Here is a 115,343-nt window from a genome sequence, read left to right as displayed (position 1 = left end):
TCGATGCGATTGGCGCACGACGCGCAGGTCATGCCGCCGATCGCCAGTTCGATGCGATTGTCGGTGGTGGAAAGGTCGGGTTTCGAAACGTCAGTGGCCATGGCCGTGCTCGCTCGGTTGTGTGTCTGTCGAATCACCTGGTTGCGCCGTGACGGTGAACTCCGCGGTTCGGACGGTGTCGCCGTGCTGGAAGTCCAGGAACAGTCGGTAGTCGCCGGCTTCGGGCGCAGTCAGCTCGAACTGGATGCCCGGTCCTGCCGGGGTCACGCCGTCTCCGGGATGACCGGTGGGGTGAACGTGCAGGTAGTCGAGGTTGTCGGCGTCGATCGCGACCAGATGGCCGTAGGCGCCGAGGTAGGGCTGCAGATCGGTGACGGGGGCACCGTCACGCGTCACCGACAGGGTGACCGTGGACGGCGAACCGGCAGTGACCGTGCCGTCGAGGGTGACCGTGTAACCGTCGACAGTGGTGGTGTTCGAGACCGGTGGCAGGGGCTTGGCTTCGGCGGCGCCGGGGACGGTGACGTCGGCGGTGGCCACGGCATTCTCACCGCCAGCGGGAACGAAGTCCGCGTAGAGGCGGTACTGGCCTGGGTCGGTGAAGGTCGTTGTGGTGGTCCAGGTTCCGTCGTCCGACAGAGTGGGGTGCAGGTGCTGGTAGCCGCTGGTGTCGTCTCGGACGACGATGAGGTGCAGCAACTTCTCGTGCTGCTCCGTGTAGTCGGTGACCGGGTTGCCGTCTGCATCGAGGATGCGGAACTGCAACGGCGCCTCGGTGCCGAGTGGTAGCTCGGTGGTGACGGGTTCGAGGGTGTAGTCGCTGTGGCTCGCATGGCCCATATCCGCCATCGCGGTGTCGGGCTCAGTCTCGTCCGGACCGATGGTTCGGCCGATCACGAGGGTGACCACGAACAGCGCGGCCAATCCGCCTATGAACAACAGAAACTTGCGTGACTCGTTCATGGCGTCACGCGTCTGCCAGCTCGTAGCCGGCTTCCTGCACGGCGTCCGAGACGATTGCTCGCTCGATCGGCGCATCCGACTCGATGTCGACGCGACCCGAGTCCAGATCGACATTCACCGAGGTGACGCCCGCGATTTCCCCGACCTCCTCTTTCACCGATGAAACGCAGTGCTGGCAGGTCATGCCGGAAACGGTGACAGTGGTGGTGGCCATGAGAATCTCCTCGACGTCGGGTACGTGTGTGACAACTACGGTACCCCCCTACCGTATGCATGTCGAGGGCGACGTCTACCTCGGCCTACCAATGTCGAGGGGCCCTGCCCGTCACGCGAAGGGATTGAAGAAGTAGATCGAGCGGTAGTCCGACGCGACGGTGCCGTTCTGGACGCGCCACTCGTGCAAGGGGTGTGCGATGCCGTCGGGGGTGTACTGCCGGCACAGCGTCTTCGCGTGGAAGGACTGACATTCGATCTTGCCAGCTGTTCCGAAGGGACTGACGATCATCGGATCACCTCCGCGTGTGCCGTACGCAGCCAGGTCCAGTGGGGTGACGAAGTTCGCCGTCGAGTCCTCGTATGCGAAGGGGTAGTTCCCCGGTGCTGCGGATGCCGGAGCGGACAGCGCCAACGGCGCCAACGTCATCGTGGCCAGCGCCAGAACTGTCTTCAGCATGGGGTGCTCCGATCGTGAACGGGACTGTTTCTCGCTACATCGGCCGCTCCGTCAGTGCTGTTACCAGGTAATTCGCATGTCTTTCCAGGGTTCTGTCATGGATCCGAGCGCTGTCTCGTTCATAGGGCACGAACGAAGACAGGAGCACATCATGAAACACCGCATTGTTGTTCTCGGGGCCGGATACGCGGGCGCGGCAGGTGCTGGATACCTGGCTCGCCACCTTCACCCCGACGACTTCGAGATCACAGTTGTCAACGCAGAGGCCGACTTCGTGGAGCGGATGCGTATGCACCAACTCGCTGCCGGTCACGAGCTGCGGCGCATGCCTTTGGCCGACATGTATGCCGGGACCGGTGTTCGGTTGCGGGTTGCCAAGGTGAACTCTGTCGATGTGACCGAGCAACTGGTCACCGTCAGCACCGAAACCGGTCCGGACCGGATCGCGTACGACACGCTTCTCTACGCACTCGGCAGCACCGTGGCTGATCACGGCGTCCCCGGAGTGCAGGAGTACGCGTTCCACGTCACCGGCAGGCCCGCCGCGGACCGTTTACGACAGCACCTGGACGCGATGAAGGAGAAAGGAAAGGTTCTGGTGGTCGGTGGAAATCTGACCGCGATCGAAGCTGCCACCGAGATCGCCGAAGCCAGGCCTGGCCTGCACGTCACCGTCGCCACGAGTGGTGAGCTCGGCGGCTGGCTGGGCACGAAGGCGCGTGCCCACCTGTTGCGTGCGTTCGAGCGGCTCGGTATCGAGATTTACGAGAACGCCACCATCGAGCGGGTCGGAGAATTCGAGGCAGTCGCTACCGACGGCACCACGTTCGCCACCGATGCGACGGTCTGGGCTGCGGGGTTCGCCGTTCACCCCATCGCCGCTGCCAGCGGACTTCAGGTGGAGGACGGCGGCCGGATCACGGTCGACCGCATGATGAGGTCGGTCTCCCACCCGAACGTCTACGCCGCAGGTGACAGCGTGTTCACCCTCGACGACAACGGGAGGCCGCTGCCGATGTCGTGCGCTTCGGCCGGGTTCACTCGTCTGCAGGCGACGGGAGCCATCATCGGGGATCTGACGGGACACGAGGTCTCGAAGTCCGCGTTGTCGTACTACGGCAACTGCATCAGTCTCGGTCAGGGCGACGCCGTATTCCAGGGCGTGGACGACGACGCAACATCGAAGAACTGGTCGCTACGAGGTCGGCCAGGCACGCTGTTCAAGAAGTCGGTGCTACGGACCGTCGCGTGGAGCATGTCGCATCCGACCTTCGGAATGCCGGCCCGCAAGCGTCATGCGGGGACTGCCGACGACGCGACTGCGGAATCGGTATCGGCCTAGAGTGATGCTCATGGACACGGCCACCGTGGGGCGGTTCGAGGCCAACCGGGACAGGTTGGCCTCGATCGCCTACCGCCTGCTCGGCTCCGCAGCGGACGCCGAAGACGTCGTGCAGGACGCCTTCATACGCTGGCAGGCAGCCGATCAGGCGCACATCGAGGTGCCGGAGGCCTGGCTCACCAAGGTTGTCAGCAACCTGTCGGTGGACCGGCTCCGCTCGGCCAAGGAGCGGCACGAACGCGCCGTGGGTGCGTGGTTGCCCGAACCCTTGCTGGACGGCGACCCGATGATGGGTCCGGCGGATACCGCGGTGCAGCGTGAGTCGGTGACTCTGGCGATGCTGACTCTGATGGAGCAGCTGTCGCCTGTCGAACGCGCCGTATACATTCTGCGCGAGGCGTTTTCGCACAGTCATCGGGAAGTCGCCGAGATCCTCGACATCACCGAGTCGGCGAGTCAACAGCATGCCCTGCGGGCCAGACGTCGTCTGGCGGCAGAGAGAGCCGCCACCGAAGTGGATGCCGAGTCTGCACGGCGAATCGTCGAGGCGTTCGTGGCCGCCGCCGGCTCGGGGCAGACCGAGCGACTGGTCGCCCTGCTCGCCGATGACGCCATCGCAGTCTCCGACGGTGCCGGATTGTCCAAGAAGCTGTTGCATTTTACTGGCGCCAAGCGAATCTCGGTGATGCTCAAGGCCGCTTTCAAGCCGACCGCCGCAAAACACAAGCAGGTCGGCGGATCGCCGTCGATTCATGCCGGAGTCGTTAACGGGTCCCCGGCGATGATCGCGGCCTTCGAGGATCGGGTGGTGGGTGTGGTCGTGCTCGAAGTCCACGACGACGGCCTGGTCGCGGCCGTACGCGGCGTCGCGAACCAGGCTCGTCTAGGACGATTCACCGAGGAGTGGAAGCGCCGCGACCACGGCGCCCCGATCATCGAATCGTGGTGAATAGTCAGCCGCGACGCTTCTTTCGGATCCCGAATGCGGCCGCGATGACTCCCAGCACCACGACTGCGCCGATTCCGATGCCGGCGAGAAGCATTCCCGTGCTCGATGAATCCTGCTCTGGGGCCGTGGTGGAGTGTTCACTCGCACCGGTGGCGACCTCCTCTGTCTCCGGCTCGGCGTCTTCACCGAAGATGCCCTCGGCCACCGAGGACGCGTACTTCGGGCCGCTCTCCTCGTTGCCGTCCACGGTGAGGTCGAGCTGCACGGGAATGGGCTGCTGCTCGCCTTTTTCCGTGAACGTAGAGCCCACTTTCACGGCGATGTAGTACCACCCGGCGACAGACTGACGACGGATCTCGGCCTGGTTGGCCTCACGGTTGCCGTACCGGACCGGACCCGCTGTCATCGAGTCCATTTTCGGCAACGTGGTGTCGCTGCCGGTGTAGACCGTGGTGTCGGAGTCGATGTCTTCCCGGACCGGATTGTACACCGTGGTGCTCAGGTTGGACACGGAATCCGACCCCTGCCCGCCGTTCGGGGGGAAGTGCACCCGGTAGGCGAGGCCTCGGCCCCAGTCCAGCCGTACCCGATAGAAGACGTACTCGCCCGGACGAATCTCGTCGGTGTAACGGCCACTCTCGTCGAGTGTGGCCGCGGTATTGAACGATCCACCACCGGTGACAGATGTCCCTTCGCCTGTGGGCTTGCGGAACTCGACGGGCGGTGGCGTGGCCGCAGGACCGGCGTCGGTGACTCCGGGCTCGATTCCGACGAGCAATTCGAGCGGCAGCCGCTCGGGCACGCCCTTGGAGACCTTGTTCCATTCCAACGCGAAGTAGTAACGACCGCCGCCCTTGCACTTGTCTGCGGTGGTCTTACCGTCGCGGTTCTCGGTCGCACCTTTCCAAGTCTCGGCGACGGTCAGTGCCACTCCGTCGCTGGAGCTGGTGGCCTGTTCGAACCCGAAAGCATTGCAGTCTCTCCCGTCCTCGCCGAAGACGCGCAGGTTGATTACGTTCATGTCCTCGACCGCAGGAATGTTCGGCAGCCGTGGGAACGACACGGTGCCACTGAAGTACGCGGTGGCACCGTCGGGAACGTCGACGGCCCAGTAGCGGGTCTCGCGTTGACCAAGGGTGTCCAGGTACTGGCCGGGGGCGGCGACAGGGGCGTCGTCGTAACCCGCGGTGCCCGTGATCGGTGTGCCTGCTGCCTCGTAGTTGCGCAGTGCGGCAGCGGTCACCTTGGGCAGAATCTGTTCCAGCGCAGTGCCGTCGGCTGCGTCGCTGTAGGTGCCACCGGTGGACTCGGCCATGCAGGTCAGTTGGGCGCGCGCGGCGGCGTCCACTGCGAAACCGATGGTGTGCACCACCAGGTCGATGCCACTGTTCTTCAATTCCTGTGCGACAGTGCATACGTCGGGCGGAGCGCAGGTGTCCTCTCCGTCGGAGACCAGCACTATCGAACGTGGGCCGGACGAGGGCAGAGCCTCGGCAGCTTCTCGCAGGGCAGGACCCATCGGGGTCCAACCACTGGGGTTGATGCCGTCGACCGCGGAGTTCAGTGCCTCTCGGTCCAAAGTCTCCGGTGGTTGCAACACTCGGACGTCTGTGCAGCCCGCCTGCATCTCGGCATCGGTATTGCCGGTTCCGGTGCCGTAGGAGGTCAATCCGATCTTGGCCTCGGCAGGGGCCGAGTCGACGAAGTTGTGTACGGCGCTCTTCGCGGAGTCCATCATGGTCCCCCCGGCGTCCGGCCTCAGCATCGAACCCGAGCCGTCCAGGACGAGCATCGTCGGGGCGTACTGTTTCCCCTCCTCGCTGGCTGGTTGTGCCTGGGCGTACTGACCCGTTGCGGTCAGGATCATGATGAGAAGCGTCGCCAATACGGCAGCGCGCGTGCCGGCTCTCGATTTCATTTTCAACCTGTTCGTGTCGCCTGCGGCCTTGCGCAGCACACGATTCAGATCATTACCCGCCCCGCGTAATGCACGTCGATGATCACCCGACGTGACCCCCGAGCCTCGACTGTAGGTCGACGTGTTGCGGGGCACAACTCCCGCGAGGAATCTCGTAGGTACATCGATTCCGTAGTGCGCATTGCTTTGCGCAGCAGCAGAATGGACGGATGGCGGAACGTGGTTTCACCCCGACTCAGCTCGCGGCGCGCGCGGCCTACCTTTTGCGTGGCAACGATCTCGGCACGATGACCAGTGCGGCCCCACGGCTGTACCCGCACATGTGGAGCTGGGACGCGGCGTTCGTGGCGGTCGGGTTGGCGCCCCTCAGCGTGGAGCGTGCAGTCGTCGAACTCGACACCTTGCTGTCGGCGCAGTGGAAGAACGGGATGATTCCGCACATCGTCTTCGCGAACGGGGTCGACGGCTACTTCCCCGGCCCGGCGCGTTGGGAGACGGGCCTGCTGGCGGCGCACGCGCCCACCGGAGTCCAGACTTCGGGGATCACACAACCCCCTGTTCACGCCATCGCGGTCCAGCGGATTCTCGACCATTCCCGCCGTCACGGCCGCACGACGAGAGCTGTCGCGGACGAGTTCCTCGATCGACGCTGGCCCGATCTGGTGCGCTGGCATCGGTGGCTCGCGCACGCCCGCGACCTCGAGGGCAACGGGCGGATTGCCCTGTACCACGGGTGGGAATCGGGGATGGACAACTCGCCGCGGTGGGACAGCGCGTACGCCAACGTAGTGGCCGGCGAACTCCCCTCGTATCTGCGTGAAGACCTCACGGTCGTCACCGATACCTCGCAACGGCCCAAAGATCACGAGTACGACCGCTATCTGTGGCTGTTGGAGGAAATGAAAGCGGCCCGTTACGACGACGAGACCTTGGCGACCGCGACGAGCTTCGCCGTGGAGGACGTGTTCGTCAGCGCCGTGTTCTCGATGACGTGCGACGTGCTGGCCACGATCGGTGAGGAATATGCCAAGCCGCGAGCCGACGTGCGAGAGCTGCACGGTTGGGCCGACCACTTCCGTCAGGGTGTCGTCGCAACGACCGACGAACGCAGCGGGGCGGCCCGCGACTTCGATCTTCGTTCGGGTCGTTGGATCGGTACCGACACCCTCGCCATGTTCTCGCCGCTTCTGTGTGGCGGCCTGAGCCGTGACGCCGAACGCGCCCTGATCAGGACGTTCGAGGGCCCCAAATTCTGTGGCCACCCGGATCTTCGTTACGCGGTACCGCCGTCGACGTCACCGGTGTCCGGCGACTTCCGAGCACGCGAGTACTGGCGAGGGCCGGTGTGGCCGGTCATGACGTGGCTGTTCTCCTGGGCCTTCGCTCGTCGAGGTTGGGCCGAGCGGTCTCACCTGCTCCGATCGGAAGGATTGCGGCAAGCCGGCGACGGCAGCTTCGCCGAATACTACGAACCGTTCACCGGGGAGCCGCTCGGGAGCATGCAACAATCGTGGACCGCTGCGGCGGTTCTCGACTGGCTAGGTTGAACATCGTGTAACAATCCTCGGTTACCCGATGACGGCGACCGTTACCCGTTACTCTCTGGCTATGACTTCGGGTACAGGGGTTCTCGTCCGACGATTCGCTGCGATCCTGCTTGCCGGCGGCCTTGCTGCCGCAGCTCCGGGATTCGCCCAGGCCGAGCCGGTCCGTGGGCCGGACGTGGCTTCGTGGCAGCATCCGGGAGGTTCGCCGATCGACTGGTTCGCGGTGCGCAATTCCGGCCACCAGTTCGCGATGGTCAAGGCCACCGAGAGCCTCAACTACGTGAATCCGTTCTTCATCGAGGACTCGATCGCGATGCGGGTGGCGGGTATGGCGCGCGGTGCCTACCACTACGCCGATCCCACACAATCTCCCGAGGCGCAGGCGGCATTCTTCTCGACGACGGTCCTGGGGATCAACGGCCCCGGCGACATGCCGCCCGTCCTCGACCTCGAAGACGGCAAGGGCCTGCCCGCAGGGGCGCTCATCGACTGGACGCACCGCTACCTGAACACGGTGCAGACGCTCACCGGCCGCCAGCCGATCATCTACACGTACCCCAACTTCTGGCGTACCCAGATGGCGAACACCAACGAATTTGCCCACTATCCGCTGTGGATCGCCGATTACAACGGCCAGAACCAGCCGGGCCCGCTGCCGGGCGGCTGGGGCAACTGGACGTTCTGGCAGTACACCAGCACCGGGCGCATCCCCGGCGTGAACGCGAACATCGACCTCAACGTCTACAGCGGCGCCCAGGGTGATTTCGCGCAGTTCTCTAACAGCGCCAGTCCGTTCGGAAGTTAGAGCCCGAGCGGCTTCGCCAGCACCGGCCAGGAGCTGTGCAGGTCGTCCTCCCAGTAACCCCAGGAGTGCGTGCCCTTGTCACGGAAGTTGTAGGTGGCCGGAATGTCCAACGAATCGAGCCGTTCCTTCAGCCGGTGGGTGCACTCGTTGGTGGCAGCTTCGATGACACCGCCGACGACCACCTGCTGAGCCAGCACACTCGGGTCGCCCTTCACGTCGGGCCCCTCCATGTCGTCGTGGGCACCCATCAGGCCGCTGCCGGAGGAGATGTAGAGCGTGGTGCCACGTAGCTTCTCCGCGCCCACGAAGGGGTCGTTCGCAATCCACTCCGGGCCGCCGACGGGACCCCACATGTTGCGGGTGTCGCCGCCACCACGCGCCTCGACGACGGTCCGCACATACGCCTGGCCGGCCGGGTCGCTCGTGCTCGCACACCCGCTGTAGGCGGCGACCGACTTGTAGAGACCGGGCTTCGATTCTGCCAACGCCAAAACGGACGTACCGGCCATCGACAGCCCGGCAATCGCGTTGCGGCCGTTGCTGTCCAGTGCGGAGTCGACGACCGGGGGCAGCTCCTCGGTGAGGAAGGTCGTCCACTTGTTGCGGCCGAGTACCGGGTCGTCGTTCAGCCAGTCGGTGTAGTAGCTGGTGGGGCCACCGATCGGGATCACCACGTTGACGTCTTCACCGGAGAAGAAGTCGACGACGTCGGTTCGGCCCTTCCAGTCGATGCCGCTGCCTTCCATTCCGCCGCCGGCGCCGTTCAGCAGGTACAGGGTGGGCCTCGGCTTGTTCGGTCCGGCCGGCCGGATGACCTGCAGTTCGATGTCCCGGTCCATCGCGGCGGAATACACGTGCGCGGAAAACTCGGTATCGGTCCGCTGCTCGATTTGCGTCAGGTGGGACCCGTTCTCGGCGGACTTCGCGGCCTCGGTGATGGCATCCGAGATCGACGTCGGCCGGGCCTGCGCCACACCGGAGGTCGCCGCGACGGCTGCTGTCAATGCGAGCGCGAGGGCGGCGGTGCGCGGTCCGAATCGGCGGATACTACGAGCGTGTGGGCGAGGCATCGTGCTGTGCACCTTCACTTCCAGGGGTGTTCGGATCAGTGGATGTGGTCTGGGTGGGCTGGTCGACGTAGCCAGCAAGGACAGGGCCGATCACGGACAGTGCAGCAGGAGAGGTCATCTGCCAGTGAGTGACTGGAACGGGGTGGTTCACGACGCCGCCGTCCACGTACGGAAGCCAGCTGTCGGCCAGGCGTGAGCCCGTCGAATCGTCCTCGGCCGCAGTGAAGAACAGTACGTCCCCGTCGAATCGCTCAGGTCGATGATCCTGCAGGCTCATCGACCACGAAGTCGACGCGTCGACAACTCTTTCCACGGTCTGCGGGGTGAGCGACCGGAAGGGCTCGGGGAGGTCCCCGCCCAGGCCGAGGCCGAGGCCGGCGAGTAGTTCGCCAGGATCGAGCGCTCCCCCGCCCGCGGCGGCAGGGCCGAACGCGCTGTCGAGTAGCGCGAGCATCGCTATCGAGTCGCCGTCCGCCTGCAATCGCACGGCGACGGCCTGTGCGATCACGCCGCCCAGGGACCACCCGAGGAGGCGGTAGGGGCCGCAGGGCTGGATCGCCCGGATCTCCCGCTCGTAGCGCTCTGCCAGATCGTCGATGCTCCCGGCGGGTCCGTCCTCGGTGAAGGCCGGGGACTGCAAGCCGACGAGGCCGCGATCCGGCAGGTGCCGGGCGAGGCCCGCGTAGCTCCACGACAGGCCGAGAACAGGATGAATGCAGAAGACGGGCTCTGTGCCCGGGCGGAGCGGCAGCACCACGTCGAATGCTGTCGTGGGGTCCTGGTCCCCTTCCTCGTACCAGCGTCGAGCAAGCCCGGCGGGTGAGGGATCGGTGAAGAGCCAGGCCGTAGGCAGCTGCACGGAGGTCGACGACGCCACGTGGGTGACCACGCGGGTCGCGAGCAGTGAGTTGCCGCCGAGTTCGAAGAAGTCGTCGTCGGCGCTCACCTGTTCGATGTCGAGTAGCTCGCCGAACGCCGAGGCGATGGCGTGTTCGAGTGGTGTATTGGGCGAACGGTATTCGCGCTGCGGCCGATCGGGCACCGGAAGCGCGACCCGATTCAGCTTCCCGTTGGGCCCGGTTGGCATCGCGTCCAGCACCACCACGGCGGAGGGGACGAGATGGGCAGGGAGCGTGCGGCGCAATTCTTCCCGAACCGCGTTCGATTCGGCCGAGCCCACGACGTAGGCAACGAGCCGAGCGTCGGTGCCCTTCCCGAGCACGACCGCCACGGCTTCTCCGACGCCGGGCACACGGTGCAGAGCGGCCTCGACTTCGCCCAGCTCGATCCGCTGACCTCGCAGCTTCACCTGGAAATCGTTGCGCCCGAGGTATTCCAGCTTCCCCTCCGTGGTCCACCTGGTGAGGTCGCCGGTGCGGTACAGGCGTGATCCGTTCGGCCCGTACGGATTCGCAACGAAGCGCTCGGAGGTGAGGTCGGTGCGTCCGGCATAGCCGCGTGCGAGCTGTACGCCCGCGAGGTACAGCTCACCGATTGCGCCGGCGGGCACCGGATGGAGCCTGCGATCCAGGACGTACACCTCGGTGTTCCATACCGGCACACCGATGGGAATGCTCGCCGCCGGCCGGTCCGGCACCTCGTGGAAGGTGACGTCCACTGCCGCTTCGGTCGGGCCGTAGAGGTTGTGAAGTGCGGTGCCGGGAAGCGTGCGATGCAGCAACTCGGCGGTAGCGCCCTGCAACGCCTCCCCCGACGCGATCACGTGCCGCAAGCTGGTGCACTCGGCTGCATCTCGACCGGCGAGAAACACGTTGAGCATCGACGGCACGAAGTGAGCCAAAGTCACCTGCTCGGAACAGATCAGCTGCGCAAGAGCGACGGGATCACGATGCGCTTCCGGGGCGGCGATGACCAGACGGGCACCGGTCTGCATGGGCCACAACAACTCCCACACCGACACGTCGAACGTGGTGGGTGTCTTGTGAAGAACGACGTCTCCGACACCGATCGGATACTCGTCCTGCATCCACCGAAGCCGGTTCACGATCGCGTCGTGAGTGACCGTCACACCCTTCGGGCGGCCGGTGGATCCGGAAGTGAACAGCACGTAGGCGCTGTTCGCCGGACGCAAGGGTGTCACGCGTTCCGCGTCGACGATCGGACCGGTGCCCGAGTCGACCAATTCGCCCGGAGACGGCACGATCAGGATTTCGGACGCCGGTACCGCGTCGTCGTGGGAGCCCGTCAGCACGAGTTCCACGCCGGCGTCCGCGATCAGACCGGCAAGTCGTTCGGACGGCTGATCGGGATCGAGAGGCACGTACGTGCCACCCGCTCTCAGTACGGCATGTACGGCGACGAGCAACTCCGTGGAACGCCGCAGAGCCACACCCACGCGCACCTCGGGCCCGACACCACGGCCGATCAGGACGCGCGCGACGCCGTTCGCCCACCGATCGAACGTTTCGTAGCTCAGATGAGTGCCTCCGAAACTCGTGGCCACCGCCTCGGGCGTCGCTGCCGCCTGGCGGTTGGTGAGTTCGGGCAGTGTCGTCGCGGCCAACTCCACCGCGGTGTCGTTCCACCCGCGGGTGATGGTCCACTGCTCGTCGCCGGTCAGCAGAGCGAGATCACCCACGACTGCGCTCGAAACGGTAGGCAGCTCCTGCAAAAGCCGTACGAATCTGGCGACCAATCCCTGGGCGGTGGCGTGATCGAAGATGTCCGTCGCGTAGGACAACTGGCCGACGAGGCCGTCCGGTGTTCCGCCACCGGTGCGTTCTTCGGTGAGGGCGAACTCCAGGTCGAAGTGTGACACGGGGGTGCGGGTCTCCAGCACCGATACGTCGACCCCGGGTAGTTCGAGTGACGGGAACGTCAGGTTCTGGAACGTGAGCGACACCTGGAACAACGGATGGCGAGATGTCGATCGACCAGGTGCGAGGAGTTCGACGAGCCGCTCGAAAGGAATCTCTGCGTGAGCGAACGCGTCGAGGTCCGTCCGGCGCACTCCGGCAAGTAGGTCTTCGACGGTCATGGCGCTGTCGATCTGAGTCCGCAGGACCAGAGTGTTCACGAACATGCCGATGACGGGGTCCAACAGGGGGTCGCCGCGTCCGGCCACGGGAGTGCCGATCGCGATGTCCGAGCCGCCGCCGACTCGGCTCAGCATCAAGGCCAGTGCGGCATGAACCACCATGAACGTGCTGGCGCCGTGCTGACGGGCGAGTCTTTCCAGCGCGGCGTGCGTGTTCGGGTCGATCTCGAAATCGACGCTCCCGCCATGGCCGGTGCGGTGGCGCGGACGCGGACGATCGGTGGGCAGTTCGACCTGGTCCGGGAGACCGGCGAGGGCATCGGACCAGAACCGAAGCTGTTGGGTGCCGACCGAATCGGATGCGTCCGCAGGACCGAGGAGCTCGTGTTGCCACAGTGCATAGTCCGCGTACTGGACGGGTAGCGGTGACCAACCGGGCCGCTGTCCACCGGTGCGTGCAGCGTAGGCGGCGGCTACGTCTGCAGCCAGCGGAGCGAGAGACCAGCCATCCGCCGCGATGTGGTGCGTGACGAGGACGAGCACCTGCTCGTGTCGTCCGAGTTCGAACAGTCGCACCCGCAGCGGTACTTCTCGTGTCACGTCGAAGCCGTCCGCGGCGAAGGCGAGTACCGCCTTCTCGAGTTCTGTTTCCGCGATCAGCACCGAATCGTACGAAACCGCAGCCGATGCCGAATACGGCGACAGCACGTGCTGTACCGGTCCGCTCTGCGTGTCCGGATAGACGGTGCGCAGCGCCTCGTGCCGCGCTGTCACGTCCTCGAGGGCCGAACGCAGTGCGTCCGGGTCGAGCCCACCGGTGAGGCGCAACGCCAGCGGCAGGTTGTAGGTGGGCGCATCGGGGTCGAGTCGATTCAGGAACCACATCCGCTGCTGCGCAGGCGAAAGCGGGATCTTTGCGGGCCGTGGCCGACGCTGCAACACCGGGCGCGCGATGTCGCTCGGTGCTTCGTCGACTCTGACGGCCAGATCCGCAACGGCCGGGGCGTCGAAGAGTTCACGAACCGCGATGGCGACCCCCAGGTCGTGCCGGACCCGCGCGACGACCTGGGTGGCGGACAGCGAGTTGCCGCCGAGCTCGAAGAAGTTGTCGTCGCATCCGACGATGTCCGCGCCGGTCACGTCCCGATAGATGCCGGCGATGGCGATCTCGGTGGGTGTGCCGGGTTCGCGGTGCTCACGAGCCTGCGCCTCGGGTAGTGGCAACGCTGCCCTGTCGAGCTTTCCGACCGGCGTCAGTGGGATCTCGTCGAGCACCACGACATGGGTGGGCACCATGTAGCGCGGCAACGAGCGACCGGCGAACTCACGCAACTGCACCGAGTCGATACTGCTTCCGGGCACCGTCTTCACATAGGAGACGAGGACCGGGTCGGTGTCGCCGGCCCCGATGGTCGTGGTGAACTCGATGTCGGGGTGGGCGCCGAGAGCGGCGTCGATCTCGCCCAGTTCGATTCGTAGCCCGCGAATCTTCACCTGAAAGTCGCTGCGGCCGAGAAACTCCAAGTTGCTGTCGGACCGTCGCCGAACCACGTCGCCGGTGCGGTACATCCGCTCACCCCGTGCGGCGCTGAACGGATGCGCCACGAATCGTCCCGACGTCAGATCCGGCCGCCCGAGGTAGCCGCGCGCGAGTCCCGGCCCCGACAGATACAGCTCGCCGGTCACTCCGTCGGGCACCGGATGAAGGCGAGCATCGAGAACGAGCGCTCGAACGTCGGCGATCGCGGATCCGATCGTGACCGGATCGTCGGACTTCAGAGGCCCGGCCACCGAGGCCCAGATCGTGGTCTCGGTGGGGCCGTAGCCGTTGAAGACACGGGTATGCGGTGCCCATCGGTTCACCAGTTCGGGCGGGCAGACGTCACCCGCGAGCAGAACGGTGTGCAGGTCGTCGAGACCGAGGTGGTTCACCGATCCGAGGACGGCCGGAGTGAGCACTGCGTGGGTGACACGGCCGGTGCGCATGACGTCACCGAGGTCGTCGCCGCCCACCACGTCGGCTGGTGCGACGACGAGCGTGCCGCCGGCTCCGACCGCGAGAAGAAGCTCGAAGACGGATGCGTCGAAGCTCGGCGATGCCGCGTGCAGTACCCGCGACTCGGCATCCGCACCGAAGCGAACCCGTTGCTCGTCCACCAGGGCACCCAGTCCGGCATGGGTCACGGCAACACCTTTGGGGCTGCCCGTGGAGCCGGACGTGTAGATGACGTACGCAACATCGTGGATGCGTATCGGCGCGGTGAGCTCGGAGGACTCGATCCGGGTGCCGGGATACGACGCGGCTGCCGATGCGGTGGCGTCGACGTCGATGTGTGCGATGCCCAACTGTTCGCAGTGACCGAGAAGGGCGGCCGACTCACTGGTGGTGAGGATCAGGTGAGAAGCCGAATCGGTGATCGTGTGGACGACTCGCTCGGCCGGGTGCCTGGGGTCGACTGCCACGAACGCGGCACCGGACTTCGCGACTGCCCACAGGCCGACAACCGATTCCACGGATCGCGGCATGCCCAAGGCCACCACGCTGCCTGGGCCGACGCCGTGTGTGAGGAGGAGGCGTGCCAGCCTGTTGGACCGTTCGTCCAGCTCCGCGTACGTCATGGTCCGATCGCCGTGACGCAGTGCGGGTGCGCCGGACCGGGCGGCCGCGGCGAGCAATGTCGGCAGGGTAATCGGATCGGCGACGGGTACAGCAGGCAGAAGATGCCCGAGCTCGTGCGATCCCAGAATGTCGATGTCGCCCACGGCAAGCGAGGTATCGGCGACCACCGTTTCGACGATGCGCACGTAGCGCTCCGCGAACGACCGCACTGTCGCAGCGTCGAAAAGGTCGGTGGCGTAAGTGAACACACCGCGTAGACCGCCCTCGGGCTGCGGTACGAGGGTGAGTTGAAGATCGAATTTCGCGATGTGCGGGTCGATCGGCTCGAGCGTGGTGTGCAGCCCCGACAGCGTGAACTCGGTGAGCGCTGCGTCGTCGAGTGAGAGCGCCACCTGGAACAGCGGGTGACGCCCGTGCTCACGCGGTGGGTCGAGTGCCTCGACGACCCGCTCGAACGGCAGGTCGCCGTGACCGAGGGCGGCGAGATCGGTATCGCGGGTATGGCTGAGCAATTCGTCGAAAGATCCGGCGGGATCCACCTGCGTGCGCAGCGCCAGGGTGCCCACGAACATGCCGATCAGATCGTCGAGTGCCGCATCACCGCGTCCGGACACGGCCGTTCCCACGGCGACGTCCGTTGAGTGGGACAGGCGGTGCAACAAGACGTTCAGTGCCGCGTGCGCAACCATGAAGACACTTGCCTGGCGGGCATGCGCCAGAGTGCGCATAGCCGCGTGCGTCTCGGGCGTCAGCGAGAACTCCACCACGTCGCCGCGATGGGTGGGATCGGTGGGCCGCGGACGGTCCGTGGGAAGGTCGATCGCTGCGGGCAGGCCGGCCAGTGTCTCCCGCCAGAAGGCCAGCTGACGGGCCGTGGTCGACGTCGGATCGCTCTCGGAGCCGAGCAGATTCCGTTGCCACAGTGTGTAATCCGCGTACTGCACGGGCAGCGGTGCGAACTCGGGAGCGCGGCCCTCGGAGCGGGCGGCGAACGCCTGCATGACGTCACGGGCCAGTGGCTGCACGGACCATCCGTCCGAGGCGATGTGGTGCATCACCACGACCATCAGATGTTCGTCCGCAGCCAGGCGAAGCAGGGTTGCACGCAATGGGAACTCGGTGGTGACGTCGAATCCTGCGGAAGCCACCTCGACGATCCGCGCGCCGACGGTATCCGCTGCCACATCCTGCGGTTCGAGGGCGAAGGACGCCTCGTGTGCCGGAGCGATCAGCTGATGCGGGCCGTCCGTCGACTCCGGGTAGCGAGTGCGCAACGTTTCGTGTCGCTCGATCACGTCGCCCAGCGCCGCACTTAGAGCCGCCGCGTCGAGCTCGCCGCGGAACCGCACGGCGAACGGCAGATTGTAGGAGGGCGAGGTGGGATCGAATCGGTTCAGGAACCAGATCCGTTGCTGTGCATAGGACAGCGGTACGACCGCGGGACGCTCGACCGGTGCGAGTGCGGTTCGTCCGGTCGGCTCGATCTCCTGCTCGATCCGGGCAGCGAGGTCCACCACCGTCGGTGCCTCGAACAGCAGTCGGAGCGGGACGGTCACACCCAGTGCCGAACCGACTCGGGCCGCCACGCGGGTGGCGATCAGCGAGTTGCCGCCGAGTGCGAAGAAGTCGTCGTCCAGACCGACGCTGTCGGTCCCCAGAATCTCGGCCAGCACCTCAGCGATCGTCACTTCCACGGGAGTTCGCGGAGGTCGGTAGGCGGCGACGGTGAACTCGGGCACCGGCAGCGCGTTGCGGTCCAGCTTGCCGGTGGTGTTGACCGGCATTTCCGGCAGCACCAGCATGACCGTCGGCACCATGTAGCCGGGCAGACGCGCAGCGAGATCAGCGCGGATCGCCTCCAGGTTCGGCTCGGGCCGTTCCGAGGTCGCCGTGTCCACGCATCCGGTCAGGTAGGCAACGAGCTGCGCCTGCCCCGGTACGTCCTCGCGGACCAGCACCACGGCCTGATCCACGTCGGACCGTGACAGCAGAACCGCTTCGATCTCGCCGAGCTCGATACGCAGGCCGCGCAGCTTCACCTGAAAATCGGTGCGGCCCAGAAAGTCCACGTTGCCGTCGGGCAGTAGACGCACGAGGTCGCCGGTTCGATACATTCGGCTACCGGAACGACCGAACGGACTCGCCATGAAGCGGTCCGAGGTCAGGTCGGGTCGGCCGGCGTATCCGCGGGCCAACTGCTCCCCGGCGAGATACAGCTCGCCGGGGACGCCTACCGGGACCGGCTGGAGCCGACTGTCGAGCACGAATGCCTGGGTGTTCCAGACAGGACGCCCGATCGGGACGTTCGCCTCGGTCTCGCCTGCGAGCACCTCGTGGTACGTGGTGGTGACGGCAGCTTCGGTGGGACCGTAGAAGTTGCCCAGCCGCATCCCGAGCTCGAGGACGCGGTCGGCGGTGCTGCGCGATACCGCTTCGCCGCCGACGTAGATCATCCGAAGAGTGTCGGGTAGTGCCAGCTCCGGGGTGGAAAGGAAGACGTCGAGCATGGCGGGGACGAATTCCGCGATGGTCACTCGCGCGGACGTGAGGACCCGGTGCAGGTAGGACGGATCGCGGTGACCGTCGGGCCGAATCACAATCAGACTGCCGCCGACACCGAGAACACCGAAGCATTCCCACACCGAGACGTCGAAGGTGACGGGAGCCTTGAGGATCACCCGGTCGTCGGCAGTGATCGGCAGGTCCGTCTGCATCCACTTCAAGAGATTCACCGCGGCGTGGTGCGAGACCTCCACCCCCTTGGGGCGACCGGTCGATCCGGACGTGAAGATGAGGTAGGCACTGTTCTCGGGCCGTAGCGGCGCGCGCCGGTCACTGTCGGTGATCGGGCGCGGCGAATAGCCCGAGACGTCGAGAGTGTCGATCGTGAGTACGTCGGTGTGCTCGGGGAGAGCGGCGGTGTCGCGCGTGGTGGTGAGCGCGCACACCGGCGACGAGGCCTCGACGACGTAGCGGATGCGGTCCGCCGGATGCTCGGTATCGATCGGCACGTAGGCGCCGCCCGCCTTCGCCACCGCGTACATCCCGACGAGCAGGTCCACCGAGCGTGCAATCGCCAGGACGACACGCGACTCGGGTCCGACACCCGAGTCGATCAGGTATCGGGCGAGTCGGTTGGCGCGGGCATCGAACTCGGCATAGGTCAGAGTCTGGGAGTCCGGAGCTTCCGGATCGCCGACGAGCGCGACCGCGTCGGGTGTCAGCGACACCTGAGAGTCGAAGAGATCGATCATCGTCGCAGGTGCGACGGCAACGTCGGTGGCGTTCCACTCTTGGAGAACGAGAGTCTGTTCCGGTCCGGAGAGCAACTCGATATCGCCGACGACCACCGACGGATCGCGAACTACGACCTCGAGGATGCGACACAGCCGTTCGGACAGAGCCTGCACGGTCGAACGCTCGAACAGATCTGTGGCGTAGGTGAATTCCGCCTCGATACCGTCAGCGCACTCGGTCATGGTCAGCTGCAGATCGAACTTGGACAGAGCGGTGTCGATCTCCTCGCTCCGGACGGTGAGGCCGGGCAGCTCCAGTTCCGCAGGGACAAGATTCTGGTACGCCAGCATGACTTGGAACAGTGGGTGCCTGGCGGTCGAACGGGCCGGGTTGAGAACTTCGACCAGACGCTCGAACGGAACCTCGGGATGCGCGAACGCTCCGAGCGCCACGTCCCGTGACCGTTGCAGGAGTTCAGAGAAGGTATCGGCCGGGTGGACCGTGTTGCGCAACACCAGGGTTCCGACGAACATGCCGACCAGGTCGTCGAGTTCGGGCGCACCGCGTCCTGCCACCGGGGTGCCGATTGCGATATCCGATCCGGCACCGATTCGGCTCAGCAGCAGAGTGAGCGCTGCCTGCGCCACCATGAAGGGCGTGCAATCGTGCTCTCGGGCGAGAGCCGTCAGCGCGGTACGGGTGTCCGGGTCGATGGTGAACCGCACGGCGTCGCCCCGATACGACGCAACAGGCGGGCGCGGGTGGTCGTAGGGAAGTTCGATCTGCTCGGGCAGCCCGGCCAGGGTGCGCTGCCAGTAGTCCAGCCCGGTGCGGGCGGCCGAGTCTGCCGTGTCCTCGTCGCCGAGGCGCGCACGCTGCCACATCGTGAAGTCGGCGTACTGCACCGGAAGTGGCGTGAACGCGGGCGCGGCGCCCGCGCTACGAGCGCCGTAGGCGAGCATGAGATCGCGGGCCAGCACTCCCATCGACCAGCCGTCGGCGGCGATGTGGTGCACCACGATCACCAGAACGTGCTCGGTCTCGGACTCCTGTAGAAGTGCGGCCCGCACCGGGGCTTCGGTGGCCAGGTCGAACCCTGGTGCGGCAAGCTCGAAAAGGTAGCGAGCCAGGTCGTCGTCGCACGGGCGAACAGGGAGTTCGAGACGGCACTCGCCGGCAGGCAAGATCACCTGGTGTGGACCGGTCGCCGAATCGGGATACACGGTGCGCAGGCTCTCGTGCCGGGCGACGACATCGCGCAGCGCCTGGGCCAGGTCGTCGACGTCCAGGCCGCCACTCATTCGGATCGCGACAGGGATGTTGTCGGCTCCCGATGTCGGATCCAGCCGGTTGAGAAACCAGAGGCGCTGTTGCGACAACGCCAGCGGGATGGCCTGTGGGCGAGCCCCTGCCACGAGGGCAACCTGATTCGAATGTGAGCGCAGCTCGTCGGCCTGTAGCTGGGTGGCGCGTTCGGCGAGCCCGGCCGCAGTGGGTGCCTCGAACACGTCGCGCACCGTGATGTCCACGCCGAAGATGGCGGACGCGCGCGATGCCAGTTGGGTGGCGGACAGCGAATTGCCGCCGAGTGCGAAGAAGCTGTCGTCGACCCCGGCCTCGGGAATGCCGACGATCTCGGCGACCGTGGTCGTCAAGATCTCCTCGAACATCGTGCGCGGACGACGGGAGTCCTTGGAAGCGCCGAACTCCGGTGCGGGAAGCGCCTTTCGGTCGAGCTTTCCGACGGGCGTGAGTGGCACGTGATCGAGGAGAAGGACTCGAGTCGGCACCATGTGGGACGGCAAGGTCTGTGCCAGGTGTGCGATCAACTCCGCTTCCGTCACACCGTCGGCGGCAGTCGTCGGCAGTACGTAGGCCACCAGAACGGTGCCGTGCGGGCCCTCGACTCCGAGAGTGGCACCGAACTCCACGGCGGGGTGCGCGGTGAGTACATGGTCGATCTCGCCGAGTTCCACCCGCAATCCGCGGATCTTCACCTGGAAGTCGGATCGCCCCACGTACCCGATGCTGCGTGACCCCGTGCGCGGTGAGTGCTGCCAACGCACCAGATCGCCGGTGCGGTAGAGGCGTTCGCCCGGCAGCCCGAACGGGTCCGCGATGAAGCGGCTTGCCGACAGGCCCGGGCGACGGTGGTATCCGCGTGCCAGGCCGACGCCGCCCAAGTACAGTTCGCCGACCGAACCGGATGGCACCGGACGAAGGTGCGCATCGAGGACGACGGCGGTGGTTCCCCGAAGCGGTCCACCGAGATCGACGAGGTCGCCGGCGCGCATCGGCTCACTGATCGCGGCCATCACGGTGGTTTCGGTGGGACCGTAGGCGATGTAGAGGGCTCGGCCCGGCGCCCAACGTTCCACCAGTTCGGTCGGTACGGTCTCGCCGCCCACTGTCAGATGAGTGAGGCACTCGAGGCCGGACGATTCCAGCGACGCGAGCGGCGCCGGAGTGAGGAAGGCGTGGGACACGTTGTGCCCAGCGATCAGAGTGTGCAGCCCCGCACCGCCGTACACGTCCGCAGGTGCCACCACCAAGGTGGCAGCCGACCCGAAGGCCAACAGGTATTCGAACACGGAGGCGTCGAAGCTCGGTGACGAGACGTGCAGGACACGTGAACCCGGACCGGCGCCGTACCGGCCGAGTTGTTCGACGACGAAGTTGTGCAGACCGGTGTGGGTCACCGCGACACCTTTGGGTGTGCCGGTGGAGCCGGAGGTGTAGACGACGTAGGCGAGATGGTGCAGCCGCAGTGCAGTGATCCGCTCGTCATCGCCGATCCGATGATCGGGCGAGGCTGATGTGAGCGTGCCCAGTTCGTCGGAATCCAGTACCAGCCAGTCCGTGTCGCCCGGAAGCTGTGCTCGCGCAGAAGAGACCGTGAGACCGATGAGCGCACCCGAATCGGTGAGCATGTGCTGGACTCGGGAAGCCGGGTAGTTCGGATCGACAGGCACGAAAGCCGCACCCGTCTTGGCGACAGCCCATACTGCCGAAACGGATTCGAACGAGCGCGGAACGGCCACGGCGACAAAGGACTCGGGTCCGATTCCGCGTCGGATGAGCACACGAGCGAGACGGTTCGATGCGGCGTCGAGCTCACCGTAGGTCATGTCGCCGTTGGGGCCCGTGAGCGCGACGGCGTTCGGATGCTTCTCGGCGGTGTCCGACAGCAGTTCCGGCAGCGTCTTCTCGGAATACCCGGCCAGGCCCCGAACGGGGAGCAGTTCGGCCTTCTCGGCGTCGTCGAGGAGTTCCAGGTCGGCGAGCCGTCGATCCGGGCCCTCCGTGACGAACTGTTCGAACATGCGCAGGAATCGTGCGTGCAGCGTGCGGAGTTCCTCGGCGTCGTACCGAGAAGGGTTGGCCTCGAAGTCGATTCGTGTCGATCCCCCGGCGACCGACGGGTAGAGGTTCACCGACATGTCCTCCACCGGGCCGGTGGAGAGCACGTGGAACTTTCCGACCAGGTCCCCCAGCAGAATCAGCTGGTGGAACATCATGATGTTCACTGCCGGGCCGAAGAATCCGGCGGCCCCCGTGCCACCGTCCAGGTCACGTCGGATGTCTTCGTGACGGTATCGCTGATGACGCAGTGCGCCGGTGAGTGTGGTGCGTACTGCGGTGACGACGTCGCGCGTGGTGGTCTCGGCCGGTAGGTGCAGACGCAGGGGGACGATGTTCGACATCATGCCGCCGGAGCGGCGCAGTGCGACGGTGACGCGGCCCGATACCGGCAGGCTCAGTACGAGATCGTCGGTGCCGGACAGCGCGGCCATGTACGCGCCGAACGCGGCGACGATGACCGGCGCCGTTCCCGCCCCGGTCTCGTCGGACAGCCGTTCGAGGGCGCGGGACGCCGATTCGGAGAGGGTGCCGCCACACAGCAGTGGTTGCGCGGAGGCCGGAGCCGGGCCGGAGCGAGAAAGGCTGACCGGATCGGGCAGATCCCGAGTCTGTGCCGCCCAGTACTCCCGGTCGGTGACGAATCGCCCCGATGCGCGGTAGGTCTCCTCCGCGCGGGTGAGGCCGGCCGGTGAGACGGCCGCGCACGGTGCGGGTACCTCGCCGCGCACGCGTGCGGTGTACAGCTCGGCGGCGCGATTCATGAAGTTCATGGCGCCGTGCCCGTCGAGGGCGATGTGATGGCTCCGCGCGAACCAGAAGTTGCGTTCCTCGCCGACCCGCAGAATCGACGACACCACCAACGGATCTCGCAGGATGTCGAGTGGGCGGGCAGACTCGTTGCGCATCCAGACGTGGGCTGCGGTCACCGGGTCCGCGTGACCGCGGAAGTCATGAATCTCGACGGTGACCTGGAGGTTCGGGTCGACGAATTGGGTCGGGCCGGTATCGAGATGTTCCTCGATCCGGAGCATTCCGGATCCCATTTCGACGGCTGCGTCGCGGCAGACGGCAGCAAGGAGATCAGTGTCCAGGCCACCCTCGATGTCGACGTACTGCGCGATCGTGATCGGGGTGTCACCAGCGATTTTCTGCGCGAACCACATGCCGAGCTGTGCCGGCGACAATGGCGCGGGCGTCACGGATGGGTCCGATCCGGCATCGGCCGATGCGACGGCCTCTGGCATCTCCACGGCCGAGCCCTGTTCCGGGCTCATTGCTCCACCGGTCACCGCCGCCGCCCCTGTCCCCAGGCACCCCCCTCAGGGGCACCCACGGCCACCGTGACCAGGGTGCAACGTCTCGAAGACATTACTGATGCAACTTTGTATCGACCGTGACCCAGTCGTTATTACAAAGTTCGAGAACGCGTTCTAGTATGTGGGAATCCCCAGGTCAGACGCCGATCTTTCCGCCGCTCTTCCAAGCGGCAACCACTGCCGGTCGCGGCTGGGTGTCGCCGCCGTCCGGCCAGTGCGACGCGGGGTTCTCCACGCTGGCGTCGTCGTCCTCACCCGGGTGCTGGACGCTGACGAGCACCCGATCCTCGGTGACGATGGGGCCACAGGTCTCGGCGCCGACGGGAACCGACAGGAACTGCTTGGTCTCACCGCGACGGTCGCCCTCGAGGACCACGCTGAACAGGCCGTCGTTGGCCTTCAATGCGTTGCCGTCCGTGGAGATCCACAGGTTGCCGTGTGGATCGAACGCCACGTTGTCGGGGCACGAGATCGGACTGACGGCCTCCTTGTCGAACCCACCGAAGTACGTGTCCGCTTCCTTGGGATCGCCGCACACCAGCAGCAGGGTCCACGTGAACTCGGTGCCCGCGTGATCGTCGTCGAGCTCGAGCACCTGGCCGTTCTTGTTGGTGTTGCGCGGGTTCGCCTCGTCCGCGGCGGCCTTGCCGTCCGTGCCGCGCTTGTCGTTGTTGGTGAGCGCGACGTACACCTTGCCGGTGTGCGGATTGGGCTCGAAGTCCTCCGGGCGGTCCATCTTGGTGGCACCGGCCTTGTCGCCTGCCTGACGGGTGAACACCGCAACCTCTTCGGCGCTCATGCCGTCGACCAGCGACTCGCCCTTGCCGTCTTCGCCCGTGCGTAGCAACGGAATCCACTCACCCGTGCCGTCGAAGCTACCGTCCTCCGGCAGCTTTCCGGAACCGTCGATCTCGTCGGCGGAGTTGCCGGTGAACTTGGCCACGTAGAGGGTTCCGGCGTCGAGCAGCGTCATGTTGTGACGCAGGGCGGCCTGCCCGTTGCCGTCCATCTTCTTGCGGGTCGACACGAACTTGTACATGTAGTCGAACTTCTCGTCGTCACCGCTGTAGGCGACCACGGTGCCGTCGTCCGTGATGTGGATGGTTGCGGCCTCGTGCTTGAACCGGCCGAGGGCGGAGTGCTTCACGGGCACCGACGAGGCATCCCAGGGGTTGACCTCGACGACGTATCCGAAACGATGAACTTCGTTGGGCTCCTTGGCGATGTCGAAGCGGGGATCGAAACGCTCCCACAGGCGTTCGGACGCGCCGCCTTCGATTCCGTAACGCGCCAGGCGATCCGCGGCCGCAGGTTCGGTGACGGTCTCGGCGCCCGCGAAGTACTGGTTGAAGTTCTCTTCACCGGAAAGCACCGTGCCCCAGGGTGTGACGCCGCCGGAGCAGTTGTTCAGCGTCCCTGCCACCTTCGTGCCGGTGGGGTCGGCCGTCGTCTTGAGGAAGTCGCTTCCCGCTGCCGGTCCGGTCACGAGAAACTCGGTGTTGGCCGTGATACGACGGTTCTGGGGGCCGAATTTCGGTGTGAGCTTGCCGGATCCGGACTCGCCCTCCACCTGAACGACGGACAGGCCGTGCGCGTTGACAGCGATCTGGAACTGCTCGACGGTGGGGTTCTCGGGGTCGTATCCACGGAACATGAACGGCTCGGTGCTGTACTCGTGGTTCACGACCAGGAGGAAGGTGTTGGGCTGTCCCTCGACGGGCAGGAGACCGGCGAAGTCGTTGTTGTAACCGAACTGCATCTCCTGCGCCTGCGGGGTCTGCTTCTCGAAGTCGAAGGCAGGAGCGCCTTCCACCACCGGATCGCCCCAGCGAATGACGACGGCCTGCTCGTAGCCGTCGGGGATCGTGACGGCGTCGTCCGTGTTGGGGGCGACCGCGTCGAACCTGGTGCCGGTCGGTGCTTCTCCGTCACCGGCTGCGGTCGACGAGTTGCCGCTGCCTGCTGCGGAGTCCGAGTCGTCGGAGCACGCGGCGAGCACGCTGCCGGCGCCGACCGCGACCACGGCCATGCCCGTTCCGCGGAGAACGCCTCGCCGCGACAGTGCCGCCCGTGCGACGTCGCGGAAGTACTCGCCCTGGGAAGTGTTGGGTACCTCGTGTGAGCACTGGTTGCCGCACTTGTACTGGCAGGTGACAGATGCGCGTGAAGAATTGCCGTCGTGCTTCACGAACAGCGCAAGAGGTTTCAAACCCACGGTTCACTCCCGAATCGAGTTATGGACAACTCGGGCACCGTAAGGCGCGCGAACGTGTGAAAGGGAACGCCCACGTGAACGAACGGACAACGAGGCGACCCTAACTATTGCGCGGTCAGAGGACCTGGGAGAGAAACTGCTTCAGCCGATCCGTTTCGGGTTCGTCGAACATCTTGTCCGGCTTGCCGGTTTCTACGACCGCGCCGTGGTCCATGAACAGGACGTTGTCCGACACCTCGCGGGCGAACCCCATCTCGTGCGTCACGACCACCATCGTCATACCGCCCTTGGCGAGGTCCGCCATGAGCGCCAGCACGCCCTTCACCAATTCCGGGTCGAGGGCAGAGGTGGCCTCGTCGAAGAACATGACCTCCGGCTTCATCGCCAGAGCGCGTGCAATGGCGACGCGCTGTTGCTGGCCGCCGGACAGGTTCCCCGGTCGGGAGTCGGCCTTGGCGGTCAGCCCCACCAACTCGAGCTGCTCGAGGGCGACCTGGCGCGACTCGTCTTTGCTCATCCCCTTGAGCTTGCGGGGGCCGAGTGCGATGTTGTCGACCACGCTCTTGTGCGGAAAAAGGTTGAAGTGCTGGAACACCATGCCGATTCGCTGACGCAGGTGATCCGGGTTGTCCTTCAACACCGATCGGCCGTCGAGCAACACGTCGCCCTTGTCGGGTTCGTGCAACCTGTTCAACGCGCGCAGCAACGTCGACTTTCCGGACCCGGACGGGCCGATGACGGTGACGGTGTTGCCCGCGTCGACATGAAGGTCGACGCCCCGCAGCACTTTGTTGTTGCCGAACGCCAGATGAATATCGGTGCCCGTCAGGGACACGGAACTTCTCTCGGAAACGGAGCTCTTCTCGGAGACCGCCATGGTCTATCCCCTTTCCACGACGATGGACTGCTCCACCGGATCGAGCGTGCCGGAATTGTCGGTGCGGCCCGTGCGTAGACGGTTGTCGATGTAGTTGACGAGGTGCGTGAGCGGAATGGTCAGCACCAGGTAGAACAGGCCGGCCGCGACGAGCGGTGAGAGGTTTCCGGTCTGTGCGTTGAGGTCTCGTCCCACCGCGAAGAGTTCACGCTGGGTGACGAGCAAGCCGAGGAAGTAGATCAGCGACGAATCCTTGATGAGCGAGATGAATTGGTTCATCAGGGCGGGCAGCACCCGCCGGACACCCTGCGGGACGACCACCAGCGACATGGATTTGCGATAGCTGAAACCCAATGCACGTGAGGCTTCGAGCTGTCCCGATTCGACGCTCTGGATGCCTGATCGGAATATCTCGCCGATGTACGCGGAGGCCAGCAGAGAGAGGGCGGCCGCGCCGAGCCAGTACGGGTTGCTTCCGGTCAGGTTTTTCACCAGCGGCCCGACCCCGAGTCCCACGATCAGGATGATGACGACAGCCGGCAACCCCCGGAATATATCCGTGTAGATGCGGGCGGGCCAGCGCAGCCAGCGGGTGCGGGAGATGCCCGCCATCGCCAACAGCATGCCGAGAACGGTTCCCACGATGCCCGACGCGAGCGCGAGGATCAGGGTGTTCGGCAGGCCTGTCTTCAACAGATCGGGGAAGGCGCGCTTGTACAACTCCCAGTCGAAGAAGGTGTCCTTCAGCTGTTGGAGTGTCGATTTGGGTGCGACGGCCTCGGCGGGCTCTTCGTTGGCGGCGTTCTCGGCCGCGATGGCCGCGAAGTCCGGTAGCTCGGGGACCGGAGCGGCCTTGCTGCCCGGCTTCCAACCCTCCGGAAGCTGCCGCGGAACCCAGCCCGAGTACAGCTGCGAGTAGGTGCCGTCCTCGATCACGGCATCCAGACCGGAGTTCAGCGCATCGATCAACGGCTGGTTGTCCTTGGCGACAGCCCAGCCGACGAAGTTGTTGACGCTGAACGTGTTCTCCACGATCGACGTCGGATCACCCGGGGCGATAGTGCCTTCGGCCTGTTGCGACGGCGCCACCCAGGCGTCGATCTGTCCGGTCTTCAGGTTCGCGTACGCCGTGTTGTAGTCCGGAAACTTCACCGGATCGAGGCCGAGTTCGTTGACCACGTACTCGTCCTGGACGGTGCCCTGCACGACGCCGACGCGGGTGTCGGCGTTCAGGGCGTCGAAACCGGTGATGGGGCTGCCGTTGGGCACCACAAGCGAGAAGTACCCGAAGTCGTAGCCGTTGGTGAACCCGACCGTGTTACGCCGCTCGTCGGTGGTGGTGATCGACGACGACCCCACGTCGAAGCGGTGGCCCGCGACCTGAGCGAGCAGGCCCGCGAACTCGGTGCCGACGAAGTCGACTCGCAAGCCGAGCTTCTCGCCGACGGCGCGCAGGAGTTCGTTGTCGTAGCCGGTGAACTGGTTCTCCGAGTTGACGCAGATGCTCGGCGGCGCGTCCGACAGGGTGCCGACCGTGAGGACGCCGGGTTCGATCAGATTCAGCTTGGACGTGTCGACCTGGTCGAGCGGGGCCACGTCCGGGGTGGTGTGCCGATCCTCGGCGGCCGATGCGGCCTCGGAATCGAAGTTGGTGGGTACGGCCGTGGACGCGCCGACGCCGGGGGGCGCGCACAGATCCGTGGGTGCACCGTCGCCGCCGCCGTCGCCACTGGAACAGGACGCCACCGTGAATGCCAGGATCGTGGCGATCATCAGAGCGAGGGCGACGCGCACTCTCGGTGCGACGGAGGAAAGCATCCTTGCAGAATAAACCCGCCCCTCCCGATCCCGACCAATGTCACACCGGTTTCGCTGAACGTAACCGGTGTGACATTGGTCAGCTGAGGGTGAGTCAGGCGAGGCCCGAGATGGGCGGCGGGTTGTTCTCGTCGCGCCAGGCGATGGCCTGCTTCAGTTCGGTGAGGTCGTACTCGGGCCCGCCGACGCCGACGGTGAACAGCGTGACGCCGGCCTCGACGAACTTCTGCGCCTCGTCCAACCCCGGCCACGACAGTGAGTGCGCTATGTCGTCCGGGTTCCGGCCCTTGTCTGCGCAACGGTCGGCGAGGATTCCCGCCTTGCGTGCGTGGGTGTCGATATCGCTGAAGCTGTGCCAGATGTCGCCGTGCTCTGCGACCAGGGGCAACGTCTTCTTCTCGCCGCCGCCGCCGATCAGGAGCGGGATGTGCCGCGTGGGCGGCGGGTTCACCTTTGCGAGTCGGCCGGTGATGCGCGGGAGATACTCGCCCAGCAGCTTCAGCCGCGAGCCGGCTGTGCCGAACTCGTAGCCGTATTCGTCGTAGTCCTTCTCGAACCAACCGGCCCCGATCCCGAGGATCAGGCGACCGCCGCTGATGTGGTCCACGGTGCGGGCCATGTCTGCCAGCAGGTCCGGGTTGCGGTAACCACCACCGGTGACGAGTGCGCCGATCTCCACCCGCTCGGTCTGCTCCGCCCAGGCACCGAGCATCGTCCAGCATTCGAAATGGGCGCCCTCGGGGTCGCCGTACAGCGGGTAGAAGTGATCCCAGTTGAAGACGACGTCGACGCCGGCGTCCTCGGAGCGCAGCACGGCATCACGGATCAACCCGTAGTCGGGGGCCTGCTGAGGTTGAAGTTGGACGCCGATACGAACTTGACGGTGCATGTGCGGGCTCCTCGGAGTTGGCTTCGGGCACTCCCCATCATCTTGCGCGCGTCATGGAACGGCCCGCAACGAAATCAGCCGTCGGCAAGCCGCTGCCCCATCCACTGCAGAACCTCCGGGTAGGCTGCCGGACCGGCCGGAAGGTGATTGAGACCCACGACCGGAATCGAGGGGAAGTCGTACTCGCGCACGGTCACGTCGGTCGCACCGGCGTCGTGCCAACGCTGCGCCAGCACCCGGGTCTGTTCGACGGGAACCGTGTCGTCCGGCACCCCGTGGCCGATGAACACGGGCTTGTCCGGGGCCGTGAATCCGATGGTGTTGTCGGCGACGATCGAGGCGAACGGCTCGTCGGCGAGATGTTCCCGCAGGCCGCGGCCGTCCTTGGTGACGTCGCGGAAATGCACGCCGCCGAAGCGCTCGGAATCGCTGACACAGTCGTTCGTGGTCTCGTCGAGGATCCGCAATCCCTCGTCGTCGAAGATCCCGCGAATGTCTTCCGCCCGGTCGGGGTAGGCGGCGATCATCCCGTTCACGACATAGAAGAGGTTGCCCGCCAGCGGAGTTCCGTCGCTGTTGTCGATGTTGAGAGTCACGTCCGCGGGCGGCGCCCCGACGTACGTCCCTTTCAGGTTCAGATTCGGGGCGTGGGAGGCAGACAACTCGGCGGCAGCCGCCGATGCATGACCGCCTTCCGAGTATCCGTAGACGAGGACGGGGGTGTCGGTGTCGCCCACTGCCGCTCTTGCCACGTCCAGGAGCGCGTTTCCTGCCGCTGTCCGGTTGAGGTACGTGTGCACGCCGGGCGTTCCGAGCCCTTGATAGTCGGTGGCTGCCACCTGGTAACCCTGTGCCAGGAAGGGAGCGATGGTGGCGCTGTCCATGGACGTGCCGATTCCGTGCGAACCCGCACAGCGGTCCGCGAGACCACTGGTACCGGGCGCGTAGGCGAGCACCGGGCGTGGACCCGGTCCACCCCACGGGACGTCCGGAGTGATCGTGTAACCCGAGACGGTCATGGGGTTTCCGTTGGCATCGGTCGATTTGTACAGAAGCAACTCTGTGTGAGTCGCAGGTAGCCCGGGAATCGGCATGGAGCGCACGATGTCTCCGTCGCCGAGCTCGGCCAGATCGGGTACGGGCTGGTGGTAGAGGTCTGTGCGCTCGTCGGCGTTGGCGGTGCCGGGCACGGCGGCCAGGGCCAGTGCGGCGCAGGACATGATGGCTACAGAAGCAATGGAACGATTCACTGGAACAACCCCCACGGGTTCCTGGTTTCGTATGCGCTCGTTTCCGCTGCCTGATTACAGCACGTTCGGTAGCCAGATGCTTGCTATCTCGTTCCCGCGCGCGCCCCTTCCCCCGGCCAATGTCACACCGGTTCGCGTGAGCTGAACGCGTGTGACATTGGTCAGGGAAGGGGGTGGTCAGGAGAACGTGACGCCGGCCGCCGAGAGGGTGGCACGCAGAACGAAACCGGCTTCCGGGCCGACGACCTCGCTCACCAACTCCAGATATCGGTGCAGAAACTCGGGACCGTGCGCGGGGTCGACGCGGGCTCCCGGATCGTCGGGATGCATGGGATCGAGGTGGTGGGCCAGTTCGTGTAGAACCACCAGTTCCCGGAACGCCCACGCGGTGCCGCTGCGGTACTCGGGAACGGCAATGGCGGCGCAATCGCTTTCGTAGTGTGCCGCGTTGTTGCCGGCGCGGGCGCGAACGTGGACGGGCACCGAGGCCCGCTCCCATCGCCGACGAACCCAGTCGAGGGCGAGCACTCGATCGAGGTAGTCCTGAATCGACTCGATGGAGGCGAAACGGCGCTCGACCGGCAGCGTGACCTCCGATCCGATCAGCTCGACGGTCCGTGACCCGGTCTTGTCGGCGCGGTCGAACATGTTGCGCACCAATTGTTCTGCCTCGTAGACGAGTGCTCGCTGCGAGTCGCGGCCCGCCTTCACGGTATCTGCTTCTTCGCGGTTCCGAGTTCGGTCGACGGCCCGAGTTTCGCGGTCCGTGCCGCGCGGTCTCCCGCCCTGCGTGCCGACGAAGAATGCCCAGCGGACGCCTTCGCTCCTCGCCAGGTGCCACGTGCCCGTGACTCCGCGGTGTAGTAGTCGCGCAGTTCCAACTCCTTGTCGCGCAAGGCCAGCGCAGTGCCAGGAGTATCGGTCTCGGCGACCGTTCTGGTCTCGTTGCGTGCCTCTTCCAGACGCTTGCCGATTCGTTCCGAGTACGCGAGCTGAAAGTTCAGTCGCGCCGTCACACCCGCGACCGGACGCCGCACCTTCGTCGCGACCCGGCGGCGGCCCCGCTTCTCGACGACGGTGCGCAGCGTCGTCTCGTTCCGATACTCCCCCGACTTGATGTAGGCGTCCGACGCTCGGACCATCTGCACGAGCAGGCTCGAGTACAACGCCTCGCACGTGTCGATATCGGTTGCGAACCCGTATGCGTAGATGACGGCCGAGCTCTGCGAGATGTCGCACTGCACGTCGTTGGCCGCGGCGATCACGATGAAGAGCTGGGCGTACGTCCGCAATCCCTTGCGCCCGGGCTCGCCGACGGTGATCAGCCGCTGCGTCGGCGTGGTCCGCTTCTCGCGTCCCGACGCGTGGGCCCTGGCCACCGCGAGGTCGATCGACGCCGTGGTTGCCAGACGTTGCGCGGCCGCCATGAAGGCGTCGCTCTCGTGCGCGTTGTCGGTGGATTCCGCTTGCCGGAGGAGTCCACCGATGCGGGTCAGCATCTTGTCCGAACTCACGTGGGCGATACTAAGCTTCCCTCGGCTCGCGCGGGAATCCGTGCCGCGGGGACCACCCACTTCGACTCGGATCGTCCGGCACGTTCCTGCCGGTAGAAGGGATCTCACACCCATGGCGACAGTTACGTACGACCGCACGACCTGCCTGTTCCCCGGCTCTCAGAAGCCGGCGGTGGACGGACTCGATCTGCACATCGAGGACGGCGAGTTCCTCGTGCTCGTGGGGCCGTCCGGATGTGGAAAGTCGACGTCGCTGCGCATGCTGGCGGGGCTCGAGCCGGTGCACAGCGGCCGCATCCTCATCGGTGACAACGACGTGACCGGCCAGGAGCCCAAGGAACGCGACATCGCGATGGTGTTCCAGAACTATGCCCTCTACCCGCACATGTCGGTCGCGGAGAACATGGGATTCGCTCTCAAATTGGCCGGCTCGTCGAAGGCCGACATCCGGGCCCGCGTCGAGGACGTGGCCAAGCTCCTCGACCTCGAGCAGTATCTGGATCGCAAGCCGAAGGCACTGTCCGGTGGTCAGCGCCAGCGTGTCGCGATGGGCCGTGCGATCGTCCGGCAGCCGCAGGTGTTCCTGATGGACGAGCCGCTGTCCAACCTGGACGCCAAACTGCGCGTGCAGACGCGCACCCAGATCGCTCAGCTGCAGCGTCGCCTCGAAACGACGATGGTCTACGTCACCCACGACCAGGTCGAAGCGATGACGATGGGCGACCGCGTGGCCGTTCTGAAGGACGGGCAGCTGCAGCAGTGCGACACTCCGCGCGACCTGTACCGCAGCCCCGCGAACGTCTTCGTGGCCGGTTTCATGGGCTCGCCGTCGATGAATCTGTTCACCCTCCCCCTCACGGAACAGGGCGTGCAGTTCGGTGACACGGTCATTCCCGTCCCTCGTCAGCTGCGTGGGGAGAACAGCGAGGCCGAGGTCGTCGTCGGCGTGCGCCCCGAGCATCTCGAACTCGCCTCGGACGGAATCTCGATGGACGTGGCGGTGGTCGAGGAACTCGGCTCCGACGCCTATATTTACGGTCGCACCGCCATCAACGGTGTCACCCAGGAGATCGTCGCCCGTGCCGATTGGCGTAACCCGCCGCGCAAGGGCGAGACCGTCAAACTGCACGTCGATGCGGAGCAGTTGCACCTGTTCTCGGCTGTGGACGGGCGCCGTCTGAGCCGGTAGGACGCGCGCGACACGCCCACGTGACCGATTCAGCTTGGGGGTAATGCCCCGTTTGCCGGGTGGTCCATGCCACAGTATGTTCCGACACCGCGACCGGTGCCGCAGTTCCGTCATGCCGATCGCGGGTTCATCCGCCTACCAACGGGGAGTACTCCATGGTTCAGATTTCGAGAGCGGTTCGCCGCGCAGCCGTGTTCGCGACCGCTGCGTCGATGGTCACGCTCACCGCTTGTTCGAGTGACAGTGGCGATGCCCAGTCGGAGAACCTCGACGGTCGAGGCCCCATCACGTTCGCGATGGGAAAGAACGACACCGACAAGCTGACTCCGGTCATCGAGCAGTGGAACGCCGCTCACCCGGACGAGAAGGTCGAGCTTGCCGAGCTCGCCGGTGAAGCGGATGCGCAGCGCGACAAGCTCGTCCAGTCGCTGCAGGCCGGCAACTCCGAGTACGACGTCATGGCGCTCGACATCACCTGGACTGCGGAGTTCGCAGCCAACGGATGGTTGCAGCCGCTCACCGACGAGCTGGCGATCGACACCGCCGGTCTGCTCCCCGCAACCGTGGACAGCGCCACCTACCGTGACGTCCTGTACGCGGGCCCGCAGAACACCAACGCGACCCTGCTTTACTACCGCAACGACATGGTCCCGGCGGCTCCCGCCGACTGGAAGGCGCTGACCGACAGCTGTGGCGTCGCGGCCGAGAAGTCCGTCGACTGCCTGCTCACTCAGCTCAAGCAGTACGAGGGTCTGACGGTCAACACCACCGAGGCGATCAACTCGTGGGGCGGCTCGGTCGTCGGCGAAGACGGCAGCACCCCCGAGGTCGATTCCCCCGAGGCCAAGGCCGGTCTGCAGTCGCTCGTCGACGCGTATGCGGCGGGACAGATCGCGAAGACGTCCACGAGCTCCACGGAAGAGGAGACGAACCTGGCGTTCGTCGACGGCAAGTCCATGTACGCCTACAACTGGCCGTACATGTACAGCAACGCCGAAGAGGACGGTTCGGCTGTGAAGGGCAAGGTCGGCGTCGCGCCGATCGTCGGGCCCAACGGTCCCGGCGCGTCCACCCTCGGTGGCTACAACAACGGCATCAACGTGAACTCCGACGCCAAGGCGACCGCCCGTGACTTCATCGAGTTCATCCAGAGCCCCGAGGTTCAGACGTCCTTCGCGGACCAGTCCTTCCCGCCGGTTCTCGCGAACGTGTACGACGACGAGTCGCTGATCGCCAAGTACCCGTACCTCCCGGCGCTGAAGTCGGCTCTCGAGACCGCCGTTCCGCGTCCGGTCACGCCGTACTACAGCGACGTGAGCCGTGCGATCCAGGACAACGCCTACGCCGCGATCACGGGTGGGAAGTCGGTCGATCAGGCGGTGGCGGACATGTCCTCTGCCATCGAGGTCGCTTCCAAGTAGTCAGTTAGTCAGTTCGGATTCGAAGCTAGTCAACAGCGCCGCCGCCGCGGCGACGAAGGGCCGGGTACCGAAGAAATGGTCGACACCGCTGTGCGGACCGAGCAAGACGAGCCGGAGGTCTCTGTTCGCAAGAAGCGGGATCTGCGAGCAGTGTGGCTCATCGCGCCGACGATGCTCATTCTCGCTGTCGTCATCGCGTACCCGGTCCTTCGTGCGATCTACCTGTCCTTTCAACAGGACAAGGGGATCGACCCCGCCACCGGCCGATTCACCGACGGTGGATTCGCCGGCTTCGATCACTACCTGCAGTGGCTGACCCAGAACTGCGGTTCGGGCGCGGGTTCGTGCCCACCCGGAACACTCGGCGCCAACTTCTGGCCTGCCGTGGGCACCACGCTGTTCTTCGCGGTCGTCACCGTCTCCATCGAGGTCCTACTCGGACTCTGGATGGCGACGGTGATGGGCCGCTCCTTCTTCGGACGCTCGATGCTGCGAGCGAGTGTCCTCATCCCGTGGGCGATCCCGACCGCCGTCACCGCGAAGCTGTGGTTCTTCATCTTCGCCAACGACGGCATCGTGAACCGCGTGCTCGGCACGGACATCTCGTGGACCACCGACCCGTGGGCGTCGAGATTCGCGGTCATCATCGCGGACGTCTGGAAGACCACACCGTTCATGGCGCTGCTGATACTCGCGGGCCTGCAGATGATTCCGCAGGACGTGTACGAGGCCGCGAAGGTCGACGGCGCGACCGCCTGGCAGCGCTTCCGACAGATCACGTTGCCGTTGGTGAAGCCGGCGCTGATGGTGGCCGTGCTGTTCCGCACGCTCGACGTCCTGCGCATGTACGACCTACCGGCCATCCTCTCGGGGACGAGCGGCGGAACCCCCACGACCACGGTGTCGATTCTCGTGGTCGCAGACATGCAGGGCGGCAATTTCAACAGTGCCTCCGCCCTCTCGACGCTCGTGTTCCTCATGATTTTCGCGGTGGCGTTCGTGATGGTGAAGTTCCTCGGGGCCAACGCGGTCCGCACACAGGACGATCAACGTAAGGGAGCAGCCAAGTGATGGCGGGCAGGCACCGGTCGCCGGAGCTGGATTCGGAGACCGAAGTGGCACGTCCGGAGGAGCCGCCGGTACATCGGCGTCCGATGGGGCCGATCGTTCGTACGTACGTGGGCGTCGTCGCCATCCTGATCTGGGGACTGGCCCCGTTCTATTGGATGGTGGTCACCGCGTTCCGCAGCGTCGATCACACCTTCGACACGACCCCGTGGCCCACCTACGTCACTCTCGACAACTTCCGGGACGCGCTGTCCACCTCGAAGGGCAACGACTTCCTCGGTTCGATCGTCAACAGTCTGATCATCGGTGCCGTGACCACGGCCGTGGCGTTGATCCTCGGCATCTTCACGGCGTACGCGCTGGCCCGGATCGAGTTCCGGGGCAAGTACATCGTCACCGGCATCGTTCTTGCGGCTTCGATGTTCCCGGGCGTCGCGTTGGTGACGCCCCTGTTCCAGCTGTTCGGTGACCTCAACTGGATCGGCCAGTATCAGGCGCTCATCATCCCCAACATCTCCTTCGTGCTTCCGTTGACCATCTACACGTTGACGTCGTTCATGTCGGACATGCCGTGGGAGTTGGAGGAGGCGGCCCGCGTGGACGGCGCGACCCGGACCCAGGCGTTCCGTCTCGTGATTCTTCCGCTGGCCGCTCCGGCGCTCTTCACGACGGCGATCCTCGCGTTCATCGCGACATGGAACGAGTACATGCTGTCGAGTCAGCTCTCCAACCGGGCCACCGAGCCCGTGACCGTGGCGATCGCCCGATTCTCGGGTGGGGACGCGTTCACCCAGCCCTATACCGCGGTGATGGCCGCCGGCACGCTGGTCACGGTCCCTCTCGTGATCATGGTTCTGCTCTTCCAGCGCCGCATCGTGTCCGGGTTGACCGCCGGTGGCGTCAAGAGCTGACATGCATCCTGTTGCGAAGCGTCAGCGTCTCGAACTGTTGGTCGGCGTGCTCGGATTCTTCACGCTGATGGCGCTGATCTCGGCCGTCGTCGAGATCGTGCGGGGTACGCCGAGCATGACGTCCTCGCTGGTTCTCCTGGTGTGTGTGGTGCTGACGGGATTGGCCGTCACCGCGCTGCGGCGGGCGCGACGCCTGTCCTGATCGGCGGTTTATGTGGCCTGTGCCGCCTTCGCCGGAAACAGCCACGCTCGTCACAGTTGGCGGGAAATGGCAAACATAGGTATGCCTGGATGGAATGATCCGTGAAGATCGGATACGCCAACCGGGAGCGTGTAAGTGAGTTCACCGACCAATCCGCCAGGCGAGGGCCCTTCGCCGTCGGGCCGTCATGCCGAGGAAAACGCCAGGACAGGCGCACCTTTGGGATCAGATGACCCACCTGCATCGGGTTCGAATTCCCCCAAAACGGACCATCGTTGGCGCAATGTTCGCCGCTCGGTTCTTGCAGTTGCCGTTGTGTTGCTGGTGGTGCCCGCCCTCGTTTTCGCGATCGCCTACGTGCGCGCGGAGGTGCCGAAACCCTCGGATATGGAGACCAATCAGGTCGCCACGATCCTTGCTGCGGACGGTACGTCCGAGATTTCCAAGGTCATCCCGCCGGAGGGTAACCGCACCGAGGTGGACCTGAACGAGATCCCCGAGCACGTGCGCAATGCAGTGTTGTCCGCGGAGGACCGCAACTTCTATTCCAATCCGGGCTTCTCGGTCAGTGGATTCACCAGGGCTGCCCGCGACAACATTCTGGGCAAGGACAGCGCAGGCGGTGGCTCCACCATCACCCAGCAGTACGTGAAGAACGTGCTGGTCGGTTCGGATCGCAGCATCACCCGCAAGATGCGCGAGCTCGTGATCTCGACGAAGATGAACAACGAGTGGTCCAAGGACGAGATCCTTGCCGCATACCTGAACACCATCTACTTCGGACGTGGCGCGTACGGCGTCGATGCCGCTGCTCGGGCCTATTTCGACAAGCCGATCGGTGAACTGAGCGTCGCGGAGGGCGCGGTGCTCGCGGCGGTCATCCAGAGTCCGTCGTACCTCGACCCCGAATCCAATCCGGACAAGCTCGAGTCCCGGTGGAACTACGTGCTCGACGGCATGGTCGACATGGGCGTTCTGGACGGTCAGGAACGACAGAACACGGAAATGCCCGTTGCGGCACCTGCGAATCGACCGACCGACGCGAACTCGGAGCCGGGGCCGTCGGGACTGATCCGCAATCAGGTACTACGTGAGCTCGCCGAATCGGGCATCAGCGAACAGACGCTGAACACCGAAGGCCTGCAGATCACCACCACCATCGATCCGAAGGCGCAGGCCGCGGCGGTCGAGGGTGTGCACAGCACACTCGAGGGTGAAGATCCCGACCTGCGCACGGCCGTCGTCTCCATCGATCCGAAGACCGGTGGCGTCCGGTCCTACTACGGCGGCGAGGACGGCAACGGCTACGACTATGCGCAGGCTCCGTTGCAGACCGGTTCCTCCTTCAAGGCCTTCGGTCTCGCGGCGGCGCTCGAGCAGGGCATCCCGCTGTCGGCGCGATACAGCAGTGCGCCGTTGACCGTGGCGGACCTCGAGATCGGCAACGTGGAGGGTGAGTCCTGCGGCGTCTGCAGCATCGCAGAGGCCACCAAACGTTCGCTGAACACGAGCTTCTACCGGCTGATGATGTCGATGGAGGACGGACCGCAGTCCATCGCCGACGCTGCACACAAGGCGGGCATTCCCGAGCAGATTCCCGGGCTCGAAGGCCCGAGCCTCACCCAGAACGGCGGCCCGCCGGAAGGCGGCATCGTGCTGGGTCAGTACCAGGCGCGACCCATCGACATGGCGTCCGCTTATGCCACGTTCGCGGCCTCGGGCATCTACCGCAAGCCGCATTTCGTGCAGAAGGTCGTCGATGCCGACGGCGAGGTGCTTCTCGACCGCCAGCCGGATCCCGGCGAGCGGCGTATCGACGAGGCCGTCGCCGACAACGTCAGCCAGGCGCTGATGCCGGTGGCCTCCTACTCCAAGGGGCACGGCTTGGCGGGCGGACGCCCGTCGGCGGCCAAGACCGGTACCGCGCAGCTCGGTGAATCAGGCGAGAACAAGGACGCCTGGATGGTCGGGTACACGCCGTCGTTGTCGACGGCGGTGTGGATGGGCAAAGCCGATGCCACTGCCATCAACAACAGTTGGGGCGGGTTGATCTACGGTTCCGGACTGCCGTCGGACATCTGGAAGGACACCATGGACGGTGCCCTCGAGGACACCGACTGGGAGGACTTCCCGTGGCCGGATTCGATCGGTGGCCAGGCCGGTGTCCCGTCCGGTGGGGGCGGCGACAGCAGCAGTTACGACAGCGGTAGCAGTAGCACCACCACCGGTAACGGTGGAGGAGGCGGCAATACCGACACCGGGCAGAACCAAGCTCCGGCGCCACCGCCGGCGGCAGAGGAACCTGCTGCCCCGCCCGTGGAGGTACCTCCGGTCGAGGTTCCGACTCCGCAGGAGCCGCCTCAGCAGGTGGAGATTCTGCCGGGCGTCGTCATTCCGATACCGGGTCAGTGACTTCGAATTCTTCGATCGCGAAGCTCACGATCGGTGGGCCGTCCTCGTCGGGTCCGTCGCCGCGAAAGGCGTCCAACGACGCACGGTCGGTCCACCGTTCGCTGATGTTGACCCGGCTCGGTTCGAGCGGGTCGGGACTGACACTGAACTCGAGGCACTGCGGGTTGCCGCGTGCGAGGCGCACGGCCTCGGAGCTGAGCTCGATGTGCTTTTCTCGATCGGCGGGATCGACTGTCAGGTGGCCGACGACGATGATCATGGCGCGACGGTAACCCACACGGGGCGGCCTGTCGTGCGATGCTGAGGTCATGTGGCGTTCCAGAACTGCCGGTGCAGCACTGTTCACGACGATCGTCGCCGTCGGTGTCTGTCCTGGCGTAGCGCTTGCTGCACCTCAACCGATCGACAACTTCGACGGTGTCCCCGAGCGCACCTCGTTGACGGTCGAGTACGCGCCCGGCGGAATTCTGATCGGAACGGCCAATCAGCACGAGGCGCGGGCGGGCTTGTCGACCGTGAAGCTCTACGTCGCCGACTACGCCTTACGGCACGGCGATCATTCGCCGGAGGACTTCTATCTGGCGGAGCGGATGATTCGTGAATCCGACGACGCTGCCGCTTCCGAACTCGACGCCAAGTATCCGGACGCGATCGGTGCGGTTGCCGACGAGTACGGCCTGTCCGAGACCACGCGCGGTTCGTTCTGGGGCGATTCGTTCACGAGCACCGCAGACACCGTCCGCTTTCTGATGGCGAAGCGGCTCGATCCGTTGTCGCCGATTCCGGGCTGGATGAGCACGGCGGCACCGGTTGCCGCGGACGGCACCGTTCAGGACTGGGGTACGGCCAAACTTCCCGGCGTGCTCGGCAGCAAGTGGGGTTGGGGGGATCCGGGTTCCTCGGTGGTCGCCTCGGCCTCGTTCGGTCCCGACTTCACGGTCGCCGCCAACACGTACGGCACCCCGCAGGAGCAGACGGACGACGTTCTCGGTGCCTTCGGGCAGGGGCCGGCCCCGCTGATCCCTCAGGACGCGCTTCCCCCGATTCCCGGCGTGGACGTGGATGCGCTGGCCCGCAACCTCGAGGAACAGTTGCAGAACGTCCTCCCGGGTTGAGACAAGACTGTGCGCCTCCCCCGCGGCCGAAGCCGCCAGGAAGGCGCACAGTGATTGCGGAAGTTGTAGCCCGGAATCAGGGTTCGACGATGAAGGCTTCCAGCTCGGTACGAGCCTTGTCGTCGGCCATCTGAACCGGCGGGGACTTCATCAGGTAAGCGGAAGCCGGGTAGACCGGTCCGCCGATTCCACGGTCCTTGGCGATCTTGGCTGCGCGGACGGCGTCGATGATGATGCCGGCCGAGTTCGGGGAGTCCCAGACCTCGAGCTTGTACTCCAGGTTGAGCGGGGCGTCACCGAATGCGCGACCTTCGAGGCGGACGTATGCCCACTTGCGATCGTCGAGCCACTCCACGTAGTCCGAGGGACCGATGTGGACGTTGCGGTCGTGGATCTTGCCCGCGAGCGAACCGGTGAGGTTGGACGTCACGGCCTGGGTCTTGGAGACCTTCTTGGACTCGAGGCGATCACGCTCGAGCATGTTCTTGAAGTCCATGTTGCCGCCGACGTTGAGCTGGTACGTGCGGTCGAGCACGACTCCGCGATCCTCGAACAGCTTGGCCATCACACGGTGGGTGATGGTGGCGCCGACCTGGCTCTTGATGTCGTCGCCGACGATCGGGACGCCGGCGTCCTTGAACTTCGCAGCCCACTCGGGGTCGGAGGCGATGAAGACGGGCAGCGCGTTGACGAACGCGACGTTCGCGTCGATCGCGGCCTGCGCGTAGAACTTGTCGGCCTCTTCGGAGCCCACGGGGAGGTAGGACACGAGGACGTCGACCTCGGCGTCCTTCAGAGCCTTCACGACGTCTACGGGCTCGGCGTCGGAGACCTCGATGGTCTCGGAGTAGTACTTGCCGATGCCGTCGAGGGTCGGTCCACGCTGGACGGTGACGTCCGTGGGCGGCACATCCGTGATCTTGATGGTGTTGTTCTCGCTGGCGAGGATGGCCTCGGAAAGGTCGAATCCGACCTTCTTGGCGTCCACGTCGAAGGCAGCGACGAACTTCACGTCGCGGACGTGGTAGCCGCCGAACTTCACATGCATCAAGCCGGGAACGGTGGCATTCTCGTCGGCATCCTTGTAGTACTGCACGCCCTGAACCAAGGACGAGGCACAGTTGCCCACTCCCACAATGGCGACGCGCACTGCGCGCGCCCCGGCGGTGTTGTTCTCACCCATGGTCGGGTTCTCCTTCTTTCTTGTGCGTTGCTGTTGACTGCTCAGCGGCGATCAGTTCGTTGAGCCAGCGGACTTCGCGTTCGCTGGACTCGAGGCCGAGCTGATGTAGCTGACGGGTATAGCGATCCAGTGACGAACTTGCGCGCCCGACGGCATCTCGAAGGCCTTCGCGGCGCTCTTCGACCTGACGGCGCCGGCCCTCGAGGATTCGCATCCGCGCCTCGGCCGGAGTGCGGCTGAAGAAAGCGAGATGAACACCGAATCCGTCGTCCGTGTAGTTCTGTGGACCCGTGTCGGCCACGAGCTCGGTGAACCGTTCCTTGCCGACGGGTGTCAGCTGGTACACGCGGCGGGCCCGCCTCTTGACGGGTGCCGGTGTGCTGACGTTCTCGGCGATCAGTCCGTCGGACTGCATGCGCCGAAGAGCCGGATACAGCGAGCCGTAGGAGAACGCGCGAAACGCTCCCAACAACCCGGTCAGCCGCTTCCGTAGCTCGTATCCGTGCATGGGTGACTCGTGGAGAAGCCCGAGAATTGCCAATTCGAGCATGTCTCCACCTCCTGGATTTGTCCCATGTACCCGATGCGATTCGAAACTATATCGCAGCGATATATACGAGAATACGGCAGGAGTGGTAGGTGTGACAACAAGTCACACGCTGCAGGTGTGGTTTCCCGTCGTCGGCACCGAAATCGGCCCCGCGAATCCCCGCCGATCCGTCCCCGAACCTCCTGCCGGTCATCGGGCGCACGTACTCTGGTCTCCGTGCGGTTACAGCGGCAGGTGGTGGACTACGCGCTTCAGCGTCGGTCGCTGCTGGCCGAGGTCTACTCGGGTAGGACGGGCGTCAAAGAGGTATGCGACGCCGATCCCTACCTGTTGCGGGCCGCCAAGTTCCACGGCCGGGGCAGCGACGTCATGTGCCCCATCTGCCGTAAGGAGCAGTTGACCCACGTTTCCTGGGTGTTCGGCGAAAAGCTCGGTGCTGTCTCGGGTTCGGCACGAAACCCCGACGAACTGGCTCGGCTCGAGGCCACACAGGAAGAATTCTCTGTCCACGTCGTGGAGGTGTGCCGGACGTGCAACTGGAACCACCTGGTTCAGTCGTACGTCCTCGGTTCGATACCGGCGCCCAAACGACCGCGGCGATCGTCGGCGAGGGCGCGTCCCCCCGGTCGGCGTACTGCGAGCGAGTAGGCCAGCACCCATGAGCGGGTGTGGCTAGTCTCGGTCGTCGCCGGCAGATACAACGCAGGACCGCGTTCGGTCCACAACCACTGGAGATTTGTACGTGAGTTCCCCCTACAACGACGAACCGGGCCGTCCGCCCCGACCGAGCGGCCCGCCGCCGCAGGGACGTGCGCCCGGCCCGCCGCCGCAGGGGCGTCCGCCGCGCCAGGGCCCGCCCCCGCAGGGCAGGCCGGCGGGGCCGCCGCCGCAGGGTAGGCCGGTAGGACCACCGCCCGGTGTCCGTCAGGCGGGAGGACCTCCGCAGGGACCTCCCCGTCGACAGGGCCCTCCGCCGCCGCGTCAGGCTCCAGCAGCTCGCAACGCCCCGCCTCCGGGCAGGGGCGTTCCTCCGCAGGGACCACCTCGCCGGCAGGGCCCTCCGCCGCAGGGTGTGCGTCAGGCTCCCCGAAATGCTCCAGCTCCCGGTTCCCGTCCGCCGGGTGGGCGTCCACCGGGTCCGCCGCCGCGGACCGGTGGTCCGGGCGGTAGCGGCGGTAATGGTGGCGAGCCGCCGAGGAAGAAGCCGGTGAAGAAGAAATCGTCGAGATGGCGCACCGTTCGCCGCACCTGCTATGCCCTGGTCGCGGTCGGTCTCGTCGTGCCGATTCTCGCGTTCATGGCCGCGTACGTCGTCCAGGAGGTCCCGGAGCCGGGTGAGCTGCAGGCCAATCAGGTCGCGACCATCTACGGTTCGGACGGATCTTCGGTGATTTCGAAGGTCATCCCGCCCGAGGGAAACCGCACCGAGGTCACTCTCGACCAGATTCCCAAGCACGTGCGTGACGCCGCGCTGGCAGCGGAGGACCGGGACTTCTACTCGAACCCGGGCTTCTCGGTCAGTGGTTTCGCACGCGCTGCACGTGACAACGTCACCGGTGCCGACAGCGCCGGCGGTGGCTCGACCATCACGCAGCAGTACGTGAAGCAGACGATGGTCGGCTCCGAGCGCACCCTGACGCGAAAGATGAAGGAACTCGTCATCTCGTCGAAGATGGCGCGTGAATGGTCGAAGGACGACATCCTCGCGGCCTACCTCAACACCATCTACTTCGGACGCGGCGCCTACGGCATCGACTCGGCAGCGAAGGCGTACTTCGGCAAGCCCGTAGGCGAGCTGTCGCCGGAAGAAGGAGCCGTGCTGGCCTCCTCGATCCAGCTGCCCTCGCTCCTCGATCCGGAGACCAACCCGGAGGGTGCGCAGGCGCGCTGGAACTACGTGCTCGACGGCATGGTCAGTGCCGGCACGCTCGATCCGGGCGCTCGGGCGGGCATGCAGTATCCGGCCTACGTGCCGCTCGCTCAGGTCGACAACGGTGCGGGCGCGTCCGGCCCCGAGGGTCTGATCAAGAATCAGGTTCTGCGGGAGCTCGGCGAAGCCGGTATCAGTGAGACGCTGCTCAACACCGCCGGCCTGGAGATCACCACGACGATCGACCCGAAGGCGCAGGCAGCCGCGGTCGAATCCGCACGTTCGAATCTCGAGGGCGAACCCGAGGATCTGCAGACGGCCGTCGTGTCGGTCGACCCGCGTGACGGTGGAATCCGCGCCTACTACGGCGGTGAGGACGGGCAGGGCTACGACTTCGCGAATGCGGGCCTGCAGACCGGTTCGTCGTTCAAGGTGTTCGGTCTCGCGGCTGCCCTGGATCAGGGCATCCCGCTCTCGCAGATGTACGACAGCTCCGATCTGACCGTCAACGGCATCGAGATCTCCAATGCCGAAGGCGCAACCTGCGGCACCTGCACCATCGCCGAGGCATTGAAGCGGTCGCTCAACACCAGCTTCTACCGTCAGATGCTCGAGCTGGACGGTGGTCCCCAGGCAGTGGCCGACATGGCGCACAAGGCGGGTATCCCCGAGGACATCCCGGGTGTCGGACCGTCGCTGACCGGACCGAACGGTGAAGGCCCGAACAACGGTGTCGTGCTGGGCCAGTACCTGTCACGCCCGCTCGACATGGCGTCGGCGTACGCCACGCTGGCCGCGTCGGGCACGTTCCACACCCCGCACTTCGTGCAGAAGGTGACCACCAACGACGGCACGGTGCTGCTCGATCGATCGAACGAGCAGGACTCCGAGAACCGCATCGACGAGAACGTGGCGGACAACGTCACGGCGGCGATGACGCCGATCGCGGAGTACTCGAAGAACCACGGTTTGGCAGAGGGGCGCCCGTCCGCAGCCAAGACGGGTACCGCTCAGCTCGGGGATTCCGGCGAGAACAAGGACTCCTGGATGGTCGGCTACACGCCGTCGCTGTCCACGGCGGTGTGGCTGGGTACTCCTGACGGCCAGGCGCTGCGCAACAGCAACGGGGCGATGATCTACGGCTCCGGTCTGCCCTCGGACATCTGGAAGGACACGATGGACGGCGCCCTCGAAGGCACCGACGTCGAGAAGTTCCCGAAGCCGGGGTCGATCGGTGGCCAGGCCGGCATCCCCGCCTACTCGGCTCCCGCACCGTCCACGACGTCGGCTCCGCCGAGCAGCACCAACAAGCTCGAGTTGCCGACCGAACTCCCCTCGGTCACGCTTTCGCCGACGCCGGTGGAGATCCTGCCGGGCATCACCATTCCGATCCCGGGTCTGGCACCGCGTCAGGAACAGCAGCAGGTTCCCGAGGAACCGCAGATCGGTGATCCGGAATCCGGTCGGACCGGTGGCGCCGGGACCGGTCAGGGCGGCGACAACGGAAACGGCAATGCCGGCGCCGGTGCGGGGAACGGGCAGCAGATTCCGGGGCGGTAGCACCCGGTAGCCTCGCGGAGTGACCGTGAGCCCTCCCCCGCGCCGAGACCGGGAGTCGGACGACGCGTCTTTGGTGTCGCCGATGCCGCTGGCGTCCGACCGCCGGTCCGCCGATTGGCGGGACGTCCCCAGTCGGACCGATCCTCTGGTCGGTCGGCTCTCCGACACCATCGGGGGGCCGATCGGCCGCCACGCGGTGGTGGGGCGGACTCGGTTCTTCACGCCGATGCGCGTGATCCTGCTTCTTGCGATCGTCTTCCTGGCGTTGGGCTGGTTCTCGAAGGCAGCGTGTATTCAGCAGGGCCCCGCGGGCACCGAAGGTGCGATCGGGCTCGACTGGAGCGGCAGTCGTCAGTACGTGGCGATGTGTTATTCGGACACGGTGCCGCTGTACGGGGCGGAACGACTCGACCAAGGCGCTTTCCCATACAAGAAGTGGTGGGAAGAGGAGAAGCCGGATGGTGAGGTTCAGCGCAGGTACATGGAGTATCCCGTCGTCTCGGGTCTCTACCAGTACGGCTCGATGACGATTGCCAAGGCGTGGCACGCGGTGTCGTTCCTCCCGGGTGCACTGCAGGTCGCGCTCTACTTCAACGTGGTCGCGCTGGGACTGGCGTTGGCATGGCTCGTGACGATCTGGGCCACGGCGATACTCGCGGGCAGACGTGTGTGGGATGCGGCCTTGGCGGCGTGTTCTCCGCTCGTGGCAGTCCACGCCTTCACCAACTTCGATCTGCTCGCAACAGGTTTCGCGGCGGGCGGCCTGTTGGCGTGGTCCCGGAAGCGGCCCGTGCTCGCGGGCATTCTGCTCGGCCTGGGCGGCGCGGCCAAGCTTTACCCGCTGCTGTTCCTCGGTCCGTTGCTCGTGCTGTGCCTACGGTCGGGAAAGATGCGCGAGTGGTGGCAGGCGACCCTCGCTGCGGCGGCCGCCTGGCTGGCGGTCAACCTGCCGATCCTCGTGTTGTTCCCGCGCGGCTGGGCCGAGTTCTTCCGGCTCAATTCGGAGCGTGGCGCCGATCCCGATTCGATCTACAACGTGATCACGTCGTTCACGGGTTGGGCGGGATTCGACGGTCAGCTTTCGGCCGGACAGCCGCCGAACATCCTCAACGCGGTGTCGCTGGTGCTGTTCGCTCTCGTGTGCGTGGGCGTGGGTTACGTTGCCGCCACAGCCCCGGTCCGACCCCGAGTCGCGCAGCTGTGCTTTTTGTTGGTTGCGGGTTTTCTGCTCACCAACAAGGTGTGGAGTCCCCAGTATTCGCTGTGGTTGGTCCCGCTGGCCGTGCTCGCCTTCCCGCACACTCGGATCCTGTTGGCCTGGATGACGGTCGATGCGCTGGTGTGGGTTCCGCGGATGTACTACTACCTCGGCGAATCGAACAAGGGGCTACCCGAGCAGTGGTTCACCGGGGCGGTCCTGTTGCGTGACGCCGCAGTGGTCGTCATCTGTGTTCTGATCCTGCGGCAGATCTACCGCCCCGGCACGGACCTGGTGCGATACGGGTTCATCGACGATCCCGTCGGAGGAGTACTGGGGCAGGCGCCGGACAATCCGCCGAAATGGTTGCCCAGGTTCCTGCAGCCCCGACTCGCTCCGCCGGCCGAATCCACCCCACCGGCCGAGTCGTCAGCGGACGGGTTGGGGCACGGAGACGGAAGCAGGTCCGCTCCGGTCGGGTGATCTCTGTTCGCCCACTTCAGGTTCGGAACGCAATGCGGCGTGCAGGAATGTACAGAAGAGGACCACCAGAAGTGCCGCTCTGGCCCACACGCTCGTCTTCACGACCACCTCGTACGCGCCGGCGTCGGTGAACGAGGCCAGAGCCGCGAAGTACTTGAACACGCCTATGCCGAGGACCAGATCGACCGTGAGGTAGGCGGCCACGGTGCCCCACGGCACGCGCAGCAGCACGAAGAACGGGATGAGCCACAGCGTGTACTGGGGTGAATGCACCTTGTGGAACAGCAGAAAGCCACACAGCATCGCGCCACTCACCGCGACCCAAGGGAAGGCGCCTTCGCGCAAGTAGCGCAACCAGCCCAGGCGCATCGCCAGCGCGAATGCGGCGCACACCAGCAGGGGCGACAGGATCGCAACCACGTGGTCGTAGGACAGTGCGAGTGAATCCGGTTCGGGACCGAAGAGTGGTCGCAGTCCCCAGTACCAGATCGAGTTGGTGTTCAGGTCGGCTTTTCGGTTCTGCTGGAACGTGATCGATGCGCGCCAGCCGCCGTAGGACAGCAGCATGAACGGCAGGTTGATCGCTACCACGGTGCCGACCGCCGCAGCCACTACCGCCACTGCCCCGCGGACGTCGTAACCGATGCGCCGCCGCAGGTCGCCGTGGGTGAGGACGTAGGCGGCCAGGGGTAACACGAAGATGCCCGGATACAGCTTCAGACAGAATCCGACAGCGAGCAGTATTGCGGCGAGTACGCCGCGGGTGCGTAAGGGGATGCGGTCGAAGGTCATCACGAACACGGCGGCCACAGCCGTGGCGACCACCGGAAGCTCCCAGTTGTGGAAGGCGTACAGCACCAGCGGCGGGGTGGCCGACCAGAGGAACGCCCACTTCCCGGCGAGGCGTCCCAGCATCCACGCGGTGATCAGGGCGAACGGGGCAAGGATAATCGCAGAGTGCAGGAGGAACTCGGCGTCCGTGTGTGCGCCGATGCTGCCGAGCCACATCAGCAGGCCGCTGAGCACCGGATATTCGACGGTGCCGCCGGTGAGGGTGCCGTCCCCGGTGATGCCGCCGCCGATGTACGGGAATGCGTGCAGCTCGAGGTCGCGGCCGATCCACAGCATCTGGATGTCGGAGTAGCAGGCGCTGGTGTTCTTGAGGCGATCGAAGCCGAGGCTGCGACCGTTCTCGGCGAAGGGCCCGCCCGCGCACCTGGCCTTGTTCACGAAACCGAGGAATACGGTCACTGCGCAGACGGCCATGACCAGCACCGTCGACATCGTGGTGCGTCGAACGGCTGTGCGCATGAGACCACCCTAGGTCGATTTGCGCATTTTGGGGATGGGCGACGATTTAGCAGGTCAGGGTATGGACGTGTAACCTGCAAAGGTTGCTGACGCAACGACCCTCCTGCCACGGACAGTCCGTGGCCGTTTCACTAGTCCATAGGAGGTGATGAGGTCTTATGCGTCATTACGAATTGATGGTCATCCTTGACCCCAGCCTGGACGAGCGCACTGTCGCTCCTTCGCTGGATACGTTCCTCAATGTTGTTCGCCAAGAAGGCGGCAGCATCGACAAGGTCGATGTTTGGGGCAAGCGACGTCTCGCTTACGAGATCCTGAAGCACACCGAAGGCATCTACGCGGTGATCGATATCAGCGCTACGCCTGCGACCGTCAACGAGCTGGATCGTCAGCTCGGCCTGAACGAGTCGGTGCTTCGCACGAAGGTTCTGCGCCACAACAAGTGATCTGTGTCGGGCCGGGCCTCTAGGCTCGGTGCCAACCGAACTTCACATTACGCAGGAGGAACCACATGGCAGCAGGCGACACCGTCATCACCGTCATCGGAAACCTGACGGCTGATCCGGAGCTTCGTTTCACCCCTGCGGGTGCTGCGGTTGCGAACTTCACGATCGCATCCACGCCCCGCATCTTCGACCGTCAGACCAATGAATGGAAAGACGGCGATGCTCTGTTCATGCGCTGCAACATCTGGCGCGAAGCAGCAGAGAACGTAGCTGAGAGCTTGACCCGCGGTTCGCGAGTGATCGCGAGCGGCCGGCTCAAGCAGCGCTCCTTCGAGACCCGTGAGGGCGAGAAGCGCACTGTCGTCGAGCTCGAGGTCGATGAGATCGGCCCCTCGCTGAAGTACGCGACTGCAAAGGTCAACAAGACCTCGCGCGGTGGCGGCGGTGGCGGCGGTGGATTCGGTTCCTCCGGCGGATCGGGCGGTGGACGTCCCCAGGCTGCGGCAGCCGGTGGAGACGATCCCTGGGGCAGTGCGCCTCAGGCGTCGGGCTCCTTCGGTGGCTCTGCCGGGAGCGACGAACCCCCGTTCTGATCCGTACCTGATCGGAACATCCAGAAAAGAGCGAAATAATGCCGAAGCCGCCCTTGCGCGACAAGGTACTGAAGAAGAAGGTCTGCACCTTCTGCAAAGAGAAGAACACGCAGATCAACTACAAGGACACGACGCTGCTGCGTAAGTACGTCAGCGATCGCGGCAAGATCCGCGCGCGTCGTGTCACCGGCAACTGCGTCCAGCACCAGCGCGACGTGGCCATGGCCGTCAAGAACTCGCGTGAGGTTGCCCTGCTTCCTTACGCCTCAGTGGCTCGCTAAGGAAAGGGAGGGAAGACATGAAGCTCATTCTCACCGCTGCAGTGGACAACCTCGGTGCGCCTGGCGACACCGTTGAGGTCAAGGACGGATACGGCCGCAACTTCCTGCTGCCCCGTGGACTGGCGATCGTTGCCACCCGTGGCGCCGAGAAGCAGGTCGAGGGCATCCGTCGTGCGCAGGAGGCTCGCGCGGTTCGCGGTCTCGAGCACGCCAACGAGCTGAAGCAGGCCATCGAGGGCCTCGATTCGGTGTCGCTGTCGGTCAAGTCCGCCGGCGATTCGGGCAAGCTGTTCGGTTCGGTCACGGCCGCCGACGTTGCCGGTGCCGTCAAGGCTGCCGGTGGACCGGTGCTCGACAAGCGCAACATCGAGCTGCCGAAGGCTCACATCAAGGCGACCGGCAAGCACGCCATCGTCGTGAACCTGCACCCCGACGTGGTTGCGAAGTTCCACCTGGACGTCGTCGCGAGCTAGTCTCCGACACACGTTTCGAGAGGTCCCCGCACGCTGTGCGTGTGGGGACCTTTTCGTGTCTGTGGGCGCCCGAGCGGGGGCGTGCGTCGTCGCCGCGAGTGTCGAAACTGCACACACGTATCACCACTCCCAGGTGTGACTGGAAGTTAACGGGCCCATCGGCGCTCTGTGAGGTGGATCATACCGCTGTTCATCGGCCATTTACTCAACACGCCCGAGTTGTCAACACGAGGGACACGCCGACGGGCCCATCATCCACAGTGTTTGAACATGTTGAACAGGGTCTGACCTGGCATTAATGGGGTGTGAGATGTACTTATCCTCAGGTTGTCCCCATGGGGTTAACAAACCAACCCAGGAGTTTCCACAATTCATCCCCAACTGTGTGCACAAGCTGGTTTGAACAGTCCGCAGCAAATCCCTAACGTCGTCCCGGCGTGTCTCACCGCGCGTGCGGAACGGCTGCGGAAAGCCTGCAATCGTTGTCGGTGGGTCGGCGTAGAACATGTTTGGTGGCAACCGTCGGATGAGCACATTCGGTGGCGCGCAACAGTGACGGGGAAGGTCGGGCGAAGTGGCTGTAGTGGATGATCGAGGACGGTCCGACTACCCGGGTACACCCGAGGAACCGAGCGAGGAATTCGGCCGTCAGCCACCTCAGGACATGGCCGCAGAACAGTCCGTGCTCGGCGGCATGCTGCTCAGCAAGGACGCGATCGCGGATGTTCTCGAGGTCCTGCGTCCCGGCGACTTCTACCGCCCTGCGCACCAGTCGGTGTACGACGCGATTCTCGATCTCTACAGCCGTGGTGAGCCGGCCGACCCCGTGACGGTGTCGGCAGAACTGGACCGCCGCGGTGAACTTCGCCGCATCGGCGGCGCCCCGTATCTGGTCACGCTGACGCAGACGGTGCCCACGGCAGCCAATGCCGGTTTCTACGCCGAGATCGTGGCGGAGAAGTCCGTTCTGCGGCGCCTGGTGGACGCGGGTACCCGAATCGTTCAGTACGGCTACACGGGCGCTGACGGCCAGGATGTCGCCGAAGTCGTCGACCGTGCACAGGCCGAGATCTTCGAGGTCACCGAACGCCGCACCACAGAAGACTTCGTGCCGCTCGAAGAGCTGCTGCAGCCCACGATGGACGAGATCGACTCCATCGCCAGCCGCGGCGGCATCTCCCTCGGCGTACCCACCGGATTCAAGGATCTGGACGAACTCACGAACGGTCTTCACCCAGGTCAGATGATTATCGTTGCGGCCCGTCCTGGTGTGGGTAAGGCCTTGGCCCTGGACACGCCGCTGGCAACGCCGACCGGGTGGACCACGATGGGTGACGTCCAGATCGGCGACCACCTCATCGACGCAGACGGCAAGCCCACTCGCGTGGTCGCGGCAACCGAGGTCATGCAGGATCGTCCCTGCTACGAGGTGGAGTTCTCCGACGGCGCCGTGATCGTCGCCGACGAACAGCACCAGTGGCTGACGGAGACTCGGGCTTCTCGTCGCTCTGCTCAGCAGGCTGCGACCGGCTACAACCGGTACAAGAATCAGAAGACGTTCGCGGCCGTACGAACCACCGCAGAGATTGCCGAGACGATCCATTGCCCGACCGCCGATGCCCGGGTCAACCATTCGGTCACCAACACTCGGGCGCTGGACCTTCCCGAGCAGGACTTCTTGCTTCCGCCCTACACGCTGGGTGCTTGGCTCGGTGACGGAACCTCCGCTACTTCGCATCTCACCTCGGCCGATCCTGAGATAGTCATGCGGATCGAGGCGGAAGGGCTCGTTGCGGTTCCATCGAAGTCAGCTGTGTTGCGCTACAGCCTGCGGTTGACGCCAGATGCGCCAACGGCTCCCCGCGACTGCATTGTGTGTGGCAAAGAGTTCGTGCCGTTCACCAGCCAGGTTCGTACCTGTGGTCAGTCCTGTGGCGGCAAGGCACGTTTCGTTTCCGAACCCGTGCCCGCGCCGACGTGTGAGCGGTGTGGTGGCCGGTCTATCGGCCTGAAGATGTGTCAAGCGTGCCGAAACGAGGTCGGGACCGTGCAGGCGCGCCTCCGGACGCTCGGCGTGCTCAACAACAAGCACATTCCTACGCAGTACCTGCGAGGCTCGGAAGAACAACGACGGGCGTTGCTCGCCGGGCTTCTGGACACTGATGGAACGGTCACGCACGGTGGCTCTGCTCAGTTCTGCGTGACCAACCGCCGACTAGTGGACGACGCGCGGGAGCTGATCGTAAGTCTCGGGTACCGCTGCCAGACGAGCGCCAAGCGAGTCAAGGGCCGGACCGAGGCTTCCTCGACGGCCTACACGCTTACGTTCGCAACAGACGACAGAGTGTTCGGTCTCGAGCGTAAGGCGTTGCTGCACAAGGAACGACGTGCCAGCCACAGCACCGCACGCTCGGGTTCGCGGTACATCGTGGACGTCCGCAAGGTCGAGAGTGTGCCGGTGCGGTGCGTCGAGGTCGATAATCCGGCGCACCTGTATCTCGCCGGTCAATCGATGGTTCCGACGCACAACTCCACTCTCGGCATGGATTTTTTGCGTTCCTGCTCCATCACGCACGGGATGTCCAGCGTCATCTTCTCGCTGGAGATGAGCAAAACCGAGATCGTGATGCGTCTGCTGTCGGCAGAGGCGAAGATCAAGCTCGGTGACATGCGTTCGGGCAAGATGACCGACGACGACTGGACCAAGCTCGCGCGCCGCATGAGCGAGATCAGTGAGGCGCCGCTGTTCGTCGACGACTCCCCCAACCTTACGATGATGGAAATTCGCGCCAAGGCAAGGCGTTTGAAGCAGAAGCACGACATCAAGCTCATCATCGTCGACTACCTGCAGCTGATGACCTCCGGAAAGAAGGTCGAGTCACGTCAGCAAGAAGTCTCCGAATTCTCGCGTAGCTTGAAGCTGCTGGCGAAGGAACTCGAGGTTCCGGTTGTCGCGATCTGTCAGCTCAACCGTGGTCCCGAACAGCGAACGGACAAGAAGCCCATGGTTTCCGACCTTCGCGAATCGGGTTGCTTGACCGCATCGACGCGCGTTCTGCGCGCCGATACAGGCAGTGAAGTCACGCTCGGTGAGTTGCTCGAGAGCGGTGAGCAGCCGGTGGTGTGGTCGTTGGACGAGCGCATGCGCATGGTCGCTCGCCCCATGACCAAGGTATTTCCCAGCGGTCGTAAAGAGGTGTTCCGCCTAGAACTGGGATCCGGTCGGCAGGTCGAAGCGACCGCCAACCACCCCTTCATCACGCTAGATGGCTGGATCCCATTGGGGGGCCTGACCGTCGGAGATCGCGTGGGCGTGCCCAGGGCTGTACCCGAGCCGCTCGAGCCCTGCGCAGTATCGACGGACGAACTCGACGAGATGGGTCAGCGTGCCTGCCTCGAGAAATCCGTTCCTGCTGCGGCATTCGCGCTGCCGAAGGATCAGGTCGCCGCCTTCGTTTGCCATGTCTGGGAAGTCGGCGGATTGGTGAAGTGGGATTCGACCGACGAACGCGCGGTGGTCCGGTACTCCTCGCAGAACCGCCGGTTGGTAGACGATCTTGCACGCCTGCTGCTGCGTATCGGCGTATTTGCACGCATCACCGCGGAAGGGGCAGGATTCACCGTGCATGTCACGGGACCGGAAAACCAGGCTGTGTTCCTGCACGACGTAGGAGCGCACGGGACGGCCGCACAGTGGGTGCTGACTCAGATTGCACCCAAGTTGGTTCGTCACTCGTCGGATACCGTGACCGAAGAGCTGGAGTCGGACCTTCGAGGTCTGCTGTCGGTGGAAGAGTTTGCACCGCGCGAGTTGGTTGCGGCTGCGGCCTCGCGTTCGGCATCGGGTACACGTTCGAGTCTTGCGCAGGTAGCCGATGTGCTTGGCGATGCCGAAATAGACATGATCGCGACGAACAACGTGTACTGGGACGAGATTGTGTCGATTACCAGTCTCGGTATGCAAGATGTATTCGATGGAACTGTCCCGGGCACACACAATTTCGTCGCTGATGGCATTTCTGTCCACAACAGTCTCGAGCAGGACGCGGACATGGTGATCCTGCTGCACCGACCTGATGCTTTCGAACGTGACGACCCGCGCGGCGGCGAAGCCGACCTCATCCTCGGCAAGCACCGAAACGGCCCTACCGCGACAATCACTGTCGCCCACCAACTTCACCTGTCGAAGTTCGTGGACATGGCACGGGGGTAGAAGCAGCAGCGGCGGCGCTGCTGCTGGCGCGGACTGCGATTCCGTCGACGAAGCAACCTTCTGCGCCGAGCAGATGGGGCGCGAACACGCGGCTCGGGCTCAAATCCGAGACCTCGACGACCCGATCCCAGTAGGCGTGATTCGTAGCCAGCAGCGCGAGTCCGGGGTCGTCCAACACCGCCGCGATCCGCCCCAGGCGCGCTCTACTGGGAGCGTGTTTCCACATGGTGGATCCACAGAACTTGGTGCTGAGCGCTGCGGCGAACCCTCTGTGGGTTACGCCGGTCTCGGAGAGTCGTCCGCGCACTATTTCCCACACTTCCTTGGGAATCGTGTCGGAGTTCGTGTTGGGGAGCAAAGGTTCGAGCTCATGAAGCAGGTGTTGTGCTCGAATTCCGCGCGCACCATGAACGCCGATCAAGGTGAGAAACCTTCGCTCGTTCTCGACGGCGTCGATCGTCAGATGTCAGCAATCGCGGTATCCGGCTTTGGGAACTCGCGTGCTCGGGGGCCCGCCCTCAGGCGAAGGCGCGGACTTGGTTTTCGATGTGCGCGGGTCTTTAGCCCGCCCTTCACCGTTGGCGCTTCAAATCGCAGGACTGCCGACCTGTGCGGCCTTCATCTCGTTCAGACGTGGGCGCCGCGATAGCGTTGGGTTGCGAAGGTCAAACGGAACTGTAGGGGAGCAACATTGATCAGGTTTACGGACTTCATGACGGTGCCGCAGCCCGACGTGACCAAGGTGAAATTCAACATTCGAGCGGGCGTGGGTGGCGCGGAGGCGTGGGATCTACTTCTAGCCGACAATCCCGAAGACTGGTTGGATATGAACCGCCACAGGGAGAAGCACCAGAACAACAACCTTGATCGCGCCGAGTATCTGCTGAGTTTCGCCCAGTACTACCCGTACGGTCCTCAATACTTTATATTCGGGGGGTTCTTTCGGGTGAACACGATCGATCCCGAGGTTATCGGTGGCCCAGGGTACGAACTGACACAGTTGGGCCTGCATTCCGAGTACATCAAACGGTTGATTCTCAAGCTGGAGAGGCCAGTCGGAAGGGATCTGTATCTGCGTTGGTACGAAGGGTTGCAGGCCAGCAAGCTTAACCCTGCGATTTACGAACTGGCCCCGGACACCAAGCTCGGTACCTTTCCGGGGTACCAGAATGTCAGGCTCAAACACCACGAGCTCCAGCGCATCATCGCGAATGACGAACCGAGTTGGAAGGACGCCCTCTCGAGTGTGAAGGGCGTCTATGTCATCACTGACCTGAGCAGTGGGCGTCTGTACGTGGGTTCCGCCGCGGGTGAGGCGAGCGGCCTGTGGCAGCGCTGGTCCGGATACGCGTACCTGCAGAACCTCACCGGCGGAAACAAGGAGCTCGAGTCCTTGCGCACCGAACTTGGTGGCAAGCACATCATCGACAACTTCCAGTACTCGATTCTGGAGATCTTTGATCCGAAGACGAAGGCCGAGAACATACTTATGCGGGAGTCGTTCTGGAAGCTTGCCCTCGACAGTCGCACGCACGGAATGAACCGGAACTGATGGTGCCAATCGAGATGCTTGCTCGGCGAACGTTGCTACTCAGATCAGGACCGGCCTGAGGGTCTGCCTGGATGAAAAACGCAAGATCACTCACGCGCACACGCTCATCGGCATTGCATGAGTAGAGAGCACAGCTATCATGCTGAGCGGGGTGATGGGTGCAACCGGCTGAGGGGGTTCGATCAGATGGTCAAGATCGTGAGTGTGGACGAGATCAAGGACTTTCGAATCTTCCACAAATGGAAACCGGGTGACAGTGCGCCCACACTCGATCACGTAACACTGGTACATGCCAATAACGGCAGTGGGAAGTCGACCCTCGCAAGTTTGCTCAGTCCCACCACGAGTGCGACAGGATGGAACGCGGGGGTCACTGTCACCATCGAGGAGGCTGGCAGCACTCGCCAAGTCACGTCCCCGGACGATCCCTGTTGGCAGAACGTCGTTGTCTTCAACCACGACTACGTAGAGAACGCGGTCCGGATCAAAGATGGGACCACCAACGCCCTTCTCGCACTGGGACCGAATGCAGTCCAGCGTCAACGCGACCTGGAAACGGCCCAAGAGCAACTGGCAACAGTCGCCGCGGCTTTGACTAGATCTCAGAGTAGTGTCGCGCGTGCAGAGCGTGTGCTGAACGGACGGGCCAAAGCGGCTGCAGACGAAATCAATAGATCGCTCGCCTACCGCTACGGGCGCGGCTACAACGCCGCCAACGTCAAGAAGGAAATCGAAACAGGACTCAATGACGCTGCGCGCAAAGGCATCGACGACAAGGCTCTCCTCATCCGAGCCCGCGCAACTGAGAAGGACTCCCTGGGGCCGCTGCCGACCACGCCAGCGGCGCCGCCCGTCTCACTACGCTCGATCCGAGCAGTGCTCGCCGAAGTGCCCGCGGCATCGCACTCCGAAGACACTGATCTCACACCTGGTGCGCGTGACTGGCTCGAGACCGGAACCGCCCTCCACAACGCCGACGATCCGTGCATATTTTGTACAGGTACCGTCACCCAAGGGCGACTTACCGAGCTGCAAAGTCTGCTCACTCATGCTGAAAGCAGTGTCTCCGAACGCGCCCGCCGAATGGCGAAACAACTGAAATCATATGCCGACACCGTGCAGCAGTGGATGGTGGAACTCCCCCATTCCAACGCAGCCGTGTACGACGACCTCGGCAAGACGTGCACGAACGCGCTCGATACGGCCCGGATCTCCGGCGAACAACTCCACCTCGCCGTGACCAACGCACACACGGCGTTGACGATCAAATCCGAAGACGTCAACGCCACCCTGACTTTCGAGGTCCCCGTCGGTTGCGACGAAACCAACGCCGGCACCGATCAGGGCCTCACCGACACCGCGTGGCCGTCACTCGGTATCGAGCCTCTTCAAGTCGTAATCGACGAACACAACGCACGGACAGCAGCGTTTGCGCGCGACCAGGCCGCCGCCGCCGATCGCTACAAGCTGTTCGTTCTCGGAATACACCGGGAGCAATACCGCGCCGCGCACACTGACCTCGCAGCTGCGCAAAGGCAACAGCAGGCACTCACCCAAGAAGCCATCCGACTGAAGGGTCTCGTCGGGGACCTCAGCGGTGGTGAATTCGACCCCGGCCCCGGTGTGACGTGGCTCAACGACGAACTACGCCGCGTTCTCGGCCGCGATGAAATCCAGCTCCAAGTCCTCGATGACCGGAACTACTCCATCACGCGCTACGGAATGAAGGTCGACCACCTCAGCGAAGGTGAGCGGACTGCACTCGCACTCCTACACTTCCTCGGCTCCCTCGACGACAAAGGACGCGATACCCAAAACCTGTGTGTAGTTATCGACGACCCGATCTCGAGCCTCGACAGCGACATATCCTTCGGCGTCTCCGCTGCGATTTGGGGCAACCTTCTCGGGATACTCAGTTGCCGCTGCGGCAAAGATGGCACCTGTAAATGCGGAGACGGTAAGCGCATGCGCGTCGATCAACTCGTCCTCTTCACGCACAGCTTCGACTTCTTCCGACACTGGTCCAACCAACTCGACCGTCTACCGCCAAACTTCGTCGAAAGTAGCGCGAAGAACAAGAACAGCGGGTTGAGCTACGTGCAGCTCGAACTGCGGCCACGTTGGCGCACCACCGCAGGTACCGGTTCTCGCCGCGTCCCCGAATGGTCCGCCTTCGGGACGACCGGAGTTCCCAGTGCTGACGGGCGTAAGGAACGAACGCGTTTGCGGTCCGAATATCACTTCCTCTTTCATCGCTGCGCAAGCGCACTCACTACCCTGAACATCGGATTAGCAACCGCCGAAGAACAAATGGATGCGGAATCCCTCCTCCCCAACGCCAGCCGCCGGCTCCTCGAAGGCTTCCTTGCGCACCGACACCCCGAAAATATGGGCGGCAAGTTCCGTGACAGCCTCAAAGCCGGTCTACCCCACAACGCCGACAACCCCACTCGCATCGTTCTCGACACCTATCTCAACCGGTACTCCCACAACGAAGAAGCAACCATGGGAACAACTCTGCATCGCCCCGAGACGACGAAGATGCTCGCTTTCGTCTTCGACTACCTCCATCGACTCGACCCCCACCATTTCCACGGCATGTGCACAGCCCTAAACCTCGACCCGCACAGCCTCCTGCCCAAACGAACCGCTCCGTATTCGCAGGAGGAACTTGCCGGCAGAACACTGTGCCAAAACAAGGACTGCACCCTCACGCCCTGACAGAGCGCACCTACACCGACTCTCCCGTGACGTATTCGGTGTAGGTAGCGATCGTCTGGGAGGTCGGGAAGAAGGACAGCAACCAGCACCGATCAGTGCCCCGACCCAAGGTCCTACCTCCGCAGTCGACGGGAAGACGCACTATCCAGAGTGGTACATCCTGCAGAGCGAGGACCCGGTCTACGTCTACTTGGAAGGTCGAGCTTGACCCGCCCCCTGTCGTCCTCCGGCGAGTTTGAGTCACTGGCGGAAGCGGGACGAATTCGACGATCGAAACCCGATCGCAGGCAGCGTCCACCGCTGTACGGTCGAACGATGAAGGTCAGAGGTCTCGCTTCGCTCCTGGGTGCTGCCATGGTCGTGCTCGCGGCGCCCTTGTCACTGTCCGTGCCCGCTGCGTCGGCCGATCCCGCGCCGTGCTCCGATGTCGATGTGGTGTTCGCCCGTGGCACTGCGGAACCGCCCGGCCTGGGTGGCACCGGCACAAGCTTCGTGGAGGCGTTGCGGCTGGTGGGCGGGGGTAAATCGGTCAGCTCCTATGCCGTGAACTACCCGGCCAGCGCCGATTTCGGAAACCACGTTGCCTTCGCCGACAACGTCGTAGGCGGGATCCGCGACGCGCGCGCACATATCCAGGACATCGCAGCGAGCTGTCCGGATACGAAAATCGTGCTGGGCGGATACTCGCAGGGCGCCGTCGTGAACTGGTACGCGACTCTGCCCACGACCCCGGAGGTTATTCCGCCCGAGTATCGGAGCCAGCTTCCAGAGTTGTTGCCGCCTGAGGCTGCCGACAATATTGCCGCCGTCGTCAACTTCGGAAAGCCGTCCGATCGCTTCATGCAAGATGCCGGCGTTCCGCCTCTCACGACGGATGCGGCATATGCGCCGAAGACCGTGGACTACTGCATTCCGTTCGACAATATCTGCGACGGACAGCCGCTCGCTCAGCCGAACCCACTGCACGTGCTGTACGCAGTCAACGGAATGACCATCGAAGGCGCGCAATACGCATTGAGCCACCTGTAGGTGTAGGAGCAACCCTATGACGAGAAACGCTGGGGCGGTCCTCTTCGATGTGGACGGGACCTTGGTCGATTCCAACTATCACCATGTGGTCGCCTGGCAGCGCGCGTTCGATGACATCGGAGAAGCGGTGGAGGCCAGGCGGATTCACGAGCGCATCGGCAAGGGCGGAACGTTGCTCGTGCAGGAGTTGCTCGATGATCCGTCAGACGAATCACTCGACAAGGTGAAGCATCTGCACTCGTCGTACTTCGCTGAGTACGCCGACGTCTTGCAGGTGGTGCCGGGTGCGCGGGAACTCGTCCGCGCCGTCCACGACCGCGGTCTGCGGGTGGTCCTCGCGTCGTCGGCGAGTTCCGAGGAGTTCGACATTCTCCGAAAGATTCTCGACGTGGACGAGAGCGTCCATGCGTCGACCTCCAGTGCTGACGTGGAGCAAGAGAAGCCGGACCCGTCACTGGTCGAGGCCGCGCTGAAGAAGGCGGGCGTCGACGCGGATCGCGCGGTGATGGTCGGTGACGCGGTGTGGGACGTCGTCGCTGCGAAGCGAGCCGGTGTGCCGACGATAGGAATGCTCAGCGGTGGCATCAGCAGCCGCCAACTATCGGAGGCGGGAGCCGTCGCCGTGTATGCCAATGCTGCCGAGTTGTGTGATCACATCGAGTCGTCGCCCATCGGCGCGCTCGGCCAGCAGAATCGGCCGTAGCCGTAATTGCTACCGCTTGTGATCTAGAGTTGTGTCGATGAGCGCGCGCTTCGAGGAACTGGGTTGGCGGCAGACGTCGATGGGCGTGATCAGCTTGCGGCGGCGGTTCGATTCGGCGGTAGGCGCCGATGTGTTCGAGGTGAAACTCGACGACGACTTCCTCATGTCCAGTCTGTTCACCGTCGCCGAAAAGGCATTGGCGGAGCTGGGCCTGGCGCGCACACCCGGTGAGGATCTCGACGTGCTCGTCGGCGGCCTCGGCCTCGGTTACACGGCGTGGGAAGCTCTCGCCGATCCGCGGGTGCGGACACTGACCGTCATCGAATATTCCGACGCTGTGATCGATTGGCACCAAAGCGATTTGCTGCCGGACACCGTCGGCCTGGCCGCGAATCCAAAGGTAGAGCTTGTGTGCGCGGACTTCTTCTCCGCCGCAGGCGCGGTGGGGTTCGATCCAGAGCATCCCGACAGGCGTTTCGACGCGATCCTGCTCGACATCGACCACTCGCCGCGACACGTACTCGATCAAGCGCACGCCGCGTTCTACACCGAGGAGGGCCTTGCTGCGATGGTCAGACAGCTCGCATCCGGCGGCACCTTCGCGCTGTGGTCCGACGATCCACCTGACGACGAATTCTGTGCGGTTCTCGACACCGTGTTCACTGACGTCGAAACTCGTTCGGTGTTCTTCGACAACCCGATCACCGGCGGCCGGTCCGCAAACACCGTCTACCTCGCGACCAAGCTCTGAACCCCAGCGTTCAATGCCGCTCCCGTCTCCGAATGACTATCGGATCGGCCACTGCAACGAGCTCGCAGCGTGCCGTACGGTCCCAGCCAACACTGCGCTGTTCAGCGGACGGGCGAACTGGGGTGCAGTTGGGAACGCGTCCCGGGTTGCTGCGTAGAGCACCACGGACTTCTCGCCTGTCCACGTTGACGGCACGCACAGCCCGTCGAGCCCGGGCCAGGTCGCTCGGATCTCATGGGACCAGTTGCGGCAGCTGTCTTTGCGGCCGCTGGTCAGGGATGCTGACGCCCCGTTGTGCAGCAACCATCGCTGCTCTCGGTCCTGTCACCGCCGGAGCGGTGCGGAGTAGCACCGGCTCTTGGAACCTGGCGCTGGTCGTGTTGCTGGTACTGATGGCCCCGTTGAGTATCTGCGGCTGGTTGGCGGGACGAAACGTCCCTGCCTAGCCGTGACGGCGTGGTCGGACGTTCACGGGCGTCTATTCGTATAGAGAAGACTCGCCAGCGGCCTTGCGATGCGGCCAGCCGCGTTGTTCGGTCGGCGAGGTACGTCCGGGAGGCGGCCACAGAAGACGGAAGACTGAGTGGAACAACGATCTCAGCATGTTCTCGACAGTTGTCCGGCCGAGGAGCTCGTTCAATACCCACCCGGCAGGTGCTGGACTCCTCGTTTCACATCACGTGCCCGGGACGGAAAGCGGCCTGTCCCGGGCACGGGACGAATCAGGGGACGAAGACCTCGGTGGAGACGGGGATGCTCGGGCGGTCGGTGCGCACGGTGAGCTGAACGCGTCCCGGGCCCGTGCCGACGTATGCGTACGCAGGGCTGGTGCCGTTGCTGGTGGCGGGGACGAACTGGCTAACCGATCCGGACTGACCCGTGTCGAGGTTATTCCAATCGATGATCGTGGTGACATCGCATGCGAGGATGGTCGGTGCCCATTCGCCCAGCGGCGAGAAGCCCTGCGAGATGCGCATCTCGATGGAATGGGTTGCGCCTCGCGCGTCGGAGTAATCCCAGAGCGGACCGTCGAAGGCCGTACCTTGCGCGGAAAATATGCCGGCACAGATGCCGTCACCCAGGGTCAGAACTGGGGGCAGTCCCACCTGGTTCTGAACACAGGATCGTGGCTCCACGTTCGACCAGCCGAGCTGGCAAGAGTCTGCAGGGGCAGCATTGGCGACGCTCGGTGCGGCCACGAACAACGCAGCACCCATGAGGCCGGTCGCGGCGACTGATACGGACTTCCGTGTTATCGACATGCCCTCAACATCGCACGGTTGCTCTCATTCATTACTCGAAGTGACCAAAGTGGTGATGCCCCACGGGTCGTGGCGGTGAAAATGGATGGACGGCTCCGGACGAGACGGTTAACGTCTGTCGAACCGTGACAACACGCCAGGAGGTGAGACCCATGAATGCAGTACGTATGTGGGTGCTCCCACTCGTGTTCACGGTTCGGCGATTGACGTAGGTGTCGCCGGGAGCGCCTCGAAACCAGGCACTCCCGAGAGGCAAAACCATGCAGTTCACTTCTGAGACCACCACTTCTGACACGCTGCCGAACGGCGTCATCGAACGCACTTTCACCCTGGATGACATCACAGGTGTGCTGTGGTCGCCCCAATCCGAAACCGCAGGCGCACCGCTACTGCTGTCAGGCCACGCCGGCGGCATGCACAAGATGGCCCCTGGGCTGGTTGCCCATGCGCTGCATTGCGTCTCCACCCACGGGTTCACTGTCGTCGCAATCGATGCACCCGGGCACGGCGACCGGCCGCGAAACCAGCAGGATCAACGCTGGGCCGACGCCATCCACAAGGCAAGGGATGTGCGCGAGCCGATCGCTCCGATCGTGATCGACTACAGCATGTCTGTGGCCGAGCGCGCGGTGCCGGAATGGCAGGCGACACTCGACGCCTTGCAGGCAATGCCCGAGATCGGCGTTGAAACCAAGGTCGGCTACGGAGGCGTCACGATGGGAGTAGTGACCGGGATTGCGTTGGCAGCGGCGAACTCCCGTATCGCTGCGCTGAGTTTCGGCGGAGTTTTCGTGAACGACTCGCTGATCGAATCAGCGCGAAAGGTAACAGTGCCGGTCGAATACCGCATGCCTTGGGACGGAGACGAATTCGATCGCGATGCCGGCATCGCACTGTTCGACGCTTTCGGCTCGACGGAGAAGGCGCTGCACGCGTACTCGGGTAGGAACTATTCGATACCCGATCACGATCGGGACAGCTCGGCTCGGTTCCTCGCTCGTCATCTCGTAGGAGACACGTACACGGACTGACGTGAACCGGGCCCGACGACTGCCTTGGCGGTCGCCGGGCCCGCCGTCACTACGATTGCTCCTACCGAATCAGATGGGTGCCGGGCAGAGACGCCGAGCGGAAGGGAATCGCCATGACGACCGAAGACAACCGTGACAAGGGGCCTTGGTTTGCGAACGGACTGAGCGTCCGTCAGGAGGTCATGGGCGAGGACTACGTCGCCCGCGCGTTTGCGAACACCGCCGGCACCGACTCGGCCGCACTCCAAGAGTTCGTGACCAACACGGTGTGGGGTGGCGTCTGGACTCGACCGGGCCTCGACCGCCGAAGCCGTAGTCTCCTCAACCTGGGCATGCTCATCGCGCTGCGCGCTCACGAAGAGCTTGCAGGTCACGTCCGAGGTGCTCTCACGAACGGCCTCACGCGTGAAGAGATCACCGAGGCGGTAATACATACGTCCGGTTATTGTGGCGCTCCGGCAGCCCTCGCGGCGATGCGCGTCGCGCAGAAGGTGCTCGACGATGAACTGGGTCCACTCACATCCGATGAATCAAACGACTGAACCGAGGCGTCACTCGGCCCGCTGGTTCAGGTTCAGGTCGATCACCGGATGGCGGTCCGCTGAGGCGCTGTGAACGTGCCGGGCACCGGCGCCAATGTGGGCGTACCGTCGGTCGTGTAAATGCTCACGGCAGCAACACAATACGACAATTTGGACACATTCCAAATGTGGAGGCGGATTCGGGGATGCGGACACAGGACGACACGTGGGGAATCGAAGGCAGCGTGGGAATCACGGCGCTTGGCGTCGCGGCGGCGCGTGCAGCGGAGACTGCCCGATCCGACAGGCTGATCGACGATCCTTATGCAGCGCTCCTCGTGGCAGCGGTGCCGGCGCCGCCCGCATTCGAGGGTGAAGAGTTCGATGGCGTGATGGAAGTGATGCGAGATTTCCTGGCCGTGCGCACCAAGTTCTTCGACGAGGCGTTCGCCGCGGCCGCGGTCGACAGCATTCCTCAGGCCGTCATCCTTGCGTCCGGACTCGACTCACGGCCCTATCGCACGACAATGCCGCCTCGTACATTCGAGATCGACCAACCCGCCGTTCTGGACTTCAAGAACACCGCCCTGCACGCTGCGGGAGCACACGCCCTTGGGCAACACACGACTATCGGAGTGGACCTTCGACACGATTGGGGCTCTGCGCTGATCGAAGCCGGGTTCACGAAGAGTCAGCCGAGCGCTTTCCTCGCCGAAGGACTCCTTCCGTACCTGCCCGCGTCTGCGCAGCGGTCGCTGTTCGACGTCGTAGACGAGTTGGCGACGGCGGGCAGCAGGGTTTTCGTCGAGGCATTCGACGAACTCCCCGACGTCGCCAGCACCGATCAGACCTGGACCGAGAACGTGGAAGAGCGATTGGGAGTCGACTTCCGCGAGCTCATCTTCGAGGACGTTCCACTGGACGTACCGACATATCTCGAAAGTCTCGGTTGGTCGGTCACGACCGAATCCGTGGGAGATGCCGCCCGCCGATACGGCCGCGCACTGAGCGAGAACGTCCCCTTGGGAGGCGTGTACTACGTGTCTGCCACCAAGAGGTGATCAGCTGGGCAGGATGCGGCTGAGCCAGTCGGTCGCACCGCCCGGTAGAAACGGCAGGATCGCGTTGACGATGGCGTAGACCTCGGGTGGATAGAGCATGGTGATCCCCTTGTGTTGAGTCGAGTCCGTGTCGATTCGAGTCGTAAAGCTCAGAGAAAAATGGTGCCGTTCCGGTCCTTCGGAATGGAGTCCTGGTCGACATCGGCGACCAGCGAATAGCTCGTATCGTCGACGGGTCCTTCGGTCGGCGATGGATCGGATTGATGCCCGATCCGCAGCATCTCGATGTCGCCGATGTTCTTCAAAGCTCTACCCAGTTGGTCTCGCATCGTCCCCCCCCCCCTGTCGATTGCGTTCGACCTGATCATTGCAGATCAGTTGGCCCAGCACTGCCCGCCGCGGCTGGGGTCGTGATAGTAGCCCGGGTAGCAGGGCAACTCATTCGGCCCGGGCTCCGGAGCGGGCGCGGGCGGCGGTGCGGGAGCAGGCGGAGCTGCAGGGCCGCCATCGGGAAGGCAAGGCCCGTCCGGGGGCGGCTGGTGGCTGTACCCCGCGTAGCACGGCAGTACGTCCGACGGCGGAGGTGCTGGTGCCGGCGCGGGTGGCGGTGGCGGGGCCTGCACGACCGGTGGCGGGGGCGCCGACGATGGCTCCCGCTCGATCGGCGGTGCCTGAACTTCCGGTGACGATGTCGGTTCGGGCGACTGTGAACTCGAGGCCGCCGTCTGCGGGGGCGCGGCGGGTGGCGGTACCGCAGAAGCGTTGGTGGAAGTGGTGGTGGATTCCGCCGAACTGCTGGTTTCGGGAGAGTTCGTCTCCAACTCACCACCCGCTATGACGCTGGAAAGACCCCACACCACCAGGGCCACTGCCAAGACGGCGCCACCGATCAGAGCAAACTTCTTGCGCTTGTCGCCATCGCCGTTGGGGCTCGTCGGCTCGGCGGCAGGGTTCGCAGCCGAGGCACTGGCAGCACCAGCGTTCGCAGTGGTAGTGGCCGGTACCGCCGGGTTCGTCACAGCGGTGTTCGCCACCGTCGGGTCGGATTCCGGCTGCTGGGAGCCGAGATTCTGATCGATCACGTTGACGACGGAGCCTGCCGTTCGCAGTCCGCCCTTGCCGCCGTCGAGGGCGCGAAGGGCGAGGATCGAGATCGGGTAGTCCACCTCGGGCCGCAAGGTGTGCGGAGCGAGTGGCGCGCCGGACGGGTCGCGAGGCGCAACGGGAAGGCCGCCGATGGTCTGGGATTCGGCGTTCGTGTGCGCTGCTCGGTCACGCAGTGCCCAAGTTCCGGTGAGCAGCGCGTACAAAACGGCGCCCACGCCTCGGACGTCCGCATCCGGGCCGGCATCGGCGGGGACTGCGGGAAACGCCAGCACAGCGTTGCCCGCAGAGCTGATCCGGATCCGATCCGGATGGTCGATCGAGAGCGCGACCTGGTTTCGGTGGGCGAGTTCGGCTGCGTCGGCCAGTGCTCGGACCGCATGCGCCGAACCCGAGGCCGAAGCGTCAGCGATTTCGCGCAACGACAGTCCGCGGGTCCATTCCGCGACCACGATGCCTTCGGCCGGGCTCACGTCCACGACGTCGAGGATCCGCGCAAGTCCAGGGCTGTCGACGTGGCCCAAGCGCAGAGTCCGCTCCAGCACAGACGCGTGGTCGGCACCGGCCGGAACGACGGTGAGCGCTACGTCTCGTTCGAGGGTCGAATCGAACCCGTGCCAGAACTGGAAGCCCTTCGTACCGCCGTGCAGAGTGATCAGCCGGTAACGACCGGCGCCGATCATCCGTCCGGGCACCAACCTCGACGGTTGGGGTCCGCTGTGCTCCTCGCCTCCGGGCGTCGAATCCGATCCACTCACCCTCGCTATCTTCCAGTTTCCGCGGAGGAATTGCCACCCAACCGACTATTCGTGGTCGGAGCGGGTGGGCCACAGCGCCATGCGGTCGAGGAGTCCGTCGCGCAGTGCGAGGGTGTGGAACAAGGCCGCGCACATGTGGGCCGTGAAAGTGGCGAACAACAGGTAGGCCAGTACTGAATGCGTCTGGCGAAGAATCGCGTACACGGCGAGGTCGTTGGGCGCGATCGGCGGCAGTTGGAACTGTCCGATCAGCATGAGCGGATCGCCCGCGGCCGAGAGCATGGCCCACCCGACCAGCGGTTGCAGCAGCAACAGCGCGTACATGAGGCGCTCGGACCAGGTGGCCACGAGTCGTTCCATCGGCCGCATGGTCGACAGGAACGGCGGCGGCTTGTGCAACAGCCGATTGCCGATCCGAATCACCACGAAGACGAGGATCGCGACCCCGAGCGGCTTGTGAATGGCGAGCAGCAGTGGGTAGTAGGCCAGCGACGCCAGCATGACCGCCGCAATGAAGAGTTGGGCCACGACCATCACGGCCATCACCCAATGCAGTAGTCGGGACGACAGCGTGAATTGGGTGCGGCGATCGATCGTCTTATCGCTCATCGAGCACCTTCTCGACATTCACGGCGCTGGCCTGGATCGATTCGCCGGACCTACGGGTGAAGGACTGCGCATAGACCGCGGATCGGGCCTTCGGTAGTGGATCGTCCAGGGCTTTCATTCCACTGGGGAGGACCAGCGGATCGAAGTTCACGTCCCGCGCATTGCCGACCTCTTCGGTCTGCACCGAATCGATCGTCACCGTGCCGACGTCGATGGTGCGCCGGTCTGCGGGCCAGGGTCTGGTTGCGTCGTGAGTCTGGTCCTCGGGGGCGCCGATGGTGAGCACCAGGCGCCACCGCACAGGTTCGTCGGCAACCTGGTGAATCAGTGCGTCGAAGAGAAAGTCCCTGCCGAGCGGATGACTCGCGCCGGCGGGCACGACCGGATGCTCGGGGACGAGTTCCCACCGAACAGGAGTGGTGTGCCCGTCAGTATTGGTGAATCCGAAGGCGTTGATCCCCCGAAATGTGCTGTCGTGAAAGCCGGAACTGGGCGGATGCTTGGCGACGATCTTCATCGCCGCCCGAGTTTCCGGATGCTCGGCGAGGAAGGCGGCCTTCTTCTGCGGATCGGGTTTGCCGGTCCCCGCAACGGGTTGAAACGCGAGCATTCGCCCGTAGAAACCTTCCGGGGTGCTGTCGAGGAACACCGGAATGTTCACCATCGCGGTGCGCCACTGTTCGCCGTTCGGCAACGTGAAGAGTAGGCCGAGGCCGCGCACGGTCGAGTTCTCGTCGGCGACGTGCGGAAGCCCACCCGAGAGTGAGAAACGTCCGACCAGCGGAATCCGGCCGGGCTCGAAGACGGCGGCCTTCGAGACCTCCATTCCAGCCCCGTTGCTGGTGAAGTATCCGGAAGCGCTCAACCCCTTGGCGTGATTGCGTCGGAATCCGTCGTGCTGTCCGCCGACCTGCTCGAACCCATCGGCGAACCGCGAAGACGTCAACGCATCCGGTCGCGTCCAGCCCCGCGCGTAGGCGAAACCTCCGACGTTCACCGCAGCTACCCCACCGACCGCTGCTGCGCCGAGCAGGACGTGCCGTCGGCTCACCCCCGATCGTGCGGGCTTTTCGATATCCTCGTTCACGGCTGCGTCCCCAACCCTCGATGCGTCATCGCTTCTGTCCGTTCGTATTTGCCGCTTGGTGTGCTTCTGTATCGGGATACGAAGCGGATCATGCGCCCGTTCACCTCGGTGATGTGACATGGATCACACTTGAGCGGGTGAAGGATTCGGCTGGCGCGTCCGTATTCCCGTGTACGGACTGTTGTCGCGGTCGTGGGAGAAGGGACTCGGAGGTGAAGGCATGCGGTTGACGCTGCTGCGCGGCAAGCGTGCGGGCCTCGGCGACGACGCCGCGCTGCGTGCTGCCTACGACGCCCACGCCGGCGAGCTGTTCGGGTTTGCGCAGCGCTCTCTGGGCGATGCCGGCCACGCCGAGGAAGCGGTCCAAGAAACCTTCGTGCGAGCGTGGAAATCCGCAGACAGCTATCAACCCGAAGTCGCCTCGCTGCGCACCTGGCTCTTCTCCATCTGCCGCAACATCGTCATCGACATGAGTCGTGCCCGCGCCAGCCGTCCGGCCCTCGCCGGTTCCGAACCGGTCGACGTGGAGAGTGCAGCGCGTCCCCTGGAAGAACTGCTCGTCGGCCTACAGGTGGAGGAGGCGCTGCGCCGGTTGTCGGAATCGCATCGCCAGGTGCTCGTCGAAGTGCACCTGCGTGATCGACCAGCTGCCGAGGTCGCCGAACGGCTGGGCGTTCCCGAAGGCACTGTGCGCAGTCGGGTCTACTACGGTCTCAAGGCACTCGAGCTGGTACTCGAAGAAATGGGGTGGCACGGTGAATACTGACCAGTGCCGACACATGCGAAGCCTGCTCGGGATGCACGCTCTCGGCCGTCTCGATCCTGATGAGGCCGTGGCGTTGCAAGCCCACCTCGACGGCTGCGCGCACTGCAGGCAGGAACTGAGCGAACTCCGCGAAGTGGGCCGAGCGCTCGGCCAGGCCGACCCGGAGCGGATCGACGAAGGTCCTGTCAGGCCACCAGCGTCCTTGCACGACGCGGTTTTCGGCGCCGTGGACGAGGAGCGGCGGAAGCGGCGCCGCCAGCGCACAATGCTTCTCGCTACCACCGCCGCCACGGCGGCTGCGGTGATAGCGGTCTTCACAGTCGTCATCGGCGGCGGCTTCGGGTCACCACAGACGCCGACACCGCAGTCGATCGCTTTCGTCGCGCAGCCGAACGGAGTTCACGCCACGGCGAGTGTCGAGAACCGCAATTTCGGGACGAGCGTCGCGCTGGATGTGACCGGCCTGGCCGACGGTCAACGATATGCCGTGTGGCTCGAACAACCAGATGGAAACCGGATGGCTGCAGGAAGTTTCATCGCTCGGGGCGAGAAGAAGATGTCCATGCAACTGGCGGTCGGCCTGCCGATGTCGGAAGCGTCGGCACTGGGCGTCAGCACCCCGACGGACGAGACACCGATCCTGCTGGCGCCGCTCCATTCCTGAAGTGGCGCCCCGCGCCCCGCGACGCCCACTAGCCTGATCGTCAGCGTCGCGGCACGGGAGGGTGCCGGGGCCCGACGGTGAGGCGGACATGGCAGTCGAACAGCGCGAACATGCATTCTCGGACGACGCACTCGGTGATCTCGATGCGGTGGGACTGGCGGCGCAGATCCGAAACGGAGGTGTCGGTCGACGTGAGGTCGTAGAGGCGGCGATAGCGCGGGCCCACGCCGTCGGCGGCCTCGATGCAGTTCGGTTCGATTGCTACGAACAGGCACTCGAGGACGCCGATCGGCCACGCGGGGGCGCCTTCGCCGGAGTGCCCACCTTCGTCAAGGACAACACCGATGTGGCCGGATTGCCGACGTGTCACGGCTCGTCTGCCTTCGATCCCCACCCTGCGAAGAAGAGTTCCGGCCCCGCCGAGCAGTTTCTGTCGCCGGGATTCGCCCTGCTGGGAAAGTCGACTCTGCCCGAGTTCGGGCTGACGGCCAGCACCGAGTTCGTGGACAAGCCGCCCACCCGCAATCCGTGGCACACCGAGTATTCGGCGGGGGCGTCGTCGGGTGGGTCGGCTGCACTCGTCGCTGCCGGAGTCGTGCCGATCGCCCACGCGAACGACGGAGGCGGTTCGATTCGCATCCCCGCCGCCGCGAATGGTCTGGTCGGTCTGAAGCCCACGCGGGAGCGGATGCTCGACCAGCCCGGTGTGCGGCAGCTTCCGGTGAATCTGGTCAGTGAAGGTGCCGTCACTCGAACGGTGCGGGACACGGCCCACTACTTCGCCGCGGCGGAGCGCTATCGACCCAATCGCGACATGGAGCCGATCGGGCTCGTAGAGGGCCCCTCGGATCGCTTGCTCCGTATCGGGGTGGTCCGGCTGGATCTCAGTGGCCGCCCGACTCATCCCGAAATCGCGAAGGTAACCGACTCTGCCGCAGATGTGTTCGCGAGTATGGGGCACGAGGTCTCCGAGTACCGGTTCGAGTTCGACCAGCGGCTCATCGAAGACTTCAAGCTCTATTGGTCCATGTTCGCCGTCGCGATGTCGGCATCGTTCAAGGTCGGTCACGGCCGTCACTTCCACCCGAGTCGATTGGATCCATTCACAAAAGGTTTGGCGCAGAACGTGTTTCGCAACCCACTCGGGCTCGTCTCCGCGATCCGGCGACTGCGGGGCGCTACCGATACCTACGAAAAGCAATTCGAGAACGTCGACGTTCTCCTCACACCCGTTCTCGCGCAACCGACTCCACTTCTGGGGGAGCAGAATCCGGCGCAGCCGTTCGAGGAACTGTTCGCCACGCTCGTCGACTACGTGGGATTCACGCCGTTGAACAACGTGGGCGGCGGGCCGGCCATTGCGCTTCCGCATGGGCATCTCGCGAGCGGACTGCCGGGATCGGTGCAACTGATCGCGCGGGCTGGTGACGAACGAACGTTGTTGGACCTGGCGTATCAGTTCGAGGCGCAATCGCCGTTTCCGCAGATCACCGCCCCTTCCCCTTTCACTATATAGCGGGGTGGGGGCCTTGCGGCAAGGCCCCGGTGGTGGCGCAGAATCTCCGCACACCACGAGGGAATGAGTGATTCATGTTCGATGTGATCGTTGTCGGCGCCGGGCCGACGGGTTTGATGCTTGCGTCGGAGTTGAGGCTGCACGGAGTGGATGTTCTCGTCCTGGACAGAGACGAGGAGCCCACCAAGGTGGTTCGTTCCCTGGGCCTGCATGCGCGCAGCATCGAGATCATGGACCAGCGCGGCATCCTGGAGCGATTCCTCGATCTGGGAACCAAGTACCCGGTGGGTGGATTTTTCGCGGCCATTACCAAGCCTGCACCCAAGGATCTCGATACTGCGCATCCGTATGTCCTCGGGATCATGCAGACCGTCACCGACCGCCTATTGGCCGAGAGGGCCGCCGAACTCGGAACCCCCGTCCGGCGCGGCTGCGAACTGGTCGGGTTGAACCAGGACGACGACGGCGTGACCGTCGAACTGGCGGACGGTACCTCGCTGCAATCGCGCTACCTCGTCGGCTGCGACGGCGGGCGCAGCTCGGTGCGCAAAGCGGTGGGCGTCGGCTTTCCCGGAGAACCAAGCAGGGTCGAGACATTGCTGGGAGAAGTGGAGCTGACCGCATCTCGGGAGGCGCGGGACAGCGTCACGGCAGAAGTCCGCAAGACCCAGTTGATCTTCGGGGCGATGCCTCTCGGCGACGGTCTGTACCGCGTCGTCGTGCCCGCTGCGGGTGTCGCGGAGGACCGTACGGTAGCGCCGACTCTCGACGACCTGAAGAGTCAGCTATACGTGACTGCCGGAACCGATTTCGGTGTGCACTCGCCGCGCTGGATCTCCCGGTTCGGGGACTCCACCCGGCTTGCGGAGCGCTACCGGACAGGCCGGGTATTTCTGGCGGGCGACGCTGCCCACGTGCATCCGCCGACTGGCGGGCAGGGACTCAATCTCGGTATTCAAGACGCCTTCAATCTCGGGTGGAAGCTGGCGGCAGCGGTGAACGGTTGGGCGCCCGAGGGTCTGCTGGACAGCTATCACACCGAACGCCACCCGGTGGCCGCCGACGTGCTGGACAACACGCGTGCCCAGATGCAGTTGATGGCTCTCGAACCGGGCGCGCGGGCGGTGAGAAAGCTGATGTCCGAGCTGATGAACTTCGACGAAGTGAGTCGCTACCTGACCGAGAAGATCATCGCGATCGGCGTTCGCTACGACTTCGGTGAAGGTTCCGAGCTGCTGGGCAAACGCCTGAGGGACGTGACGTTGAAGCGTGGCCGCCTGTACGAACAGATGCGCGAAGGGCGAGGCCTTCTACTGGACCAGACCGGACAGCTGTCCGTGACGGGTTGGACGGATCGAGTCGACCACGTCGTGGACACCGCCGAAGAACTCGACGCCCCCGCGGCCCTCCTTCGCCCCGACGGGCATGTCGCATGGACCGGGAGCGATCAAGAAGGCTTGAGTACCGCGCTGTCCGAGTGGTTCGGCGAACCCGCCGACTGATTGCTTTCGTTCACGCCCGAACTCACGGGGACGACATTCCGCCGTTCACATGGATGGTCGCGCCGACCACGTAACTCGATTCGGGCGAGGCGAGGAACACGTATGCGGGGGCGAGTTCGGTGGGTTGACCTGCCCGGCCGAGTGGGGTGCTCTTGCCGAACTCGGGCAAAGCCTCCTTCGGCTGTCCGTCCGTCGGCTGGAGCGGGGTCCAGATCGGCCCGGGCGCCACCGCGTTGACTCGCACACCCTTGTCGGCCAGCTGGGTCGCCAATCCCTTGGTGAAGTTGTTGATCGCGGCCTTGGTGGAGGCGTAGTCGAGAAGAACCGGAGATGGCTGGTAAGCCTCGATGGAAGTCGTGTTGATGATCGCGCCGCCGGCAGGTAGATGCGCGAGGGCTGCGCGGGAGGTGCGGAACATCGCGAGAATGTTCGTCTGGAAGGTCTCCAATGCCTGATCATCGGGCAGATCGTCCAGGTTCTCCACGGCTATCTGCTTCCCGGCATTGTTGACGAGAATGTCGAGACCCTCGAGCTGCACGGCCGCCTCGTCCACCACCTGCCGGCACGTGTCCGCGTCGGTGAGGTCTCCCGGCAACGTCACTGCCTTGCGGCCCGTCGCCGTGATGATGCGTGCCACGTTCTCGGCATCTGCCTTCTCCTCCGGAAGAAAGCTGATCGCGACGTCGGCACCTTCACGCGCGAACGCGATTGCCACTGCCGCTCCGATGCCCGAGTCTCCCCCGGTGACGAGCGCCTTTCGCCCCTCGAGACGTCCGGTCCCTCGGTAGGAGAACTCGCCGATGTCGGCCTTCGGGTCCAACTGCTCGTCGAGGCCCGGTTCGGCCTGGTGCTGCTTCGGCGGCTCGATCGCCGGATACCTCGTGACGGGATTCTGGAATTCGAGCTGATCTACTCGGGTGGTGTTCGCATCTTCCGTCATTGCGTACCTCCTCGATACTCCACGGCTCCTCCCCCGAGTGTCCTTCGCGGGGAAGGCTCGCACAAGAGTTTCGGGATTCAGCCTCCGAGCAGGCCGCGCTCGTAAGCGACGGCCACAGCAGCAGCACGGTCCTTGACCTCCAACTTGTCGAAGGCGTGCGCAAGATGGGTCTTCACGGTGGCCTCGCTGACGAAGAGTGCTGCGGCGATCTCCCGATTTGAACGGCCCTTCGCAACGAGCGCCACGATCTCCTGCTCGCGGTCGCTGAGGGCGTTCGTTCGTGAGCGCACGCGGGAGACCACCCGGGTCGCCACCGAGGGAGACAACACCGACTCTCCCACTGCCGCAGCGCGAATTGCCGCAAAGAGGTCGTCTCGCGGGGCATCCTTGAGTAGGTACCCGGTGGCGCCGGCGTCGAGGGCTGCCATGATGTCGCGGTCGGTGTCGTAGGTCGTGAGAACCAGTACGTTGACCCGGGATTCGCGCCCGGTGAGCTCGGTGATCGCTTCGACGCCGCTACCGCCGGGCATTCGCAGGTCCATGAGGACGACATCGGGATCGAGGCGTTCGACCTGTCGCACCGCTTGGACGCCGTCGGACGCTTCGCCGACAACGTCGAATTCGGCTGAGGCGTCACACATTCCGCGAAGTCCGTCGCGGACCACCGGGTGATCGTCCACGATGAGCAGCGGATGAGATCAGGCATCGGTCACCGCCGGGACACGCAATGACACCGCAGTGCCGTGGCCGGGCTCCGACTCGACCACGAGTTCGCCGGCGACTCGTGAAGCGCGGGTGGTCATCCCGGGAATCCCGAAACCTCGCGAGCCTTCGCGCAGAAGGCTCGCGTCGAACCCGGCCCCGTCGTCGCGGACGTCGAGCAAGACCTCGCCGTCCAGGTGGGACACCGTGACGGCGACGCGGGTGGCGTGGGCATGTCGCGCGACATTGGCGAGCGCCTCCTGTGCAATTCGTACCACCGCGGCCTCCACCTGGGCGTGGACCGGCCCGGGAGTCCCCGTGATCACCAGTTCGGCACGGGCCGGCTGATCGAGCGAGAACTCGGCCACCACGCGTTCCAGCGCTCGCCCGAGTTCTCCGTCCTCCAATGCCAGTGGCATGAGACCCTCCACCGAGCTACGCGCCTCACGTAGTGCGTCTCTCGCTAGGTCCGACGCGCGTCTACGGTGCCGGGCGGCCGGCTCCTCTTCGCGGGCGTCGTCGGCTGCCTGCAGCTGGGTGATGATTCCGGTGAGGCTCTGGGCGATCGTGTCGTGGATTTCCAAGGCGAGCCGCTCGCGTTCCTCGTGGACCCCGGATTGCCGCGCCTGGGTGAGGAGTTCGGACTGGAGACGAGCATTCTCTTCCAGTGCGAGTTCGAGTTGGGCATTCGTGCGCTCCAACTCCGAGATTGTCTCGGTGCGCTCTGTCGCTCGATCCACATCACTCCAGGCCAGCCGTGCGAACACGACCCCCAGGATTGCGTTCACGAAGAACAGCCCGATGAAAATCAAGGTCTGGTCGACGCTGTCCGGGGGTAGCCCACCGGATTGTGAACCGGCGACCGTCACAGCAGTCGCCAACAACGGAAGCCAACTCCACCGCCGCGGCAGGTGGTCGTCCGCGTCGAAGTAGCCGATGACCGCAAACAATACGAAGAAGGGGTTCAGCCAGGTCAGAGCGAAAGCGATTCCCGTTCGGAGTACCAGGTAGACGCCGCCGATGCGGTGGTCGGGCGGCTGATCCCATCGCCGGTCGATGCATATCCAGTGCAACCACGCCGCCACGGCCACCAAACCGAAGATGAGGCCGTACCGGCCTCCGAGAGGTACGAGGTTCGCGGTCAGGAGTTCGGCGACACACGCCGCTGTCAGCAGCACGTACGGGCCGTACCGCACGATCCGCGCCCACTTGCGGTCGAGCCGATTGCGGCCGAACGGGGCACTCTGGCTCACGGCTCCTCCTCGGTTCACTCCCACCGGAAGTATCGCGCAGCGAGGGAGCCGGTGGCGACTGCCCACGCGGTGACCACGAGAACTTGGTTCACCGGGGGCCAGTCACCCTGAAAGGTTGCATCCAGGGCGAGAGCTCCGGCGCCCAAGGGGGTCCACTCCACCACTGCGGCCAACAGGGACGGCATGACCGACACCGGCAGCCATAGACCCGCGGTGAACAGCAGCGGGAAGGTCAACATCGTGCCGACGGCCGTAGCGAGCTTGGCGGTGGGTACGAGGCTGCTCACCAGTCCGCCGATTGCCAGTACTTCCGCGATCACCAGCAGCACGACCAGGACGAAGCCGACGATGTTCTGCGGGAGACCGACGTCGTAGAACACGACCGCCACCAGCAGTGCCAGGAGACCTCCGAGCAGGGCCGCACCGCCGTGGATGAGGTACTCGGCGCGGAGTAGATCCCTGGGCCGCGCCGGGGTCGTCGACATCCGTCGCAGGATGCCTTGCTCCCGGTAGGTGGCGACCACGGCGGGCATGGAGGACACGGCAGCGAACAGTGCGGCGACGAGGAAGGCGACCGGCACGTACAGCGAGATCGTCGATACTCCCGTGGCGTCGTCGACCTCACGAAAGGCCGGAACCAACCCGAGGATTCCCAGAAGCAACGGCGGGAAGACGACGACCCAGAAGAGCGAAGCGGGCTCGCGCGCAAAGAGTTTCATCTCAGTGCGCAATACAGTGGTTGCGGTGGAGGTCATCTCAGGACTCCTCGCTTTCGGGGACGAGGTCGCGCCTGTCGGTGAGGCTCAGAAACGCGTTGTCGAGCGTCGAGTCCTCCACCCGAAGCCCGTCCGGCACCACCTCGTGATGTTTCAGGAGGGCCAGGACCTCGAGCACTGCGGGGTCGGTGAGATTCAGCTCGACGCGTCCGTTATCGCGGGTGCGGGCGTCGGACACGCCGTGCACGGCCGCGAGACCACCTCGGGGAAGGGGCGCCGATGGCGTGAAGGACATGGTTGCGGGTGCGCCGGTCCGACCGATGATGTCGCGCGGCGAGCCCTCCGCAACGATTCGACCGGCAGAGACTACGGCCAACCGGTCGCACAGATGTTGCGCTTCCTCCATGAAGTGAGTGACCAGCACAACCGTTGTGCCGTCGGCGCGCGCCTTCTCGATCACGTTCCACACGCCACGGCGAGCCCGTGGGTCCAGTCCAGTCGTGAGTTCGTCGAGTACCGCGATACGCGGCCGTCCCACGAGTGCGAGAGCGATCGCGAGACGTTGCTTCTGGCCACCGGACAACGCTGCGTACCGGGCGTCCAGCTTTGCGCCGATTCCGAGCTGTTCGGCCAGCGCCACCCCATCGGCGGGCGAATCGTAGAACGAGGCGTACAACGTGAGGGCCTCACGCACAGTGAGTCTGGCCTGGAGGCCGGCGTGCTGGAGCTGAACCCCAAGCAATTGGGTCAGTTCCTGCCTATCGGTCCCAGGATCGAGGCCGGCAACACGTACGGTGCCCGAATCCGGGCGCCGTAGTCCGGCCACACATTCGACGGTGGTGGTCTTCCCCGAGCCGTTGGGTCCGAGGATCCCGACCAGCTCTCCCTCGGCGATTTTCAGTGACAGACCCTCGACGGCGACGGTGGAACCGTAGGTCTTGTGCAGGTCGAGCACTTCGATGAGTGGCATGCCACCAGCGTCGTGCAGTCCGAGCGGCCCCGGCATCCACTGATCGGCTCGATTTCGTACACCGATCGGCGGTGGAGATCATCGTTCGGCCGAACGCCGTATCTCCTGTTCCACCCCGTCCAGTAGCAGTTTGAGGGCCGATTCGAAGTCGTCGCGGTAGCTGTCGGTGCTGTCCTTGCCCGAACCGAATGCGTTGCTGTCGAGCGCGGTGCGGAGGGCGGGATACCGGGTGTAGTCGATCAACGATTCGAGGTGGATCGCCTGCTGCTCCCACCACTCGTCTATGCCCACGCCGGTAGTTCGAACGAACTGATCGTTCTGAGTGGCCGAACTAGCCGAGCCGCGGACGATGTGATCGACCGCGGAGTACACGTTCAGCGCGTCACGCGGCGAGAGGCCGGTGGAGAGTGCGGCCGCCACCGCAGCATCGAATCTGGCGGTAGCGTTCGGCCCGGGTGAGATTCGATCGAGAGTCAGCTCGAGCATCCACGGGTGGCGGCAATACAGGTCCCAATCGCCCCGCGCGACGAACTCCAGTTGCGCGCGCCAGCCGTCCCCGCCCTCGTGAGCGAAGGCGGTCTCGGCCGTGACGGTATCGACCATGAGTGCGAGCAGTTCGTCGCGGCCGGGAACGTAGCGATACAACGACATCGTTCCCATGCCGAGTGTCTCGGCAACCGCGCGCATCGAGAACTCGCGGAGTCCTGATGCGTCGGCGAGTTGTACCGCAGACGACACGATGTCGTCGCGCGAATAGGCCCGCTTGGGACCTCGCTTGCCGGGGCTCTGTGGCTCCCACAGCAGCCGAAGAAGACGTTCGGGCTGGTCAGGTATGGATACCGAATCGGTGAGGCTCATGCTCGAAAACCTCCTGGCGGGTGGATCGATAATCTGGGTACACTCTACTCGGTAACGCTCTGCGTACGACATACCCCGTTTCTGTGGGGGTTGTGCCACATCAGAAATACGGAAGGTGGACCCATGGTCGCGCACATGATTCGCGCCAGAGGGCTGGTGAAGCACTACAAGAAGGTTCGCGCGCTCGACGGACTGGACCTCGATGTCCCCCAAGGAAGCGTGCTCGGCCTGCTCGGGCCCAACGGTGCAGGCAAGACCACGGCGGTGCGGATTCTCACCACGCTGCTCGAGCCCGACGAAGGCACGGTGGAGGTCGCCGGCGTCGATGCTCTCGCCGACCCGGACGGAGTTCGGTCTCGTATCGGTCTGGCAGGCCAGTATGCCGCCGTCGACGAGTACCTGACCGGATTCGAGAACCTCGACATGATCGGCCGGCTGTATGGGTTGAAACGAACCGAATCTCGCAGTCGTGCAGGTGAGCTGCTCGAGAGATTCGATCTGTCCGACGCGGGAGACCGCCCGTCGAAGACCTATTCGGGTGGCATGCGTCGGCGTCTCGACCTCGCCGGTGCGCTCGTTGCCTCCCCGCAGGTGTTGGTGCTCGACGAGCCGACGACCGGCCTGGATCCCCGAAGTCGTATCGGTATGTGGGAGGTCATCCGCGAGCTCGTCGACGGGGGTACCACGCTGCTGCTCACCACTCAGTATCTCGAAGAGGCAGACCGCCTCGCCGACGAGATCGTGGTCATCGACCAGGGCAAGGCGATTGCGAAAGGCACGGCAGATCAGCTCAAACGCAACATCGGGGGCGATCACGTGGAGCTCGTGGTGGCGAATGCGGCGGATCTGCCGGCGGCGCGCGAAGCGGTGGCTTCGATCACGATCGGTCAGGTGAAGGTCGACGAGTCCACCCGTGAACTCTCGGCGCCGGTCGACGCCGGGGCCGAGGCATTGATGCGTCTGCTTCGACGTTTGGATGCGGAAGGCATCGCGGTCCTCGACGTGGGAGTCAGGCGCCCCACTCTCGACGACGTGTTCCTCACACTGACCGGCCACGGAACGGAAGACAATGCGCAAGAGTCGAATACCGATTCTGCAGGTGCTCGTGTGAAGGAGACGACTCGATGACCGCGACACTCACCCGCACCATCTCGAACAGTGGCACCATCGCGAAGCGCAATCTGATCAAGATCAAACGCGTCCCCGAAGTCATGGTGTTCGTGCTGATATCGCCCATCATGTTCGTGCTGTTGTTCGCGTACGTGTTCGGCGGCGCGATCGACCCGGGCGGCAGTGTGAACTACCGGGAGTTTCTGATCGGTGGCATCTTCGCTCAGACAGTCATTTTCGGCTCCGTGTACACCGGAGCGGGTCTGGCCGAGGATATGCAGAAGGGCATCATCGACCGCTTCCGCTCGCTCCCCATGTCGCGATCAGCAGTGCTGATCGGACGGACCGTGTCCGATATCGCCTACAACCTGGTCTCGATCGTCATCATGGCGTTGACAGGTCTGCTGGTCGGGTGGCGAATTCGCGGATCGTTCATGGACGCGTTGGCCGGCTTCGCTCTGTTGCTGGTGTTTGCATACGCGTTCAGTTGGGTGATGGCGTACGTCGGCCTGCTCGTTCCCAGCGTCGAGGTGATCAACAACGCGTCCTTCATAGTGATCATGCCGCTGACGTTCGTGTCGAACGCGTTCGTACCGCTGGAGTCGTTCCCCTCCTTCCTGCAGGGTTTCGTGGAGTGGAACCCGGTGTCTGCCGTAACGCAGGCCGCCCGAGAGTTGTTCGGCAATACCGATCCGTCGATCCCGGTCGCGGACGTGTGGTCGATGCAGAATCCGATCGCCTACACACTGATCTGGGTCGTGATCATCCTGGTGATCTTCGTGCCACTTTCGGTGCACCGGTACCAGAGCAAGCGCAAGTAGGCCTCGCTGAGAGGTGCCCTGAAAAGGTATCCCTCATCGGTCCATGCACACATACGCTTGTGTGCATGGACAACCGATCCGAAGTGCGCGAGTTCTTGATGTCGCGTCGCGCGAAGGTCACACCGGAACGCGCCGGGTTGCCCGCCACAGGCAACCGGCGCGTTCCTGGCCTGCGGCGCAGCGAGGTCGCGAGCCTCGCCGATGTGAGTGTCGAGTACTACTCGAAGCTCGAGCGTGGCGCCATCGCGGGTGCCTCTTCCTCAGTGCTGGACGCCCTGGCTCGGGCGTTGATGCTCAACGAGACCGAGCGCGCGCACCTGTTCGATCTGGCCCGCGCTGCCGACGGCATTCCCACGTCCGGTCGACGCCGGCGGCCCAGTGCTCCTGCCCGGCCTCTGCGCCGAAGCGTTCAATGGGCCTTGGACTCGATCGAGAATTCGGTCGCCTTCGTTCGGAACGAGGTTCAGGACCTTCTCGCCGTCAACGAACTCGGTCGCGCCTTCTATTCGCCCGTGATCGGCGATGGCGGACGGGTACCCAATCTCGCCAGGTTTCAATTTCTGGACCCTGCATCGAAGGACTTCTATCCGGATTGGGAACTGTTCGCCCAGATGTGTGTGGCCATCATTCGAACCGAAGCCGGTAAAGATCCGCAGCATCGGGGTATTCAGGATCTGGTGGGTGAACTGTCCACGCAGAGCGAGACATTCCGAAATCTGTGGGCTGTACACGACGTCCGGACTCACGGAGCCGGTACCAAGCGGTTCAACCATCCGGAGGTAGGCGAGTTGCATCTCGCCTACGAAGAACTCGCGATCACCGCGGACGAGGGGCAGGTTCTGATGATCTACACCGCCGAACCCGCTTCGGAGTCCGCGCAGAAACTTCGATTGCTCGGGTCCTGGCACAAGACACCCACAGTCGGTGAGCCCGCACCGCGAACCAGCGAGAGGAACTGATTTCGTGACACATACTTTCCTGCCCAAGGCTCCGACGACCAAGAACCCGCCCGAGCAGTTCACCGGTGATGTGTGGGTCGACCCCATCGCGTATCCACAGGAAGAGGGCCAGCGAATGGTGGTCGCGCGGGTCCGATTCGCGCCGGGTGCGCACACTGCCTGGCATTCACATGCCAAAGGACAGACGCTGCACGTCGTCAGTGGTATCGCGCTCTTCGGTACGCGTGACGGTTCGGTCGTGGAGGCGAAGCCCGGCGACACCGTCTACTGCCCTGCCGGCGAGGAGCACTGGCACGGCGCCACTCCCGAAGACTTCATGGAGCATCTGGCGATGCTCGAGAATGCCGACGACCCGGCCGAGACAACTACCTGGCTCGAACACGTCACCGCCGCGGACTACCGCCCCGGTGGCGAGAACAACTGATCGAATTCGACTGAAAGGACTGCACAATGCGTGGTGTGATCATGCACGGCCCCGGCGACGTCCGGGTAGAAGAGCGAGAAGACCCGAAGATTCAGGAACCCACCGACGCCGTGATCAAGATCGTCGCCGCCTGCGTGTGCGGATCCGACCTGTGGCCGTATCGCGGCGCGGACAACCCGGACAAGCAGCTCATGGGCCACGAGTACGTCGGCATCGTCGAACAGATCGGCGATTCGGTCGAGACAGTGAAGCCGGGTGACTTCGTCGTCGGGTCCTTCGTGATCTCGGACAACGCCTGCCCCATCTGCGATGCCGGCTATCAATCGCGTTGCGTCAACGGAATATTCGTCGACGGCGAGATCGGAACACAGGCCGAGTTTGCGCGCATTCCCTATGCCGACGGGACTCTGGTGGCCACGCCTGGTCAGCCCGACGAGGATCTGATTCCCTCCCTGTTGGCCGCCTCCGACGTCCTGGGAACAGGTTGGTTCGCCGCGGTCGCAGCAGAGGCGGGCCCCGGCCGTTCGGTAGCCGTCGTCGGTGACGGAGCCGTAGGCCTCATGGGGATCCTCGCGGCCAAAGAGCTTGGGGCCGAGAAGATCATCGCCATGAGCCGGCACGAGTCGCGACAGAAGCTGGCGCGAGAGTTCGGTGCCACGGACATCGTCGAAGAGCGTGGCGACGAGGGCGTGGCGAAGATCAAGGAACTGACCGATGGTCTCGGTGCGCACAGCGTCATCGAAGCCGTGGGATCGCAGGAATCCATGATGCAGGCGATCCGTTCTGCGAGGCCCGGCGGACATATCGGGTACGTCGGGGTCTCCCACGACGTCGAACTGCCGGGAGGAGAGTTGTTCTTCGGGCTCGTGCATCTCCACGGCGGGCCGGCGCCGGTGCGCCGCTTCCTCCCCGAGCTCATCCAACTGATCTGGGATCGAAAGATCGACCCCGGGAAGGTGTTCGACATGACTCTGCCACTCGATCGGGCTGCCGAAGGTTACGAGGCGATGGACAAGCGCGAAGCGATCAAGGTTCTGCTGCAGCCGTGATGGAACTCGACGATCTCCTCGAGGCCTTGAACGCCGGCCGCACCATCACCGGGGGCTCGCCACTGCACGAGGTGATGCACCGAACCAGCCAGGATGCGCTGCGGGTGACCGGTGAGCTCAACGGCGGATATCACGAGCCGGAGCAGGTTCGTGAACTGATCTCGCAACTGATCGGTGCCAAGGTCGACGATTCGGTGGCGGTGTTTCCGCCCTTCTATTCCGACTTCGGCAAGAACATCCGTCTCGGCAAGCGGGTCTTCATCAATTCTGGATGCAAGTTCCAGGACCAGGGCGGCGTGAGCATCGGCGACGGAAGCTTGATCGGCCACAACGTCGTGATCGCGACACTCGATCACGACCTGGCGCCGAGCCGCCGTTCGGACATGCATCCGGCGCCCGTGATCGTGGGACGCAACGTGTGGATCGGCGCCAACGCGACGATCCTCTCGGGTGTGACGATCGGCGACGACGCTGTGGTTGCCGCCGCATCCGTTGTCACCAAGGACGTGCCGGAGAAGGCCATCGTCGTGGGCTCCCCGGCGCGAGTGGTGAGGTCGGTGAGCGACTGAGGCGGCTTCGCCTTCAGGACTGCTGCGCGAGCCAGGTGTCGAAGTCCGGGCCGGCGATGACGGCATCCGGTCCGGGAAGGCAGGCGCCCTCGGCCATGTTCTTGCTCGCTACGGCACTGTCGACGGTGACATTCTCACCGCGGTGAGCGACTACCTTCCGGACCAAGTCCTCGAGGTCTTCCTGCTTCGGCCCGGCGAGCTCGACGTACGTGCGTGGCTCGGTCCCGTCCGCCATCTCGACCAGCAGGCGTGCGATCTCTTCGAGGGCAACCGGCTGGGTCTTCATCACGGGAACGGTGACACGGTCACCCTGGCGGGTCCAATCGAGCATCTGACCGGCGAAATCGAGGAACTGCGCCGCACGGAGAATGCGCAGACCTTCAGCGTGCTCCTTCGCCACCTTCTCCTGCGCAACCTTCGACACGTAGTAGCCGAAGTCGGGCATGTTCTCGATACCGATTATCGAGAGGACGACGAACCGTTCGACACCGGCCCCCTTCGCGGCTTCACCGAGGTTACGGGTGACGGTCTCGAAGAACGCGATGGATTCCTTCTCGTCGAGCGATCCACCTTGAGTGACGTCGATGACTGCGTCGACGCCGGTCAGGCGCTCGACCAGGCGGTCCGACGACGCCAGGTCGACGCCCTTGGATCGAGCCAGTTCGACGATTTCGTGTCCAGCGGCAATGGCCGCCTCGACGACCTTCTTGCCGGCGGTCCCGGTCGATCCAGCGATAGCGATCTTCATGGTCTCTCCTCGTCGATTAGAGCTCGGATGCTTCTCATTCGATCGGTCCCATCAGCATATGGTCCGCCCGTAATTCGATGGCGAGGAACACCGGACGTACGTACGTTGACAGCCACGACGACCGTCAAAGCGAAAGGCCTACCGATGCCCGAGTTCTTCGGACCCGAGATGATCCTTCCCGTGGAGCCGGTCGATCCGGTTACCCGCGGAGATCTCGACCTGTACCTGCCCGAGACAGACGGCACCGCCCCTTGCGTTCTCGTCGTACACGGCCTGTTCCAAGAACGGCCCGAGGTGATGCCGCGCCGATCGAGCTTCTTCCGCGACTATGCGAGCCACCTCGCGCGCCGGGGACTCGTGGCGGCAGTGATCGATCACGATCTTACCGAGGGGGTCCGTGTGCCCGAGGCCGCTGCCACAGTGGCACGAGCGGTCGAAGAACTCCGCGAACAGCCGGAGTCGGACGGTGACGCCGTCGGCATCTGGTTCTTTTCCGGTGGCGGCGTGTTGTGTTACCCGTTCCTCGCCGATCCGCAGCCGTGGCTTCGGGGCGTGGAACTCACGTACCCCATGCTTCCCGCCGAAGAGATCCCAGGATGGCCGCCTCAGGACGAGGTCGTCGCGGGAACCAAGTCCGTACCGACGTATCTCACCATCGTCGAACACGAGATGCCCATCTTCGCTCCGGATCAGCAGGCCTTCCTGCAGCGTGCGAAGAACGCCGGGGCGCCCATCACCGTTGCCGACGTCCCCGGTGCGGAACACGGCTTCGACGTCTCGGGCTCGGCGCCACACATGCAGGACGCAGTGGCCGCCGGGATCGACTGGATGGTGAAAACGCTCACCTGACTCCGGACAGCCACCGCGTCTGGTGCACGCGCTCAGCAGGTTTCGAGCAGGCCTTCCAGCGCAGTCTTCTCGTCCGCGGTCACGGCCAGGTCGTACGTCGCTTTCACGTCGATCTGGGCGGTGGCGTAGGTGCAACGGAAGTCGGCGTTGGAGGGGGTCCACTCCGCCGCGTTCGAGTCGCCCTTCTCCTGGTTGGTCGGGCCGTCGGCAGCCCACAGGTTGCGAGGATCGTTGGCGAAATCGGCCCGCTTCGCGGAATCCCACGTATCGGCGCCGCGCTGCCACGCGTCGGAGAGTGCCACGACGTGGTCGATCTGAACGTCGGAGCTGGTTTCTGCCCCGCGCTTGAACTCGATTGTCGTGCCGGTGTATTGGTCGTCCAGCGTGCCCGACTCGACCTGGCAGTCGTCGCTGAGAACCGAATCGGTCAGGTCCCGCTCGAGAATGTCCTCTCGCGTCGAGCAGCCGTTACCGCCGCCGGGTACCGAGACGTCGTCGGTCCACGCCGGGCCGAACGCATCACGGTCGTAGTCGCTGGAAGGTCCGGAATCGTTCACGGTCAAGCCGGCCAGGTTGTCGGCGGCGACGGCTGGATCGGTCCCTGGAACTACGTCCACACCCGCGGCGTTCGCGACGGGGCTACCGAATCCGAAGCCGATCAGTGCAGCCGCGCCGATCGTGGCGGCAGCTGTGAACAGTCGTGTCGAGCGAGATCGCATTTTCCCTCTGTTCTCGAGTCAGTTGTCTGGTTCGCCGAGGTCGGCTGCGACTTCTGGGGCATCGGTGCGAAGGACGTCGTACGCGACCCGGACCGCGCGCGAGACCAGGTCGTCGTCACCACCGGCGGTGGGGTCTGCCTCCAACTCGGCGCGAGCCGAGGCGATCAGATCTGCGTCCTCGCCGCGGGCGAGTCCCGCCGCCTGAAAGAGGTACTTGTCGTTGCTTGCCATGTGAATCTGCCCCTTCTTTCGTGAAGTCGGCTGCCAAGCTAGCGCCGCCGTTACAGAAATTCGGGGTATGTCGTCACCTGTTCGCGCAGTGGTCATGCGATATGCGTTTCTGTCGAATCGAATTAGCCGGCAAGACATTTCGAGAGCCCTGGATCGATGACAGATGTTGAACAGGTCGTGGCGTGTCGTTCACGCGGCATTCGCCGACTCCAAGTTTCGGGAAACCGAGCGTCAGGGCCGATGAACAGGTCTAGTGTCCGGATTGTCGAGTTGAAACGGTCCGGCCTCCGGCGTCGGTTGTCGCACGTGGGTGGCCTGCAAAGGGGCACTGGATGTGGGCTAGAACGAGGTCGGCGTCGATGATCGTGGCCGGGGTGCTGCTGGCGGCACTTGCAACCGATGCTCGGGCATTCGCAGACGAACCACAGATCCTGGACGTCGTTCGCGATGCGGTCCCGCGGGCCGACTGCGGTCCAGGTTCGCTTCCCGAGACAGGCTTGCAAGGCGATGTCCCCGCACCGGACCGCGACAGTGGTCGCAGCGAACAGGGCTACCACTGCAATGCCAGCCTGGTCGGCCAGTTTCGGGGACGTGGCAGTGCGGTCACCGCCACCACGTTCGAGCACTGTTCCTATACGCCGTCCTTCTTTCCCGGCAATCTGCTGGGCGAGGACCGTGGTGTCCAGGTCATCGATGCGTCGGACCCCTCGAACCCCGTGATGTCGACGACGCTGACAGAGCCCGCGATGTTGGGCGGTACCTGGGAGACACTCAAGGTCAACAAGGAGCGGAAGCTCCTCGCAGGCACTGCCGTTCCGTTCTTGGAAGGTGGTGGGTACTTCTCGGTGTACGACATCTCCGACTGCGCACATCCGAAACTGCTCAATCCTGGGCCCGGCTCGCACCCGGCGATGCCCTTGCCGTTCACCTCGCACGAGGGCGGCTTCTCCCCCGATGGCAACACCTATTGGGCATCAGGGCTGGCACCCGGGCACCTGAGCGCAATCGATATTTCGGATCCGTCGAACCCGCATATCGTGTGGCAGGGCTTGACAGGCATCCAGGAACACGGTTTCGGCATCAGTCCCGACGGAAACACGCTGTACCAGTCGGCAATTGCCGGGGTGACGATCCTGGATGTGAGCGCTGTGCAGCGTCGCGATCCATACCCGCAGGTTCCGCACGTGGGCCGAGTGTTCTGGACAGACGGTCAGATTCCACAGCACAGCATTCCCGTCACGTACGACGGCAAGCCGTACATCTTCACGCCGAACGAGGCGGGCTCCGGCGGGGTCAAGCTCATCGATGTCTCGGACGTCACCGCGCCCGAGATCGTCGAGACGGTAAAGCTGGAGATCAACCTGCCGCAGAACATGGAAGCGAATCTTCGCTCCTCACAGGGCGGTTCCGTCTTTGCCTACGAATCCCACTACTGCGCTGCCGATCGGCCGGTCGATCCGACAGCTTTGGCGTGCGGGTGGATTTCTTCGGGCATAAGGGTTTTCGACGTCAAGGATCCGAAGAATATTCACGAGATCGCCTACTACAATCCGCCCGCGTCGAAGGGGCAGAATCTCCAGCTCACCAATTCTGCTCACGCGCTGGCATCCATCATCGGAATTCCGTTGATGAGTACGTTGGCCATCGGCCGCGCCGCGGTGGAGGACGGGCAGAACCCCCTCGATGCCATCAATCCACGGTCCAGCCAAGTCATGTTCGGCGATCTGTCTTCCGACTGGTGTCTGTCGCCCCCCGAATGGCGTGGGACCCAACTCTGGACCACTTGCATGGACAACGGTTTCATGGCGCTTCAACTGGACAACGATGTGTACACGCCACCGCCGAATCAGAACTCGACAGTGGGGTCGTGAGGGTGAACCGATGGGGTAAGTACGCGGCCGTCGTTGCCGCCGGTCTGTTGCTGCTGGCCATGGGCGCGGCACTGCGGCCGGCGCTCGTATCCTCGATCTCTGCCGACGACGGAAGCATTCGGATGAGCGAGACCGACATCGGCTTCGCCCAGGACATGGCGGTCCATCACGAGCAGGCGTTGGCCATCGCACAGAATTTGGACGACGGCGTAGCCCCCGAGGTTCATCTCCTGGCCGAGCAGATCGCTGCGAAGCAATCGATGGAGATCGGTACGTTGCGAGGATGGCTCACCCTCGCAGACGAACCGTGGAGCGGCCAGGAGCCCATGGCGTGGATGGACACCGGTCACGCCGCGCCTGCGCACGGTCATGGAAGACAACGTGAGTCGCCGCCGCAAGTGATGGCGGGAATGGCCACCTGGGACGAGATCAACACTCTTGCAGGACTGACGGGCCGTGACGCCGAGGTCCACTTCCTGCAACTGATGATTCGCCATCACCAAGGCGGTATCGACATGGCTGCGGCAGCGGTCGAGAAGACCACACTCGATCCGGTGGAACGCACGGCGCGATCCATGGTGCGGGATCAGAGCCAAGAGATGGGCTACATGAACCTGCTGTTGCAGCAACGGCAGGCAGAGCCCATCCCGTACCCGTGACGTGGTCGTCGGTCAGAGGAGTCCGGAAGCTTCGAGACCGGTACGCAGGCGTTCGACGTGCTCCGCCGGACCTTGACGAAGGGGCATACGAAGGTGGTCCGACTCGATGATCCCCAGCATCTTCAGGGCGGCCTTCACCTGAATCGCACCCTGCGAGGTATGCATGATCGCGTCCACGGCGGGAATGAGGCGGGTGTGGATCTCGCGGGCGCGGGCCAGATCGCCGCTGTCGACGGCCGCGATCATCTCCGCGTAGAGGTCACCGGCCACATGCCCGACGACGGACACGATGCCGGTGGCGCCCTGCGCGAGGTGGGCGAGATTGACGACGTCGTCACCGGAGTACCAGAGGAGATCTGTCTCGGCGATCAGACGGCTCGCCTCGAAGAAGTCACCCTTGGCGTCCTTGACGGCCTTCACGTGTTCGAACTCCGCGGCGCGGCGAATCGTGTCGGTCGTGAGGGCGGTTCCGGTGCGTCCCGGGATGTCGTAGAGCATCACCGGGGTGCCGTCGCCGGCCTCCGCAACGAGCCGGAAGTGTTCGAGGATGCAGTCCTGCGGCGGCTTGTTGTAGTACGGGGTGACGACGAGAAGAGAGTCGGCTCCGCGAGCCACCATCTCGCGTGCAGCTCGCGCGGAATGCTCGGTGTCGTTGGTGCCGCAGCCCGCCATCACCGAGACGCGGTCGCCCACGGCTTCGACGACTGCCTGCACGCAGGCGTAGTCCTCGTCGTCGGTGGTGGTGGGAGATTCACCCGTGGTGCCGTTGACCAAGAGGCCGTCGTGCCCGTGGTCGGCGAGATGGACGGCCAGGTTCTGCAGGCCGTCGTAGTCGACCGATCCGTCGTGATGCATCGGCGTCACCATCGCGGTGATGACGCGGCCGAAAGGGGTGCTCTCCATGATTGTCAGAGCCTACGCGGAGCGGTCGATTTCGTCAGCTCGGTACTGCTGCGAGGTCTATCGTGACCACTAGGTTGCGGCACGTAGGCTGCGAGCATCCATCGTTTCGGAGTACGGTTGTGCACCGAACGTGAGACGGAGGTCGGCATGTCATTCCTGAAGTGGAGCAAACGGCCGGCAAGCGAAGTCCAGGCTCGTACGCCGGCCGTCAACGTCCTGCGTGGGCTCGCTGCTCGCGCAACGACACCGCTGCTGCCCGACGACTATCTGCACCTCGTCAATCCGCTGTGGTCGGCGCGCGAACTGCGTGGGCGCGTGGTGTCGGTCGAGAAGGAAACCGAAGACTCGGCCACCGTGGTGATCGAGACGGGTTGGGGATTTCCGCGGAACTACATATCGGGCCAGTACGTGGGGATCGGCCTGCAGGTCGGCGGACGGTGGCACTGGCGGTCGTATTCGCTGACGTCCGTCGCCGAGTCCGAGGACGACCTCATCTCTGTCACCGTCAAGGCCAACCCGGACGGCTTTCTTTCCGCGCACCTCGTCGACGGTATCGAGCCAGGAACGGTCATCCGACTGGCCGCCCCGAAGGGCGACTTCGCGCTGCCGGAGCCGCCGCCCGAGAAGATTCTCTTCATGACGGCGGGCAGCGGGATCACGCCGGTCATAGCGATGCTGCGAACGCTGAAGGCCCGCGGTCACACTCCGGAGATCGTTCATCTGCACTCCGCCCCCGATCGGGACAGCGTCATCTTTCTCGAAGAACTGGAACAGTTCGCTCGTGAGGTGGAGTACTACAAGCTCGACCTTCAGCTCACGAGGTCGATGGGCAAGATCGACCTCGACGAACTGCACCAGCGAGTCCCGGATTGGAACGAGCGGCAGTGCTGGGCGTGTGGCCCGCCGCAGCTTCTCGACGACGTCGAGCGGGTGTTCACGGGCGCGGATGCTCGCGACCGGCTGCACATCGAGCGGTTCACCATTGCCCGCACCGACAAGGGCGGGGAGGGCGGTGTGGTCACCTTCTCGAAGAGCGGCAAGACCGCGGAAATCGACGGAGCTACAACCTTGATGGACGCGGGTGAAAATCTCGGCATCATGATGCCCTTCGGTTGCCGCATGGGGATTTGCCAGACGTGCGTCGTGCCGTTGGCAGAAGGTTATGTGCGCGACCTCAGATCGGGTGAAGAGCACCGAGAAGGCGAACGAATTCAGACCTGTATCAGCACCGTGTCCGGCGAGTGCACCCTCGACCTGTAGGAGGCAAAGTGGCCATCACCGATATCGACGAATACGCCCATCTCACCGAAGCGGACGTCGAGGCGCTCGGTGCCGAGCTGGATGCCATCCGGCGCGACATCGAAGAGTCCCGTGGCGAAGAGGACCACCGATACATTCGGCGCGCAATCGCACTGCAGCGCGGATTGGCCGCCGGCGGTCGAGCTGTTTTGTTCGCGAGTGACAAGAAGCCCGCCTGGGTGGCCGGCGCCGCCATGCTGGGGCTGGCGAAGATCATCGAGAACATGGAGCTCGGGCACAACGTGATGCACGGGCAGTGGGACTGGATGAACGATCCCGAGATTCATTCCTCGTCGTGGGAATGGGACACCACCTGCCCCAGCGTGCAGTGGAAGCACTCCCACAACTACATCCATCACAAGTACACCAACGTCGTCGGCATGGACGACGATGTCGGATACGGCATTCTCCGCGTCACCCGCGACCAGCCCTGGGAGTGGTGGAACATCGGAAATCCGCTGTACAACATCATGCTCGGCACCTTCTTCGAATGGGGCGTGGCGTTGCACCACGTCGAGGTGGAGAAGGTGCGTAAGCGCGAGAAGTCCTTGGCTTCGGTGTGGAAGGACCTGCGGATCATCGGGCGCAAGGTGGGCAAGCAGGCGGCCAAGGACTACGTGGTGTTCCCGGCGCTCACCGGCAAGCGTTGGAAGACCACGCTCACGGCCAACGCGACAGCGAACTTCATGCGCAATTTCTGGACGTACGGCGTGATCTTCTGCGGCCACTTCCCCGACGGCGCAGAGAAATTCACGGTGGCCGAGTACGAAGACGAGGATCAGGCGCGCTGGTACCTCCGGCAGATGCTCGGCTCGGCGAACTTCAACGCCGGCCCGGTGATGCGATTCATGAGTGGCAACCTGAGTCACCAGATCGAGCATCACCTGTTCCCTGACCTGCCGAGCAATCGCTACGAGGAGATTGCAGTCCGGGTCCGGGCCCTGTGCGAGAAGTACGACCTGCCGTACACGACCGGGTCGATCGGCCACCAGTACTGGCTCACGTTCCGGACCATCGCAAAATTGGCGCTGCCCAACGCGATGTTGGTCTCGACATCCGACGACGCGCCGGAAACTGCCTCCGAACTACGCTTCGGTGTCCGTTCTGGTGTGCAGAACACCTTCGGTGTCGACCCGGTGACCGGCAAGCGTCGGGGGCTCCGGACCGCGCTCGCCGAACTGCGAGACGGCGCGGTCCAAGCTGCCTGACCCGATATCAGCGACGCTGCAGGGTCACCCCGGCGAACGGGTACGGAATCTCGACCGGGGTCTTCGCGACGTTGATGGTTCCGATCCAGTGACCGAACCGCGGATCGATGTCTTGGACCGCGAGGCCGAGCGGAAGGCCGTCGAGCGTCACGTAGGCCTTGTCGTCCGCGACCGGGCTCTGGTGGCCGCCTCGGCTGAACTGTGCGCAGTCGAGGCGCACGGCGTCGCTGTCCGCGAACACGTGCAGGTCGCAGTCGGCGAGAGGTGTGCCCAGAACGTTCGAAGGATGCTGGGTGAGGTGGTAGACGCCGGGGTACATCACGCCGACCCTTGGGAACTCCGGATCGTCGGCGGAGGCGAGTCCGGGGGCGGCCAGGGCGGCGGTCGCAGCGAGTGCGAGGCCGGCTGCGGCGGTACGGAGCTTCATGGAGTTCGTGTCCTCACGGTCGGTCGGGTGCTTCTCGGTCGGTCTGTATGTCGTTCGAACTACCCAGTTTGTTTCGGTGCATGATGGGAGAATGCATCCCTTCCGTCAGGCAGTCGAGTCCGGCGACCACGAGCGCATCAGCGACTTGTTGGCCGAGAACGTCGTCTTCACCAGCCCCGTTGCGTTCAAGCCCTACCCAGGAAAGGCCATCACCTCCGCAATACTGCGAGCGGTCGTTCGCGTGTTCGAGGATGTTCGTTACGTACGCGAATTCTCGAGCGAAGACGGGCGTGATCACGCGCTCGAGTTCGAGGCGACCGTGGACGGCAAGAAGCTCAACGGCTGCGACTTCCTGCATGTCGACGCAGACGGAAGGATCGACGATTTGAAGGTGATGGTGCGTCCGCTGTCCGCCGCCAACGCATTGGCTCAGGCCATGGGTGCACAGTTCACACAGATCGAACGAGAAGCCGCTGAGGAGTTGAACGGCACAAGCTAGCTGCTCGGCCCCGATGTGCGGCCGGTGACGTCGAGGTGTAGGTCCCGTCGACGAATCAGGGATGTGGCCACGACGCTGATTGCCGACGTGGCGACGAGGTATCCGCAGGCCAGCCATGGTGTTCCGCCTCCTGCCGCGATCAGCGCGGTCAGAATCATCGGTGTCAGTCCCGACGCGTAGATGCCGGAGAACTGGTAGACCACGGACAAGCCGGTGTAGCGGATCTCGGTCGGGTACAGGCCCGCGTACAGCGTGCCCTGGGCTCCGTAGAAGAGCGCATGGACGACGCCGAACACAAGGACCATCGCCACGCCGAACCACAGGAGGTTCTCGGTGCCGAACAGTGCGAACACGGGGAAGACTGCGAGGCCGTACAGGCCGATGCCCAGGGTGTAAACGCGTTGCGCGCCGTATCGGTCGGCTGCGATACCGGAGAACGGAAGCAACACGGCCATGACGAGGGCCGCTACCGTCACGACAAGTAGCACCTGGACCTTGTCGAACGCCAGTGTCCCTGTCGCATAAGTGATCGCGAACACGCCCCACGTATTGAAGGCAGCGCCCTCGCCCCACCTGGACAGCAGTCCGAGAACTGTGTTGCGTCTGTTGGAACCTCGCACGACCTCCTTGATCGGGGCGGACGACCGCGCCCGCAGTCGGCTCACTTCCTCGAACGCCGGTGTCTCCTCCACCTTCAACCGCACGACGGCTCCGACAACGACCAGAACGATGCTGACCGCGAACGCAATTCGCCATCCGTAGGCGAGGAACTGTTCGTCGTCGAAGACCGTCTGCAGGGTTGCGAACACGGCCGTACCGAGGGCGAGACCGAGTGCGAGACCGACCTGGGGAATCGAGCCGAAGAGTCCACGCTTCTTCGGCGGACTGTGCTCGACGGAGAGCAGGACGGCGCCGGCCCATTCACCGCCGAGTGCGAATCCCTGAAGCATGCGCAGCAGCAACAGGAGGATCGGGGCGATCACTCCTACTTGGGCTGCGGTGGGGAGCGCGCCCATGAGGGCGGTGGCCGCACCCATGACGAACATGGTGAGCGCCAGAGTCTTCTTCCGGCCGATGCGGTCACCGATGTGGCCGAATACGAGACCTCCGATCGGCCGCATCACGAATCCCACCGCGAACGTGGCGAACGCCAACATGGTGCCGACGAACGAACTCTCGTCGGGGAAGAACAGCTCGTTGAACACCAGCCCGGCGGCCGTTGCGTAGAGGAAGAAGTCGTACCACTCCACGGTCGTTCCGAGCAGGCTGGCCGCGACGACCGTGCGCAGGCGTTTGCGCTTCTCGTCCTCGGATTCGGGCTGCTCGAAATCAGGGCGTACTGCTGTGGCGGTCATGGACTCCATCCGTCCCGGCGTTCTGGTGGGCGGAGCGAGCCTAAGGGCGCAGCGCGGTACTCGGCACCGGTCTGGATCAGCGTGATTCGAAGTCCGACAGCTCGGGCCGACGCGCCGCCCTGTTGCGTCGTACGAAGTCGACGGCCGCCCCGATGATCAGTGCCGTGGCCAGTGCGAACAGGGCGGCTGCCAGCGGATTGCGGTTCGACCAGTGCGCACTGAGTGTTCCGATCAGTCCGCAGTACCCGGCCCACGCAGTCGACGCTGCGACGGTAGCGGCGAAGAAGGTTCGGTACGGGAATCGGGTGGCTCCAGCGGCAGTGTTGACTGCCACCCGGCCGACCGGCACGAACCGGGCAGCGAACAGAGCGGTGGCGCCGTGTCGTTCGAGTGGAGTGGACGCTTTGTCGAGAGTGCTTCTGACCGAGCCGTTGGTTCGAGCCGCCAGCCGATTTCCGGCGCCGTACGCCAACTGGTCGCCGACCAGCGCACCGAGGCCGATGGCGAGGAGTAGGTGCCACAGCGGCGGGTTTCCCGTCGTGGCCGCTATCGCGATGACCGACAGCACCAACAGCTCGCTCGGGAGCGGAGGGAAGATGCCGTCGGCGGCCACGGCCAAGAACAAGAGCAGCAGAAGCGAATCCGACTGCTCGACGTAGTCCACGAGACTCACGACGTCACCCCTGCCGACTTCACTCCTTCACGGTGCGCGCTCCGGAGGGCGTTCACCATCGGGTGACTCCCCCAATTCGATGCCGTACAGGAGTCAGGGTCGGCTCGGGGTGGGCCTCGTTTCAGGCGGCATCTCGTTTCAGGCAGTCATCCCGGTCGTCCTGCCGTACCGTTCACGGGCCTGGCTCGGGCTGATGGTCTCGCTGCGAACCGGCTCCTCGTCTCGAAGGTGTTGTCGCATCACCTGACCGGTCATCGGGGCGAGTGCGTCGAGCACGGACAACATCGGGGCCGGAGAGCTGACGCCACGAACCGCAGCACGTGCCAACGGTCGTATTGCCACGTCGACCGCTGCGGACTGATCGAAGCCACCGGTTGTCCGCATCCACTTCGGCAGGGTCGCAATGGTCGCGGGGGCGACCACCCTGCTGGCCAGTGCGAACTGCCTCCTACCTTTGGTCGGTGGCGTGCGCAGCAGATAGTGCATGGCGCGGTGCGCCCGTTCCGAGGAACACAGGCGGGGTCGCACCTGCTCGAAGTACTCGCGCACCTCCGCCCGCGACGCAGGGACATCCGCCGGCTTGCATGTCTGCAACTCGGCGGCCACCACGCATTCCCGCCAGTACTGCGCTTCGTCCTCTGCGGACAGCTTGCCTGGGCCGTACTCCTCGTAGCACTTGAGGACCGAATGCCACCCCGTGACGTGAATCCACAGTTGAGAGGCCGGATTGTTGGCGCTGTAGCGGGCGCCGGTGATCGGTTCGATGCCCGTGGCTGCGGCGTGGACCCGCGTCAAGTGATCGGACACTTCCATGGCTGTGCGTCCGTCCGCGACGGCCACGGTGAGAAAGTACGCGAGCGTCCGGTCGAGTCGGCCGCCCGGATCCTGATAGATCCCCTGCATGTCGGCAACTGCGGCAGTCAGGAAGGGATCGAAGTGCTCGAGTACCACCGAGCGCTGGAATCCGAGTAGTGCGGTCGGCGCAGTCCATACCTTCCAGGTGGGGGAATCCGGACCGAAGAACCCGTAGTCCTCGCGACAACGTGGTTCGGTTGCAGCATCTTTCGGTTGATTACGCATCTCCCTGGTGTCCCTTCATCTGGTAGGTGTCCGAGAGGCTCACGACCTGATCCCAGACTCGGAGGTATCGCTCGGGGTCGACCACCGGTTTACGGACGGCCGACAGTGAGATCGTCTGCTGAGCCTTCGACGAGCTCGGCTTGTTGTGCAGACCGACCGCAGCGGCACCGAAGTCGCGAACCAGCACGTCGAAGATCTGGTCAAGCAGGTCGGAGCCGAGACCGACGATCTCGGCCTGTTCCAGAATCAGCTGGCCGTAGACGACGAGCGTGAACAGTTCGGTGATCGCCAGCCCGAAATCGAGGTCGCGTTGCTGGTCGCTGTCCGGTGGCGCATCTGTGAGCAGTGCGACGAGCGCCTCGGCCTGCTCGGTGAACAGCGCGACGTTGGGGATGTGCGCTGCTTTTCGATAGCTCTCGCGCCAGTCGTGGAACCGCACTTTCGACAACCCTCGGGCTGGGCCCTGACGGAAGAGGAACTCGTCGTCGGCGGCGTCCTGGCGGCTCGGAACGGCCTCGAACTTCTCCGGGAGAAAGAGATGAGCCGGCATGAATTTCGCGATCAGTGCGAGGTTGACGGCGACTGTGCCTTCGAGCTTCGGCAGCCCGTCCACATCCATTTTCGCAACCGTGAGGTAGCTGTCCTTCTCGAAACCCTTGGCAGCCGCGATGTCGGAGAGCAGACCGATCACTCGCTGGGCTTCCGTGGTCACCTTCATCTTGGTGATGGGGTTGAAGAGCAGGTATCTCCGGTCTTCGGAAGAAGCTGAACGGAAGTAGTCGACAGCGCGGTCGGAGAACAACCGCATGGCGATCAGACGGACGTAGGCGTCGACGAGTTCTCTACGCACGTGGGGGAAATCCGTTACCGGGTTTCCGAACAGCACACGATTGTGGGCGTGCGTGATGGTTTCGTACAGCGCGTGGGTCGCCATTCCGATCCCGCCGAAGCACAGGTTGAACTTGCCGATGTTCACGGTGTTCAGGGCGGCGCTGAATGCGTCCTCACCGCTGTGCAGGATGTCTTCGCTGGTGACGGGATACTCCTCGAGCGCGAATTCGGCGACATACATCTGCGCGGGAACGATGTTCTTGACCACGTGAAATGCCGGGTGGGTGGCGTCGGCGCAGAAGAAGACGTATTGGTCCGGGCCTTCCACGCCATCGATTCGGCCGAAGACCGACACGGTGTCGGCGCAGTTGCCGTTGCCGATGTAGTACTTCGAGCCGGACGCCCGGTAACCCCCACTGCCGTCCGGGGTCAGCACCATGTCCGTGGAGTACACGTCCGCGCCGTGTTCCTTCTCGGACAAACCGAAGGCGGCTACTCCGCCCGCGGCAAGCCGACCGGCTGCCTGCGCACGCGCCTCGGAGTTCTCGCTCTGCCACACAGGGCCGAGTCCGAGCACGGTGACCTGCCACGGGTACCAGTAGTTGAGTCCGTAGAAGCCGAGTAATTCCGAGAGTGCGGCAATGCGCGCCGTGTCCCAACGCTTGTTCGGGTCACCGCCGTTGTCGCGGGCCGGGGTCAGGAATGTCGCGAACAGGCTCTCCTTTGCCGCGAACTCGAGGAAGTCCGCATAGAAGACCTTGTCGTGAAAGTCGCCGAGAAGTTTCGCCTTCCCACGGTCCTCGAACCAGTCGATCGTCGCCCTCAGGAGACGGCGAGTCTCCCCGTCGAAGTGGGTCGGGTCATAGGCGACCGGATGGAGTAGCAGCCGGTTCGACACCTCTGTCATGGGTTGGTCCCTTGCTCCGAGAATTGAATACAACGCGACCGTAGCAATTGTGGCAGCGCAATGCAACGGTGGCGTAACATTTACCGTCGAGAGTGATTGCAGTGGCAGCTAGGGTGGCAAGGGAGGTGAGAGTATGACGACGTCACGGACGGCAGCCGGACCGCGCCGCAGGTATGCCCCGCGGCTGGGACCGGTGGAGCGTCGAGCGCAGCTGCTCGACGCAGCGTTCGAGGTGACCGGACGACTGGGACTGCACAACCTCAGTATGGAGGCCGTAGCTGCGGAGGCCGGTGTCGGAAAACCGGTGCTGTACACCGTTTTCGGTACCCGCGCCGAGCTGGTCGCCGCGCTTCTCGAACGGGAACACGAGCGAGCGATCGAGCAGGTTCTGGCGGCTATGCCGACCGATCTCACCGAGTTGGGTCCGACCGCGTCCTATGCCGGAACGGTGACCGCCTTCGTCTCGAACGTGCTCGACAACCCCACTCGATGGCGGCTGATCCTCACGACGCCGGAAAATGCGCCCAGTGAGTACCACGATCTGCTCAGAAATTCCCGCAGCGCAGTTCTGGCTCGCGCGGAGGAGTTGGCACGCGCCGGGATCGCACTGGAACCGAAGCTTCGCGAACTCGACCCCACCCTCCTGGCACACACCATGTTGTCTTTCGCCGAGATGCTCGGCAGATTGGCTGTCACCGCCCCCGAGACGTACACACGCGAGCACCTGTCGGAGTATGCGGCCGGTATCGCGGGAATCATGAACGCTTCCAATTGATATCGCTCTACGACAGAGGAGATGATCTAGTGGCCGCCGAAGACCGGTACGACACTGCACAGGACCGACTGAAGGAAGCCGAGAAGAGCGGCGACGTCGAGGCGGTCGTGGACGAGCTCGAAGACCGGGTCACCTCGGAGTCGGAGGATCGCGGGGCCGCCGGAACTCCGTCCGATCGATCGACCGTCGAACCAGTGGAGCCGGACCACCGAAGCCCGGATTGATTGCCCAACCGACGGCGGGTTCGTGTCCGCGTCGTTATCGTCGAGGTATGGCCGACATCATCGAATTGATCTTCGAGGATCACCAGTGGTTCCGACGGCAGTTCGTCGAACTCGACGAACTGCGAGCACGCTCGCCCCGTGACACGGCGGCCTTGGAGGCGGCCTGGCAGCCGTTGGCGCAGCGTCTGGATGTACATGCGGTCGCCGAAGAAGAGATCTTCTATCCGCAACTTCTCCGTGTCGGGGATGACCCACGGCCGGAAACCCTCGACGCCATCGGCGATCACAACGACATCCGCGACGGCGTTCACGACGCCGCGAAGCACGCCGTCGGCGATGCGCAATGGTGGGACGCGGTCGGGCGCGCTCGTGAGGCCAACGACGAGCACATGGCAGAGGAAGAGCGCGAAGGTCTCGCGGACTTCCGGCGAACCGCCCGCCCAGCACTTCGGGACGCGTTGGGCACGCGGTTCGCCGACTACATGGCAGAACACACGGCAGAGGAGGTCGACACCTCGGACATCGATCCCGAGGTGTACGTCGAGGAGGTCGAAGAAGAGCTGTCCGGCGACGGGGCGTCCACAGGATCCCTCCGGATAGGCAGTCTGAAGAAGCCCTGAACCGGTCCTCGATCAGCGAGCGCGGTGCCTACGGACCGCATCGCGGTTGGAGCAGCGCGGCGAGCAGTAGCGCTGACTTCCGTTGCGGGAGACGTCGGCATAGACGTTGTCGCATTCGGTGAGGGCGCAGCGGCCCAAGCGGTGCATTCCCCGTCCCACCAGGTGTAATGCGGTGCCGACAGCGAAGAGTGCGGCGAGAACGCCGGCGAGCGAGTGCTGGTCGTCGCGATAGTGCAGGTGCCAACCGTCGCCTGCGTGGTCGGTCAGCCGCGGGTATGCCGAAGCTGATTCGAGCATTCCGTTGACGAGCTCCGCGCGAGCCGTGTCGCTGTGTGCGTCCACCACCCGCGTCCAGCGATCGAGGACGGCCGTCACTTCGCGGAGATCGGTGTCGGTCACAAGCACGACTGGATGGAAGCGTCGCGACACGTAACGAGCGAGGGACTGCTCGTCTACCGCCGTTGTTCGTGCGGAACGTGGCACATCGGACTGACGCCGCTACGCCAACGAGAAGACGAATTGTGGACCCGTCATCGTTCCGCGTAGTCCGCCTCTGTAACGGAATGCCTGCGCAATGCGACGTTTGTCATGACGTGACGCACGGCGTGGGGGTCGGTTCGCGCGCAAACCGGTAGTTCGGGACAGAGGAACGTGGACATGGATCTTCGCGGATTTTTCCGGCGGCATCGAATCGCTTCGGCGGCCGCCGCGCCAGCAGTATTGGGGGTGGCGGCCATTGTCGGCGCATCCTTCATAATTCCGTCGGGCTCGGAGTCGGTGGAGACGGAACTGACGTCTTCCGTCACGACCTGCCACGACATGGTGACCATTTCGATCGCCGGTCGGGGCGACACTCCCGGCGAGGGCGTCGCGATGCTCGAGGACGCCAACGGCAACCGCCTTCCGGCAGCAATGTCGGGCGACTACAAGAGCGACTGGCTCGACCCGATCATCAACGCGCCGGGCGCCGCCAACGGCGACTACGCCGCGATGTACATCGATTACCCCGCCAACATGGCCACCTATGAGGACGCGGTCGCGGCGGGCGTCGAGAACTCGCAGCGCGTCATGCAGGAGATTCAGGTCGCCTGCCCCGACACCCAGTTCTCGATCGTGGGATACAGCGAGGGCGCAGACGTCGCTCGCCGTGTCGCGATGAACATCGGTAATCAGGAAGCCGACGCGGACGGAAAATACGGGATCATCGACCCCGCACGCGTCCTCGGTGTCGTCATCCTCGCGGATGCCGGACGTGAAGTAGGAGAAGGCCCGTTCCCCGGGGCCAAGGATCCCTTTGGTCGGCCCGACGGCTTCGATCAGCAGTACCAGACAGGTAAGAACACCGCCGGTGGCAAGGGCGCGATCCCGGATATCGCCGGCAGCTTCGGCGCGCTGGACGGCAAGGTTGCTTCTTTCTGCAGCGACGGCGACCTCACCTGTGCTGCACCCGAGAACATCTCGCTGTTGCAGCTGGCAGTCAATGTGGGCCGTCAGATCAACGTCGATGCGCTCGAGCGTGAGGGTCTCACCCCCGCCACCGGGCAGGATCTTGCGATGGCGTTCGGCCGGATCGCGTTCGCTGCGTTCGCCGACATCCAGTCGCAGAAGGACTGGATGCAGAGCGATGAGACCTTCCTCGACGTGCTGTTGAAGGTTTCGACGCCGGGCTACGAGTTGAAGACCCCGGAAACCGGTGACGATGACGCGACCGGCGACGACGACGCGACGGGCGGCGAAAGCACCACCGGGGGCAAGGTCGGAACCGAAGTTTCCGCGACCGAGGACGACCCCAAGGACACGATCGAGACCGAGAAGCTGTCACCGCTGGCGTACCTGCCGCAGAAGTTCTTCCGCGAGATCGTCGGTCTGATCATGACCAACCAGAACACCATTCCGGTGATTCAGAGCGATCCGTACAACCTGACCCTCGGACCCAACGCAAGCGGCCACCACTTCGACTACTGGGACGACGCCGGTGCGGGCAAGCCGCTCACGTCCGCTCAGTACGCGGCTGCATGGCTGACGCACCTCTCCAAGCAGGCGCAGGCAGGTCTTCCCGTCGACGCGAAGGCCAAGCCGAAAGCCGAGGACGTCACCGAGGCGATCGAACTGGCTGCCGAGACCAAGGCTGCGGACAAGGGTGTCGCAGCAGAGGCCAAGGCGACCGAGCTGCCCGCAGCGGGCAACGCGGGTACGTCCACAGAGGGCAAGCAGGCCGCTCCGACTTCGGAGGCCGCGGTTGCCTCTCCGGCTGCTCCGGCTGCTCCGGCCGAGACGCCGAAGGCGGAGTCGACTCTCGAGGTGGCAACTCCGCCCACGTCGGAGGCAGCTGCTCCGAAGACGGACAGTCCTTCGACCAGCACCGAGAAGGTGACCACCACGACGGTGGCGCCGACCACGACGACTCCCGTTCCGGTCGGCTGATGTACCGCTGAAACAAAGCTGAGAACGCCACTGCCACCGACTTCACGAGGTCGGTGGCAGTGGCGTTTCCGGTTCACGGCCGAAGGTGACGGGCGCGAGCCATGCATCGGCTGCACGACGGATCTGCCATGTGGTGAGTGCCAGGTCGATATCGTCGAGCGGCAGGACGACGAATTCGGACGGATCGACACCCGTGAGCGCCTCTGATTCGATCGGCGCGAGGGTGAAGCTCCGGTCGTTGCGGAGCATCATCAACATCCCGCTCACATCCGAGAACTGCACGTCGGGATCCGACTCGATGCCGGCCGACTCCAGCCAGCGCTTGTTTTCGCGTCGTAGGTTCCAGTGCGTCGGTCCACTCACGTGCTTCAGCCCGCGCAGGTCACTGGCGCGCAATGAGGTCTTACCCGGAAATCGGTCGGCGTCCACGACAGCACCGAGCGGCTCGGAGTAAAGGCTGATGGCCACCAGATCGGGATGGCTGGTGGCTACGTGCGAGATGGCGATGTCGACGTTGTGTGCCAACAGTTCGGATTCCATGTCCAACGAGGGGATCTGTCGGATCGTGAACGAGTACGTGTCGTTCAGGGCGCGAATTCTGTCGGAGATGCTTCGTCGGTGACGGGGGTTCAGAACATCGGGAACCGCGACGCGAACGCGATCGTGCCGGGTGCCGCTGCGGATCAGGTGCGGTATCGCGTCGAAGTCGTCTACGAGCTTCGTTGCGATGGGGAGCAGGGCTGCACCGGCCGGTGTGAGCCTGGTGTGGTGGGTGGAACGGTCGAAGAGTTGCTCGCCCAATTCCTTCTCGAGGGCTTTGATGCGCTGGCTCAGCGGCGGCACCGACATCTGGAGGACACCGGCGGCCTTCGTGAAGTTGAGCTCGTGCGCGACTGCGAGAAAGTACCGCAGGTGCCGCATCTCCATCGGCCCGAGTGTAGCCGCCACAATCTTGGTATGTCGGGTGTGGTCATACCGTCGTGTGAAAGACGGTCATTCCCTCCAGCGCAGAGAATAATTAGCGTGGGTAACTATCAGGCCGACGGAACCAGGTCGACCGAACGCGAAAGGACATCACGCGATGACGGTTCCCACGACATCCGAAGCACTCAACATCGGAAACGACCCGACCGGCCCGCTGAAGGGTGTGACGGTCGTCGACATCTCCACCGTCGTCATGGGGCCGCTCGCGTCGCAGATCCTCGGTGATTTCGGCGCAGACGTCGTTCGAATCGAACCGCCGTTCGACACCGCGCGCATCTCCCCCGCCGGCACCGGCCGCAACCCCGGTATGGCGCCGCTCTACATGCAGGTCAACCGCAACAAGCGCAGCGTGACCCTCGACCTCAAGAATCCCGAGGACCTCCAGTCGCTGTTCCGACTACTCGAGAACGCGGACGTCCTGCTCACCAACATGCGTCTCGGCGCCCTCGACCGTCTCGGCCTGGGCTACGAGCAGGTGCACGAGCGCCTGCCTCACCTGATTTACGCGCACGCGCAAGGATTCAATGCGGCTTCGTCGCAGAGCGCGCGTCCGGCGTACGACGAAGTGATCCAAGCAGTCACCGGACTGGTGAATCTCCAGGAGCGAGCCAACGGTTCGCTGCAGTTCGTGCCCACCTACATCGCGGACAAGACCGCGGCTCTCTACCTCGTCAACGGCGTACTCGGCGCCCTCTTTCACCGTGAGAGGACCGGCGAAGCGCAGCAGGTCTCCCTGGCGATGGCCGACACGATGATTGCGATGAACGCAGTCGAGCACATGGCCGGAGACGTGTTCGTCCCGGCAGCAGGAGACGTCGGCAATCCGCTCAGCCTCACGGATGCGCACGCGGCCATGCGTACCAAGGACGGCGGCGCGATCGCGGCCGTGCCGTACACGTACGACGCGGTACGACTGCTCCTGAAGGGCGCAGGCCAGCACGAGCGCGCGGCGGATCCGGTGTGGGACGAGAAGGTGATGGATCGGGACGTGTTCTACGGCGGTATCCGCGCCGTGCTGGACCACTCGACCACGAGGACGACCGCGGAGTGGGAAGAATTCCTCACCGAGCACGACATGCCGTACGGGGTCGTACTCGACATCGCGGACCTCGCCGACGATCCCTACGTCAAGGAGTTGGGTCTGATCAGCGAGGTCGACCACCCCACCGAGGGCAGAATCCGCGTCGCCGCCAATCCGGTGAACTTTTCCAGGACTCCAGCAGACATCCACCGGCACGCGGAACGTGCAGGACAGAGCACGGACGAGGTCCTCGAATCTCTGAGCCGCGCCAACGAAGAGAAGAAGGCATCATGAATCTCGGACTCGGCAACGAAGAAATCGCATTCCGTGACGGCCTGCGGGAGGTGCTGTACCACGACATCTCCCCGGAGATCCGTCGCCGAAGCACCTTGGGGCACACCACCCGCGACGACATCGTCGAAACACAGCAGGTGCTGAACAAGCACGGTCTCGCGGTTCCGCACTGGCCTACTGCGTGGGGCGGCAAGGACTGGACACCGACGCAGACGCATATCTACGTGTCCGAACTGCAGCGCGCCGGGGTGCCGAATCCGTTGGCATTCAACGTGAGCATGGTCGGTCCGATCATCGCGGAGTTCGGTAGCGAAGAGCAGAAGCAGAAGTTCCTTCCCGCAACGGCCAACCTGGACATCTGGTGGTCGCAGGGCTTCTCGGAGCCCGAGGCGGGCTCGGACCTCGCAGCGCTCAAGACCACCGCAGTCCGCGACGGCGACGAGTATGTGATCAACGGGCAGAAGACGTGGACCACGCTAGGCCAGTACGGAGACTGGATGTTCCTGCTGGCCCGTACCGATCCCGCAGCGCCGAAGAAGCAACACGGCATCTCGTTCGTCCTGCTCGACCTCGATACTCCCGGCATCGAACGTCGCCCGATCAAGCTGATCGACGGAGGCTCGGAAGTCAACGAGTTCTTCTTCGACAACGTCCGGGTTCCCGTGGAAAACCTTGTCGGTGAGGAGAACCGCGGATGGAGCTACGCAAAGTTCCTCCTCGGCAACGAGCGAAACTCGATAGCCCAGGTGGGTACGAGTCAGCGGATCTTCGCCGAGATCGCCGAACAGGCACGCGGTCGCACCCTCGAGCACGGCACACTTGCGGACGATCCCGCCTTTCGCGCTCGCATGCATTCCATCAAGCTGCGACTTCTCGCACTCGAAGCGACTCAGCTCCGAGTGACGGGGGCATCGGAGAACGGCGAGGCCAGCCCCGTGTCCTCCCTGTTGAAACTCGAAGGCACTCGGCTCCTTCAGGAACTGTCCGCCTTACGTGTATCCGTTGCGGGTTCGGACGCCGTTCTCGTAGACAGTGGATCCGGGCCGACGTCCGAATTGCACACCGCAGCGGCAGATGCCGTCGCCGCTACCCAATACCTCAATCTTCGGAAGCTGTCCGTATTCGGCGGGTCCAACGAAATCCAGCGCGGCGTGATCGCCAAGACCATCCTCGGGCTGTAAGGAGAACACAATGAACCTCGAGCCAAACGAAGACCAGAAGCTTCTGTTCGAGAGCGTCGACGCCATGCTGTCCCGCCGGTATGCACCCGGATCTCGGGCCGAGGTGGTCGCAGCCGAACTCGGTTGGAGCGCAAAGACATGGGAGAGCGCCACCGATCTCGGACTCACCACGTTGACCGTCGACGAGGGCCACGATGGTGCCGGGGCAGGAGCCTCCGAGGTGTACGTGACCCAGAACGCGGTCGGGAAGCATGCAGCTGTCGAGCCACTCCTCGACGGTGTGTATGTGCCGACCTGGCTGATCGCTTCCCTCGGAACCGAAGAGCAGCAGAACGAACTACTCGCGCCGTTGGTGAGTGGCGCGGAAATCGCCGCGCTCGCCCATGCCGAGCCGAGGCGGGCCTGGGACGTCGCGCCCGCCGTCGCCGCGAGTCCGGGACCCGCCGGCGTGCTTCTGAACGGAGTCAAGTCTCCCGTGCTGCGAGCCGACCAGGCCGCCACGCTTCTGGTGACCGCCGTCGAGGAGACCGGCGACACCGGGGTCTACCTCGTTCGACGCGACTCCGCAGGGGTGGCCCGGGTCGACGGCCGCACCGCCGACTGGGCCCACGCCTCCGAGATCCTGTTCACCGACGCTCCGGCGATTGCGCTGGGTGTGGCGGGAGCCGACACGGTTCGCGCGCTCGACAGCGTATTCGCACGGGCACGCATCGCCCTGTTGGGCGAAGCAGTGGGTCTCATGGATTCCGGGCTCTCGCAGACTGTCGAATACCTGAAGTCGCGCAAACAGTTCGGCGTCACTCTCTCCGTCTTTCAGGCGCTCGTTCATCGCAGCGCCGACCTGTATGCCGAGATCGAACTCGCTCGTTCGACTGCCCTGTGGGCGACGGCAATGACAGAGGCTTTCGATGCGGGTGAGGAGCCGGAACTGGGACGCACAGCGGACGACGCCTTCGTCCTGGTCGCCGATGCCGCACGCAAGGTGGCCGAGGAAATCGTTCAGCTGCACGGCGGAATCGGCATGACCTACGAGACCTCGGTCAGTCACTACGCGGCACGACTCATCGGGATCACCCAGGCCTTCGGAGGCGTAGAGGCGGCTCGTCGCCGAGCGCTCGCGTCCGCATCGCCGTTGACGGCCCCGAGTGCGTTGCGTGACAACGCCATGACATCGCAAGCGTAGGAAGCAGGTTCATATGTTCGACGCACTGCTGGTCCTCGATATAGTTCGGGGAACGATCGAGCGAATCGACCTGTCCGACGGTAGCGTTCGCACTCTGGTCGAGAAGGCCGGCGCCGCTCCCGACGGTATCGCTTACGACGTGGACGACGGCAAGATCTACTGGACGACGATGGGACAGCCTGCCTTCCTGGAGGAGAGTGCCGGCTCTGAGGCCGGTTTCGACTTCTCCGCGAAGAATGGTGGTCTGCATTCGGCGAACGTCGACGGCACCGATCAGCGAGATGTGCTGCCGGTCGGTGCGATCACGACGGGTAAGCAGCTCGACGCGGTATTCCTTTCAGGACAGCTCTTTTGGGGTGACCGTGAGGGCTGCAAGGTGAGCCGGGTGAACGTCGACGGCACCGGTCTCACCGATCTGATCGTCAACGGTCCCACCGGGGATGTCATGCAGGAATGCGTGGGCATCGCCGTCGACGCAGAGAACGGGTTCGTCTACTGGACTCAGAAGGGCTCGGCGAAGGGCGGGGAGGGCCGCATTCTGCGAGCGAACCTCGAGATCCCCGAGGCCGAGACAGCGGCCGAGCGTACCGACATCGAGGTCCTGTGGGAGGACCTGCCGGAACCGATCGACCTACACATCGACGGCACGGTTCTCTACTGGACCGACCGCGGCGCCGAGCCGGCCGGGAACACCCTCAACAGGGCGAGTATCCCACCCTCCGGTGAGCGTGGCTCCGCTCCCGAGATTCTTGCCCGCGGCTTCCACGAGGCGATCGGCCTGGCTGTGGATTCGGACGCAGAAGTGGCGTACGTGACGGATCTGGGCGGAACCGTACGTGCGGTACCGCTGGCCGCGGGAGGCGAAGAGCGCGTGGTTGCGCGCTTCGAAGGACACTCACTCACCGGAATCGTAGGTATCTGACATGAGAACCATTGCAGTCGTCGGAGCAGGAGTCATCGGACTGTCCTGGGCAAGGCTCGCGCGGGAAAAGGGCTGGGACGTAGTTGTATACGACCCGCGCCCTGATCTGGACCAGGTCGTCGCGGAGTTCGCCGACGACGCACGCGTGCGAGCCACCGCAGACCTTGCTGATGCCGTCTCCGGCGCAGATCTGGTTCAAGAGAACGGTCCGGAGCGTCTCGAGGTGAAGAAGCAGCTCTTTGCGGAGATCGTGCGGGCCGCGCGCCCGGACGCGGTTCTGGCGACGTCGAGCTCGTCGATCTCTGCGACATTGATCGCTGCCGACCTCGACGACGGCACGAGAATTGTTGTGGGGCATCCGTTCAATCCGCCCGAGCTCATGCCTCTCGTCGAGGTTCTACCGGGTGAACGCGCCGATCGGGAGACCACGGATCGTGCTGTGGAACTGTACGAAGAACTCGGCCGGGTGCCGGTGGTGATCCGTAAGGAGCTTCCGGGATTCGTCGCCAACCGTCTGCAGATGGCCTTGTCACGCGAAGCCCGCTATCTGGTTCAGGAAGGGGTGGTGTCTGCAGAACAGCTCGACACGATTCTGCAGAACTCGCTGGGTCTGCGTTGGGCGACCACCGGACTGTTCGAGGGCAACGTGCTCGGTGGCGGGCCCGGCGGTATCAGGCATCTGTTCGCGGGTGTGGGTGCGGAAACGGGCAAGATCGAGTTCGGCACGCCGTCCAACGATCCCGAGGCCGTGGAAGGGCTCCTCGAACAGGTGGAGAACACGTACGGAGTCGGTGCGGAGGCGTACGAGAAGCTCAGCGCGAAGCGGGACCGGCGGACTCGCGCGGTGCTCGCCGCCCTCGAGGACTAGGCCTCGATCTGACCGGCGATGCTGCGCTCGAGCTGGAGCCTGGCCCCCGCCGGAATGGATATCAAACCTTCCAGTTCCTTGCGGGCCTTGAGGTAGGCGCTGCGACGCTCGTCCTGGGTCGCGCCGTCGTCCATGGCGAGTCGTAGCATGCGCTGGGCGCGAACCAGGCGTTCCTGTTCGTCGTGGGTGAAGCCGCCTCGGCGGCGGCGCTTGGCTTCAGTCTCCGCGACATCGAAGGCCACGGCATATTCGTGAACTGCGTCGCGGTACTGCGTCCGGGCTTCACGGTCGTCGACCAGAGCCTCCGGTTCCGAGGGTTTGAGCAGGTCCGCGCGGCGCTTGGCCTTGTGAAAATCGACGGTGAGCTGTTCGCGCATGTCGGTCATCATCGGGAAGTCCAGCAGAGTGACCAGATCCATCTCGTACGCGAACCACCGCGAATCGGTTTGCTCGTGCTCGTCGATGGTCTTGGTGATGTCACGTAGCGCCGCTTCGGTGTCCACCTGGGTCTGGGCATTGGCCTGCGCGACCGCGACCTTGGTCTGCTGCTTCAGGCGAAAGCGCTCTTGCCGGCGATCGGCCCGGCGCTGATTGGCGGCTCCTATCGCCTTGACGGCTCCGCCGATGCTGCCGCCGAAGACGAATATCAGCCACCAATAATGCGAGAGAAACTCGAACAATGGGCCCACACCGCCCATCATGCCACTGCGCGGCGCTGACAGGGGTCAGCCCTTGATGGTCTCCGGACGCTGAGTCATGGGATTCGCCATACAACCTCAGGGGAGCGACGTGGCCAGCGCGAGCCCGGCGGCGCGGCCGGAGAAGATGCATCCCCCCAGGAAGGTACCTTCCAGCGCGTTGTAGCCGTGGACACCGCCGCCGCCGAATCCTGCAACCTCGCCGGCGGCGTAGAGCCCCGGAAATGGTGTTCCGTCCGCTCTCATCACCTGACTGTCGAGATTGGTCTCCAACCCGCCCAATGTTTTGCGGGTCAAGATGTTCAAGCGCACCGCGATCAACGGGCCGTGGGCCGGGTCGAGGATTCGGTGCGGCTTGGCGACACGGGCGATCCGATCACCGCGTGAGCGTCGAGCGTTCTCGATCGCCATCAATTGAAGATCTTTGCTGAACGAGTTGTCAAGCTCACGGTCTCGCGCCACGATCTGTGCCTCGATGTCTGCGACATCCAATTGTGGTCCGCGCGCAATCTTGTTCATGCCGTCGACCAGCTCGGACAGGGTCTGAGCGACCACAAAGTCCTCGCCGTGCTCTTTGAATTTTTCTACGGGCCCCGGTGCACCCTTGGCTAGCCGACTGCCGGCCACCATCCGCAAATCCTTGCCGGTGATATCGGGATTCTGTTCCGACCCGGAAAGCGCGAATTCCTTTTCGATGATGGTCTGCGTCAAGATGAACCAGGAATAGTCGTATCCGGTGGCCAGTATCTCCTTCATCGTGCCGAGGCTGTCGAATCCGGGAAAATGTGGCGCGGGCATCCGTTTCCCGAGCGCGTCGAACCACAACGGCGACGGGCCGGGGATGATGCGTATCGCGTGGTCGGGCCAAATCGGGTCCCAGTTGTGGATGCCCTCGGTGTAAGCCCACATGCGGTCGGGGTTCACTATGTTCGCCCCGGCCTGCTCACTGATCGCGAGCATCCGCCCATCCACGTGCGCTGGTACGCCGGAGATCATGTGCTGCGGTGCGGCGCCGAGTCTGGCCGTCGGCCAGTTCTTCCGTATCAGCTCGTGGTTGTGGCCGATGCCGCCGGAGGTGACGACCACTGCCGCCGCCCGGTGCTCGAAGTCACCGGTAGTGGTGCGCGACGACGCGACTCCGCGATCGAGATTACTGTCCTCGAGGACGCTGCCGCGTACACCGACGCAGCTTCCGTCCTCGATGATGAGCTCGTCGACGCGGTGACGAAACGCAAACTGCACCATTCCGGCCTTCTCTGCGCCTTCGACAGGTTCCGCGAAGACCCGCACCACCTCCGGGCCGGTTCCCCAGGTGAGGTGGAACCGCGGCACCGAATTGCCGTGGCCGTCAGCTGCACCCGATCCTCGTTCTGCCCAACCCACCACCGGAACGAGGCGCAGTCCGAGGTCGTGCAGGTAGTCCCGCTTTTCCGTGGCGGCAAACCGGACATAGGCCTCCGCCCATCGACGCGGCCACATGTCCTGGCTGTCGAGTCCATCGAAGGCCGCCGAGCCCAGCCAATCCTGCAGGGCCAGATCATACGAGTCCTTGATACCCATACGCCGTTGCTCCGGGCTGTCGACGAAGAACAACCCACCCAGCGACCAGAAAGCCTGCCCGCCAAGGTTGTTGCGATTCTCCTGGTCCACCACAAGCACCCGCCGGCCGGCCTTGACCAGCTCGTGGGTGGCAACAAGACCGGCCAAGCCCGCCCCGACCACGACGACATCGGGTTCGAATGTTGTGCTCATCAGGCGAGGCCCTTTCTCGGTGCCGCAGTGGGTGTCGTGTAGTGCTCGACGAGGACCCTGAACAACTCGGCGCGTCGGGCCCAGGCGGCGTCTGCGTCGTCTTCGATCAGGCACTGCACGAGAGTGCCGTCGTGCAATGCGACCAAGGCCGGCCCCAGGGCTGCATGGTCGGTGACCTCAAGCCCGAGTTGGGCGAGTAGTTGGTCGAGCAAAGGCATGAGAGTGGCAAGGATTGCTGTTTCACGCCCAGCGATCACCCGTTTGAGCGGCGGGTTACGGAGTGCGTGGGCTGTGAATTCGGCGCTGACCCGGTACCACCGATCGTCGACGGGCACCACCGCCAACACGTATTCGACGACACCGCTCAGCGAGTGCACCCGTGGTTGTTTCCCGCGGGAAAGCAATGCCTCGACGTCGGCCAGCATCCGTGTCGAACGCTGCTCCCACATCGCCAGGAACAGTTCTTCCAGCGAGGTGAAGTTGGAATAGAAGGCACCCCTGGTGAAGCCTGCATGTTCGCATACGTGCTCCACGCTGCTGTTGCCGAAACCTCGTTCCGCGTACACCTCCAGCGCTGCGTCGAGTAGTCGTTGGCGGGTCTGAGGACGTCGTCGCTTCACTGGCTTGGTGGTCTCGACCATGTGAACACCCTAGCGGGTTTCGATGCATGTTTGTATTCAATACGATACTGTATCGAACTGAGATCTACATCTCACTCGGCTCGCGTGTTGGATGGACGTCTCACCGCGAATGGCAGCGACAGGAGCAGGTGTGGCTATACAACGACGCAAGATGCGGGTGATCGGGTCTGCGATGGCGACCGCTCTACTGATCTGCGGGCTCGGCACAGCCGTGACAGCACCGGCCGCCGCGGGGCCCGGCGGTCCGCCGTTGACCATGCCGCAGCAGACGCTCGACGAGGCGGTGCAGTGCTCTCCGGATGTGAATCCGACGTCCGGAAAGAAGGCGGTGCTGTTGGTGGGCGGCGTGGGCTTCGGTCCCGCCGAGGCGTGGAGCTGGGGATACGAAAAGGCATTGCCGCGCGAAGGATTCGGCGTATGCACCGTAGCAATCGCCAATCAGGGCCGTGGCGACGCGACGATCGGCGCCGAGTACGTGGTCAACGCCATCCGATATGCGCGGGCGCAATCCGGGCAACAGGTTAACGTCGTTGCGCATAGCGCCGGGCCGGAATTGGCGTTGTGGGCGATGCGGTTCTGGCCCGACGTGGCGGCCTCCGTCGACGACATGGTCTCGCTCGCCGGGCCCATCCACGGGAGCGTCGTGGTCAATGCGGTGTGTGCGGTCTTCTGTCCGGCGTTGGCCCATCAGCTGTCCTACGGCTCGGAATTCACCGACGCGCTCAACAGGGAACCGTTGCGTTCCTCGATTTCGGTGACCTCGATTTTCAGCCTGTTCGATGAGGGTATCCAGCCGGCTCGCGAAGTCAGCAGCTATCCCGGTGCCGCGAACATCGCGTTGCAGGACCATTGCCCGGGCCGGCTGGTGGAGCACGTCGGACAGATGTACGACGCCGCCACCTACCGCCTGGTGATCGATGCGCTCACACATTCCGGCCCGGCGGTACCCGCTCGGACCACGCAATTGTGCGATGACATTGCCATGCCCGGCATCGAGCTTCCCGAATTCGTCCCGTCGCTCGTGCAAGGTTCGATCAATTACTTGGGAACCTTGGGCGAACCCTCGCTGCCGGTCGCTCCGCCCCTGCCCGCCTACGCGCTGAAGGGATAAGCGGACACGATGCCCGACCAGTTTCCCCAGCTCGCCGCCACCACGGCAGCAAGCGCGCTGCAGTGCGCGTTCCTCGGCACGTCCAGCGTGGTGCTGCGAGACAACCACACCACGGTGCTCACCGATGGGTTCGTGAGCAGGCCTAGCCTTGCCCGAGTCGCACTCGGTCGCACGCTGCGCCCGGACCGAGATGCGATCGCGAGCACCTTTGCCGGACTGGGCATAACGGAGGCGGCATCCGTCGTAGTGACCCATTCCCACTACGACCACGTACTTGATGCGCCAATCGTCGCGAACACACTCGGCGCCGACTTGATTGGGTCGCCGTCGACACGCGAGATCGCGCGAGGATACGATTTCGACCTGGGCCGCTACCAGTTGGCCGCACCCGAAATGCCCCGCCAGTACGGTGATTTCACTTTCTCGATTCGGGAAAGCGAACACAGTCCCGGCGATCGGTGTCCGGGTGAAGTGTCGGGGCCGTTGACGCCGCCCGCGCGCGCCCGCCAATTTCGGACCGGCGAGACCTACTCGGTGCATTTCGCCCATCCCGCCGGCAACGTGATCGTTCACGGAAGCGCGAACTACCGCACGGATTGCCTTGCCGGGCTGCGCGCGGACGTGATCTTTCTCGGTGTCGGCGCGCTGGGCCGGCAAGACGATGTGTTTCGTCAGCGCTACTGGGACGAAACCGTCGTCGCCGTCGGCGCCCGCCGCGTGGTGCCGGTGCACTGGGACCGATTCTGGCGTCCGCTGACCGAGCCGCTGCGGCCGATGCCGCGTCTGTTCGACAACTTTCGATCCACAGCCCGGTTCCTGCGCGTTCGCGCAGAAAAGGATGGCGTCGAAATCGCCATCGCCCCCTCAACGACGTGGTGCGATCCGTTCGCTCCGCTCGCCGACCCTGACACGCGGCCCAGAACTGTGAGAATTCCATGAACACGTCCGGCGTGATCACCATCGGGCTACCTATCGCCCTCGCGATCATCATGTTCGGTTTGGGCTTGACGCTGACCACGGGCGATTTTCGTCGAGTAGCGCGGGAGCCCAAAGCGGTAGTGGTCGCTTTGGCTCTTCAGGTCTTCGTGCTACCGGTAGTGGCGTTCGGATTGGTCAAGTTCTTCGGTCTCGACCCGCTGCTCGCGGTCGGAGTGATGCTGTTGGCTGCCTCACCCGGCGGCACGACCGCCAACCTGTTCAGCCATCTTTTCCGAGGTGACGTCGCACTCAACATCACGCTGACCGCTATCAATTCCGTCTTGGCGGTGATCACCATCCCGATCATCACCAACTTCGCCATCGCGTATTTCGACGCGGACGGCGACGTCGGCCTGCAGTTCGGAAAGGTGCTGCAGGTCATCGCGATCGTTCTGATACCGGTAGCGGTAGGCATGATCGTGCGACGGTTCAACTCGACCTTCGCGGCACGCGCCGACCGCCCGGTCCGGGCCTTCTCGATTGTGGTGTTGGCGCTTGTCTCGATCGGCGCATTGGCATCCGAGCGGGACAACTTGGCCGAGTATGCACGCCAGGTCGGTCTGGTCACCGGTCTCTTCTGCCTGTCGAGCCTCGCATTCGGCTACGCGGGCGCACGCCTACTGAAGCTCGATCGGCCACAAGCAATCGCCACCTCGATGGAGGTCGGCATCCATAACACGACGGTCGCGATGACCATCGCACTCAGCGTGCTCGGTAGTGCAGAAGTGGCGATCCCAAGCGCTGTGTACTCGGTCCTGATGTACGTACTTGCCACGGCGTTCGGCTACGCCGTGACACGCGGTAGCTCCAAGCCGTCCCCCACCGCTACAGCAGCGGGCGTCAACGGTACGCAGAACATAACTCTCACAACACCGATTTCGAGGAAGTAGAGCACATGACGAACACGAGTCGCCCGTTCACGCGGCGAACAGCGCTGGGCGGTCTCATCGGAACTGGCATGGCAATCGCATTCGGGAGTCTTCATCAGGCAGCCGCGAAACCGCTGCCCACATTGGAACCGCGATCGATCTCCGCGAGGCAGCGGTTCTTCGGGGCGGGCAGCGTCGATGCCGGCACCGGAGCCATTCGACCCGACAGAGTTGTCATCACGTGGCTCGGCTGCACGACCTATGCGATGGCTGTGCGCGGATCGGTGTACTTGCTCGATGCGTGGATACCCCGCGGGACGGTCTCGGGTTACGTCCCGACCAGCCCCGAGGAAGTGGCGGACCTTCGTCCGGACGCGATCTTCATAGGGCACGGTCACTTCGACCACGCAGCGGATGCCGGCAGAATCGCCGAGTTGTCGGGTGCCGCGGTGTATGGCAGTACGGAACATTGTGCGGCGGTTCGTAAGTCGGTGAACATCTCGACGGTGCGCTACATCGAACTGGGTGATGCCACGGCCCCGGCAGGGGATCGCCGAGACTTCACAGTGGGTGATCTCTCGGTCACCGCAATCCGGCATCTGCATTCCACACCCACTGCGCCCGAACAAGGCCCGGGCGGCTCGGCTCCGTTTTTTCCGACGCCGAACACGAGCGACATTGTTGCGCATCCACCGGAACCGGACGACGCGAGCAACCTGGCGCGCCACTTGTTCGACGCGGAGGGCGGGAACATCATGTACCAGTTCCGCGTACCCGGCTTCGCGATCGTCTGGCACGACACCGCCGGGCCGTTGGGTGAACGAGCTCCTCACGTCCTGCAACAGTTGCGCGACCTTCCGCCCACGGATGTGCATCTTGGGGCGATCCAGGGTTTCGGCCAGTTCACCAATGGCTTGCGGGATCCACGCGAGTACATCGAAGCGGTCGATGCGCAGCTGTTCGTGCCGGGACACCACGACAACTTCGTGCCTGGCGTCAGTGCGCGGGGAGAAAACTACGAGGCGCCATTGCGTGCCGAGTTTGCACGCCTCCCCTCCCCGCCAGATCTTCGCTTCATGTCCGATCCAAGCGACTACATCAATCCGGGGCTTCTGACCTTCTCGATCTAAGGGCGGTCACGTCGATCGTCAGCGCGGCCAGCGCTACTGCGAAGAAGCAATTGTTCGGCAGGGGGCGCCGTAGAGAGTTTGGAGTCGACGCCAAACCCCGAGCCGGGAGCATCGACGACACCGAGTGCCCGCGGCCCTGCCCGGTACCGAAGAGTTCGCGCCAGGAAGTGAGGTCGGCGCGAAGATGAGACTCTTGGCCCGGGATGCGAATCCGGCTATCGCGACCTGCTATTCGGCGTCAGTTGCGGTGGGCAGACAGGAGGAAGGCCGGCAGCAACGCTCTTCCTTTGTCGTCCAGCTCGATGTCCGACCCCTCGGGTGGTGCCTGTAGAGCGTGAATGAAGGCCGGGCGAATCTCGTCGATCGTCCAATGCGGCGAGACAGCCTGGCGTAGTTCGTCTTCGGTCACCGCGTTGGGGCCCTCGCCTTCCGGAAAGGCGCCCTTCTCGAACACCAATACGTAATAGGCGGCGCCCGGTGCCGCCGCCCGCGCAACCGATTCGAGGTAGCTCTTGCGCCGGTCGATCGGCAGTGAATGGAACAGGGTGCTGTCGACGA

General features: G+C 64.4%; 99 protein-coding genes and 1 pseudogene (2 of these 100 cut by a window edge). 56 read left to right on the top strand and 44 right to left on the bottom strand.

The features are described from left to right. The 4 genes from ACZI8R_RS04630 to ACZI8R_RS04615 form a co-directional block, all read right to left on the bottom strand. A protein-coding gene (locus ACZI8R_RS04630) for a heavy metal translocating P-type ATPase (protein WP_463378405.1) crosses the window boundary here: on the bottom strand, positions 1 to 101 show its 5' end (the start). Its footprint begins 2,164 nt before the window's first position; 101 of the gene's 2,265 nt are visible here — the first part of the coding sequence; its start codon is at positions 99 to 101; its stop codon lies beyond the left edge, outside the window. Beyond that, positions 91 to 963 (bottom strand): hypothetical protein, encoded by an 873-nt coding sequence (locus ACZI8R_RS04625; RefSeq protein ID WP_463378404.1) that lies wholly within the window; start codon positions 961 to 963, stop codon positions 91 to 93. Before ACZI8R_RS04625 ends, ACZI8R_RS04630 begins: the two co-directional genes overlap by 11 nt. Before the next feature lie 4 nt (positions 964 to 967). Continuing rightward, entirely contained in the window at positions 968 to 1,177 is a 210-nt protein-coding gene (locus ACZI8R_RS04620; RefSeq protein ID WP_463378403.1) for a heavy-metal-associated domain-containing protein, read from the bottom strand. Between the two features lie 111 nt (positions 1,178 to 1,288). Next, positions 1,289 to 1,636 (bottom strand): hypothetical protein, encoded by a 348-nt coding sequence (locus ACZI8R_RS04615; protein WP_463378402.1) that lies wholly within the window; start codon positions 1,634 to 1,636, stop codon positions 1,289 to 1,291. 151 nt (positions 1,637 to 1,787) lie between these two features. On the opposite strand from ACZI8R_RS04615, the gene ACZI8R_RS04610 reads away from it, so the two are divergent. Both ACZI8R_RS04610 and ACZI8R_RS04605 read left to right on the top strand, forming a co-directional pair. After that, complete coding sequence (locus ACZI8R_RS04610) at positions 1,788 to 2,978, top strand: NAD(P)/FAD-dependent oxidoreductase (protein ID WP_463378401.1); 1,191 nt, start codon at positions 1,788 to 1,790, stop codon at positions 2,976 to 2,978. A gap of 10 nt (positions 2,979 to 2,988) precedes the next feature. Beyond that, on the top strand, positions 2,989 to 3,927 hold the full coding sequence (locus tag ACZI8R_RS04605) for a sigma-70 family RNA polymerase sigma factor (protein WP_463378400.1): 939 nt from the start codon (positions 2,989 to 2,991) through the stop codon (positions 3,925 to 3,927). A gap of 4 nt (positions 3,928 to 3,931) precedes the next feature. Here ACZI8R_RS04605 and ACZI8R_RS04600 read toward each other — a convergent pair whose 3' ends face one another. Beyond that, the gene (locus ACZI8R_RS04600) at positions 3,932 to 5,845 is read right to left on the bottom strand and encodes a vWA domain-containing protein (protein ID WP_463378399.1); all 1,914 of its coding nucleotides are present in this window, start codon (positions 5,843 to 5,845) and stop codon (positions 3,932 to 3,934) included. Between the two features lie 209 nt (positions 5,846 to 6,054). Between ACZI8R_RS04600 and ggh the strand changes: the two genes are divergently transcribed. Further along, entirely contained in the window at positions 6,055 to 7,392 is a 1,338-nt protein-coding gene (gene ggh / locus ACZI8R_RS04595; protein ID WP_463378398.1) for a glucosylglycerate hydrolase, read from the top strand. A 61-nt stretch (positions 7,393 to 7,453) separates the two neighbouring features. Beyond that, a complete protein-coding gene (locus ACZI8R_RS04590) occupies positions 7,454 to 8,197 on the top strand; it encodes a glycoside hydrolase family 25 protein (protein WP_463378397.1) in 744 nt (247 codons plus the stop codon). Here ACZI8R_RS04590 and ACZI8R_RS04585 read toward each other — a convergent pair. From ACZI8R_RS04585 to ACZI8R_RS04545, 9 genes are all read right to left on the bottom strand, one after another. Next, the gene (locus ACZI8R_RS04585) at positions 8,194 to 9,267 is read right to left on the bottom strand and encodes an alpha/beta hydrolase (RefSeq protein WP_463378396.1); all 1,074 of its coding nucleotides are present in this window, start codon (positions 9,265 to 9,267) and stop codon (positions 8,194 to 8,196) included. The genes ACZI8R_RS04590 and ACZI8R_RS04585 overlap by 4 nt on opposite strands. Next, the gene (locus tag ACZI8R_RS04580) at positions 9,245 to 22,759 is read right to left on the bottom strand and encodes a non-ribosomal peptide synthetase (RefSeq protein ID WP_463378395.1); all 13,515 of its coding nucleotides are present in this window, start codon (positions 22,757 to 22,759) and stop codon (positions 9,245 to 9,247) included. Before ACZI8R_RS04580 ends, ACZI8R_RS04585 begins: the two co-directional genes overlap by 23 nt. Positions 22,760 to 22,937: 178 nt before the next feature. Then, positions 22,938 to 25,016 (bottom strand): PhoX family protein, encoded by a 2,079-nt coding sequence (locus ACZI8R_RS04575; RefSeq protein ID WP_463378394.1) that lies wholly within the window; start codon positions 25,014 to 25,016, stop codon positions 22,938 to 22,940. Between the two features lie 115 nt (positions 25,017 to 25,131). Then, entirely contained in the window at positions 25,132 to 25,893 is a 762-nt protein-coding gene (locus ACZI8R_RS04570) for an amino acid ABC transporter ATP-binding protein (RefSeq protein ID WP_463378393.1), read from the bottom strand. Between the two features lie 3 nt (positions 25,894 to 25,896). Next, entirely contained in the window at positions 25,897 to 27,711 is a 1,815-nt protein-coding gene (locus ACZI8R_RS04565) for an ABC transporter substrate-binding protein/permease (RefSeq protein ID WP_463378392.1), read from the bottom strand. Between the two features lie 94 nt (positions 27,712 to 27,805). After that, complete coding sequence (locus ACZI8R_RS04560; RefSeq protein WP_463378391.1) at positions 27,806 to 28,600, bottom strand: LLM class F420-dependent oxidoreductase; 795 nt, start codon at positions 28,598 to 28,600, stop codon at positions 27,806 to 27,808. A 74-nt stretch (positions 28,601 to 28,674) separates the two neighbouring features. After that, positions 28,675 to 29,820, bottom strand: coding sequence for a lipase family protein (locus ACZI8R_RS04555; protein ID WP_463378390.1), 1,146 nt, complete (start codon positions 29,818 to 29,820; stop codon positions 28,675 to 28,677). 207 nt (positions 29,821 to 30,027) lie between these two features. After that, a complete protein-coding gene (locus tag ACZI8R_RS04550) occupies positions 30,028 to 30,561 on the bottom strand; it encodes a TIGR04338 family metallohydrolase (RefSeq protein WP_463378389.1) in 534 nt (177 codons plus the stop codon). Further along, positions 30,558 to 31,364: a DUF2786 domain-containing protein gene (locus tag ACZI8R_RS04545; RefSeq protein ID WP_463378388.1), complete on the bottom strand. Its 807-nt coding sequence runs from the start codon at positions 31,362 to 31,364 to the stop codon at positions 30,558 to 30,560. The genes ACZI8R_RS04550 and ACZI8R_RS04545 overlap by 4 nt, the downstream gene beginning before the upstream one ends. Positions 31,365 to 31,476: 112 nt before the next feature. Between ACZI8R_RS04545 and ACZI8R_RS04540 the strand changes: the two genes are divergently transcribed. The 6 genes from ACZI8R_RS04540 to ACZI8R_RS04515 all read left to right on the top strand — a co-directional run bounded on the left by ACZI8R_RS04540 (position 31,477) and on the right by ACZI8R_RS04515 (position 38,567). Then, a complete protein-coding gene (locus ACZI8R_RS04540) occupies positions 31,477 to 32,553 on the top strand; it encodes an ABC transporter ATP-binding protein (RefSeq protein WP_463378387.1) in 1,077 nt (358 codons plus the stop codon). A gap of 155 nt (positions 32,554 to 32,708) precedes the next feature. After that, positions 32,709 to 33,974 (top strand): ABC transporter substrate-binding protein, encoded by a 1,266-nt coding sequence (locus ACZI8R_RS04535; RefSeq protein WP_463378386.1) that lies wholly within the window; start codon positions 32,709 to 32,711, stop codon positions 33,972 to 33,974. Between the two features lie 75 nt (positions 33,975 to 34,049). After that, the gene (locus tag ACZI8R_RS04530; protein ID WP_463378385.1) at positions 34,050 to 35,045 is read left to right on the top strand and encodes a carbohydrate ABC transporter permease; all 996 of its coding nucleotides are present in this window, start codon (positions 34,050 to 34,052) and stop codon (positions 35,043 to 35,045) included. 83 nt (positions 35,046 to 35,128) lie between these two features. Next, positions 35,129 to 35,953, top strand: a complete 825-nt coding sequence (locus ACZI8R_RS04525; protein WP_463378757.1) for a carbohydrate ABC transporter permease — start codon at positions 35,129 to 35,131, stop codon at positions 35,951 to 35,953. A 1-nt stretch (position 35,954) separates the two neighbouring features. After that, positions 35,955 to 36,155 (top strand): hypothetical protein, encoded by a 201-nt coding sequence (locus tag ACZI8R_RS04520; protein ID WP_463378384.1) that lies wholly within the window; start codon positions 35,955 to 35,957, stop codon positions 36,153 to 36,155. A 219-nt stretch (positions 36,156 to 36,374) separates the two neighbouring features. After that, positions 36,375 to 38,567 (top strand): transglycosylase domain-containing protein, encoded by a 2,193-nt coding sequence (locus tag ACZI8R_RS04515; protein ID WP_463378383.1) that lies wholly within the window; start codon positions 36,375 to 36,377, stop codon positions 38,565 to 38,567. Here ACZI8R_RS04515 and ACZI8R_RS04510 read toward each other — a convergent pair. Continuing rightward, positions 38,545 to 38,826, bottom strand: a complete 282-nt coding sequence (locus ACZI8R_RS04510; protein ID WP_463378382.1) for a putative quinol monooxygenase — start codon at positions 38,824 to 38,826, stop codon at positions 38,545 to 38,547. The genes ACZI8R_RS04515 and ACZI8R_RS04510 overlap by 23 nt on opposite strands. A 49-nt stretch (positions 38,827 to 38,875) precedes the next feature. Between ACZI8R_RS04510 and ACZI8R_RS04505 the strand changes: the two genes are divergently transcribed. Next, positions 38,876 to 39,682, top strand: coding sequence for a hypothetical protein (locus ACZI8R_RS04505; RefSeq protein ID WP_463378381.1), 807 nt, complete (start codon positions 38,876 to 38,878; stop codon positions 39,680 to 39,682). A 76-nt stretch (positions 39,683 to 39,758) separates the two neighbouring features. Here ACZI8R_RS04505 and ACZI8R_RS04500 read toward each other — a convergent pair whose 3' ends face one another. Together ACZI8R_RS04500 and ACZI8R_RS04495 are read right to left on the bottom strand one after the other, a co-directional pair. Further along, positions 39,759 to 40,865, bottom strand: coding sequence for an inositol-3-phosphate synthase (locus ACZI8R_RS04500; protein ID WP_463378380.1), 1,107 nt, complete (start codon positions 40,863 to 40,865; stop codon positions 39,759 to 39,761). Beyond that, positions 40,858 to 41,415, bottom strand: a complete 558-nt coding sequence (locus ACZI8R_RS04495; RefSeq protein ID WP_463378379.1) for a PadR family transcriptional regulator — start codon at positions 41,413 to 41,415, stop codon at positions 40,858 to 40,860. Before ACZI8R_RS04495 ends, ACZI8R_RS04500 begins: the two co-directional genes overlap by 8 nt. A gap of 216 nt (positions 41,416 to 41,631) precedes the next feature. Here ACZI8R_RS04495 and ACZI8R_RS04490 point away from each other — a divergent pair, with 216 nt between their 5' ends. From ACZI8R_RS04490 to ACZI8R_RS04480, 3 genes are all read left to right on the top strand, one after another. Then, entirely contained in the window at positions 41,632 to 42,063 is a 432-nt protein-coding gene (locus tag ACZI8R_RS04490; RefSeq protein ID WP_463378378.1) for a DUF5318 domain-containing protein, read from the top strand. A 559-nt stretch (positions 42,064 to 42,622) separates the two neighbouring features. Next, positions 42,623 to 44,845, top strand: a complete 2,223-nt coding sequence (locus tag ACZI8R_RS04485) for a transglycosylase domain-containing protein (RefSeq protein ID WP_463378377.1) — start codon at positions 42,623 to 42,625, stop codon at positions 44,843 to 44,845. 82 nt (positions 44,846 to 44,927) lie between these two features. Continuing rightward, complete coding sequence (locus tag ACZI8R_RS04480; RefSeq protein ID WP_463378756.1) at positions 44,928 to 46,526, top strand: glycosyltransferase family 87 protein; 1,599 nt, start codon at positions 44,928 to 44,930, stop codon at positions 46,524 to 46,526. Here ACZI8R_RS04480 and ACZI8R_RS04475 read toward each other — a convergent pair. Further along, positions 46,473 to 47,837, bottom strand: coding sequence for a hypothetical protein (locus ACZI8R_RS04475; RefSeq protein WP_463378376.1), 1,365 nt, complete (start codon positions 47,835 to 47,837; stop codon positions 46,473 to 46,475). The two genes, ACZI8R_RS04480 and ACZI8R_RS04475, sit on opposite strands and share 54 nt — an antisense overlap. Positions 47,838 to 47,995: 158 nt before the next feature. Between ACZI8R_RS04475 and rpsF the strand changes: the two genes are divergently transcribed. The 10 genes from rpsF (at position 47,996) to ACZI8R_RS04425 (ending at position 60,599) form a co-directional block, all read left to right on the top strand. Further along, a complete protein-coding gene (gene rpsF, locus ACZI8R_RS04470; protein WP_463378375.1) occupies positions 47,996 to 48,283 on the top strand; it encodes a 30S ribosomal protein S6 in 288 nt (95 codons plus the stop codon). Between the two features lie 65 nt (positions 48,284 to 48,348). Next, positions 48,349 to 48,876: a single-stranded DNA-binding protein gene (locus ACZI8R_RS04465; protein ID WP_463378374.1), complete on the top strand. Its 528-nt coding sequence runs from the start codon at positions 48,349 to 48,351 to the stop codon at positions 48,874 to 48,876. Positions 48,877 to 48,914: 38 nt separating this feature from the next. Further along, positions 48,915 to 49,157: a 30S ribosomal protein S18 gene (rpsR, locus tag ACZI8R_RS04460; RefSeq protein WP_378574870.1), complete on the top strand. Its 243-nt coding sequence runs from the start codon at positions 48,915 to 48,917 to the stop codon at positions 49,155 to 49,157. A gap of 17 nt (positions 49,158 to 49,174) precedes the next feature. Continuing rightward, positions 49,175 to 49,630: a 50S ribosomal protein L9 gene (rplI, locus tag ACZI8R_RS04455; RefSeq protein ID WP_463378373.1), complete on the top strand. Its 456-nt coding sequence runs from the start codon at positions 49,175 to 49,177 to the stop codon at positions 49,628 to 49,630. 574 nt (positions 49,631 to 50,204) lie between these two features. Beyond that, positions 50,205 to 53,843: a replicative DNA helicase gene (gene dnaB, locus ACZI8R_RS04450; RefSeq protein ID WP_463378372.1), complete on the top strand. Its 3,639-nt coding sequence runs from the start codon at positions 50,205 to 50,207 to the stop codon at positions 53,841 to 53,843. 712 nt (positions 53,844 to 54,555) lie between these two features. Beyond that, positions 54,556 to 55,395, top strand: coding sequence for a GIY-YIG nuclease family protein (locus ACZI8R_RS04445; protein ID WP_463378371.1), 840 nt, complete (start codon positions 54,556 to 54,558; stop codon positions 55,393 to 55,395). 186 nt (positions 55,396 to 55,581) lie between these two features. Next, positions 55,582 to 58,116 (top strand): AAA family ATPase, encoded by a 2,535-nt coding sequence (locus ACZI8R_RS04440; protein WP_463378370.1) that lies wholly within the window; start codon positions 55,582 to 55,584, stop codon positions 58,114 to 58,116. A 315-nt stretch (positions 58,117 to 58,431) separates the two neighbouring features. Beyond that, a complete protein-coding gene (locus ACZI8R_RS04435; RefSeq protein ID WP_463378369.1) occupies positions 58,432 to 59,145 on the top strand; it encodes a cutinase family protein in 714 nt (237 codons plus the stop codon). A 16-nt stretch (positions 59,146 to 59,161) separates the two neighbouring features. Further along, on the top strand, positions 59,162 to 59,848 hold the full coding sequence (locus ACZI8R_RS04430; protein ID WP_463378368.1) for an HAD family hydrolase: 687 nt from the start codon (positions 59,162 to 59,164) through the stop codon (positions 59,846 to 59,848). 37 nt (positions 59,849 to 59,885) lie between these two features. Beyond that, positions 59,886 to 60,599, top strand: coding sequence for a polyamine aminopropyltransferase (locus ACZI8R_RS04425; protein WP_463378367.1), 714 nt, complete (start codon positions 59,886 to 59,888; stop codon positions 60,597 to 60,599). Positions 60,600 to 61,321: 722 nt separating this feature from the next. Here ACZI8R_RS04425 and ACZI8R_RS04420 read toward each other — a convergent pair. Beyond that, positions 61,322 to 61,861, bottom strand: coding sequence for a hypothetical protein (locus ACZI8R_RS04420; protein ID WP_463378366.1), 540 nt, complete (start codon positions 61,859 to 61,861; stop codon positions 61,322 to 61,324). Positions 61,862 to 62,121: 260 nt separating this feature from the next. Here ACZI8R_RS04420 and ACZI8R_RS04415 point away from each other — a divergent pair, with 260 nt between their 5' ends. The 3 genes from ACZI8R_RS04415 to ACZI8R_RS04405 all read left to right on the top strand — a co-directional run bounded on the left by ACZI8R_RS04415 (position 62,122) and on the right by ACZI8R_RS04405 (position 64,474). Further along, positions 62,122 to 62,892 carry a dienelactone hydrolase family protein gene (locus tag ACZI8R_RS04415; RefSeq protein WP_463378365.1) on the top strand — a complete coding sequence of 257 codons (771 nt, stop codon included), beginning with the start codon at positions 62,122 to 62,124 and terminating at the stop codon, positions 62,890 to 62,892. A gap of 113 nt (positions 62,893 to 63,005) precedes the next feature. Continuing rightward, entirely contained in the window at positions 63,006 to 63,434 is a 429-nt protein-coding gene (locus ACZI8R_RS04410) for a carboxymuconolactone decarboxylase family protein (RefSeq protein ID WP_463378364.1), read from the top strand. A 185-nt stretch (positions 63,435 to 63,619) separates the two neighbouring features. Then, the gene (locus ACZI8R_RS04405) at positions 63,620 to 64,474 is read left to right on the top strand and encodes an SAM-dependent methyltransferase (protein ID WP_463378363.1); all 855 of its coding nucleotides are present in this window, start codon (positions 63,620 to 63,622) and stop codon (positions 64,472 to 64,474) included. A gap of 149 nt (positions 64,475 to 64,623) precedes the next feature. Here the strand turns inward: ACZI8R_RS04405 and ACZI8R_RS04400 are convergent, their stop codons facing one another. The 4 genes from ACZI8R_RS04400 to ACZI8R_RS04385 are packed head-to-tail and all read right to left on the bottom strand — an operon-like array spanning position 64,624 to position 68,032. Continuing rightward, positions 64,624 to 64,803 carry a hypothetical protein gene (locus ACZI8R_RS04400; RefSeq protein ID WP_463378362.1) on the bottom strand — a complete coding sequence of 60 codons (180 nt, stop codon included), beginning with the start codon at positions 64,801 to 64,803 and terminating at the stop codon, positions 64,624 to 64,626. Positions 64,804 to 64,848: 45 nt separating this feature from the next. Then, positions 64,849 to 66,336 (bottom strand): protein kinase family protein, encoded by a 1,488-nt coding sequence (locus tag ACZI8R_RS04395; RefSeq protein ID WP_463378361.1) that lies wholly within the window; start codon positions 66,334 to 66,336, stop codon positions 64,849 to 64,851. Positions 66,337 to 66,381: 45 nt separating this feature from the next. Continuing rightward, the gene (locus ACZI8R_RS04390; protein WP_463378360.1) at positions 66,382 to 66,945 is read right to left on the bottom strand and encodes a cytochrome b; all 564 of its coding nucleotides are present in this window, start codon (positions 66,943 to 66,945) and stop codon (positions 66,382 to 66,384) included. Further along, positions 66,935 to 68,032 (bottom strand): catalase family peroxidase, encoded by a 1,098-nt coding sequence (locus ACZI8R_RS04385; protein WP_463378359.1) that lies wholly within the window; start codon positions 68,030 to 68,032, stop codon positions 66,935 to 66,937. Before ACZI8R_RS04385 ends, ACZI8R_RS04390 begins: the two co-directional genes overlap by 11 nt. 220 nt (positions 68,033 to 68,252) lie before the next feature. On the opposite strand from ACZI8R_RS04385, the gene ACZI8R_RS04380 reads away from it, so the two are divergent. The 4 genes from ACZI8R_RS04380 (at position 68,253) to rox (ending at position 72,480) form a co-directional block, all read left to right on the top strand. Further along, on the top strand, positions 68,253 to 68,798 hold the full coding sequence (locus ACZI8R_RS04380; protein ID WP_463378358.1) for a sigma-70 family RNA polymerase sigma factor: 546 nt from the start codon (positions 68,253 to 68,255) through the stop codon (positions 68,796 to 68,798). Further along, positions 68,788 to 69,462: an anti-sigma factor gene (locus ACZI8R_RS04375; RefSeq protein WP_463378357.1), complete on the top strand. Its 675-nt coding sequence runs from the start codon at positions 68,788 to 68,790 to the stop codon at positions 69,460 to 69,462. Before ACZI8R_RS04380 ends, ACZI8R_RS04375 begins: the two co-directional genes overlap by 11 nt. A gap of 88 nt (positions 69,463 to 69,550) precedes the next feature. Beyond that, on the top strand, positions 69,551 to 70,978 hold the full coding sequence (locus ACZI8R_RS04370) for an amidase (protein ID WP_463378356.1): 1,428 nt from the start codon (positions 69,551 to 69,553) through the stop codon (positions 70,976 to 70,978). A gap of 74 nt (positions 70,979 to 71,052) precedes the next feature. Then, positions 71,053 to 72,480 (top strand): rifampin monooxygenase, encoded by a 1,428-nt coding sequence (gene rox, locus ACZI8R_RS04365; protein WP_463378355.1) that lies wholly within the window; start codon positions 71,053 to 71,055, stop codon positions 72,478 to 72,480. Positions 72,481 to 72,502: 22 nt separating this feature from the next. Here rox and ACZI8R_RS04360 read toward each other — a convergent pair whose 3' ends face one another. The 6 genes from ACZI8R_RS04360 to ACZI8R_RS04335 all read right to left on the bottom strand — a co-directional run bounded on the left by ACZI8R_RS04360 (position 72,503) and on the right by ACZI8R_RS04335 (position 77,919). Beyond that, positions 72,503 to 73,420, bottom strand: a complete 918-nt coding sequence (locus ACZI8R_RS04360; RefSeq protein ID WP_463378354.1) for an SDR family oxidoreductase — start codon at positions 73,418 to 73,420, stop codon at positions 72,503 to 72,505. A gap of 77 nt (positions 73,421 to 73,497) precedes the next feature. Further along, positions 73,498 to 74,109, bottom strand: coding sequence for a response regulator (locus tag ACZI8R_RS04355; protein ID WP_463378755.1), 612 nt, complete (start codon positions 74,107 to 74,109; stop codon positions 73,498 to 73,500). Positions 74,110 to 74,118: 9 nt separating this feature from the next. Beyond that, on the bottom strand, positions 74,119 to 75,375 hold the full coding sequence (locus tag ACZI8R_RS04350; RefSeq protein ID WP_463378353.1) for a sensor histidine kinase: 1,257 nt from the start codon (positions 75,373 to 75,375) through the stop codon (positions 74,119 to 74,121). A gap of 14 nt (positions 75,376 to 75,389) precedes the next feature. Further along, positions 75,390 to 76,130, bottom strand: a complete 741-nt coding sequence (locus tag ACZI8R_RS04345) for an ABC transporter permease (RefSeq protein WP_463378352.1) — start codon at positions 76,128 to 76,130, stop codon at positions 75,390 to 75,392. Between the two features lies 1 nt (position 76,131). Continuing rightward, positions 76,132 to 77,061 carry an ABC transporter ATP-binding protein gene (locus ACZI8R_RS04340; RefSeq protein WP_463378351.1) on the bottom strand — a complete coding sequence of 310 codons (930 nt, stop codon included), beginning with the start codon at positions 77,059 to 77,061 and terminating at the stop codon, positions 76,132 to 76,134. A 78-nt stretch (positions 77,062 to 77,139) separates the two neighbouring features. Further along, positions 77,140 to 77,919 carry a TetR/AcrR family transcriptional regulator gene (locus tag ACZI8R_RS04335; protein WP_463378350.1) on the bottom strand — a complete coding sequence of 260 codons (780 nt, stop codon included), beginning with the start codon at positions 77,917 to 77,919 and terminating at the stop codon, positions 77,140 to 77,142. A gap of 123 nt (positions 77,920 to 78,042) precedes the next feature. Here ACZI8R_RS04335 and ACZI8R_RS04330 point away from each other — a divergent pair, with 123 nt between their 5' ends. The 6 genes from ACZI8R_RS04330 to ACZI8R_RS04305 all read left to right on the top strand — a co-directional run bounded on the left by ACZI8R_RS04330 (position 78,043) and on the right by ACZI8R_RS04305 (position 82,851). Further along, positions 78,043 to 79,047 (top strand): ATP-binding cassette domain-containing protein, encoded by a 1,005-nt coding sequence (locus ACZI8R_RS04330; protein WP_463378349.1) that lies wholly within the window; start codon positions 78,043 to 78,045, stop codon positions 79,045 to 79,047. Continuing rightward, positions 79,044 to 79,850 (top strand): ABC transporter permease, encoded by an 807-nt coding sequence (locus tag ACZI8R_RS04325; protein ID WP_463378348.1) that lies wholly within the window; start codon positions 79,044 to 79,046, stop codon positions 79,848 to 79,850. Before ACZI8R_RS04330 ends, ACZI8R_RS04325 begins: the two co-directional genes overlap by 4 nt. Positions 79,851 to 79,915: 65 nt before the next feature. Beyond that, positions 79,916 to 80,809: a helix-turn-helix transcriptional regulator gene (locus ACZI8R_RS04320; protein ID WP_463378347.1), complete on the top strand. Its 894-nt coding sequence runs from the start codon at positions 79,916 to 79,918 to the stop codon at positions 80,807 to 80,809. A 4-nt stretch (positions 80,810 to 80,813) separates the two neighbouring features. Further along, positions 80,814 to 81,233, top strand: coding sequence for a (R)-mandelonitrile lyase (locus tag ACZI8R_RS04315; protein WP_463378346.1), 420 nt, complete (start codon positions 80,814 to 80,816; stop codon positions 81,231 to 81,233). A 26-nt stretch (positions 81,234 to 81,259) separates the two neighbouring features. Beyond that, a complete protein-coding gene (locus tag ACZI8R_RS04310) occupies positions 81,260 to 82,282 on the top strand; it encodes a zinc-dependent alcohol dehydrogenase family protein (protein ID WP_463378345.1) in 1,023 nt (340 codons plus the stop codon). Next, on the top strand, positions 82,282 to 82,851 hold the full coding sequence (locus ACZI8R_RS04305) for a DapH/DapD/GlmU-related protein (RefSeq protein ID WP_463378754.1): 570 nt from the start codon (positions 82,282 to 82,284) through the stop codon (positions 82,849 to 82,851). Before ACZI8R_RS04310 ends, ACZI8R_RS04305 begins: the two co-directional genes overlap by 1 nt. 13 nt (positions 82,852 to 82,864) lie before the next feature. Here ACZI8R_RS04305 and ACZI8R_RS04300 read toward each other — a convergent pair whose 3' ends face one another. Beyond that, on the bottom strand, positions 82,865 to 83,599 hold the full coding sequence (locus ACZI8R_RS04300; RefSeq protein ID WP_463378344.1) for an SDR family oxidoreductase: 735 nt from the start codon (positions 83,597 to 83,599) through the stop codon (positions 82,865 to 82,867). Positions 83,600 to 83,743: 144 nt separating this feature from the next. Here ACZI8R_RS04300 and ACZI8R_RS04295 point away from each other — a divergent pair, with 144 nt between their 5' ends. Then, a complete protein-coding gene (locus tag ACZI8R_RS04295; protein ID WP_463378343.1) occupies positions 83,744 to 84,448 on the top strand; it encodes a dienelactone hydrolase family protein in 705 nt (234 codons plus the stop codon). A 32-nt stretch (positions 84,449 to 84,480) separates the two neighbouring features. Here ACZI8R_RS04295 and ACZI8R_RS04290 read toward each other — a convergent pair whose 3' ends face one another. Continuing rightward, on the bottom strand, positions 84,481 to 85,167 hold the full coding sequence (locus tag ACZI8R_RS04290; protein ID WP_463378342.1) for an HNH endonuclease family protein: 687 nt from the start codon (positions 85,165 to 85,167) through the stop codon (positions 84,481 to 84,483). 18 nt (positions 85,168 to 85,185) lie between these two features. After that, complete coding sequence (locus ACZI8R_RS04285) at positions 85,186 to 85,398, bottom strand: hypothetical protein (protein WP_463378341.1); 213 nt, start codon at positions 85,396 to 85,398, stop codon at positions 85,186 to 85,188. 332 nt (positions 85,399 to 85,730) lie between these two features. Between ACZI8R_RS04285 and ACZI8R_RS04280 the strand changes: the two genes are divergently transcribed. Then, positions 85,731 to 87,269, top strand: a complete 1,539-nt coding sequence (locus tag ACZI8R_RS04280) for an LVIVD repeat-containing protein (RefSeq protein WP_463378340.1) — start codon at positions 85,731 to 85,733, stop codon at positions 87,267 to 87,269. Further along, positions 87,266 to 87,928 (top strand): DUF305 domain-containing protein, encoded by a 663-nt coding sequence (locus ACZI8R_RS04275; protein ID WP_463378339.1) that lies wholly within the window; start codon positions 87,266 to 87,268, stop codon positions 87,926 to 87,928. The genes ACZI8R_RS04280 and ACZI8R_RS04275 overlap by 4 nt, the downstream gene beginning before the upstream one ends. A gap of 12 nt (positions 87,929 to 87,940) precedes the next feature. On the opposite strand, the gene dapA is transcribed toward ACZI8R_RS04275, so the two are convergent. Next, the gene (dapA, locus tag ACZI8R_RS04270) at positions 87,941 to 88,831 is read right to left on the bottom strand and encodes a 4-hydroxy-tetrahydrodipicolinate synthase (protein WP_463378338.1); all 891 of its coding nucleotides are present in this window, start codon (positions 88,829 to 88,831) and stop codon (positions 87,941 to 87,943) included. Between the two features lie 147 nt (positions 88,832 to 88,978). Between dapA and ACZI8R_RS04265 the strand changes: the two genes are divergently transcribed. Together ACZI8R_RS04265 and ACZI8R_RS04260 are read left to right on the top strand one after the other, a co-directional pair. After that, positions 88,979 to 90,091: a ferredoxin reductase gene (locus tag ACZI8R_RS04265; RefSeq protein ID WP_463378337.1), complete on the top strand. Its 1,113-nt coding sequence runs from the start codon at positions 88,979 to 88,981 to the stop codon at positions 90,089 to 90,091. 8 nt (positions 90,092 to 90,099) lie between these two features. Further along, positions 90,100 to 91,338, top strand: coding sequence for a fatty acid desaturase family protein (locus tag ACZI8R_RS04260; protein ID WP_463378336.1), 1,239 nt, complete (start codon positions 90,100 to 90,102; stop codon positions 91,336 to 91,338). A 7-nt stretch (positions 91,339 to 91,345) separates the two neighbouring features. Here the strand turns inward: ACZI8R_RS04260 and ACZI8R_RS04255 are convergent, their stop codons facing one another. Next, a complete protein-coding gene (locus tag ACZI8R_RS04255) occupies positions 91,346 to 91,765 on the bottom strand; it encodes a hypothetical protein (RefSeq protein WP_463378335.1) in 420 nt (139 codons plus the stop codon). Positions 91,766 to 91,856: 91 nt separating this feature from the next. Between ACZI8R_RS04255 and ACZI8R_RS04250 the strand changes: the two genes are divergently transcribed. Next, positions 91,857 to 92,264, top strand: a complete 408-nt coding sequence (locus ACZI8R_RS04250) for a nuclear transport factor 2 family protein (protein ID WP_463378334.1) — start codon at positions 91,857 to 91,859, stop codon at positions 92,262 to 92,264. Here the strand turns inward: ACZI8R_RS04250 and ACZI8R_RS04245 are convergent. From ACZI8R_RS04245 to ACZI8R_RS04230, 4 genes are all read right to left on the bottom strand, one after another. Continuing rightward, complete coding sequence (locus ACZI8R_RS04245; protein ID WP_463378333.1) at positions 92,261 to 93,619, bottom strand: MFS transporter; 1,359 nt, start codon at positions 93,617 to 93,619, stop codon at positions 92,261 to 92,263. The genes ACZI8R_RS04250 and ACZI8R_RS04245 overlap by 4 nt on opposite strands. 76 nt (positions 93,620 to 93,695) lie before the next feature. Continuing rightward, on the bottom strand, positions 93,696 to 94,292 hold the full coding sequence (locus ACZI8R_RS04240; protein WP_463378332.1) for a DedA family protein: 597 nt from the start codon (positions 94,290 to 94,292) through the stop codon (positions 93,696 to 93,698). Between the two features lie 138 nt (positions 94,293 to 94,430). After that, positions 94,431 to 95,372, bottom strand: coding sequence for an oxygenase MpaB family protein (locus ACZI8R_RS04235; RefSeq protein ID WP_463378331.1), 942 nt, complete (start codon positions 95,370 to 95,372; stop codon positions 94,431 to 94,433). Next, positions 95,365 to 97,110, bottom strand: a complete 1,746-nt coding sequence (locus ACZI8R_RS04230) for an acyl-CoA dehydrogenase family protein (RefSeq protein ID WP_463378330.1) — start codon at positions 97,108 to 97,110, stop codon at positions 95,365 to 95,367. Before ACZI8R_RS04230 ends, ACZI8R_RS04235 begins: the two co-directional genes overlap by 8 nt. A gap of 133 nt (positions 97,111 to 97,243) precedes the next feature. Here ACZI8R_RS04230 and ACZI8R_RS04225 point away from each other — a divergent pair, with 133 nt between their 5' ends. Genes ACZI8R_RS04225 through ACZI8R_RS04215 form a run of 3 tightly spaced genes read left to right on the top strand, consistent with a single transcriptional unit; the run spans position 97,244 to position 98,729 of the window. Next, positions 97,244 to 97,885 carry a TetR/AcrR family transcriptional regulator gene (locus ACZI8R_RS04225; protein ID WP_463378329.1) on the top strand — a complete coding sequence of 214 codons (642 nt, stop codon included), beginning with the start codon at positions 97,244 to 97,246 and terminating at the stop codon, positions 97,883 to 97,885. Between the two features lie 29 nt (positions 97,886 to 97,914). Further along, positions 97,915 to 98,109, top strand: a complete 195-nt coding sequence (locus ACZI8R_RS04220) for a hypothetical protein (RefSeq protein WP_463378328.1) — start codon at positions 97,915 to 97,917, stop codon at positions 98,107 to 98,109. A gap of 47 nt (positions 98,110 to 98,156) precedes the next feature. Beyond that, on the top strand, positions 98,157 to 98,729 hold the full coding sequence (locus ACZI8R_RS04215) for a hemerythrin domain-containing protein (RefSeq protein ID WP_463378327.1): 573 nt from the start codon (positions 98,157 to 98,159) through the stop codon (positions 98,727 to 98,729). Between the two features lie 12 nt (positions 98,730 to 98,741). Here ACZI8R_RS04215 and ACZI8R_RS04210 read toward each other — a convergent pair. Continuing rightward, positions 98,742 to 99,128 (bottom strand): annotated as a pseudogene (locus ACZI8R_RS04210) (CGNR zinc finger domain-containing protein); the annotation flags it as partial. 258 nt (positions 99,129 to 99,386) lie between these two features. On the opposite strand from ACZI8R_RS04210, the gene ACZI8R_RS04205 reads away from it, so the two are divergent. Next, positions 99,387 to 101,153, top strand: coding sequence for a cutinase family protein (locus ACZI8R_RS04205; protein ID WP_463378326.1), 1,767 nt, complete (start codon positions 99,387 to 99,389; stop codon positions 101,151 to 101,153). A 42-nt stretch (positions 101,154 to 101,195) separates the two neighbouring features. Here the strand turns inward: ACZI8R_RS04205 and ACZI8R_RS04200 are convergent, their stop codons facing one another. Beyond that, positions 101,196 to 102,080: a LysR family transcriptional regulator gene (locus ACZI8R_RS04200; protein ID WP_463378325.1), complete on the bottom strand. Its 885-nt coding sequence runs from the start codon at positions 102,078 to 102,080 to the stop codon at positions 101,196 to 101,198. Positions 102,081 to 102,234: 154 nt separating this feature from the next. On the opposite strand from ACZI8R_RS04200, the gene ACZI8R_RS04195 reads away from it, so the two are divergent. The 5 genes from ACZI8R_RS04195 to ACZI8R_RS04175 are packed head-to-tail and all read left to right on the top strand — an operon-like array spanning position 102,235 to position 107,606. Continuing rightward, positions 102,235 to 103,452, top strand: coding sequence for a CaiB/BaiF CoA transferase family protein (locus ACZI8R_RS04195; RefSeq protein WP_463378324.1), 1,218 nt, complete (start codon positions 102,235 to 102,237; stop codon positions 103,450 to 103,452). Further along, positions 103,449 to 104,633: an acyl-CoA dehydrogenase family protein gene (locus tag ACZI8R_RS04190; RefSeq protein WP_463378323.1), complete on the top strand. Its 1,185-nt coding sequence runs from the start codon at positions 103,449 to 103,451 to the stop codon at positions 104,631 to 104,633. The genes ACZI8R_RS04195 and ACZI8R_RS04190 overlap by 4 nt, the downstream gene beginning before the upstream one ends. Before the next feature lie 10 nt (positions 104,634 to 104,643). Then, positions 104,644 to 105,816: an acyl-CoA dehydrogenase family protein gene (locus tag ACZI8R_RS04185; RefSeq protein ID WP_463378322.1), complete on the top strand. Its 1,173-nt coding sequence runs from the start codon at positions 104,644 to 104,646 to the stop codon at positions 105,814 to 105,816. A 13-nt stretch (positions 105,817 to 105,829) separates the two neighbouring features. Next, the gene (locus ACZI8R_RS04180) at positions 105,830 to 106,738 is read left to right on the top strand and encodes a hypothetical protein (RefSeq protein ID WP_463378321.1); all 909 of its coding nucleotides are present in this window, start codon (positions 105,830 to 105,832) and stop codon (positions 106,736 to 106,738) included. Between the two features lies 1 nt (position 106,739). Beyond that, positions 106,740 to 107,606, top strand: coding sequence for a 3-hydroxyacyl-CoA dehydrogenase NAD-binding domain-containing protein (locus tag ACZI8R_RS04175; protein ID WP_463378320.1), 867 nt, complete (start codon positions 106,740 to 106,742; stop codon positions 107,604 to 107,606). Here ACZI8R_RS04175 and ACZI8R_RS04170 read toward each other — a convergent pair. The 3 genes from ACZI8R_RS04170 to ACZI8R_RS04160 all read right to left on the bottom strand — a co-directional run bounded on the left by ACZI8R_RS04170 (position 107,603) and on the right by ACZI8R_RS04160 (position 110,697). After that, positions 107,603 to 108,295 carry a hypothetical protein gene (locus tag ACZI8R_RS04170; protein ID WP_463378319.1) on the bottom strand — a complete coding sequence of 231 codons (693 nt, stop codon included), beginning with the start codon at positions 108,293 to 108,295 and terminating at the stop codon, positions 107,603 to 107,605. The two genes, ACZI8R_RS04175 and ACZI8R_RS04170, sit on opposite strands and share 4 nt — an antisense overlap. 87 nt (positions 108,296 to 108,382) lie before the next feature. Continuing rightward, entirely contained in the window at positions 108,383 to 110,056 is a 1,674-nt protein-coding gene (locus ACZI8R_RS04165) for an FAD-binding dehydrogenase (RefSeq protein WP_463378318.1), read from the bottom strand. Further along, complete coding sequence (locus ACZI8R_RS04160; protein WP_463378317.1) at positions 110,056 to 110,697, bottom strand: TetR/AcrR family transcriptional regulator; 642 nt, start codon at positions 110,695 to 110,697, stop codon at positions 110,056 to 110,058. Before ACZI8R_RS04160 ends, ACZI8R_RS04165 begins: the two co-directional genes overlap by 1 nt. A gap of 130 nt (positions 110,698 to 110,827) precedes the next feature. On the opposite strand from ACZI8R_RS04160, the gene ACZI8R_RS04155 reads away from it, so the two are divergent. From ACZI8R_RS04155 to ACZI8R_RS04140, 4 genes are read left to right on the top strand one after another with little or no spacing between them, the layout of a single operon-like run. After that, positions 110,828 to 111,808, top strand: coding sequence for an esterase/lipase family protein (locus tag ACZI8R_RS04155; protein ID WP_463378316.1), 981 nt, complete (start codon positions 110,828 to 110,830; stop codon positions 111,806 to 111,808). A gap of 9 nt (positions 111,809 to 111,817) precedes the next feature. After that, on the top strand, positions 111,818 to 112,747 hold the full coding sequence (locus ACZI8R_RS04150; protein ID WP_463378315.1) for an MBL fold metallo-hydrolase: 930 nt from the start codon (positions 111,818 to 111,820) through the stop codon (positions 112,745 to 112,747). Then, positions 112,744 to 113,676, top strand: a complete 933-nt coding sequence (locus ACZI8R_RS04145; protein ID WP_463378314.1) for a bile acid:sodium symporter family protein — start codon at positions 112,744 to 112,746, stop codon at positions 113,674 to 113,676. The genes ACZI8R_RS04150 and ACZI8R_RS04145 overlap by 4 nt, the downstream gene beginning before the upstream one ends. A 5-nt stretch (positions 113,677 to 113,681) precedes the next feature. Further along, positions 113,682 to 114,785 carry an MBL fold metallo-hydrolase gene (locus ACZI8R_RS04140; protein WP_463378313.1) on the top strand — a complete coding sequence of 368 codons (1,104 nt, stop codon included), beginning with the start codon at positions 113,682 to 113,684 and terminating at the stop codon, positions 114,783 to 114,785. 238 nt (positions 114,786 to 115,023) lie between these two features. On the opposite strand, the gene ACZI8R_RS04135 is transcribed toward ACZI8R_RS04140, so the two are convergent. Continuing rightward, on the bottom strand, positions 115,024 to 115,343 hold the 3' portion of the coding sequence (locus tag ACZI8R_RS04135) for a class I SAM-dependent methyltransferase (protein WP_463378312.1). The gene runs 340 nt beyond the window's last position; the window shows 320 of its 660 coding nt (coding positions 341–660); its start codon lies off the right edge, out of view; its stop codon occupies positions 115,024 to 115,026.

The organism is Rhodococcus huquni, assembly GCF_055231055.1.
This window is presented reverse-complemented; position numbering and strand designations above follow the sequence as displayed.

Bases quoted from the DNA above. Each gene is read 5' to 3' on its own strand.
- ACZI8R_RS04400 (WP_463378362.1), bottom strand. From the start codon at position 64,803: ATGCGAGACCAACTGGGTAGAGCTTTGAAGAACATCGGCGACATCGAG.
- ACZI8R_RS04145 (WP_463378314.1), top strand. From the start codon at position 112,744: ATGAACACGTCCGGCGTGATCACCATCGGGCTACCTATCGCCCTCGCG.
- ACZI8R_RS04195 (WP_463378324.1), top strand. From the start codon at position 102,235: ATGACGGTTCCCACGACATCCGAAGCACTCAACATCGGAAACGACCCG.
- ACZI8R_RS04530 (WP_463378385.1), top strand. From the start codon at position 34,050: ATGGTCGACACCGCTGTGCGGACCGAGCAAGACGAGCCGGAGGTCTCT.
- ACZI8R_RS04340 (WP_463378351.1), bottom strand. From the start codon at position 77,061: ATGCCACTCATCGAAGTGCTCGACCTGCACAAGACCTACGGTTCCACC.
- ACZI8R_RS04325 (WP_463378348.1), top strand. From the start codon at position 79,044: ATGACCGCGACACTCACCCGCACCATCTCGAACAGTGGCACCATCGCG.
- ACZI8R_RS04605 (WP_463378400.1), top strand. From the start codon at position 2,989: ATGGACACGGCCACCGTGGGGCGGTTCGAGGCCAACCGGGACAGGTTG.
- ACZI8R_RS04520 (WP_463378384.1), top strand. From the start codon at position 35,955: ATGCATCCTGTTGCGAAGCGTCAGCGTCTCGAACTGTTGGTCGGCGTG.
- ACZI8R_RS04215 (WP_463378327.1), top strand. From the start codon at position 98,157: ATGGCCGACATCATCGAATTGATCTTCGAGGATCACCAGTGGTTCCGA.
- ACZI8R_RS04590 (WP_463378397.1), top strand. From the start codon at position 7,454: ATGACTTCGGGTACAGGGGTTCTCGTCCGACGATTCGCTGCGATCCTG.
- ACZI8R_RS04360 (WP_463378354.1), bottom strand. From the start codon at position 73,420: ATGACGGAAGATGCGAACACCACCCGAGTAGATCAGCTCGAATTCCAG.
- ACZI8R_RS04290 (WP_463378342.1), bottom strand. From the start codon at position 85,167: ATGCGATCTCGCTCGACACGACTGTTCACAGCTGCCGCCACGATCGGC.
- ACZI8R_RS04345 (WP_463378352.1), bottom strand. From the start codon at position 76,130: ATGACCTCCACCGCAACCACTGTATTGCGCACTGAGATGAAACTCTTT.
- ACZI8R_RS04225 (WP_463378329.1), top strand. From the start codon at position 97,244: ATGACGACGTCACGGACGGCAGCCGGACCGCGCCGCAGGTATGCCCCG.
- ACZI8R_RS04495 (WP_463378379.1), bottom strand. From the start codon at position 41,415: ATGCTCGAATTGGCAATTCTCGGGCTTCTCCACGAGTCACCCATGCAC.
- ACZI8R_RS04180 (WP_463378321.1), top strand. From the start codon at position 105,830: ATGTTCGACGCACTGCTGGTCCTCGATATAGTTCGGGGAACGATCGAG.
- ACZI8R_RS04440 (WP_463378370.1), top strand. From the start codon at position 55,582: ATGGTCAAGATCGTGAGTGTGGACGAGATCAAGGACTTTCGAATCTTC.
- ACZI8R_RS04330 (WP_463378349.1), top strand. From the start codon at position 78,043: ATGGTCGCGCACATGATTCGCGCCAGAGGGCTGGTGAAGCACTACAAG.
- ACZI8R_RS04570 (WP_463378393.1), bottom strand. From the start codon at position 25,893: ATGGCGGTCTCCGAGAAGAGCTCCGTTTCCGAGAGAAGTTCCGTGTCC.
- ACZI8R_RS04160 (WP_463378317.1), bottom strand. From the start codon at position 110,697: ATGGTCGAGACCACCAAGCCAGTGAAGCGACGACGTCCTCAGACCCGC.
- ggh (WP_463378398.1), top strand. From the start codon at position 6,055: ATGGCGGAACGTGGTTTCACCCCGACTCAGCTCGCGGCGCGCGCGGCC.
- rpsF (WP_463378375.1), top strand. From the start codon at position 47,996: ATGCGTCATTACGAATTGATGGTCATCCTTGACCCCAGCCTGGACGAG.
- ACZI8R_RS04280 (WP_463378340.1), top strand. From the start codon at position 85,731: ATGTGGGCTAGAACGAGGTCGGCGTCGATGATCGTGGCCGGGGTGCTG.
- ACZI8R_RS04415 (WP_463378365.1), top strand. From the start codon at position 62,122: ATGCAGTTCACTTCTGAGACCACCACTTCTGACACGCTGCCGAACGGC.
- ACZI8R_RS04560 (WP_463378391.1), bottom strand. From the start codon at position 28,600: ATGCACCGTCAAGTTCGTATCGGCGTCCAACTTCAACCTCAGCAGGCC.
- ACZI8R_RS04235 (WP_463378331.1), bottom strand. From the start codon at position 95,372: ATGCGTAATCAACCGAAAGATGCTGCAACCGAACCACGTTGTCGCGAG.
- ACZI8R_RS04475 (WP_463378376.1), bottom strand. From the start codon at position 47,837: ATGCGCACAGCCGTTCGACGCACCACGATGTCGACGGTGCTGGTCATG.
- ACZI8R_RS04540 (WP_463378387.1), top strand. From the start codon at position 31,477: ATGGCGACAGTTACGTACGACCGCACGACCTGCCTGTTCCCCGGCTCT.
- ACZI8R_RS04580 (WP_463378395.1), bottom strand. From the start codon at position 22,759: ATGAGCCCGGAACAGGGCTCGGCCGTGGAGATGCCAGAGGCCGTCGCA.
- ACZI8R_RS04295 (WP_463378343.1), top strand. From the start codon at position 83,744: ATGCCCGAGTTCTTCGGACCCGAGATGATCCTTCCCGTGGAGCCGGTC.
- ACZI8R_RS04200 (WP_463378325.1), bottom strand. From the start codon at position 102,080: ATGGAGATGCGGCACCTGCGGTACTTTCTCGCAGTCGCGCACGAGCTC.
- ACZI8R_RS04585 (WP_463378396.1), bottom strand. From the start codon at position 9,267: ATGCCTCGCCCACACGCTCGTAGTATCCGCCGATTCGGACCGCGCACC.
- ACZI8R_RS04380 (WP_463378358.1), top strand. From the start codon at position 68,253: ATGCGGTTGACGCTGCTGCGCGGCAAGCGTGCGGGCCTCGGCGACGAC.
- ACZI8R_RS04525 (WP_463378757.1), top strand. From the start codon at position 35,129: ATGGGGCCGATCGTTCGTACGTACGTGGGCGTCGTCGCCATCCTGATC.
- ACZI8R_RS04625 (WP_463378404.1), bottom strand. From the start codon at position 963: ATGAACGAGTCACGCAAGTTTCTGTTGTTCATAGGCGGATTGGCCGCG.
- ACZI8R_RS04390 (WP_463378360.1), bottom strand. From the start codon at position 66,945: ATGAGCGATAAGACGATCGATCGCCGCACCCAATTCACGCTGTCGTCC.
- ACZI8R_RS04405 (WP_463378363.1), top strand. From the start codon at position 63,620: ATGCGGACACAGGACGACACGTGGGGAATCGAAGGCAGCGTGGGAATC.
- ACZI8R_RS04620 (WP_463378403.1), bottom strand. From the start codon at position 1,177: ATGGCCACCACCACTGTCACCGTTTCCGGCATGACCTGCCAGCACTGC.
- ACZI8R_RS04370 (WP_463378356.1), top strand. From the start codon at position 69,551: ATGGCAGTCGAACAGCGCGAACATGCATTCTCGGACGACGCACTCGGT.
- ACZI8R_RS04285 (WP_463378341.1), bottom strand. From the start codon at position 85,398: ATGGCAAGCAACGACAAGTACCTCTTTCAGGCGGCGGGACTCGCCCGC.
- ACZI8R_RS04245 (WP_463378333.1), bottom strand. From the start codon at position 93,619: ATGACCGCCACAGCAGTACGCCCTGATTTCGAGCAGCCCGAATCCGAG.
- ACZI8R_RS04165 (WP_463378318.1), bottom strand. From the start codon at position 110,056: ATGAGCACAACATTCGAACCCGATGTCGTCGTGGTCGGGGCGGGCTTG.
- ACZI8R_RS04535 (WP_463378386.1), top strand. From the start codon at position 32,709: ATGGTTCAGATTTCGAGAGCGGTTCGCCGCGCAGCCGTGTTCGCGACC.
- ACZI8R_RS04320 (WP_463378347.1), top strand. From the start codon at position 79,916: ATGGACAACCGATCCGAAGTGCGCGAGTTCTTGATGTCGCGTCGCGCG.
- ACZI8R_RS04430 (WP_463378368.1), top strand. From the start codon at position 59,162: ATGACGAGAAACGCTGGGGCGGTCCTCTTCGATGTGGACGGGACCTTG.
- ACZI8R_RS04310 (WP_463378345.1), top strand. From the start codon at position 81,260: ATGCGTGGTGTGATCATGCACGGCCCCGGCGACGTCCGGGTAGAAGAG.
- ACZI8R_RS04420 (WP_463378366.1), bottom strand. From the start codon at position 61,861: ATGTCGATAACACGGAAGTCCGTATCAGTCGCCGCGACCGGCCTCATG.
- ACZI8R_RS04230 (WP_463378330.1), bottom strand. From the start codon at position 97,110: ATGACAGAGGTGTCGAACCGGCTGCTACTCCATCCGGTCGCCTATGAC.
- ACZI8R_RS04305 (WP_463378754.1), top strand. From the start codon at position 82,282: ATGGAACTCGACGATCTCCTCGAGGCCTTGAACGCCGGCCGCACCATC.
- ACZI8R_RS04410 (WP_463378364.1), top strand. From the start codon at position 63,006: ATGACGACCGAAGACAACCGTGACAAGGGGCCTTGGTTTGCGAACGGA.
- ACZI8R_RS04250 (WP_463378334.1), top strand. From the start codon at position 91,857: ATGCATCCCTTCCGTCAGGCAGTCGAGTCCGGCGACCACGAGCGCATC.
- ACZI8R_RS04435 (WP_463378369.1), top strand. From the start codon at position 58,432: ATGAAGGTCAGAGGTCTCGCTTCGCTCCTGGGTGCTGCCATGGTCGTG.
- ACZI8R_RS04335 (WP_463378350.1), bottom strand. From the start codon at position 77,919: ATGAGCCTCACCGATTCGGTATCCATACCTGACCAGCCCGAACGTCTT.
- ACZI8R_RS04480 (WP_463378756.1), top strand. From the start codon at position 44,928: ATGCCGCTGGCGTCCGACCGCCGGTCCGCCGATTGGCGGGACGTCCCC.
- ACZI8R_RS04555 (WP_463378390.1), bottom strand. From the start codon at position 29,820: ATGTCCTGCGCCGCACTGGCCCTGGCCGCCGTGCCCGGCACCGCCAAC.
- ACZI8R_RS04175 (WP_463378320.1), top strand. From the start codon at position 106,740: ATGAGAACCATTGCAGTCGTCGGAGCAGGAGTCATCGGACTGTCCTGG.
- ACZI8R_RS04425 (WP_463378367.1), top strand. From the start codon at position 59,886: ATGAGCGCGCGCTTCGAGGAACTGGGTTGGCGGCAGACGTCGATGGGC.
- rpsR (WP_378574870.1), top strand. From the start codon at position 48,915: ATGCCGAAGCCGCCCTTGCGCGACAAGGTACTGAAGAAGAAGGTCTGC.
- ACZI8R_RS04140 (WP_463378313.1), top strand. From the start codon at position 113,682: ATGACGAACACGAGTCGCCCGTTCACGCGGCGAACAGCGCTGGGCGGT.
- ACZI8R_RS04205 (WP_463378326.1), top strand. From the start codon at position 99,387: ATGGATCTTCGCGGATTTTTCCGGCGGCATCGAATCGCTTCGGCGGCC.
- ACZI8R_RS04150 (WP_463378315.1), top strand. From the start codon at position 111,818: ATGCCCGACCAGTTTCCCCAGCTCGCCGCCACCACGGCAGCAAGCGCG.
- ACZI8R_RS04255 (WP_463378335.1), bottom strand. From the start codon at position 91,765: ATGAAGCTCCGTACCGCCGCAGCCGGCCTCGCACTCGCTGCGACCGCC.
- ACZI8R_RS04565 (WP_463378392.1), bottom strand. From the start codon at position 27,711: ATGCTTTCCTCCGTCGCACCGAGAGTGCGCGTCGCCCTCGCTCTGATG.
- rplI (WP_463378373.1), top strand. From the start codon at position 49,175: ATGAAGCTCATTCTCACCGCTGCAGTGGACAACCTCGGTGCGCCTGGC.
- dapA (WP_463378338.1), bottom strand. From the start codon at position 88,831: ATGGAGAGCACCCCTTTCGGCCGCGTCATCACCGCGATGGTGACGCCG.
- ACZI8R_RS04190 (WP_463378323.1), top strand. From the start codon at position 103,449: ATGAATCTCGGACTCGGCAACGAAGAAATCGCATTCCGTGACGGCCTG.
- ACZI8R_RS04600 (WP_463378399.1), bottom strand. From the start codon at position 5,845: ATGAAATCGAGAGCCGGCACGCGCGCTGCCGTATTGGCGACGCTTCTC.
- ACZI8R_RS04505 (WP_463378381.1), top strand. From the start codon at position 38,876: ATGTGGCGTTCCAGAACTGCCGGTGCAGCACTGTTCACGACGATCGTC.
- ACZI8R_RS04185 (WP_463378322.1), top strand. From the start codon at position 104,644: ATGAACCTCGAGCCAAACGAAGACCAGAAGCTTCTGTTCGAGAGCGTC.
- ACZI8R_RS04265 (WP_463378337.1), top strand. From the start codon at position 88,979: ATGTCATTCCTGAAGTGGAGCAAACGGCCGGCAAGCGAAGTCCAGGCT.
- ACZI8R_RS04500 (WP_463378380.1), bottom strand. From the start codon at position 40,865: ATGGGTGAGAACAACACCGCCGGGGCGCGCGCAGTGCGCGTCGCCATT.
- rox (WP_463378355.1), top strand. From the start codon at position 71,053: ATGTTCGATGTGATCGTTGTCGGCGCCGGGCCGACGGGTTTGATGCTT.
- ACZI8R_RS04610 (WP_463378401.1), top strand. From the start codon at position 1,788: ATGAAACACCGCATTGTTGTTCTCGGGGCCGGATACGCGGGCGCGGCA.
- ACZI8R_RS04445 (WP_463378371.1), top strand. From the start codon at position 54,556: ATGACGGTGCCGCAGCCCGACGTGACCAAGGTGAAATTCAACATTCGA.
- ACZI8R_RS04300 (WP_463378344.1), bottom strand. From the start codon at position 83,599: ATGAAGATCGCTATCGCTGGATCGACCGGGACCGCCGGCAAGAAGGTC.
- ACZI8R_RS04615 (WP_463378402.1), bottom strand. From the start codon at position 1,636: ATGCTGAAGACAGTTCTGGCGCTGGCCACGATGACGTTGGCGCCGTTG.
- ACZI8R_RS04465 (WP_463378374.1), top strand. From the start codon at position 48,349: ATGGCAGCAGGCGACACCGTCATCACCGTCATCGGAAACCTGACGGCT.
- ACZI8R_RS04510 (WP_463378382.1), bottom strand. From the start codon at position 38,826: ATGATCATCGTCGTCGGCCACCTGACAGTCGATCCCGCCGATCGAGAA.